Source organism: Rhodanobacter sp. A1T4, from assembly GCF_014207185.1.
Classification (GTDB): domain Bacteria; phylum Pseudomonadota; class Gammaproteobacteria; order Xanthomonadales; family Rhodanobacteraceae; genus Rhodanobacter.
In genome coordinates this window covers 1-115,343 of the sequence record NZ_JACHCP010000005.1, presented here as the reverse complement: position 1 = coordinate 115,343, position 115,343 = coordinate 1, and the positions used below count along the sequence as shown (strand labels likewise).

Here is a 115,343-nt window from a genome sequence, read left to right as displayed (position 1 = left end):
GACTCGCTCGCCTTGTTGCAGCGGCGATTGCACATGTACGCCTACTACAGCCCCGCTAGCGAGCCGCTGTTCGGCGACGCGATCCTCAGCAAATGGCCGCTGCAAGACGTTCAGCCCATGACCCTGCCCACGCCCGGTGTGGCCACGCGTCCAGGCGCGCTCAGCGGCGTCTTGAAGCTCGGCGACGGCCGCGATTTGACCTTGGTCGTCACGCATATGCAAGAGAGCACTGCAGGTGTACCAGCCAGCGAGGTCGTCGATCTGACCCATCAGATATCCCGACTTTCCAATGCCGGCCACCGGCCGCTGATACTCACCGGTGACTTCAACCTGGAGCCCAGTGATGCACGCCTGCAGCCGCTTTTGGCTGTGCTGAGGGACGGTCTGGTACTAGCGCGACCGTTGTTCACCTGGCCATCCGACAAGCCAACGATGCAACTGGATTACATCTTCCTGTCGAAGGGGCTGCAGGTCTCCGCCATTTCTGTTCCGCAGACCACGGCTTCCGATCACCGGCCGGTAGTGGCCACATTCGACTGGCAGCGATAAGGCGTGGAAATGCCTTCAAACCACGCTGACCATTGGCCGGCATTGCTCATCTGAAACTGAGTGTGTCGTTGATCAAGAGACTGCTGCTGCGGAGGATGTTCGAGTCTGACATCGACAAGTACTACGGTCGTGAAGCGATACGGCATCGAGGTAACAGGCTTGTTGCACATGTCGTGCCGGGTAGGGGGTTCCGGGTATTTGGCAATTCACAGAACGGCGCTTACGCGGACTGTTTTTGACGCGGCCCTCCTATGACAGCGAGAGCCCCCTGTACGACCAGCAGTGCGATCAGCAGACAACAACCCAGCGTCCACTGCCCGGCATCGGCGATCGGCTCGAGCGCGGCGATAATGGCAGCGGCGCCAGCGTTACCCATCAAGAAAAACAGGCTGACTGCGGTGCCTGCATGCTCCTCACCAGTGGTGTTCACCACGGCCTGGATCAGCAACGGCAGCGGCGCCAACAGGGTCGCGCCGAGTACGATACCGGCAAGACCCAGCACGATCGGTGAGCCGCTGCTGAACAGCACCACGGTGACACCGATTGAGCCCAGCGCGGCAATCAGCATCAGCATGCGCAGGCTCAGCAGACGCGAAACGCGTTCGATCAACGCCATGCATATGATGCCGCTGACCAGCATGCAGAGCGCGACGATGCCGGCCGTCTGCGGATCAATCCCATGCCGATGCAGAATCGATTCCAGCCAGGTGGAAATGGCATTGAAATAGCCATTGGCGAGAAAGAAATACGCGGTCAATACCAGGAACGTCGGTGCGCGCAGCATCGCCAGCATCGCCGATCGCCATGATGGCCGAGGGCCTGGCGTGGTGGCAGCCTCGCGCGGATCGGCCGGCACCCATAGCCAGGTCAGCAGTGCCAGCGCACCCAACACAAGCACATCAAGCCACAACGTCTGATACCCGATCATCGGCACCAGCACAAAGGCCACGCCAAGTCCTGCGAACATCGCCATGCTGGAGATCTCGGTCGCACGCAGCCGTTCGTCTTCGTCGAACCAAACCGCGGCCAACCGGGCGACCAACGCCAACACCAATGGCTGCAGCACCGAGAACATCACCTGCCCCGCCAGCAGAAACCCGTAGCTCGGCCCTAGAATGCGCAGCAACGCAGCCAATGCCATCCCTACCGCGCTGATGCGTAGTGACGTGCGCACTGGCACGCGATCGAGCAACATACCCGCCGGCAATGCCAGCGGTATGAACAGCAGGGGGAATACCAGCGATAGCGTACCGATGGCGCTCTGCGACACCCTGTAATGGATGGCGATCTCACTCGTAATCGGCGCAAAGCGCAGCCATTCGAACTGCATCAACGCCTGCAATGCGGCATAGACCGTGAGAACGCGATAACGCATTGGAATCATCTTGGTTCTACCCCATCACTGGCGTCGGTTGCGCTCATGTACGTTGTCGCCGATCAATGCACAGTCGAACACACCATCGGAGAACGCCAAAGGGCAAATCGGGCCAAAACGCGAGCGTACGCTTACTTGCTGTCGCGGATGATCTGTTATTGCCTCGCCTGGCATGCCGCTGGTATTGATCATTGATTACCAAGACCAAAATCAGTACACGACATGGCATACGAATACCGCATCCAGAATGTGCTGAAACCGGTATTTCCGTTTGTATTCAAATGAAAGAGGTTTGCTTAAATCGATGCGGCCGAATATCGGGTGAAGCAGTCGAGCCATCGCCTATCGGCTGGATTCAGCACCTAATTTATTCGCTGTCGGATGAAAGTGCCGATGTCGCGGATAGCCTCATTCGCTTCTTTAAAAAGGGGAGCAAAGGCTTGCCAGACGTGCCACATCCCCGGCCATACGCGCAACGACACGTCCACTCCAGCGGCTTGGGCACGCTGTGCCAGCAAGCGAGAATCATCCAATAGGATTTCGTCGTCGCCTACCTGGATCATCAGCGCCGGCAGTCCATGGAGATCGGCATGGATCGGTGACATATAGGGATGCGCCAACAGCAGGTCGCCGGCGTACATGGCGGCGCTGCGGTGCAGTCTTTCCGTGGTGGGAAAAAAGATGTCGCGGCTGGCGAGGCTGGTGACTGACGGGTTTGCAAGTTCCAGATCGGTCCAGGGCGATAGACAGATGACGGCAGCGGGCAACGGCATGCCTTCGTCGCGCAGCCGCAGGCTCAAGGCCAGTGCCAGGCCACCTCCAGCGGAATCGCCAGCCAGCGCAATCCTTCCTGGCGCAATGCCTTGATCGCTGATCAGCTCGCGATAGGCGGCTACGGCATCATCAAGTGCGGCAGGAAACGGATGCTCAGGCGCCAAGCGATAATCCAGCAGTAATACCGACGCCGCGCTGGCCACGGCGATGCGCATGGCCAATGCACGGTGCGTATTGCACGAGCACAGCACATAGGCTCCTCCGTGCAAATACAGGATGACCCGATCGTTCGTCGAGCCGGTCGGCCGCAACCATTCTGCGTAGCGGCCGCCTGCACGAGTAGCCTGTTTCGTTACTCCTTTGGGTAACTCGCGCTTTCTGGCCATGGCTTCATAGCGCGCGCGTATCGCTTCCACGGATGCGTTTGGATCAGTCCGTTCGATCATTTTCTTCACGGTGTAGCGAACGATTCGGCTCTTAAGTGATGTCATGTAGGCCCAAGGTCAAAAAAGTAAGGCAGCCCCCACACCCTAGAAGCACGCCGTGTTGATGTATGGCGGTTTAGGGAACGTTGCGGATCTGGCGCACCAGCACACCGCCCAGCAGGGTAAATATTGCGGTGATCAGATATAACGCGGGATAGCCACCCAGCTGCGTCACCAGGATCGCCGCGATAGCCGGCGCCGCTACCTGCGGGGCAGAGTTGGCGATGTTGATGATGCCGAGATCCTTGCCGCGGTCGGTCGCCAGCGGCAGCACCTGGGTGATCAATGCCTGGTCAACCGCGACGTAGATGCCATAGCCGAGCCCGAGTACTGCCGAAGCCGCCAGCACCAGCGGCCAGATGGGTGATGGCATCAGCATCAGCGCCGCAACCGTCATCACCACGCTGGACAGGATCACATGGATCTTGCGGCGCCCGCTGCGGTCGGAGAGCGCACCTCCCGCAAAGGCTCCGACCAGTACGCCAGCCGTGTAGACCGCCACCACGATCAGCAAACCGTCTTCCGCCGCCTTGCCCGGAAACAGTCGCTCGTAGTGCAACCGATCGCGCAGGAAATACAGCATGTACAAGGTGCCGATCGCGTTGCCGAGATTGATCAGGAAGCGCGTCGCCCAAGCCCAGGCGAAATCCGGATATTCACGCGGGCTGATCCAGAAGCCACGCAGGAATGCGCGTCCGTCCCATGTCGAGCGTTCATCGCGTCGCAAAGGTATATCGCGCACCAGTCCCACAAACGGCATCGCGCACAGCATCAGTACCACAGCGACCAGCAGATAGCCCTGCGCGATGCCATGCGCCAGCTGGGTTACCAGCAAGGCACCGACCACCACACCCAGTGGCTGGGTCACACCCACCCAGGCACTGCATACCGCACGCTGCGTCACCGGCACCTGGTCCGGCACTTCGGCAGTCAAGGCGGCGAGCATCGCATTGAGCGCGAACTGCGCCACGCACCACCACAGCATGATGCCCAGCAGGGTGCCTTGTCGGCCCAGCATCACCATGGCCAATGCACCGACCAGCGCACCACCGATATTCCACGGGTGACGGCGGCCGAAGCGTGAGATGGTACGGTCCGACCAGGCACCGAATAGCGGATTGGCGAACAGCGATACCAGCGCGCCGATGCCGGTCACCCAGCCTAATGCAGACTCCTTGTGTGTCGGTGCGAGAACTTCCATCTGCTGTGCCAGCAGGATCTGGATCGGCGCAAAAAAGGCCATCCATACGCCAAGATTCGACAGCGCCATGCTGGTGAAAAACCGCGCGCGTACCGGTATGAGAGGTTCGTCCAACGCACTGCCGGAAGACCTGGCATCGAATCCGTGTGTGGCGTTTTTATTCATCGATTGGCTGCGATCACATGGCGATACCAGTCGAACGAAGCCTTGGGGGTGCGCTGTTGGGTCAAATAATCGACATGCACCAGCCCGAAGCGTGGCCGATAGCCTTCGGCCCACTCGAAGTTGTCGAGCAATGACCAGACGAAATAGCCGCGTACGTCGACGCCTGCCTCCATCGCCTGGCGCAGTGCATGCAGATGTGCCTGCAGGTAGGCAATACGGCGCGGATCATCGATGCGGCCTTGCGCATCGACTGTGTCGGGAAATGCCGCGCCGTTTTCGGTGATGAAGATCGGCGGTAACTTGGTGCGATAACGCTTGCGCAGATACAGCAATAACTCGCCGAAGCCATCGGCATCCACCGGCCAGCCCATCTCGGTGCGCTCCAGGTGCGTAGGTGGCTCGGCCGCTTCAATCGGCACGGCGCCACCCTTCGGTCCACTGCGGACGTACTGCGGGTTATAAAAATTGATGCCGAGGAAATCCAGCGGTTGCGCGATGGTCGCCAAATCGCCAGCGCGCAATGCCGACCGGTCTATGCCAAGTAGGCGTAGCTCCAGCGGATAACGGCCAAACAGTAACGGATCGGTATGCATCCGCAGGTGCAGGATTTCCAGCAGGTGTGCCGCCAATCGATCCTTGACGCGGCCAGAGGCCGGTCGCGCACGCGCCATGCTTTGCGCGATACCGATCTGCGCCGCTGCCGGCAGTGTCGCTCGCAAGGCCTGCACCGCCTTGCCGTGCGATAGCAGCAAGTGATGCACCACCGGGAAGATATCCAACCCCAACTGCTGCCCCGGTGCGTGCGTACCGATGGCATGGCCGAGCACGGTGTGCTCGAAGGTTTCGTTGTGGGTGATCCAGCGCGACACGCGATCACCCAAACGCTCAGCGACGATTCGCGTGAATTCGGCGAAACGATCGGCAGTGTCGCGGTTGAACCAGCCCCCGGCGCCTTGCAGGGCTTGCGGCAGATCCCAATGGAACAAGGTCGGCGTTGGACTGATGCCTTTCGCCAGCAGCTCGTCAATCAGGCGCGAATAGAAGTCCATCCCCTTGGGATTCGCCGCACCACGACCACTCGGCTGGATGCGCGACCAGGCGATCGAGAAGCGATAGGTATCGACACCGAGTGTGGCCATCAGTGCCACGTCTTCGGGATAGCGGTGGTAGTGATCGCAGGCGGTTTCAGCCGTATCACCGTCGGCGATGCGGCCGGACTCGCTGCAGAAGGTATCCCAGATCGAAGGGCCACGACCGTCATCGTGCAACGCGCCTTCAATCTGATACGCCGAGGTGGACACACCCCAGAGAAAATCTTTGGGAAAATCCAGTTTCTTGGCGGATTCGTGCATGGTGGCGATCTTATTCAAGGTGATCTTGTTCAAGATGTAGATGCCGGTACTCGAATGTCCGCTTCTACCTCATGCCAACCACTTTCGCTCGAGTGCAGCCCGGATTCGGCATACGCGTTCCGGGCTTGCGCTGGCTATCCCGTTTCGCAAGCTCGCATCAACAGTCAGAAGCTCATGCCCATCTCTACACCCCACATGCGTGGCGGCGTGATGTAGGCAAACGGCGTTCCCAGAATGCTTGTGCTGATATTGTTGATGCTCTGCACGTACTGTTTGTTGAACACGTTGTTGACGAAGAGCCCGACGCTCCAAGGCGAATGCGGCGAAGACCATCCCAAGTGCAGATCGGTGCGATTCTGGGCCACGCCAAGGGTGAAGGCAGGCGTGGTCAAACATTGACCTTGCGCTACCGAATCGTCGTTGCAGCGGGTTTTCCCGCGATGGGCTTCTTGCAGGGTGAAATTCAGATCGCCGTTGGCGACATTGTGCCAAACGTATTCCATGCCCGCGGCAATCGTCCACAGCGGTTCACCGACGGGCTGTCCTGCAAGACTGCCGCCTTCCGGATCCACGTAGTGTTGGTAGGTCGCATTGATATAGCTGGCAGTAAGGTTCAGTCGCAACGCTGTTGTCGCTTGCCAATGTGCCTCGAGATCGACTCCTTTTGCCACCTGGTCACTGGTGGTGACTTCGTATATCGGTAACGCGCCGTCGCCATTGGAAATCAGGCTGAGCGATTGCAGGTTGGAGTAGCGGTAGTAGTACGTCGACGCATCGAACAGCAGCCGATATTCCGGAAAGTAGCTCTTGATGCCGAATTCGTAGTTCCAGACTTCTTCCGGCTGGTACACCGAGCCTACCTCTTCCGCATTGAAGCCGCCGGCCTCGTAGCCCTTGGCTACGGAGCCGTACAGCATCACGTTGGGAGTCCATTTGTAATCGAGCACGACGCGCGGACTGAAGTCGTTCCAACTGCGACTGATGCTATATGGCGCACTCGTTGCCGCCGGGCTGTTGAACTCGATGTTCTGCTGAAAGGTCTGGATCGGTGGCACACCGGGGATATTGAAGATGCCGAGCGCCTGCAGCTTGGCCAGGGTGGCATCGAGCTGCGGTGCGACGCGTTCGGGGTTGTACCAGCTGAACGCCTTTTCGTCGCGGGTGAAGCGCAGGCCCGTCGTCAAATCCAGACGATCGGTCAAATGCCAGATCAGGTCGCCATACAAGGCATAGGCCTGCGAGCGCGCATGATTGAACATGTCTTCCTGCCACGGGTCATTGAGCAACGACAGCGACCCTAACCCTGCCGAGGCAAGTGCGCTGCTTATGGGTCCATACAGGCCGCCCGGTGCGACCCCGGTATTGTTCAAAATCGTATCGATGCTGTTCGTGAGCACATCGATCTGATTGTCTTGCCGTGCATTGTCATGGTAGTAGCTCGTGCCCGCGACCCAGTCGAGCAGATCGTTCTTGCCGGACAACTTGAATTCCTGCGACCAACTGGTGTTCTGCTCGATATTGTCGGTGGCAAGATAAAGGTACGGCTGGTTGGTGCCGTCGCTGTCCTCAAGATTCGACGTGGAAAAATGCCGATAAGCTGTGATCGAACTCAGATCACCGAACGAGAATGGATGGTCGACAGACAGCGTCACGCCATCGAAGTTACGCTTTTCATTACTGTTGGCGACGTCGTTGTAAACCGGCGCCGTAATGGGGTTCAGATAGGTTTGCGGATTGGCCGGAAACGGCAGCACTTCCGGAGCAGACGGAACAGGGACCAGCCCGATCGCCGGGCGCGCCGGCTGGTTCAAATGTTCGTGCTCCCAGGCGACTCGTACCACGGTATCTCCGGGGAAGTTCCAGCGCAGTTGGTTGCGCATACCCCAGTCGTCATTCTTGTTGTAGTGCTGGCCCGTCGCTGCATCGCGCAACCAGCCGTCACTTTGGTTGTCGACAAAACTGAAGCGATAAGCGGCGTCAGGCGTGATCGGGGCATTCAACACGGCGTCGATATAACGTGTGCCGTAGTCTCCCAGACGCACGTGCGCCTGTTCTTCCCAGTCATCTTCCGGGGCAACGGTCACCACGGAAATGGCACCCGCCGCACTATTGCGTCCGAACAGCGTGCCTTGGGGTCCCTTCAGCACTTCGACGCGCTCAATATCGTCGAAGGTGAGTAGCGCACCGCCGGTCTTGCCGGTGTAGACCCCGTCTTCGTAAATGCCGATAGGGGAATCCGTACCGATACCAAAATCCGTGACACTGATGCCGCGCAGCGTGTAAACAGGTTGGGTCGGCTGCGAGCCATCGACAAACAGGCCGGGAATGTAACCGTTCATTTTGGAAAGATCGGTCGCGGCGAGTGTATCGATCTGTGCCTGAGTCACGATCTGCATGGCAATCGGCACGTCCTGCACTGCCTGTGTACGGCTCTGCGCGGTCACCGTAACGTTGCCAAGATTGGTTGCCGCCTTGTCGTCCGTCGCGGCTGTGCTGGGCGTTACCTTCGCCGCTTTCACTGGGGTTGGTGCGTCGGGAGCGGGCTGCGTCTGCGCCATCGCGCCTGCGCTCAGCAGCAGCGAAAACGCGACACTGTTGCCCAGGATGCCGCGCAGACAAACGGCAAGTTTTCTTTGACGAATCGACATCTTTAACACCCCTCGACGATCTCGTGATGACCCCAACGGCGATTTCCAATCGGAGCAACGCCACTGTTTCAGCGTGCGAATCATTTCGCATTGGCGGCGTCTTCGTGGCCGGTGCGATACCTTTCCCGAACGGCACGTAACGACGCCAGCCCCGTTTCCAATAGTGATTCACTTCAGGCGGGTTGAAGTGAGGACGGTTTGGGCCGATTCGATCCCCACTCGCCACCCGTTGTCAGCACCGCCAAGCCCAGCTGAACTCACGAAAGGATTGCCTTGCAGCGAACTATGCGCGCGTCACTGAATCCAGTATGGGGACCAAAATGGCCAATTGCGGAAAGAACCATTCCAAACGGTGGAATGCGGTCGGTCCATGTCGCCGTGATTTCACCTTTTGGACAGTGAGCCCTCTTCGAAGCCGTCTATCTTTGGCGAGTGCTGGCAGCATCCAGAGAGCTGCATCCAGATACCGGGATATCATTGTCGCAACAGACTAGGAGGTTGCCTGCTGCATGGTGCGAATTTTTGGGCTGTTCGCGCGCAGGGTGAATCACCTGACGATCTCAAGTATTCGCAGCCTCGGCCGTTGAACAAGACAGTCTGTCGACACATCCCTGACCTGACACGGTCAAGGCGGCGAGTAAACGATCATTGCGGCGGTATCCCGCTGCTGTGGAGAGACGTGACGCGCCGTCGGGATTGAGAAAAAGCCGGCGGCGGAGCGTGAGAAGACATGGGGAAAATCTGGAAGCGATGGTTTATGCGTGATGTGCCAGTGGCTGGATCAGTCGCGGCTATCACAACAGTCGGCGCTTTCGCGTCCGCTACCGATCTGTCGACGATCCAGGATGTTCCGGTGCTCGACAGTACCGAAATCGAAGACCGCTTTTATCGCCTGGTGCTTGGCATGCCTGACTCGACTGTCGTCGACATGCGTCTGCCTGAAGTGGCCATGCTCAAGCGACTCGATGAAGTGTGCGGTGCCGATCGCTTCGATATTGGCAGCTTGCCGCGTCTGCCAGCGATACTGCCGCAGCTTTTGCGTCTGCTCAAGAGTGATGAGGCTGACGGCACCAAGGTAGCCCGCTTGATCGGTCGCGATCCCGTGCTCGTCGGTGAAGTCATGCGCGTGACCAAGAGTGCGCATTACCGCACGCTCAAGCCGATCGCGAGTTTGCAGCATGCCGTGGTGCTGCTCGGCCATGACGGTCTGCGCAGGATGGTGACGCAGCATGTGATGAAGCCGATCTTGCAGGGCAGCGCCGGCATGCTTGGTCATGCTGCCGGGCAGCGTTTGTGGGATCACGCCGAGCAGTGCGCGCACGCTGGCATGTTTCTGGCCAAAGGCCAGAGTGATCCGTTCGAAGCGTACTTGGCCGGCATCGTCTGCAATGCCGGTGTCGGCGCGATGATCCGCGTGCTCGATCAGGAGGTATGGCCGACGATTGGTGTCTTCAGCAGGAGCTTTCTGACCAGCATCGCGAAGATGGGGAATCACCTGACATTGCGAGCGGCACAACACTGGGAGTTGCCACCCAACGTCATTGACGCCTTGCGCGAGCGCATGGATGCACGCAGCAAGCCGCCGATCACGGTGCTTGGCAAGGCGCTGCTGGCCGGCGATCAGCTGGCGATGGTTCAGCTGCTGGCCGAAAATCACCGAGTGGAGCGCGCCACACCGCTGACCAAGGATCGTGTCGATGGTCTGCCAGTGTTGCTGGTCGATCGTGCCCGACAGGATCTGCGGCGCAGCTTCGGGCCACCGGATAGAAAAATCCATTGAGCGGATCGATGCGTGACCGATCGTTCATCGCCGTGCTGGCGCGCCAATCCTCACAAGGTATCGGGCGATTGCCGAATTATCAGTAGGCTTGCCGGTTGGCGAAGTTGTAAACCTGATCAGCCCATTCGGTCGATTCGAGATAAATCGCCGACATCCGTTCGATGTCCTGCGGCTGCACGTCGGTGGCACCAAGCTCACCCGCTTCCCAGATGTAGATCTGTCGCAGCGGGGCAGCAAAAGGGCCGCGATCTTCCACCAGCGCCTCGTGGATTTCGGGCGCGAGTGGCAGATGGCTCAATACAAACTCCATCGGTGCACACATCAGCGTGTCCAGCAGCGACAGCAGTCCGGCCATGAATGCCATGTCCTGATATTTTACAGGCATGTCCTGCGCCAGCTTTTCGCACATATGGGCGCGGATCAACGCGGCGCGCAGCAGTTCGGGCGGCCGATCGTCCATGCCACCCAGCATCATGGTGTAGATCCAGTTGCGCATACGCGCCACGCCAAAAAAGATCGCCGCCTGCTGGATGGATTTGAGCTGTCGCGGTAACGCAAAATAAGCTGAGTTGACGCAGCCGAGAAGCTTGTAGCTCAGCACCGCATCGTCACGGATGATCTCGCCAAGCTCCACCGGGCCGGGATTGTTTTCCTGCAGCGCATTCATCAACCGCAGCAGACTCACCCGACTGGCAGTGAGGACCGGCACCTCGAATTGTTCGGGCAGAAGCAGGTAACGCCCCTGTATGGCCTGCACGGGCAGATGCTGGCAGCGACTGTAGATTTCGTAGTCATCCACGAAGCCGGCAATCACGTCCAGCCCGCGCGCATGGAGTTCCGTGCTGCGCATCGCCAGCGTGCGTGCATCGAGCGCGCCGGCATCCAGTCGCACGTGGGTGGCCATGGCCAGCAGCGGTTCCAGATTGCCGTAAGGTTCGTCAGTGTTGGCATCCAGCTCGCTCAGGTCCAGCAGCAGTGCGCAACCGCGCTGGGCAAGTTGCTGCAGGCGTGGCACCAATGCTGCGTCGCTGATGCTGGTCGGGTCGACGATGATGCCCAGACGTGGATGGTGCGCCAGCACATCGGTCTGCTCCATCAGCAGATCGCGCGACAAACGAAGGAAAGCGCGATTGCCACGCACCAGCCGAGTCATCACGCCATCGGTGATGGTGGCGAGCAGGCGCCGCATCAGCGTCGCTTCGGCATCTGGTCCCAGTTCGTCGCGATGGAACAGCAACTCGTAGGCAACCAGTTGACCGCGGCTATCCAGCATGGGGCTGCGCACGATCGGCAAGGGCAGATCGGGGATCAGCGCGCCGGTGTCGTCGTGACTGGACATGGTTCTGGCTAAAGTTGAGCTCATTGATCTTTCGTCAGGATCGGGCAAGTGCGTCGCCGTTGCAGGTGATCGCAGAGAACAAAAGGCGCCGCCATCGCACGACTGAAACGGCGCTTATCAAAACAGCGCTTTATCAATCAGGCTTCGGCCAGAGGCAGGGAACGATGTCCGGCCTGAAGCATTCCGCTGTGACTGTAGACGCTGCTTTCATTGTCATTTCCCGTCAACACGGAAAGTGCCCGGCGTACCTGGGAAAGCCGCTGGCCGACCAGCGCGCCGTTGCGTTGATTCTTGTCCCTGCAATTGGTCAACGTCTTGAGCAGCTCGCTCCAAGCCGGTTGAGCCGCTTGCGTGGCGTGCGCCGAGGAAGAACTCATGTGCAGCCGCTCGGCATCGAGCTGCTCGAGTCGGCGCATCAGCATCTGTTTGGCCTCGCCGGCGCGGTTGAGTGCATTGGCGTCGGCACGGTTGAGCGCTTCGCGCTCCTCGTCCAGAACGAGGATCAGCTGCGTCGTGGCCGCACTCATGTCGTCCACGATGGCGCGCAGTGCGTCGTCGAGTTCGGCCTGCAACGGCGCGATCATGACGTGCCGTTGATCTGGCTTTCGATCGAGGTGAGACGATCGGCGATATTGCTGGCGTCGACGCGATAATTGCCGTCGGCGAGCGACTTGCGGATCTGCTCGACTTTGGCCGTATCCACCGGGCTTTGCGCATTCACGCTGCTAGCCTGATGCAGCGCGCGCGCCGAGTCGGTCAGCTTGACGCTGTCGTCGGCCTGCGGCGAAGCCGAACCGCTGGCGCTGGTCGTGCTGGTCTGACTGCCGGCGCTGCCTTGGTTGGTCTTTGTCTGCGGTAGCGCAGGCAATCCGTTGGGCGAAATGGTCGTGTTCATAGGTCCTAGGATTCTCTTGTGCGTTGAGCCCCTGTAGTGGGCTTATCGGCATGTCCATCTGAAACTTTAAGGTCACCACTGCTGCTTAAGTATGCTTTTAATCAGACGTCAAGGTAATGCCTTCACTTCGCCCGCTGCCAGCACGATGCCGGGCACGATCTGCCCCGAATGCCCATTACGTACACGCAGGCGCGTCCCGGTGTCGCCGCCGTCCAGGGCTTGACCGGTGGTGCGCACTTCGATGCCATCGAGCTGAGCGATCAGTTCGACCTGATCGCCGGCCCGCACCATCTCACGTCCATTGAGCTGGCCCGGCTGGAGCACGGTGCCCGGGCTCAAGGGCCGCGCCAGCGAACGGCCGGCGACCTGATCCAAGTTGTCGACGTAGCCGTAGCCAAGTCGCGTGATGTCGCGCTCCTCGCTATGCACATCGCCTAGCCCGACGCTGTCGCCGCGGGCCAGCGGGCGCGTAGTGACAAGCACCTGGCGATAGATCTGCAGCTGGATCGGGACCCGGATCGTCCAGCCTGCGCTGGTGGGGCAGCTCACGGATACGGCGACGCGCGAACTGAGCTGCTGGCCCGCGGGCAGGCGCGCCTGCAAGGCTTGCGGACAGGCAGCGAGACGCAGGCGCGAGTTGAGCTGTTCCGGCACGATCACCACCCGCCCACCGGCTTGGGCGTATTGCGTGCGCACTGTCTGTTCCGCGACGGCGCGCACATCGGTCGCGATATCCGACGCGTTTGCCGAAAAGCTCGTTGCCATAGCAGGAGCCAGCAACAAGGCGATGAGCGTTGGCCGCTTCATGGGTGATTGTCGGCCAGCATGGTGGCGAGCTGGGCGTTGATGGCCTCGCGCGCGCTTTCGAATTTGCCAGACATCTGCGCCGCCTGATCGAGCTGGCCGCTGCCCAGTAGTTCGAGAAAGGCATTGCCTTGCTCATGTAGGCGCGCGGCGGATTCACGCAAGGTCTGGCTGGTCGGATGACCATCGTGGCGTGCCGCGAGTCGATCCAGGCTGCGCTGAAGTGCATCCGTATCGAACCAGCGACGGTCCAGCGCGGTTGGTTCCTGTAGCGCCAGCTCCATGCCGTGGCGCAGACCCTGCACGGATTCACGTATGGTCAGGCTGAGGCTGGCGATGTCATTGCCGCTCTCGCTCTCCAGCCAGCTCAGGCACAGCCGATGCGCCAGCACGGCCGCGCGATTGAGCCCTTCGCCATGGCGTCGCGCCTCGTTGGCGCGGCGTTGCAGTGCGCCGAGCGACGCTTGAATAGTGGTGGCGCGTACCTGCAGGCCGTCTTGATTCTCGCGCAGCGTGCGCAATCGTCCGCCGGTACCTTGTAACGCGTCGTGGCCCTGATTCAACGAGGCTTCCGCGATGCCGATGCTGCTCTGCGCGCGTTCGAGCCGCTGCAGTCCCAGCTGCACGTCACCGTCCATGTGCAGCGAGAATTCGCCGATGGAGCCGGTCACGGTTTCGATTTCGGCTGTGGCCAGCGCCGTTTTTTCGGCCAGTTGCTTGACCTCGTCGGCGACTACCGCGAAGCCGCGACCTGCTTCGCCGGCGCGCGCCGCTTCGATCGCGGCATTCAGTGCCACCAGATTGGTCTGATGGGCGATCTCCTGCACGCTGGTGGTCAGGGCGCGAATCTGGGCAACCTGCTTGGCCAGATGGCCCTGGTTGTGGTTCATTGCGGACAATGCGCTGCGCAGCAGGCGTAACTGGCCGTTCAATTCGCTTACGGTGGCCTGACTCTGCTCGCCGGCCACGCTGGCCGCATCGAGACTGCTCTGCACCTGCTGCAAGGCAGTCGAGATCCCGGCACTGCCATCCGTCAAGCGGCCGACGCCATCGCGGCATTCGCCCGCGGATTGCTCCAGCGAGGCCTGTTCGCGATTGAGTGCCTGCGCGTGGGTCAATACCAGGCTCTGCTGCTCCAGCGATTGCAGCGCGACGGAGGCCGGCGGACGCGGCGCCAGTCGCGCCAGCAGCGGCGCCAGCGCGTTGGCGGCGGCGGGATGCTGGTGGCTCAGTGCGGCGAGCTGCGCCTCGTTTCCGGCGAGTGCAGCTTGCGTCAGGGCGGCCAGATGCTGGCTGCGGATCAGGCTCATAAGCAAGGCAATTCCTAAAGGTCGTCACCCAGAGATCGTCTGGAAGTGCATAAACTTGAGCAAGCAAGGCACATGCCATCGCCAAAAGGATGGCGAATCGACATCGGGGCATCAGGATCGACATCACCATGATCGACGGCATGCGCCGATACCTTTGGATACCGAGGTCTGGTCATTGATGGGCGCGATCGATGCGCTCAAGTCCGTGCGTGACGTGGCCGATACCATGCAATGAGTCGCGCTTGCAGTGGCTACCGTATCGAGGAACAAGCATGGCCGCTGCACCCTTGTTGGAAAGCGTGGAAAGCCACACTCGGCTGGCCGGACACAATCGGGTGGCGATGTTGCTGTTTCGTCTCGGCGATGCCCAGCTGTTCGGTATCAATGTGTTCAAGGTGCGTGAGGTGTTGCGCAAGCCACCGCTGGAACGCATGCCCGGTGTACACGCCTTGCTCGCCGGCAGTTGTGACTATCGAGGCAAGACAATCCCGGTGATCGATCTTGGCGCGGCGATGGGCTATCCACCGTTGACCGCGATGGATTCAGCCCATCTCGTGGTGACCGAATTCAGTCGCTCGGTGCAGGGTTTCCTGGTGGCCGATTTCCAGCGCATCGTGCATTGCACGGGCGAATCACTGGAAGCGCCGTCCGGTGCGCTGGGTTTCGGCAGCCGGGTTAGCGCGGTGACGCGTATCGATGGCCAGCTGATGGCGGTTATCGATGTGGAACAGGTGCTGGTCAGTATCGATGGCTCGGCGGTCGAGGTATCCACGCGTTTGCAACAGGCCGCCGAGCAGCAGGCGATAAACCCGCGCCGGATATTGGTAGTGGACGATTCACTCGTGGCGCGTCAGCGCCTGGTGAGCGTTTTCAAACAGATGCACATCGATTGCGTCGTGGCAAAGAACGGTCGCGAGGGGCTTGATCGCCTACTCGAGCTGGCCAACGGGCCGGCCGAGGGAGGGGTGAATCTGGTGGTCTCGGATATCGAGATGCCATGCATGGACGGCTATGCGCTGACGCGTGCGATTCGCGAGTCCCCCGCATTGCGTCGGATCAAAGTGGTGTTGCACAGCTCGTTGAGTGGCGTGTTCAACGAATCGATCGTGCGTGAAGTAGGTGCGGATCGGTTCATTGCGAAATTTCAGCCGGATTTGCTTGCCCAGACCGTATTGGAACTATTGCCAACGTCAACAAATTGACGTCGGTTTTTCAGGTCTAGCCGCGTCGGGATTTCGTCCTGAGACGCCGATATAACGTCACCCAATGGGGTGAGGCGCCCGGCTGAGCGCGTTTTATCAGCCTTGAATCCGCAATCTGTCGCGTTGCGCTGTGGTGGCATGCAATTTGCTCTCGACTCTCAGGCGGACATTGCCGTAGGGAGTTTGCCCATGACCATCACCACTGACAGCGTGTTTGGACTGAATGCCCCGGCGCTCGCCCTCTGGCAGCGTCGATCCGAAGTCATTGCCTCCAATCTGGCCAATGCGGACACGCCCGGCTATCAGGCGCGCGACGTGGATTTTCGCGCCGCGCTGCAGCAGGTCGGTGGCGAATCCAGTCAGCTTGCGATGAGCACGCCGACGGCAGGGCAGATCGATGCGACCAGTACCAGCACCGACGACCTCAAGTATCGCGTACCGATGCAGCCGAGCATGGATGGCAACACCGTCGATGCCCAGGTCGAACAATCCGCATTCGCCTCGAACACCGTCCATTATCAGGCCAGTCTGAGCTTCATCAACGCGACCATTCAGACGCTGCGCCTGGCCATCACCGGAGGTGCCAGCTGATGTCGCTCATGAAGATTTTCGATACCGCCGGTTCCGGCATGGCTGCGCAGTCGCTGCGCCTCAACACCGTCGCCAGCAACCTGGCCAACGCCGACAGCGTCAGCAACAGCCCTGACTCGGCGTACCGCGCGAAAGAGCTTTTGTTCGCGCCGACCGGCACGGCCGAGCCAGGCGGTATGTCGCAGGACAGCGGCGAAGGCACCAACGGCGTTCGCATGGTTGGCGTGACCGAAAGCCAGCAACCGGTGGAATCGCACTATGAGCCGGGCAATCCGATGGCCGACGAGAGCGGCTATGTGTACGGCAGCAACGTCAATCCGGTCGATGAACTGGTGAACATGATCTCCGCATCGCGTTCGTACCAGAACAACGTCGAAGTCATGAATACCACCAAGCAGCTGATGATCAAGACCATTGGTCTCGGCAGCTAATCCGAAGGAGTATCCCGTGTCCGCCATACTCAGCAGTTCAACCAGCAGTTACTCGTACTCGGCCTCAGGCCTGAGCCTCACCGGCAGCACCGTCACCAGTACGCCGACGGGTTCGACGATGACGCAGGCTGATTTTCTAAAGTTGATGACCACACAGCTGCAGTCGCAGGATCCGACGCAGCCGATGGACAACTCGCAGTTTGCGTCGGAGCTGGCGCAGTTCAGTCAGCTTTCCACCCAGCAGGATATCGACACCAATCTGCAGAGTTTGAGCAGCAATGTCAGCAGCGGCATCCAGACTTCGCAGGTGCTGAGCTCGGCCAATCTGGTTGGACGCCAGGTGCTCGTGCCCTCTGACGCACTGGCTTACAGCGGTAGCGCTGTCAGTGGCGGCGTGAATGTGCCGACGGCGGGCGATGTCGTGGTGTCGATCAAAGATTCCAGCGGCAATACCATCAAGACGCTCGATCTAGGCACGCAGCAGGCCGGCCTGTCGGCGTTCAGTTGGGATGGTACGAACAATAACGGCCAGACCGTCGCGAGCGGTACGTACAGCATCAGCGCCAACAACGGCGGCAACAGCGCCGCGCTCAGCACTTACGCCGCTGGCTCCGTAACCGGGGTCGGCTATGGCGGCTCCAGCACGGGCACTTATTTGCAAGTGGCGGGTGTCGGCGGTGTGCCGCTAAGCCAGGTCGCCCAGATCAACTGATCGTTGCACTTCAAGCAACGAAACACATTCACCTTTATCAGGCACAAGGGGATACAGCATGGCTCTCAATCAGGCGCTTAGTGGCATCAACGCGGCCCAGTCCGAGTTGAACGTCATTTCCAATAACATCGCCAACGCAGGCACGGTTGGCTTCAAGGGATCGCGTGCTGAATTCGCCGAGGTCTACGCCGTCACCGGCCTTAACCTCAGTTCGACGGCGGTTGGCAGCGGCGCGGAACTCACCGACGTGGCGCAGCAGTTTTCGCAGGGCGATCTGGAAACCACCAACGGCAGCCTTGATCTGGCGATCAGTGGCAACGGGTTCTTCGTCGTCAACAACGGCAGCGGCAACCAGTACACGCGCAACGGCGCGTTCCAGGAAAACGCCAATGGTTACGTCACCACGGCGGAGGGCGCCAACCTGCAGGTTTATCCGCCCAATGGCGCGGGCGGTTTCAACACCAGTACGCTGACCAACCTGCAGTTGAATACGGCGCAAAGCGCGGCGACACCGACAAGTACGATCACGGTCAACTCCAATCTGCCGTCCGGCGCCACGGTGCCGGTCGACACCCCCATCAGTCCGACCGATGCGAACAGCTACAACAACTCCACCGCGCTGACCGTGTACGACTCGCAGGGCGGCTCTCACGCGGCGACGATCTACTATGCCAAGACCGGCAACAACACGTGGAACGCCAGTCTTTATATCGACGGACAGAGTGCCGGCACGCAGGCGCTGGCGTTCAATACCTCCGGCACGCTGACCACGCCGGCCAATGGCTCACTGGTCTTCACGCCGACCCAGCCGACCAATGGTGCGACATTCCCCACCACGATGTCGGTCAACCTCGCCGGCACCACCCAGTTCGGTACGGCTTATTCCACCGGTACGGTCGCGCAGAACGGCTACGAGGCCGGCATTCTGTCAAACGTACAGATCGACAATAGCGGTATCGTCACGGCGTATTACTCCAATAACCAGACCACGCAGCTGGGTCAGGTCGCGGTAGCCAACTTCTCCGATCTGCAGGGCCTCAGCCAGGTCGGCAATACGAGCTGGGTGGCGACCACGACGTCCGGATCGCCGATCTTGGGTTCGGCTGCCACCGGTCAGTTCGGCAACATCGAACAAGGCGAGCTGGAAACCTCCAATACTTCCGACACCACGGCCCAGCTGGTCGACATGATTCAGGCACAGCAGAACTACGAGGCCAATTCGCAGATGCTCGGCACGGTCAATTCGTTGTCGCAGACGCTGTTCCAGGCAGTCGACCGCTAATCGCCTGCCATGGATCGTTCCGTTTACATTGCCATGACCGGTGCCACGCAGACGATGCGTGCGCAGGATGCCGTCAGCCACAATCTGGCCAACGCATCCACCGTCGGTTTCAAAGGCGAGCTCAGCGCGTTTCAAAGCCTCCCCGTACTCGGACAAGGTGCGAATACCCGCATCAATGCCGTGGCGCAGGGCGTCGGTGAAGACAACTCGCAGGGTTCGATCCAGAGCACCGGTCGGCCGCTCGACGTCGCCGTGAACGGTCCGGGCTGGATTGCGGTGCAGGCGGCCGACGGCAGCGAGGCCTATACGCGCGCCGGCAATTTGCAGATCGGTGCCGACGGCAGCCTCACCGATAGTCGTGGCAACCCGGTGATGGGTTCGGCAGGTCCGATCACGATTCCGGACAGCTCCAGCATCAGCGTCGGCAGCGACGGCACGATCTCCACGGTGCCGATGGGTCAAAGCCCCGACACGATTGCCGCGGTAGGTCAGCTGAAGTTGGTCAATCCCGATCCCTCGCAGATGACCGAAGGCGCCGATGGCCTGATGCGTAACAACGATGGCAGCCAGGCCGATGCCGACAGCACCGTGACGGTGACCTCCGGTGCGCTGGAAGCCAGCAACGTCAATACATCGTCCGAGCTGGTGAAAATGATTTCTCTGTCGCGCCAGTACGAAATGCAGGTGCGCTCGATCAAGACCGCCGAAGACGATGCGGACGACAGCACCAAACTGCTGCAGACCAACTAAGTCGGCACGACAATCTTCATGAACTTGGAGTAAGCGATGTTTTCCTCACTGTGGATTGCCAAGACCGGGCTGGATGCGCAGCAGACGCAGATGGACGTCATTTCCAACAACCTGGCGAACGCGAGCACGACCGGCTTCAAAACCTCGCGTGCCTCGTTTCAGGATCTGATGTACCAGAACGAAGGGCAGCCCGGCGGCCAGACCACCGAGCAGACGCAGTCGCCGTCGGGCTTGTTGCTCGGCACCGGCGTAAAGGTCGTCGGCAGCGAAAAACTGTTTACCCAGGGCGCGGTCACGCAGACCGGCAACTCGCTGGACGTGGCGATCCAGGGCAACGGTTTTCTGCAAGTGAGCCTGCCCGACGGCACGGTCGCCTACACGCGAGACGGTTCGCTGCATGAAGATGCCACCGGCCAGATCGTCACCGCAGACGGTTATCCGATGGTGCCTGCGATTACGCTGCCGGCCAACGTCAACAGCGTCACCATCGGTACCGACGGCACCGTCAGCGCCACCAGCAACGGCTCGACCGCGCCGACGACGCTCGGTGTGTTGCAGTTGGCCAACTTCGTCAACCCGGCCGGCCTGCAGGCCATGGGGCAGAACCTTTACCTCGAAACCGAATCGAGCGGCACCGCCCAAACCGGCCAGCCAGGCGTCAACGGCATGGGCACGGTGGCACAGGGTTCGCTCGAATCGTCCAATACCAACGTGGTGGCCGAAATGGTCAACATGATCGAAGCCCAGCGCACCTACGAGATGAATTCCAAATCGATCAGCGCCGTGGACGACATGTTGCAGTTCGTCATCAACAAGACCTGATCGCGGGGACGTGATGAAAAAGCATGCTATGGCGGTGCAGTCAACGAGTGCCGCCGACTTATCAACCGGCGAACGGCGAGCAGCGCGGACACGATCCCGATCAAGTGCCGCGAGTCCGTGGCCTTGCGCTATGGCCGCTCGTTCCTCATCCCTTTCCTTCGCCATGCGTACCGTAGTGGTCTCGCTGCTATGGGTCGCGCTTGCCGGTTGCGCCGCCGTGCAAGATCGCCAGAAGCAGGAGGATGCCGAGTGGGCGGCGACCGCTCCGGTCGAGCCGGCGGTGCAGCCCCAGGCCAATGGCTCGATCTATCACGACATGCAGAACATGGAGTTGTTCAACGATGCACGGGCGCATCGCATCGGTGACATCCTGACCATAAACCTGGTCGAAGCGATGCAGGCGAGCAAGAAATCCGAAACCACCACCAGCAAGAGCGACAAGGTCAACGCGGCTGCTCCGGAAATTCTCGGTCATTCACTCAGCGTCGGCGGCGGTGCCGCCGCGAACTCGGCGCTCACGACCGCCAACAGCTTCGACGGCGCGGGCAGCAGCACGCAGAGCAATCAGTTGAATGGTCAGCTCACCGTCACGGTGGCGCAGCGTCTTTCCAACAGCAACTTGTTGGTACGCGGAGAGAAGTGGCTGACCATCAATCAGGGTCAGGAGCTGATCCGGATTTCCGGCATCGTGCGCGCGCAGGATATCGGCCAGGACAACTCGGTCGACTCCACACGCGTGGCCGACGCGCACATCACTTATGCCGGTCGCGGCACGCTTGATAGCGCCAATACGCAAGGCTGGCTGGCGAAGTTCTTCAACTCCAAGTGGATGCCCTTCTGATGAATACGCGATCGCGCAAACCTCTCTCGATCGTTGGCATCGTTGCCGTGATCGTCACCGCGGTGGGTTTTGCGCCGACGGCGAGTGCGGACAAGATTCGCGATCTCGTGCAGGTTGCCGGCGTGCGCAGCAATCAGCTGGTCGGCTATGGCCTGGTGGTGGGTCTGGACGGCACCGGCGACCAGACCACGCAGGCGCCGTTCACCACGCAAAGCCTGGAAAACATGCTCAAGCAGTTCGGCGTGTCGGTGCCGGCCACGGGGACGCAACCGCAGCTGAAAAACACGGCCGCCGTAACGATTACCGCCGAGCTTCCGCCTTTCGCCAAGCCCGGTGAAGTCATCGATGTGACGGTTGCCTCGATCGGCAATGCCAAGAGCATTCGCGGCGGCGAGCTGCTGATGTCGCCGCTGCGCGGCGCAGACGGCAATGTCTATGCGGTGGCGCAGGGCAGCGTCGTGGTCGGTGGCGTCAGCGCAACGGGTAAAAGCGGTTCCAGCGTGCAGATCAACATTTCCGCCAGCGGCCGCATTCCAAACGGCGCCTCGGTCGAGCGCGCCGTGTCGTCTTCGTTCAGCGGCGGCGGCGATCTGGTGCTGAACCTCGATACCGCCGACTACACGACGGCCGGTCATATCGCCGACGCCATCAATCGGCTCTATGGCGGTGGCACGGCGCGCGCGCTCGATGGCGGTTCGGTGTCGGTACGGGGTCCGGTCGACCCGAGCGAAAAAGTCGCGTGGCTCGGCGCCATCGAGTCGCTCGATGTGCAGACGGGCGATGCGCCAGCGCGCGTCGTCGTCAACTCGCGTACCGGCACGGTGGTGATCGGTTCGGATGTGCGCGTCACGGCGGCGGCTGTCGCGCACGGTTCGATCCAGGTCACGATCAGCGAACAGCCGCAGGTCAGCCAGCCGGCGCCTTTTAGTAAAGGACAGACCACCGTAGTGCCCAACAGCAATGTGTCGATCAACCAGGACGGCGGTCACATGTTCAAGTTCGGGCCCGGCGTGAGCCTGGATTCCATCGTACGCGCCGTGAATCAGGTCGGCGCCACGCCGACGGATCTGATTTCGATTCTGGAGGCGCTGAAGCAGGCTGGCGCACTGCATGCGGACTTGGTGGTGATCTGAATGGCCATCGTCGGCGACGCCGCTTCGCAGAGCCTTAGCACCTGGACGGATCTGTCCGGGTTTAGCGCGCTGCGTCATCAGGCAGAGACCGACAGCGGCTCGACCTTGCCGGCGGTCGCCAAGCAATTCGAATCGATGTTCACCGAAATGATGCTGAAGTCGATGCGCGATGCCAGCTTCGGCGACCCGGAGTTTGATAGCCAGGCAGGCGATCAATGGCGCGACATGTTCGATCAGCAGCTGTCGTTGAATCTTTCGCAGCACGGCAAGGGGCTGGGTATCGCCGACATGTTGATGCGTCAGCTCGGCAAGCACGACAGCCCACAGGAAACGACCGGCGCCAACGCGACCAACCCGCATGCCACCGGCATGGCGGACGGTTGGCGCGATCGTCTGCATCGCATCGAGGACGCTACGCGCTCGGCTGGCCACGCCATCGCCGCGTGGCTGCCGGCCGATGCCGAGGAATTTGTACGTCAGCTCGCGCCGCAGGCCAGCGTGGTTGCGAAAGAACTTGGCCTGTCGCTGCGCACGGTGCTGGCGCAGGCGGCGCTCGAAACGCAATGGGGCAAGCACATGCCAACGCATCCGGATGGCACGAGCAGCTTCAACCTGTTCGGTATCAAGGCCGGCGGCAGCTGGGGTGGTTCGCGCGTGAACGTGCCGACGGTGGAATACGAAGGCGGCATTGCCGTGCGCAAGCAAGCGCAGTTCCGCGCTTATCGTTCCACCGCCGACTCGCTGGCCGACTTCGCCGACCTGATCATCGGCGACCCGCGCTATGCGCAGGCGCGCGGCCACGGCGACGACGTACTCGGCTACGCACAGGCGCTTATCCAGGGCGGTTATGCCACCGATCCGAATTACGCCGGGAAAGTGGCGACGATCGCCAACAGCTCGATGATGCGTCAGGCGCTGGATGCGCTCAAGAAAGTGACAGCGGTGCCGACACCCTGAGCACAGCTCACGAGGTTGGCACACCCCATACAAGATACCCAAGGATCGCTTCATGTCTAGCATGCTCAATATTGGGATATCGGGATTGAATGCGGCGCAAGTCGCACTGAGTACCGTGAGCAACAACATCGCCAATGCCAGCACCTCGGGCTACAGCGAGGAGAGCGTGATGCAGGTTGAGAGCGTTACGCAGAATACGGGCCGCTACACGGTCGGTAGCGGCGTCAACGTTGCGGCCGTGCAGCGCGCGTACAGCCAATATCTGACCAGCGCCTTGTGGAGCAGCAACTCCAGCCTGCAGAGCGCGACCACGATGAGCAATCTCACCGGCACGCTCAACAGCTCTTTCAGCAGCAGCGGCAATCTGCAAACGTCGCTGGACAATTTCTACAGTGGCTTCAGCAGCGTCGCCAATTCGCCCAGCCTGGCGTCGACGCGGCAGGCCGCATTGGGCACTGCATCCTCGCTGACGGCGACGTACAATACACTCGGCCAACAGTTGAGCCAGCAATCGAGCCAGGTCAACGCGCAGATCGGCGGCACCGTCACCAGCATCAACACGCTTACCTCGCAGATTGCCCAGCTCAACGGCCAGATTGGCCAGGCCAGCCTTGGCGGCAATCCGAATACTTTGCTCGATCAGCGCGACCAATTGGTGCAGCAGCTGTCCGGCCTCACCGGTGTATCGGCGGTGACCGAATCCAATGGTACGGTAAGCGTCTACACCTCTGCGGGCGGCACGCTGGTCAGCGGCAATCAGTCCTACAATCTGTCTTCCGGTGCCAATCAGTACGATCCGACCAGTACAGACGTTTTCGACAGTTCGGGTAACGATGTAACGGCCCAACTCAGCGGCGGCTCTCTGGGTGCGTTGATCAGCTACCGCAATACCGTGTTGGAGCCGGCGCAGAATCAGCTCGGTCAGTCGGCGCTCGCGCTCGCGACCAGCGTCAATGCACAGCAGGCACAGGGGCTGGATCTCAACGGCAAGCAGGGCCAGCCGATTTTCAGCGTGAGTTCGCCGGCCGTGCTGCCCTCGAGCAAGAACTCCGCTACGGCGGCGACGGTGACGGCATCTGTCAGTGATGTCTCCCAGACCACCAGCTCTGACTATATCCTCAGTTACACCGGCAGCGGCACCGGCACGAACGGCTGGAGCCTCAGTACGACCGCTGGCCAGAGCGTGGCGCTAACGGCGAATGCCGACGGAACGCTGTCCGCTAATGGCCTAACCTTCAGCGTGTCCGGCACCGCACAGACGGGCGATAGCTACGAGATCGAACCCACGCGCAATGCCGCCACCAGTCTCGCCGTGACAATGACCGATCCCAGCGGTATCGCGGCCGCTGCTGCTCTGACCGCCACGGCGGCCACCGCCAACACCGGTACCGGCGAAGTCAGTTCCATCGGCGTAAGCGACGCGACGAACAGCAACTTGCTCGCGGGCGCAACGGTCACGTTCGGTGCGGGCGGCGCTTATACGGTGACCGATGGCAGCGGTAACACCACAACCGGTACCTACACCGCCGGTCAGCCGATTACCGCCGACGGCTGGAGCCTCAGCTTGAGCGGCGCGCCTGCCAGCGGCGATAAATTCGCCATCGCTGCCAATACCAACGGGCTCAATGACAACAGCAATGCGCTGTCGCTGGCCGCACTGTCCAATAGCAAGGTTCTCGACGGCGGCACGACTTCGGTCATCGGCAGCTACGCCAATCTCACCGCACAGGTGGGCACGGCCGGCAGCCAGGCGACGGCAGCCCTCACCACGCAGACCAGCCTCTACAACCAGGCCGAAAGCAGCCAGCAGAGTCTTGCCGGCGTCAACCTCAATCAGGAGGCGGCGAATCTGGTGCAGTTCCAGCAGGCCTATCAAGCGTCGGCGCAGGTGATCTCGACCGCGCAGCAACTATTCACCAGTCTGATCACCGCGATACAGGACGGCTAGTCATGATGCGCATCTCAACCAGCTGGATGTACCAGCAATCCGTGACGACGATGCTCAACCAGGAGGGCGAGCTGTCCAACACGCAGAATCAGGTGAGCACGGGCTTGCGCATCAGCGTGCCGTCCGACGATCCTACCGGTGCGGCGCAGGTGGTCAGCCTCAATCACGTACTGGCCGAAAACACCGGTTATACCAACAACATCACCGCCGCCAACACGCGTTTGTCGACCGAAACGTCGGCACTCAGCTCAGTGACCAATTTGCTCAACAGCGCCAACGACATCGGTCTGAGCGCCATCAATAGCTCCTTGTCCTCCAGCGACCTGAGCAACATGGCGACGCAGCTGACGCAGCTGCGCGATCAGCTGGTGCAGTTGGCCAACACCACCGACGGCAACGGTTCACCTCTCTTTGCCGGCACTAGCACCACCGCTACGCCATTCGTGCAGAGCAGCTCCGGATCGGTGACCTACGCCGGCAATAATCAGCAGTCGCTCACGGCGATCGGGCAGGGCCTGCAGGTGGCCAATTCCGATCCGGGCAGTTCGGTGTTCATGGACATACCTGCCGGCAACGGCTCTTTCGTGGCCAGCGCCGGCAGCGGCAATACCGGCACGCTTGTCGTGGGCGCCAACAGTGTCACCGACACCACCGCATGGACCGCTGCGAATGCATCGGGTCCGGTCAACGACACCATCACTTTTGGCGCCAACGGTACCTACGCGGTGACCGACGCCAACGGCAATCCGGTCAACGATGCCAATGGCAATCCCATCACCGGCACGTACCAGGACGGCGGCAGCATCACGTTCGACGGCTTGTCGGTGACGATGAGCGGCTCCCCCGCCGCCGGCGACACGGTCAGCGTGAATGCCGATACGGCCCAGAACACGCAAAACGTGTTCACCACGCTCAACAACATGATCACCGCGCTGCAAAGCGGTAACGCCAACTCGACGTCACTGAACAATACCCTCAACCGGCAACTCGAATCGCTGAACCAGGCGATGACCAGCGTTTCCAATACGCAGGTATCGGTGGGAAGCCGTATCGATACCCTGCAGCAGCAGCAGTCGAGCTATTCGGATTTGAGCGTGACCTATCAGAGCGCATTGTCGGATGTGCAGAACGTGGATATGGCGACGGCGATCAGCAATCTTTCGTTGCAGTCGACGGCATTACAGGCTTCGCAACAGGTGTTCGCCAAGGTGCAGGGATTGAGTCTGTTTAACTACATTCAGAGTTGATGCGTTCATTCACTGGCGTTGTCTTTATTCCGCTCGGTGCCGATGCGCGGCCCGCGGACGATGATGGTGCAACGGTTGGCGCCGCGCTTTAGAAGTAAAAAGCAGAACGTTGCGTGGCGCAGGCGGCATTCTGGCGACAACCCAGGGGCTGCCGCCAAATGAGTAAAGCCTTAGAGGATGCCTATCCTGCTTAATTCGGCAACCAGGCATTTCGCCAATCGATCAGCATATCCCCCTTCAACATCCAATGCCTTTGCACCGTATCGCGCAGCGCATCGCCCGCTTCGGCAGTGGCATCGAGGTCGGCCAGATGCATACGAATGGCCGAGACCCACTCCTTGTAGCGATTCTTGACGCGCGTCACCGGCAAATCATTCCGATAGCAGACGATATCGGTGCAGATCACCGGAAAACCGCAGGCGCCGTATTCAAGCAGGCGCAAGTTGCTCTTGCACTCGTTGAACAGGTTGTCTTCCAGCGGCGCCAAGGCAAGATCGAGATTGAGCGAGGCGAGCTTGCGCGGGTATTCCTCGATAGGCACGCCTACATGAAATTCATGCACGTAGGGGCGCAGCTTGTCGGGGCACATGCCGAGAAACACCCACTCCACTTCGTCGGCCAGATCGCGAACGACGTCGGCGATCAATTCCAGATCGCCGCGATGGCTTGCGCCACCACCCCAGCCGACGCGGGGCTTGCGACCGACGCGACGCTGGTTTTTCAGCCCGCTCCACCAGTCGACCGGCAGACGGTTTTCTACCAGGCGAATGTCGGAATGGAACCCGTGGAACTGTTCGGCCAGCCTCTCGGTGGAGACGACGAAGCGATCAACCGTCGCTAGCGCGCGCCGCAGCGATTTGACGATGTCCTTGGGCATCACGCTGTGGAACGGACTCTTCACCGGTATTTGCTGGATGTAGTCGTCCAGTTCGTATACTTTGAACGCGCGGGAAAAGTCGCGATAGCTTTCGAGCAGGCTGATCTGTTGTTCGGTCACTTGCCGCTGTAGTACGAGCGACGTGGGTTGGAAACGTTCCATCGCCACCGGCGATAGATGCAAGCCGGCAATCATGCCTTCGACGAGTCCGTCGCGTTGCATCGATGCGAACGGTTGCCGAACACGGTAGTGACCGCATCCGTGTGCATCCGCAGCGACGCAAAACAAACGCGGCAGCAATGGATTGGCGAACGGTTGCCAAGCATTGCCGTGATCGGGATTCAATTCAAACCCGCTGCCATCGATGCTGAAGTTGATGCTGTAGGCTGGGTCGCGTGCCAGCTGCGGCAGCCACTTGCGATACATCGCGCTTTGTTCGCCCTGGAAACGTTTCAGCTTTGTTTCCTGCGCCGTCTTGTCGACCTTGGTCTGGCTGACGCTGCCGACATGCATGAGCCGCGCATAAGGCGTCCAGACGGTCAGATAGCCAGCCGCGTGCACCTTCAGGCACAGGTCGACGTCGTTGTAGGACACTCTGAAGTTGCGTTCGTCCAGACCGCCGACTTCGCTGTAGACGGATTTGCGGATCATCAGGCAAGCCGCGGTGACCGCGGTGTAATTCTGGTCGACGCGAAGGCGATGCATGTAGCCGTCATTTTCCATCGGCGAACCGATGAACGGGTGATCGGCCGGTCCGCGCAGTCCGAGTATTACGCCGCCGTGCTGAATCCGTCCATCCGGATAGTGCAGCTTGGCGCCCACGATGCCGACCTCCGGTCGCTGTGCGTGATTGAGCAGCGCCTCGATCCAGTCGTCATGCAGCACCGCCGTGTCGTTATTGAGCAGGATCAGGTATTCGCCGCGCGCCTGTGCCGCAGCAAAGTTGTTGATCGCCGAATAGTTGAATGGGTGCGGATAGCGCAGTATGCGCAGCTGGTTGCTATTGAGGCGTTCGATGCCATCCAGATAGGCGCACGCCGCAGGCTCCTCGCTGCTGTTGTCCACGATCAGCAACTCGTAGTTGAGATAGCTCGTCTTGGACAACAGGCTATCGATCAGGCCATTCAGCATCGGCAGCTGGTCTTTCGTGGGAATGATGATGGAGACCAGCGGCTGACGCGCATGTTGGTAGAGCACGCGATTGAAGCCGGGAAGTACGCCCGCCTCTATCGTATGCGCGATATTCATCCGCTGCAGATGACTGGAAACGATCTCGGCGCTGTACGCCTTCACCGCGTCGGAGGCGAGCCATTGACCGTAAGGCAGTGCGGCGCGATACATCACTTCGCCGATATGGCCGATGGTGTGCAGGCCGTCCGTTTCGATCAGGCGGAACAGCAGATCGTGAACGCCGAGTTCGCCGTAGGCCTCGTTCAAGCCGCCGAGCTCCATGCAACGTCGCCGTCCGAAGGCTATGGATCGGCCTGTATACGGATAGCTGCGAAGCAGGTCGAGATTGAAGTCGGGCTTGAAGATCGGGTTTTCGAACACGCCATTGTTGCAGGTGTCTTCGTCGACATAGACTGCCGTCAAATATGGCATCGCGGTGATGCGCTCGGCCAACAGCAGCAGCGAAGCCGGATGCAGCAGGTCGCCAGCGTAGACGAGCTGTATCCAGTCGGCATCGCAGGCGGCTATTGCATTGTTGACGCGTTCGATCAGATCGAGAGGATCTTCGGTCGACACGACACTGATCGCGCGGTGCGGATACTGTTGCGTATCGAGGCTGGCAACGCTGCGTAACACGGCCTCGGCGTCGTTATCCGCGTCGATAAGCAGCAGCTGCATCTTTGGCGGCGCACCCTTTTTTTCGATACGGTTTATTGCCTGCGCAACGGCGACGTCGCCAAGCTGCAGTTTCGCCTGCCACTGCTTGTAGGTATCCGATGGCGGCGGCGGGAGCAGCCACTCCGGCACGATCTTCAAATGACGATCCGTGCGCGTCCAGCAATCGGCATCGTGAATTTCGCGTGCGAACGATTCGTTGATATGGCGACCGTGCTCGATCCATTCCGGCGACGCGTCCAGCAAGAGTCGCTTGCACAGCCACGTCACGCGGTCGATCGGCGCCGCGAGTCCGAGCAGCGTCTCCATGCCGCTTTCGTAGGCGATCTGCCATAGCCCCACGTAGACCGGAATCTGCTTTTCGATACGCTGACGGGCGCGCCATTGGCCACCTCGAAAAACAACGCTATCGTAGTCGTGCAGGTTCATGCTCGCTGGCACGGCGTCGAGCCATTCGGCCGGTATCTTCTCTTCGTCGTCCGCCTGGGCGTAAACCAGCGCCCCCCACTTCCGCAGCAGCGCAATCAGGCGGTCGGTCCGTTGTGCCTGGATCGCCTGGCGAAGCTTCACCAGCAGCGAACGACCGGGCGTCAGCACGCGGGTGTCCATGATTGATTCAAATGCCGTCGTGCTCCATGACGAACCGGGCAACATCGGACGCGGAACGACTTGGATGGTCTCCTCGGCCAGGAGATAGTCGGTGACGGTATTGAGTGCCGGCACGCGATCGTCGGCGAACACCTGGGCCACGCGATCGGCGCGCAGGGGCGATGCAGCGCCATCTCGGCGTGCCACCAGCATCACGCCGGGCGCGTGCTGCGCCAACGTACCCGTTTCGACGTGCCTCTCCCATCGTGTCGCTTGCTTGCCCCCGTCGCGCAGCAAGGGGCGTTGCGCAATCAGGTCGTCCACGCGCAGGTGGGCCGCTTGCGCGGGCAATGGTTCGGCGATCAGCACTTCAGGCAGCAGCGCATCGGGGAAAGCCAGCTGCGTGTCGATGCCGGAAAAGCCGGCTTTTTTCAGCACGTCTGCCATCTGGTTGCGCGATGGCATGCGGCTGTCCCAGCTGTCTGGCGAAGTCTGGGATGTCGCCAGCAGTAGAAAGCCATCGGGTTTGAGTGCCGAGGCGGCGATTTTGATCGCCTCTTCAATCGATTCGCCACGCGGCCACGCCTCGGCGTAGTCGTCGCCGAATGCCATGGACACCACGTCGTATTCGGGCCGCAACGTCAACTCGCGCAGGCTGGCCTGGAAAACTCTTGCCTTGGGCTGTTCGTGCAGTCGCGCCGCGGCAACGCGGGCCCAGTGTGGCGCGAATTCGATCGCATCGACGTGGCACCCGCGCTCGATCCAAGCCTGGGTGACCGCGCCGCCGCCACAACCGATTTCCAGCACGCAGGTGTGCTTATCGAGGCCGTCGAGCGCATGCAAGAAATTGGCGCGTCGCGGCGAGAGCTGCAGCGCGCTGGTGCGATCTTCGATGGCTTTCGCCAGCACGGGCGAGTACAGGCTGGTATCCGACGCGTCTCGCATCAGATCGAACAGCCGTGTGGCTGCGGTGTGTATGGCCGTGTGCGGCGGACGGTCGCGCAACGGCGAGTGCCATACGCCTTCGTCGTTTTGCTGGAAGCTTTCCAACGGCCACGCGGGCGGCAACACGGCGAGCTGTGCGACCACTCGCAGCACGATGTCGTCGTGCGTGGTGTTCAGTATCTGCTCGTGGGCGAGGAATTCCTTCCAGTCGCGCGCGCCGGAGCCATCGGCGAAGCCGCGGCTGAATTTGTGCCGGCACTCTTCTTCCGACTTACTCCAGTAATGGTTGATGCGCAGCGTATCAACCGATACCTTGGTGGAGAAGGGACCATCGATCGGCTGTTCGTTCTCATCCACCGCGCGCGCATCGTCGGCATAGCGCATGAAGTGAGCGTTGGCGCAGCCGATCACCTTCGACGGCTGCACGATACTTTTGACGTGCGAGTTCTCCGGACGAAAGCTGCCGTCCGCGAGCTTTAGATGCTTATAGTGCAGCCCGCCGTCCAACTGTCCTCGCCGCAGATAGTTTTCCAGCACGCCTCCGGCTGGTTTCTGCATGTGCCCGGCCGAGCCGAACATGACCCAGTTAACGCCCACGCCGGGATAAGCCGCGTACTGCGCCAACACATCGGGCAATAGCTTGGCTTTCGGCGAGAAAAGGAATTCGTCCACATCGATAAAGGCAAGCCAGTCCGTCTCCGCGCCGTGGGTGCGCAGGCAGTGTTCGTAGGCATCGAGCTGGGCCGGGCGACGCGGCCACTCGTGCAGCACCACGGTGCCCGCGTCGATATGCATCTGCACGGCGTCGATATAGCGATCGTCGCTGCCGTTGTTGTAGAGGTAAAAACGCTCCACGCCCATCAACTGGTGAAATTCCACCCATTCACGCAAATAGGCTGCCTCGTCCTTGAATACGGCACAGACCGCCAATACACAACGCATGTTTCTTCCTCGCCTTATCGATTAGCAACGGGCGCCCGCGTCGAAATTCCGACGCTTCGGCGCACTGGCGCCAAATGAGGGGGCAGCAGCAAGCTTGGTGCCAACGACAGCGTCTGGCCGATGGGAGCGTCATGCGTTCGGTATCCGACCTGGGTCGGTGCGGCACGCGAGATACGAATGAGGGGAGTGCGAGTAGCGGGATGCTGATATTGCGTATTGCGCAGCGTCGCGAACATATAGATGCGGTGCAATAAAGAGTTCAGGCTTGCCGTCTGGCTGCCGCTATCGGCATGTCTTCATCGCTTGCCGCTAACCGAGCTTTCGGGAACGCTTGATATCGGCGGAGACGCGATCTGCTGAGTCCGCTCCAAACACGGGTTTCCCCGGGAAAATAAAAAAATCAAGTCCAGCGCTCAAGTATTTCCCCGTATGGCCGAAAAAGTTTTCGAGGCGGTCGGTACACCATTCTGAGAACCCCGCCGGAATAAGCACAACTTACAAACCGGCTATCGGTTCCAGGAGACTCACTATGTCACTCGTACTCAATACCAACATCTCGTCGCTGCAAGCCCAGAACAATCTGACCAAGTCGTCGAGCCAGCTGAGCACCGCAACGGAAGATCTGTCCTCGGGTCTGAAGGTCAACAGCGCTGCGGATAATGCTGCAGGCTTTGCCATCGCCACCCGCTTCCAGACGCAGATCGGCGGTCTAGGCCAGGCCAGCGAAAACGCCAGCGACGCCATCAACCTGTCGCAAACCGCCGGTTCGGCGCTGACGCAAATCACGTCCAACCTGCAGTCTGTTCGCGATCTGGCGGTGCAGTCCGCCAACGGTACGTATCAGGCTTCCGACCGCGCGGCGATCAACACTTCCGTGCAGCAGTACCTGTCGGAAATCACCCGTATCGCCAACCAGACCAGCTTCAACGGCACAAACGTGCTCAATGGTTCCACCAGCCAGCTGTCGTTCCAGATCGGTGCAAACGTCGGTCAGTCGATCAATGTGCAGCTGGGCCAGGGCGTTACCGCTGGCCAGGTCGGTCAGATATCCGAAGTGTCCACCGGCAACCTCAGCGGGGCATTCGTCACGGCGGCCGGTGCAAGCGGCGGCACGCTCAGCCTGAGCGGCCTGTCGATCACCGGCGCCGACGGTACGTCGTACACCTTCACCGGCAATGTCACTGCAAGCAGTGCGCAGGACGTGGCCGATGACATCAACGCCGCCGGCATCAACGGGGTCAGCGCTGCCGTGAACGCCAACGGCGGTATCAACCTCTATTCGTCGGGCAAGCTGTCCGTGAACGGTGCCACGGTTACCGGTTCGGCCGGTTCGGCGGCAGCCGGCTTCACCACATTCACCACGGCAGCCACGGGTTTCGGTGCTACCGCCGGTGCAGGTCTGCCCGCGACCGGTGCGGCTTACACGGATGGCGAAGCACTGACCGCTTCGGGTTCGCTGCAAGGTGGCGATGTTTTGACGGTGGACGATGCCAACCAGCTGATCTCGCGCATCGATGCGGCCCTGACCACGGTGAGTAACTTCTCCAGTACGCTTGGCGCCGTGCAGAACCGCTTCCAGTCCACCATTGCCACGGTGAGTGCTCAGCAGACCAACCTGACCGCTTCGCAGAGCTCTATCCAAGATACGGATTTTGCTGCAGAAACTGCCCAGTTAAGCCAGGCGCAGGTATTGCAGCAGGCGGGTATCTCGGTGCTGGCCACGGCCAACTCCGTGCCACAGCAGATCCTCAAGTTGCTGCAGTAATGGGTTCATCCGGCCATGGCTTTGGAGCCATGGCCGGAATTTTGCTTAAGCGATCTGGCGGCGGTCGTCGACCGCCAGAAAGCCCACGCGAGCGGCAGGTAAAGCTTTCACCCGAGGTGTAAGTTTTGCCGGCGGCTTGGTGGATCGCGGCGATGCCGCGGTGTTCGGACGAACCATTTTTGCGAGGCCCTTCATGAGCAGCATTTCCAGCGTGGGATCCAGTACGACGTCGTACGCCACCACCGGGACCGCCGCCACCGGCACATCCACGACAGCTACCGGTTCGGCCAGCATCAGCGGTACCGGCTTGCTCAGTTCGCTAGGCCTGGGCTCGGGACTGGACGTCAATTCGATCATTACCGCGCTGGTCAGTGCCCAGGAGAGCGGTCCGCAGGCCCAGATTACCAATCAGACCAACCTGGACAACAATAAGATCGCCGGTCTGACGGCGCTGAGTACCTCGTTGAGTGGCTTGCAGGCGGCGCTGTCCGAGCTGACGTCCAGTACCACCTACAGCACGTATACCGCGTCGCTAGCCAACACGGCGGTGGGCACAGCAACCACGCTGCCCGACGCGACGCCGGGTTCCTACAATATCGATGTGACGGCGCTGGCAACCGCGCAGAAGCGCATCAGCGCGGCCTCGGCCGGTGCCTCTGCGGTAGGAGCCGGCACGCTCACGATCGGCGTGGGCAGCAAATCGATCAATGTTTCCGTATCGTCGACGGACACTTTGTCCTCGATCGCCAGCTCGATCAACAATGCCAGCAACAATCCGGGCGTATCGGCCACGGTCGTGGTGGGCGTCAACGGGTCGCAGCTGGTACTGACCTCGACCAGCACGGGCGTCGCCAATGGTTTCAGTGTCAGCGCCAGCAGCGACAGCAGCAGCGGTCTCAGCGCGTTGGCGACCACGCTCAATACGCCGGGCAGCAATGAAGCGAGCGACGCGCAGCTGACGGTCGACGGCATAGCGGTGACCAGCGCCTCGAACAATGTGAGCGGTGCCCTGACCGGCGTCACCTTGGCTCTCACCGGTACCGGTTCGTCTCAGCTCAATATCACGCAAAGCACCGCCCCGATCAGCACGGCGGTGAACGATTTCGTGACGGCGTACAACCAGTACGCAAGCAACGTCGCCACGCTCAATAGCTACAATTCCTCGACCGGTCAGGCCGGTGTGTTGTTGGGCGATCCGACCCTGGCGGCGATTCAGACGCAGATTTCCAACGTGCTGGGCAGCTCGGTATCCGGCAACAGCATTGGCACCCTGGCCAGCCTGGGCATCACGCGCAATGCCGACGGCAGCATCTCGCTGAATTCGACTACGTTGAGTAACGCGCTGGCCAACAACCCGGCTGCCGTGCAGGGCCTGTTCACCGGGACCAAGGGCATCGCGACGCAGCTCAGCAGCGTCGCCAGCAATTTCAACGCCAGCGACGGTGTGCTGCAGACACAGATCAGCAGCATCACGACCGACGTCACCAACCTGAGCGCGCAGCAGACGGCATTGACCGCGCGCATGGCGGTCTACCAACAGCAACTGGTCAAGCAATACACCAACCTGGACACGTTGATGACATCGCTGAATAACACCAGCTCCTACCTCACGCAGTCGTTGGACGCGATGAACAATGCCAGCAGCAAGAGTTAAGGTGAGGGCCGCGCCATGATGAAAAGTGCAAGCGCCCTGTATCGCCAGACCGACGTCCAGGGCAGTATCGAAGGGGCCGATCGCCACCAGCTGATCGCCATGTTGTTCGATGGTCTGGTGGATCGGGTCAATCAGGCGCGCGGCCATATCCTGCATCAGGATGTGCCGGCCAAGGGCCAGAGCTTTTCCAAAGCCATCGCCATCCTCACCGAACTGCGGGCAAGCCTCGATCACACCGTCGCGCCGGTGCTGACGGCGCGACTGGACAGCCTTTACGACTACGTGACCCGCCGTCTGCTGTTCGCACAGCTGAACGACGATCTGGCTGCGCTGGATGAGTGTCAGCGACTGATCGCACCTATTCGTGAAGCATGGCAGGGCATCCGCGGAAAGTTTCTCGCTGATCAGCAGGCATCGACGCTGGCGGCGTCTCCATGAGCGATTCTGCCTATGCTGGGCTGCAACGCGCGCTGGACATCACGCTGCAGATGCTGGCCGCCTCGGCCGATGGGCAGTGGCAACAGGTCGCGGAACTGGAGGCCGAGCGGCAGCCGTGCATCAGGCAACACGGTGACGACCAGCGCAGCCGGGAGTTGCTGACTACGCTTCATCAGCACAACGAACATCTCCTGAAGCGCGCGGACGTCGCACGCGAGGCGCTGGAGCGTGAATTGAGCCAGCATAAGTACAACCATCGCGCCTTGAACGTATATATCGCCTCATCCGGTTGAATAAGATCGGACGGGGAGTTCACTGAACGCGCATCGGTCACGAATTGCGCTGCAGGAATGGACCTCTCGATCGAGCCGCAGGGTCGGTTCATTGGCAGCGTCAGGAGCGGGCAGATGCACGACAAAAAATGGCAGGAATTCTCTCAGCGAATGGCCTACGAAGGCAGTTTGCACATGGCCGTGGAGCCGCTGGACAACGCACCGGACGCATTGGCCGGCTACAACGAACGGAATCTGCACGTTCTGCGGGCACTGGCGTCGCTGGATGAGCGACGGGCCGAGAACAACGGCGAGGATGATAATCCGGTGATGCAGGAATTGCTGCGCATGGACAGCAAGATCAATGTGCTGATGGAAGTGGTCAATCGGCTACTGATCCCGATAACGCAGTTGCCGGGCCAGCACGTTATCCGTTTCAACGCGCTCGGTATTGTTGTTCCCCAGGATTTGTTGCCGGCGACCGAACAACTATTAGTTCGTCTGCATTTCGACGCCTGCCGTGCTCTGCCGCTCGAACTCCCGGGGTGCCTGGAGCGCCGATTCGACGACGGATCGGCCTATATCGCCTTTATTGAATCGAGTGAAATGGTCGAAGATGGGTTGGAACGTTTCGTTTTTCGTCACCACCGACGAAAAGTGGCAGAGGCCCGCGCGACGGCATTATGAAGACGCGGATGCCTCGACTTTAAAAACGTGACGGTCATCACTTATTGGGGCGTCGGTGCGAGAAAATTTTGACGTAACCGTTTTCATCCGGCGTCTTGGACAGTCGTCCTTGACCTGTTTTTACTTTCATAAATATCGATCTAAATTAAACGTCTACACGCACTTTTCGTGCAACTTCTTGCGACATGTTTATCAAGTCGCGCTCCACGCTTCCGCGCGCGGATGATGCCGCCGTAAATTTTTTGGCACCCTTCTTGCTGAAACCTATCGCAGGTGTCGCGACGGATCGCTGACACAGAAGGGGCAACACGGTCTGGGATCGTCCCGTGTTCGTTCGGCGGTATTGGAGATGGACTTTTGCATCATGCATAAAGGCAATTTTCTTGTGATGGAGCGCGACGACGCGCGCGCCAGCAGCATTGTTTCGGCATTGCAATTTCTGGGTTATCACTCGCAGCGGTGGGATGCATCCCAGGACACTGATTTGGCATCGGATGACTGGCGCGTGGTCTATCTGGGCAGCTTCGTTGACGAAGACGAAGACCGTCAGGCACTGACGTTGCTGCAAGAGCAGAACGATCGGCTGCTGCTACTGGTTTGTGCTGATTCGCCGCATGCCGCATTCCTGGCTGCTCCCAGTTCCGGCTTTGCCGGTCGCATGGAGTTGCTGGAATTTCCGCTGCGCTATGAGCGCTTGTCGGAGGCCATTCGCAGTTTGCACGCGCGCCAGCTGGCATCGATTCCGATGACCCAGCGTCTGGTGGGTGATTCGGTGGCCATGGGCAAGGTCAATGCACTGATCCGCCAGGTTGCGCCGTTCGACTCGAATGTATTGGTGCTGGGTGAATCCGGTACGGGCAAGGAAATGGTTGCGCGCAGCATTCATGACTGTTCGCCACGTCGCGACAAGCCGTTTATTGCAGTCAATTGCGGCGCGATCCCCGCCGAGCTACTCGAGAGCGAATTGTTCGGCCACGAGAAAGGTTCCTTCACCGGTGCAATCAGTGCGCGCAAGGGGCGTTTCGAGCTGGCCGAGGGCGGCACGCTGTTCCTGGACGAGATCGGTGACATGAGCCTGCCAATGCAGGTCAAGCTGCTGCGCGTTTTGCAGGAGCGTGTGTATGAGCGCGTCGGTGGCACACGCACTCTGCGTAGTAACGTGCGGATCATCGCTGCCACCCATCGCAATTTGGAACGGGCCATCGTCGAAGGCAGATTCCGCGAAGATTTGTATTACCGGCTGAGCGTATTCCCGTTGGAAATGCCGGCGCTGCATCAGCATCTGGAAGACCTTTTCAAGTTGATCACCGAGTTCAACCAGCGCTTGTCGCGACGTGGCCTCGGTGGCGTGCGTTTCAGTAACAGTGCGATGCAGGCGCTGCGCCAATACAGGTGGCCCGGCAATGTGCGCGAGCTTTCCAACCTGGTCGAACGGCTGGCGATTCTCTATCCGCAAAGCGAAGTACGTGCCTGCGATCTGCCGGAAAAATATCGCGGCGCTCAGTCCGCCGACGAAGTGGGTGGCGGAGTACTGCTGGCGTGGATGGACGGACCGCCGCAGTCGGCATTGGCCAGTTCCGGCCTCACGCCGGATACCGACATGTTGCTGCCTGAAGGCGGTGTGGATCTCAAAGACCACCTGGCGGACATCGAAGTGGGACTGATACGCCAGGCACTGGATATCACCGACGGTGTGGTGGCGCACGCGGCGAAACTGCTGCGGATGCAGCGCACGACACTGGTCGAGAAGTTGCGCAAATACGGTTTGCAGGCGGGTGTGGCTGCACAGTGAATAGTGTCGGTTGCGTGGCATGGCTTGTGCTTACATCTCTTCAATCACGGTCTAGCGTTGGAAAACCGACATGAGCCAAATTGACGTCAACAGCGTTCTCTCGCAAATGCGGCAGCTCGGCACGCAAGCTACATCGATGCTGTCCGAAACTCCGATTGGGACCGCAGACAATACGGTCGGCAGCGCAACCGGAATCGATTTTGGTTCGCTTCTCAAGCGATCGGTGGCAGCCGTTGCGGATAGCCAGTCGACAGCACAGAACCAAGTCAACGCGTTCGAGCGTGGTGATGCCGGATCCGATATCGGTAGCACTGTGATCGCCGGACAGAAGGCCGATCTCTCTTTCCGTGCGCTGGTGCAGGTGCGCAACAAGCTCACCGATGCCTACACCAACATCATGAACATGCCGGTCTGATTCCGGATCACCACCCGACGCCCTCGGCGTCATCACGATTAGAGTATTCATGGCCGAAAACGCCATCACACCGTCAGGTAACGGTTCGCGCCTGGATCCGCTGAAAAGCCTCCTGCGCAATCCGGCGACCCGGCTTCTCATGCTGCTGTTCGGCGTCGCCGCCGCAGTGGCATTCGGCGTGGCGATCGTGCTGTGGTCACGCGGCCCCAACTACGGGCTGCTGTATGCCGGGCTCGATCCCAAAGATGCTTCAAGCATCACGCAGGCCTTGCAGGCCAGCAATACCCCGTACAAGTTGGGCGCCGACGGTGCCTCCATTTCCGTGCCGGCAGAAACACTTGCCGACACCCGGCTGCGGCTGGCCGGGCAGGGGCTGCCGCAGGGCAGTACCGCGGGCGGCATGTTGCCGCAAAGCGATTCACCCTTCGGCATGAGCGATCTGGCCGAAACCACACGCTATCAGCAGATGCTGGAAACCGACCTTGGCGGCACCATCGCCGGGCTCCAGTTCGTGCGTGCGGCGCGTGTCCACCTTGCGTTGCCGAAAACGTCGGCGTTCATTCGTGATAATCGTCCGGCCAGCGCGTCGGTGCTCTTGACGCTTTACCCCGGACGCCAGCTCGACAGCAGTCAGGTTGGCGCGATCGTGCATCTGGTCTCGGCCAGCGTGCCCGACCTGGATCCGGCGCAGGTATCCGTAGTCGATCAGCAAGGTGCGTTGCTCACGGTGGCCGATCCTGACAGCCCCGGTGCAGTGGGCGATATGCGCCTGCGTCTCGCCACGCGCATGGAGAACAGTTATGCGCAGCGTATCGAAGAGCTGCTCACGCCACTGGTCGGTGTGGGTCGGGTCCGTGCGCAAGTGCATGCCGATCTGGATTTCAGCCAGACCGAAAAGGCTACCGAAAGCTACGACAACGCCAATCCGGCGGTGCGCAGTGAGCAGACCACCAGCGAGCAGAAGCGCGATGACGTGGGTGGTGCGATCGCCGGTGCGTTGAGCAATCAGCCGCCAAACAGCACGCCACAGCCGACCGCGGCCAAGCCCAATGTTGCGAACGCCAAGGCAGCCACGGCGCAGACATCCACGCCTAGCCAAACCTCGTCGAGTTCGACGCGCAATTACGAACTGGGTCGCACCATCAGCCACGTCAGCGACCCGGCCGGTCGGCTGGTACGCCTCTCCGTCGCCGTGGTGGTCGACAACAAGGCGGCGATCGACGGCAAGGGCAAGAGCGTGCCGTTCGGTACGCAGGATCTGCAGCACCTCACCGATCTGGCCAAGAACGCGGTGGGTTTCGACGCGCAGCGCGGCGATACCGTCAGCGTGATCAATCAAGCCTTCACCGAGACGCCGGTGGATGCCGCGCCCTTCGTCCAGCCGTTCTGGCAGCACCCGGGGATGATGGATCTGATCAAGCAGGGCGTGGGTATCCTGATCGCGCTGCTGATTGCCTTCGGTCTGCTGCGCCCGCTGCTCAAGGGCCTGATGCGCGCACCCGAACCGCTCGCTGCGTTGCCCGGGCCGATGCCATCGGTGTCCGTGCGCATCAGCGATGACGATCGCCTCGACGAACGTCCCGACCCCATGCGCATCGGCTCGCCGCAGATTCAGTCGATGGCCTACGAACAGAAGATCGGCCAGGCCCGCAAGTTGGTCCAGGAAAATCCGAAGCAGGTGGCGCAAGTAGTCATGAACTGGGTAGGCGACGATGGCAGTTGAGCCGATGGACATCGGTGGCGCCCAGCGCGCCGCCATCCTGCTGCTCACGCTGGGTGAGCAGGACGCTGCGGAGGTGCTCAAGCATCTCAGTGCGCGTGACGTGCAAGCCGTGGGTACCGCGATGGCCACGCTGACGAACGTGTCGCGTGAGCAGGTCGAGAACGTACTCGGCCGACTCAACGATGACATCGGTCGACAGACGTCGCTGGGCGTAGGCACCGAGGAATACATCCGCAAGATGCTGGTCAGCGCCCTGGGTGAAACCAAGGCCGGCAGTTTGATCGACCGTATCCTGCTGGGCCGTTCGACCAAGGGCCTGGAGTCGCTGAAATGGATGGAAAGCCGGGCCATCGCCGAGATGATCGGCATGGAGCATCCGCAGATCATCGCGCTGGTGCTGGCCCATCTGGAACCGGACCAGGCCGCCGAAGTGATCGGTTATCTGCCGCCTCGCGTGCGCAGCGACGCGGTGATGCGCATCGCCAATCTCGATGGTGTCCAGCCCCATGCGCTCAATGAGCTCGATGAAATCATGGAGCGCCAGTTTTCAGGTACCTCCAGCAAACTGAAGTCGGCCAGCGTGGGCGGTCTCAAGGCGGCGGCTGACATCCTCAACGCGATGGAAACGAGCCGCGAAGCGGAGCTGATGACCGCCATCCGCGGCCAGGATGCCGGTCTCGGTGGACGCATCGAAGAATTGATGTTCGTCTTCGAGGATCTCGCCGATCTCGACGACCGCAGCATGCAAGCGCTGTTGCGTGAGGTGCCTTCGGCGCGCCTGATCACCGCCCTGAAAGGTGCCGAGCCGGCGGTGCGCGAAAAGATTTTCGGCAACATGTCCAAGCGTGCGGCCGACATGCTGCGCGACGACCTTGAAGTCAAGGGACCCGTCAAACTCAGCGAAGTCGACGCGGCGCAGAAGGAAGTGCTGACCATCGCACGCAAACTCGCCGACGCCGGTCAGATCAGTCTCGCTGCCAACGGCGATGAGTTCGTCTGATGGCCGGCGTACTCAGCCGCGACAAGCTTGTCGCTTTCGAGCGCTGGGAGCTGCCGCAGATCGGTGCTGTTCTGCCCGTACTCACTGAGCCCGCGCCGCCGCCGCCGGGGCCGACGGTATTCGAGCTGGAGGAAATCGAGCGTCTGGCGCGTGAAGAAGGGTTTGCCGCCGGGCTTGCCGAGGGGCGTGCCGTGGCCAAACATCAGATGGATGAGCAACTGGCCCGTCTCGAGGCCCTCTGTTCCGCCGCGGCGCGGCCTCTCGATGCGCTTGATGACATCACCGAACAGGAGCTCGCACGACTTGCCACGGTGATGGCGCGTCGTGTGGTGGGTCGTGAGTTGCAGCTCGATCCATCGCTGATCGAACTGGCCGTACGCGAGGCCGCCGCGGCGCTGCCATCGGCCACCCGTGAATTGCGTGTATGGGTTCATCCTGACGATCTGATTCTGCTGCGCGAACTCGGTGCAACCGAACCGCAATGGCGGCTCGGCGCCAAGCCGACGCTGAGTCGTGGCGACTGCATGCTGGAAAGCGAGCGCTCGCGGCTCGATGCCCGCGTGGATACGCGCCTGGCCACGGTGATTGATGCCGTGCTTGGCAACGATGTCGACGACGGTATCGACGAGGTGGTTGCGTGAGCGCGGAGCCATCGCCCGAAGCGCGTCGGCGACGCTGGCAACAGCAGCTGGCGAAACGTGCGCAGCGGGCCGTGGTAGTGCCGATGCTCACGGTGGAGGGTCGTCTGCGCCGCGTGGTTGGGCTGACTCTGGAAGCCGAAGGATGCGAAGCCGCGTTGGGTTCGCGTTGCCTGGTCGACACCGCTGACGGTACGGTGCTGGATACTGAGGTAGTGGGTTTCACAGACGAGCGCTTGCTGTTGATGCCGGCGACGGAAATGCACGGTGTGCTGCCGAATGCGCGTGTGCGTCCGTGCTCGCGCGCTGGAGGCTTGCCGGTAGGCGAGGCGTTGCTGGGCCGTGTGATTGGTGCCGATGGTGTGCCGCTGGATGGCTTGGGCCCGCTCGATGTCGATGAGCATGCGGCACTCAAGCGCGCTCCCATCAATCCGATGTCGCGCAAACCAATCGACACACCGCTGGATACCGGCGTACGCGCGATCAATGCCTTGCTTACGGTCGGGCGTGGCCAGCGTCTGGGCCTGTTCGCCGGCTCAGGCGTCGGCAAATCGACCTTGCTTGGCATGATGACGCGCTATACCGATGCCGACGTGGTCGTGGTCGGCTTGATCGGCGAACGCGGTCGTGAAGTAAAGGAATTCGTCGAACAGACGCTGGGCCACGAAGGTCGCGCACGCGCCGTGATCGTTGCCGCTCCGGCCGATGCGCCGCCGCTCAAACGATTGCGTGGTGCGCAGTACGCCACGGCGATCGCGGAGTGGTTCCGCGACCGCGGCCAGCGAGTGTTGTTGCTGATGGATTCGTTGACTCGCTATGCGCAGGCACAACGCGAGATCGCGCTGGCGATCGGCGAACCGCCAGCAACCAAGGGCTATCCACCCTCGGTATTTGCGCTGATGCCGGCATTGGTCGAGCGTGCCGGCAACGATGCCGAGGGGCGCGGTTCGATCACGGCCTTCTATACCGTGCTGACCGAAGGCGATGATCACCGTCACGATCCGATCGCCGATGCCGCACGTGCCATTCTCGACGGTCATATCGTGCTGTCGCGCGATTTGGCCGAGGCGGGTCACTATCCATCCATCGATATTGAAGCGTCGATCAGCCGCGTGATGCCGGCGGTGATCGACAAGGACCAGATGCGTGCTGCGCAGCGTTTCCGCCAGGTGTATTCGGCCTATCGCCAGCAGCGCGATCTGATCGCTGTGGGTGCTTACCAGAAAGGCGCCGATCCCAAAGTGGATCAGGCTATCGCGATGTGGCCAAGGATGCTCACGTTTCTCCAGCAGGAAGTCGACGAGCCGGTGTCGCTGCGCGAGGCGCAGGAACGTCTGGGTGAACTCGTGTCCGAGGTCATGGCATGACGCGTTCGGAGCGATTGCAACCGGCGGTGGATCAGGCCGAACGCCGCGAGCAGGAGGCGTTGCAGCGCCTTGTCGAACAGCAGCAACGGTTGGCTTATGTACAGCAGCAGCTGGATGAGCTGGAACGCTATCGTGAGGAATACGGCCTTGGCGTCGGCGGTCTGACAGTCAGTGCGTTGCTGAACCGTCAACAATTCGTCGAGCGCATTGATCAGGCGATCGTCCAGCAAGGCCGCGAAGTGGAACGTCAGCGTCGACTGACCGAGACAACACGCCTGCAATGGTTGCAGGCGCACGCGCGTGAAAAGGCGCTGGATAGCGTGGTTGGGCGCTATCGCACACAGGAGCAGCAGAGCGAGCAGCGTCAGGAACAGGCCGAAATCGACGAGCGCATGCAACACCGCCGACGCCCCGTCGGCTCGGCTTGAGTCGAGGCGCTGGTCTGGCTCGGTTTTTGCTGCGGTCATCGGGAATCCGTTTAGCACGAGTGTCCATGCATGAGCAGCACCCTTCCGTTACCCGCTCTTCGTACTGCCAGCCCGGCGAGCTCGACCACGTCGCGCCCGTCGGCCGATCCGGTCGGTCAGCGTGCCGATAGCACGGCATTCAACGCACACCTGCATGACGCGCAGCAGCAGTCGCAAGCATCGAACAGCCGTTCGTCCACGGACACGTCATCCACAAGCAAAGCGGCTGTCTCCAGTACGACATCAGCCACCAACAACGATGCAACTCATGCGCAAACGGGCACCTCGTCCAGTGCCTGCACCCAGGACGACACCGATGTCGCCGATGGCTCGACCTCGGCAGCCACGCAGGTGCTTGGCCTGATCGATCAATCGTCGGGCGATGCAAACGCGGCGACCACAGCGTCTACCGATGGCAAGGCGCCTGCAGGCAAAACACCGCCCCAGGATGCTGACATCAAGCCAGTGCAGCAAGGCGCCGTGCCGACGGCGGTGATCGGTGCTCCTGTTCCGCTTCCGCCCTCAAATAATCAAGCTGCGACGCAAGGCGCCAGCAGCACGGCGGCATCCGGCGTACTGCCGGCGACCACCACCACGGGCACCATGGCATCGGGTCAGACGCTGGGTAAACCGGCCGGCGCGTTTTCGGCCACGGACGACGCGGATGCGGACGATGCTGATGACGCGAGCGATGACAACGACGCCGTTGGCAGCGTGCTTGCGCAAAGCGTCGATACGACGGCACAGACTTCCGTCAGCAATTTCCTCGGCAGCGGTCACAACGCATTGATCGCCGCGACTCCTGCAACAACAACCGCTGGCCAGACCCTGGACACGGGCGATCTGGCCAGCTTGCGTGGCGCGCTTGCCACGCCGGTTCTCGGCGCACCTGCGACCAGCAACGTGACACCGCACAGCCTGAACATCAATGCGAGCGTTACTTCACCCAGTTTTTCGCAGGAGCTCGGTCAGCAGGTCACATGGCTGGGTGGGCAGGACATCAAGCAGGCGCAGATCCGTCTGAATCCACAGGAACTCGGTCCACTCGACGTGAAGGTGAGTGTCGAGCACGGTCGTGTCGACGTGGTTTTCTCGGCGCAGCATCCGGCGGCGGTCGCGGCTGTGCAGCAAAGCCTGGACCAGCTCAACCAGATGCTCGGCGGGCATGGCTTGTCGCTGGGTCAGGCCACGGTCGGTCAGCAGACTGCACAGCAACAGTTCGGCAGTTCGCAGGGACAAACATCCCCTGCCTCCGCCAAGACGAACGAAGCCGAGTCGATCGATGCCGACGTCGCTACATCATCACAGCCATTGGCCACAGGCCTGGTCGACGCCTTCGCCTGAGTCATCGCGAGTTTCTCTTTTCCTTCATTCCGGCGAAGGCCGGAATGCTGCGTGTTTGACGAAACGGCATCGATGAATCCTGGTTTTCGTCAGCGCGCGAACCGTGCTGCATGAGTCAGCTTTCTACGGGCGTTTTTCGCCATTGCCCGCTCTGACGGAATCACTGCGCCGTTGTCGCGTCTGCTTGTCGACACGCGTCAATAAAACGTTGCCCGTGATTCCACCTATCCGGCAGATCGCTTCACAGCGCGATTCGTATCGATGGCATGACGTTTGCTAAATAGTTTTCATTGAAGCCCGTTCGGGCTTCTTCATTCCAGTTGATTCGCTCGTAGGTGTTTCGTCGAAGCGATGGCGTCGGGTCATTCATAGAGGTTGAGTTTGTTCATGGCTAACGCTGAAAGTATTGAAGTTGAATCGCCCGCTGTCGTCGCCAAGAAAGGCGGCAAGCGCACGATGGTGATCGTGGGGGGCGTGTTGGTGGTTGCACTTGGTGCGGGCGGTTTCTGTTTTTTCCATTCGCGCTCGACCCAGGCCAACGCCGAGGGCGGTGCCGTTGCCGCGCCGGCAGTCAAGGCGGTGGACGTCTATTTGCCGCTGGATCCATCGTTCGTGGTGAATTTTCAGGACAACAACGATGCCACGCGCTACCTGCAGGTCGGTGTCACCGTGATGTCGCGCGATGCCGCAGCGATCCAGACGATCAAGGACAACGATCCGGTCATCCGCAATGCGCTGGTGATGCTGTTTAGCAGCCAGACGTTCGATCAGCTCAGCACGACCGCCGGCAAACAGAAGCTGCAGGCCGAAGCGCTGACGGCAGTGCGCAAGATTGTCGCCGACAAGCTCGGCAAACCCGGCGTCGACGCGCTGTACTTCACCAGCTTCGTGATGCAGTGAGGAAACCATAGCGATGAGCGACCTACTTTCGCAGGAAGAGATCGATGCGCTGCTCAACGGCGTCGACGATGGCCAGGTGGAAACCGAAAGCGACGTACCGCCCGAGCCGGGCACGATTGTCGAATACGATTTCACCCAGCAGGATCGCATCGTGCGCGGTCGACTGCCCACGCTGGAAATGATCAACGATCGTTTCGCACGTTTCTTTCGCACTGCATTGTTCGGTGTGCTGCGCAAGACCTGCGAAGTGTCGGTGCTTGGCGTACGCATGCTCAAGTTCAACGAGTACGTACACGGGCTTGCGGTGCCGAGCAATCTCAACCTGATCAGGCTCAAGCCATTGCGCGGTACCGGGTTGGTGTTGATGGAGCCGCGGCTGGTGTTCACCGTGATCGACAATTTCTTCGGCGGTGACGGCCGCTATCACGCACGCATCGAAGGTCGCGATTTCACGCCGACGGAAAACCGCGTCATCCAGATCCTGCTGGCGGAGGTTTTCACGTCGATGATCGAAGCGTGGGCGCCGGTCATGCCGGTGCAGTTCGAGTTTCTCAATTCCGAAATCAATCCGCAGTTCGCCAATATTGTCAGCCCCACCGAGACCGTGGTGGTGTCGCGCTTTCACATCGAACTCGATGGTGGTGGTGGCGAAATTCATCTCACGCTGCCGTACTCGATGGTGGAACCGATCAGGACGATGCTGGACGCTGGCGTGCAAAGCGATCGTGTCGAACGCGACGATCGCTGGATCAACTGCCTGCACGAAGAAGTGATGGACGCCGAAGTGGAGATCAGCTCGCTGCTGCTGGAAACCCAGATGAGTATTGGCGAGTTTCTATGGCTTCGCGTCGGCGATGTCATTCCGCTCAATCTGCCTGAATTGACGACCGTGTTTGCCGAGGATGTGCCGGTGTTCCGTGGCCGTTATGGGCAATCCAACGGCCGTTACGCCGTGCGTTTCAAATCCCAGGTGCGTCGCCGCGAAATGCGCGCACTCCTCGATTTTTCCCAAGAGAAAGTCCCATGAGCCAGAGCATCGATAGCTCGCCCCTGACCGGCAGCGCCGCCCCCACGAACGAAGGACGACTGGAGTTTGATGCCTTGAGCGAAACGCCTGGCGAAGGCACCGACGTCAGCCTGGACATGATTCTTGACGTACCGGTGACGCTGGCGATGGAAGTGGGCCGCACCCGCATCAGCATCCGCAACCTGCTGCAGCTCAATCAGGGTTCGGTGGTGGAGCTTGACCGCGCTGCCGGCGAGCCGCTGGACGTGTTCGTCAACGGTACGCTGGTGGCGCATGGCGAGGTGGTCGTGATCAACGAGAAGTTCGGCATCCGCCTGACCGATGTGATCAGCCCATCCGAACGCGTGCGCAAGCTGCGATGAGTACGTTGTCTGCCGCGTTGCCGATGGCAGTGTCGAGCACGCCCGACATCAACGTCGGTGGTGAGCTGTTGCGCGTGGTACTGAGTCTAGCCGGGATCGTTGTGCTTATTTTCGTGGCCGGCTGGATGAGTCGGCGACTGCAGGCACGCCAGTTCACCGGCGGTCGACGCCTGCGCTGCCTGGAAACGTTGTCGGTCGGCACGCGCGAACGGGTGCTGCTGCTGGATGCCGATGGCAAGCGTGTACTGATCGGCGTAGGTACGGGCGGCGTACGGACGCTGCATGTCTACGACGGTGTCGCATCGACGGTTGCTGCCGAGCCGGTAGTGACGCCGAGCTTTGGTGAGCTGCTGGGTCGCTGGAGGCGCCGCTGATGAATCGTCGCCTGCTGCGCGTGTTGCTGTGTTTCCTGTTGGCGCTGTTTCCGCTGGGCGCTTCGGCAGCGCAGACCAGCCCGATGGCGCCGATCGCGCCTATTGCCACGACGCCATCGGCTGGCATCCCGATATTGACGGTGCAGAATGTCGGCAGTGGGCAGAACTGGAGTCTGTCGCTGCAAACGCTGGCGCTGATGACCGTGCTGACGATGTTGCCGGCGGTGTTGCTGATGATGACTTCGTTCACGCGCATCATCATTGTGCTGAGTTTTTTGCGCCAGGCATTGGCCACGCAGTCGACGCCACCGAATCAGGTGCTGCTGGGACTGGCGCTGTTCCTGACGTTGTTCGTGATGTCGCCGGTCATCAATCATGCCTATCAGGACGGCGTGAAGCCCTATATGGATCATCAGATGGACGCCGAGCAGGCCATTCCTGCGGCGGCGGCGCCGTTCAAGCACTTCATGCTGGACCAGACCCGCGACGCCGATCTGCAGTTGTTCACGCATCTGGCCAAGGAGCAGCCTTATGCCAGCAAGGATGAAGTGCCGTTCCGCGTGGCGATGCCAGCCTTTCTTACCAGCGAACTGAAAACTGCGTTCCAGATGGGCTTCCTGCTTTTCATTCCGTTCCTGATCATCGATCTGGTCGTGGCCAGCGTGTTGATGTCGATGGGTATGGCGATGGTCTCGCCGGCGATCATCTCGCTGCCGTTCAAAATCATGCTGTTCGTGCTGGTCGATGGTTGGTCGTTGCTCATCGGAACCCTCGCCGGGAGTTTCTACACATGACGCCGGAGTGGATACTGCAGTTTGGCCAGCACGCGCTCTTTGTAGCGATGCTTATCGCCGCGCCGCTGCTGCTTACCGCGCTGGCGGTGGGTTTGTTGGTAGGCATCATCCAGGCTGCGACGCAGATCAACGAGATGACCTTGAGCTTCATTCCGAAGCTGATGGCGATGGCCGTCGTCGGGCTGGTTGCCGGCCCGTGGATGCTGCGCACGCTGGTGCAATTCACGCACGAGCTGATCGTCGGCCTGCCTGGAGCGATCAAATGAGCAGCGTGGAACTGGCCAGCGTGATGAGCTGGCTGGGTGGCATGCTGTGGGCGCTGGGTCGGGTTGGCGGGTTTTGTCTGGTTGCGCCAATCTTCGGTGCCACGGTGATACCGACGCGAATCCGCGTGGCGACGGTCGTCCTGCTTACGTTCGTGCTGGCGCCGTTGTCACCGACGCAAGGAGATATGTTCAGCGCAACCGGTGTGGCGGCCATGGCCAGCCAGCTGCTGATCGGTGGCAGCGTCGGCTTCGTGCTGCAGCTGGTGTTTCAGGCGGTGTCCTACGGCGGCATCCTGGTCGGTCAAAGCATGGGTCTGGGATTTGCCGAGTTGGTCAATCCCACTTCCGGCGGCAGCGTGCCTGTGCTCGGCCAGTTCTACCTGCTGCTGGTGACCTTGCTGTTCCTGGCGATGAACGGCCATCTGCAGGTTATCGCGTTGCTCGCCGACAGCTTTCGCACGTTGCCACCGAGCGCGGCAGGCCTCAGCAACAATGCCTTGTTCGCGGTGGTTGCCGCCGGCGGCGAGATGTTTGCTGGCGCATTTCGTGTGGCGTTGCCGGCGATGACTGCCTTGCTGCTGGTGAATATCGGCTTCGCCGCGATCAGTCGTTCCGCACCGTCGATGAATCTTTTCGCGGTGGGTTTTCCGATCAGCATCTGTATGGGCTTCATCGCCTTGTGGCTGGCCATGCGTGGTCTGGCCAGTGCGTATGAGGCGCTGCAGGGCGTGGCGTGGACGCTGATGCGTCAGTTGCTCGGCGGTTGAGGGCGCACGCATGGCCGAGCAGGAAAACGAAGACCGCACCGAACAGGCATCGGAAAAACGCCTGCAGGACGCACGCGAAAAAGGCGAGGTACCGCGTTCGCGCGATCTCGCCGGCGCCATGATCGTGCTTGCCGGTGTCATCGCGCTGCTCACCAACGGGCAGGAAATGTATGGCCATGCGCGACAGATCTACAGGCTGGGCATGAGCTATCCGCGTGAGGCGTTGTTCACCGATCGACTGCCACTGCATGTGCTGTCGGCGGCCGGACACGAAGCGCTGGCGCTGCTGCTCCCGCTGCTCATCGCGACCCTGCTTGGCACGTTGGCGGCACCGATCCTGATCGGTGGTTTGAGCTTCAGCGCGCAAGCGCTGCAACCGAAATTCGATCGACTCGATCCGATTGCCGGTGTCGGTCGGTTGTTTTCAATGAATGGTCTAGTCGAGTTGGGCAAGTCGTTGCTGAAACTCGGCTTCATCGGTGGCGCGCTGGTGCTGCTTCTGCGTCATGCCGAGTCCGCGGTATTGGCCACGGGCAGCGGCTCCGTGCGCGCGGGCATCGGTGAAATGCTCACGTTGCTGGGCCAGGCCGGACTGATGTTTGGCCTGGTGCTGGGCTTTATCGGTGGCATTGATGCGCTGTGGCAGCGCTTCGACTACAACCGTCGCCACCGCATGACCAAGCAGGAATTGCGCGACGAACACAAGGATACCGACGGCAGCCCCGAACTGAAGAACCGCATTCGTCAGGTGGCACAGCAGCTTTCGCGCCGTCGCATGATGCAGGAGTTGCCCAAGGCGGATGTCGTCGTGGTAAACCCGACCCATTTCGCGGTGGCGCTGAAATACGACGACAGCCGCATGCGTGCGCCCCGCGTGATCGCCAAGGGCGTCGACGTGCTGGCTCAGCAGATTCGTCTGGTCGCATCGGCGCATCGCATCCCGTTGGTCGAAGCGCCGCCGCTGGCACGGGCTTTGTATGCAACCACCCAGCTAGGCCAGGAAATTCCTTCCGCGCTGTATGTCGCGGTCGCGCAGATTCTTGCTTACGTCTATCAGCTGAGGCAGGCCACCGAGCACGGCGATCCCGCACCGCCGCCACCGCGACCCGAGGTCGATCCCGATCTGCAGGGCCATTACCGCGAACCGTAATGAAGCACACCACCAGGGCACCATGGCATGGCCACGACAAGCGCATTTGACACATTCAAGCAGGTGACCCGCCGCGGCATCGGCGCGCCGGTGGTGATGCTGGCGATGCTGGCGATGCTGATGCTGCCGTTGCCGCCATTCATTCTGGATATGCTTTTCAGCTTCAACATTGCGCTGTCGCTGGTGATTCTGCTGGCGGTGGTCTACGTGATGCGGCCACTGGAATTCGCGGCGTTTCCGACGGTCGTGCTGATGGCGACACTGCTGCGGCTGGCGCTCAATATTGCGTCCACCCGCGTGGTATTGCTGCACGGCCATGATGGTCCCGGTGCGGCCGGCAAGGTGATCGAGGCCTTCGGCGAATTCGTGATCGGCGGCAATTTCGCGGTCGGCCTGGTGGTGTTCGCGATCCTCACCATCATCAACTTCGTGGTGATCACCAAGGGTGCCACGCGCGTGTCGGAAGTGACGGCGCGCTTCACTCTGGATTCGATGCCCGGCAAGCAAATGGCGATCGACGCCGATCTCAACGCCGGTCTGCTGACGCAGGACCAGGCACGTGAGCGCCGCCAGGAAGTACGCGAAGAGGCGGACTTCTATGGTTCGATGGACGGTGCCTCCAAATTCGTTCGCGGCGATGCCACCGCCGGCATCCTGATTTTGCTGATCAATATCGTCGGCGGTTTTTTCGTCGGCGTCATGCAGCACGGGCTTTCCGCCGGCGAAGCCGCACGCACGTATACGCTGTTGACCATCGGCGATGGTCTGGTGGCACAGGTGCCTTCGTTGATGCTGTCGATCGCCACGGCGGTGATCGTCACACGTGTCTCCAAGTCGCAGGACATGGGCAAGCAGGTGATCGGGCAGGTGTTCGCGCAGCCGCGTGCACTGGCGGTTGCCGGCGTGGTACTGGCGGTGATGGGGCTGATTCCCGGCATGCCGAACATTGCGTTCCTGATGCTGGCGGCGGCGTGCGGAGGCGCCGCCTGGTTGATGAAACGGCGCGATGCGGAAGTGAAGGAGCAGGTCGCCAAGGCTGCCGCCGAAGCGCTGCCGGCACCGGCACCGACCGAACGGCTCGAACTGGGCTGGGAGGATGTCGCCAGCGTTGATCCGGTCGGCCTGGAAGTCGGCTACCGGCTGATCCCGCTGGTCGACAAGAACCAGGGTGGCGAGCTGATGGGGCGGATCAAATCGGTGCGCCGCAAGCTGTCGCAGGAACTCGGCTTTCTGGTATCTGCCGTACACATTCGCGACAACCTGGATCTGGGGCCCAATACCTACCGGATCACCTTGATGGGCGTGCCGATGGGTGAGGCGGAGGTTTATACCGAACGCTACATGGCCATCAATCCCGGTCGCGTCCATGGCACGTTGCAAGGTGTGACCACGCGCGATCCGGCCTTTGGTCTGGAAGCGGTGTGGATCGAGAACAGTCAGCGCGACCATGCGCAAAGCCTGGGTTATACCGTGGTCGATCCAGCGACGGTGATCGCCACCCATTTGTCGCATCTGTTGCAGAACCATGCGCACGAACTGCTCAGTCACCAGGATGTCCAGCAACTGCTGGATCGTCTGGCCGCGAGCGCACCGAAGCTGGTGGAAGACCTCGTGCCCAAGCGTCTGGCGCTGGGTGTGGTGGTCAAGGTGCTGCAGAACCTGCTGGCCGAGCGGGTGCCGATTCGCAATATGCGCAGCATCGTCGAGTCTTTGGCGGAGCACGCCGGGCAGAGTCAGGATCCCGGCACGTTGACCGCCTCCGTACGGGTGGCACTGGGCCGTCAGATCGTCCAGGAAATCGCCGGTTTAGGTACTGAAATTCCCGTGCTGACGCTGGCGCCGGAGTTGGAACAGATTTTGCTCAGCTCTCTCTCGAGCAGTGGTGCTGCTGGTGCTGCCGTGGAACCGGGCCTGGCCGATCGTCTGCAACAGAGCGTGGCCGAGGCAGCTCAACGGCAGGAGGTGAGTGGCGAGCCGGCCGTATTGCTGGTGCAACCGCAGTTGCGGCCGTGGTTGGCAAGGTTCACTCGGCATGTGGCGCAGAACCTGCATGTGCTTGCTTACAACGAGGTGCCCGACAACCGCCGAGTAAGGCTGGTGCAGGCACTGGGCCGATGAGTGATGTGGTCGAAAGCTGGGTAACGGAGCGCGGGATGAAGCCTGAAAAAACAATGGTGACGGGACCAGCCAGGCCAAGGGAGGTCGCTGCCTTCGCGGCGACGGGCCTGCCTTGCGGGAGCCATCCATGAAGATCAAGCGATTCCTCGCCGCTGATATGCGTCAGGCCATGCGTGAGGTGCGTGCGGAACAGGGCGCCGATGCGGTGATCCTGTCGACCCGCCGCCTCGACGATGGCATCGAGATCATCGCCGCCATCGACTACGACGAAACGCTAGTTCGCGAAGCGGCACGGCATGGTGCACCGATGCCCGAACCAGCCGCCAGCCATGCCGCTGCCGAACGTCGCGCCTCGGCCGCGCCGCCGCCGATGCCGATGCCGCCAAGCGAACTGGCCATGCTGCAGCCGATCGTCGAACAAAACGTGCTCGAGGCGGCGCGGATGCGTACCGAGCTGGGCGGCCTGCGCGAGTTGCTCGAACAGCAGCTGTCGAGTCTCGCCTGGAACGACATGGAGCGCCGCCGCCCGATGCGTGCGCGTGTGTTGCGCGACATGACCCGTCTGGGTATCGAAACGGATGTGGCGCGCCAGTTGATCGAAGAATTACCCGAGCAGCTGAGCGCCGATCAGGCGCGCTACCTGCCGCTGGGTCTGCTCAGCCGCAATCTGAAAGTCAGCGGACGCGATCTGGCCGAAACCGGCGGCGTTACCGCGCTGGTCGGGCCAACCGGCGTGGGCAAGACCACCACCGTCGCCAAGCTCGCCGCACGTGCGGTACTGCGCCACGGCCCTGCCAAGGTGGCGCTGGTCAGCACCGACCATTACCGCATCGGTGCCGCCGCACAGCTGGAACATTATGGGCGTCTGCTCGGCGTGCGCGTCTACTCGGCGCACGATGCTGCCAGCCTGACCCAGGCGCTCGATAACTTGCGCGAGCATCACACCGTGCTGATCGACACCGCCGGTGTGGCCGGCAGCGACCCGCGTCTCGAACAGCAGATGGAGGTATTGCGTCAGGTCAACGATGCCGGACGACTGCGTACCTGCCTGGTGCTGGCCGCGAATGCGCAGGCGTCGTCGCTGGACGACTCGGTGCGTGCCTACCTGCCGTTGCAGCTGCAGGCGTGCATCGTCACCAAGCTGGACGAAGCGCCGAGCCTCGGCGGTGTGCTGTCGGTGCTGATCCGTCACCGTTTGCCGCTGGACTGCACGACGGACGGGCAGCGCGTGCCCGAAGACATCTGTGCTGCCGACGCACGCGTGCTCGTGTGCCGTGCGGCACAGGTTCAACGGCGCCTGACCCCGGCAGCCGACGATGTGGAGATGGCCGAGCGATTCGGTCTTGCGGTGGCAAGTCTATGAATGGGGCAATTCCGGTGGATCAAGCTTGGGGTTTGCAGAATCTGTTTACGGCGCCATCGCCGGTGCGTCAGCGCGATACCGAAGTGTTACATCAGGCATCCAGCCTCCGTGCCATGACGCCGGCACGACGCACGACGCGCACACTGACCGTCGCAGCGGGGAAGGGTGGCGTGGGCAAGACGACAGTGGCTGTCAACCTGGCCATGGCGATGTCGATGGCCGGTCACGACGTGATGCTGTTCGATGCCGACATGAGTGTCGCCAACGTCGATGTGCAATTGGGTCTGACGCCGCTGCGGCACGTCGGGCACATGCTCGAAGGCAACTGCACGCTGCAGGATCTGATCATCCCCGGTCCGCATGGGCTGAAAGTGATTCCTGGCGGATCGGGTGCACGCCGGCTGGCGCAGATGTGCAATGGCGAGCATGCGGCGGTCATCCGCGCCTTCGATGATCTGATCCTTCCGCCGGAGTACCTGGTGGTGGATACCGCGGCCGGCGTATCGGACGACGTGATGATGTTCGCCGCCGCTGCCGACGACGTCATCGTCGTGGTCTGTGACGAGCCGGCATCGCTGACCGATGCCTACGCGTTGATCAAGTTGCTCAGTAGGGATTTTGGGGTGCGGCGATTCCAGATCGTCGCCAACATGGTTCGTCACGCCGGCGAGGCGCGACGTCTCTACGAGAAGCTGGCACGCGTCAGCGAACGCTTCCTCGATGTCGCACTCAGCTTCATGGGCATGGTGCCGCACGACGAGCGACTGCGACAGGCGATCAAGCGCCAGGGCGCGGTGGTCGATCTGTGGCCATCCAGTCGCTCGGCGATGGGATTTAAGCAATTGGCATGTGCTGTCGATACATGGGAAGAGCCCATGTATCCGGATCTTGGTCGGATCGCGTTTTTCAGCGGTCAGAGTGTGCCGGCTACGGGGTGGTGAGAATGAGCGTCGCTTCGGAATACCTACAGCTACAACGTGCAGAGGCCGATCAACTGGTAAGGCAGCATGCGCCGCTCGTGCGTCGCATTGCCTATCACTTGATGGGGCGATTGCCGCCAAGCGTGGATGTGGGCGATCTGGTACAGGCCGGCATGATCGGTTTGCTGGAAGCCGCGCGCAATTTCGCCACCGATCGCTCCGCGAGCTTCGAGACCTATGCGGGTATACGAATTCGTGGCGCGATGCTCGACGAATTGAGGCGCACGGACTGGACCCCGCGATCGGTACATCGCAAGGCCCGTGAAGTCGCGGAAGTCGTGCGGAAGATTGAAAACGAGACAGGCGCGGATGCCGAAGGTGCCGAGGTGATGCGGCGATTGGGCATGAGTGTCGAGGAGTATCACCAGGTGCTTGCCGATGCGGCCAGCGCCCGATTGCTGAGTCTCACGGCGCCCGATGACGGTGACGGCGGCGAAGGCGGCGGAGCGATGGACGTCATCGACCAGAGTGGCTTGAGTCCGCAGGAGCGGATCGAGCGTAACGGTATGCGGACTGCATTGGCCGAGGCGATCACTACCTTGCCCGACCGCGAACAGTTGGTGATGTCGTTGTACTACGAACAGGAGTTGAACCTGAAGGAAATCGGATTAGTACTGGGCGTGACCGAGTCGCGCGTGTGTCAGATCCACGGACAGGCATTGATCAGGCTGCGTTCGCGGATGAGTTCATGGTGCGACGACGAAGACTCGTGAAGCGCTGCCGGCCGCGTGTCAGCGCAGACAAACGCGAAGGAGACAGGAAGAACGGTTACGGGTGACGAGCGGCACGGGTGCACGTCATTGCATGCCGGGATTTGCATCGCCATCGGGTTAGCGATGCCATCGGTGCTGATTCCAGGCCGCTCGCCTTTGATTTTATGTGCTGCCTCAATCGTCCAGGGCAGAACTAGCGGAGAAAATAGTTGGACAAGAACATGAAAATTCTGGTGGTCGATGATTTCTCCACCATGCGCAGGATTGTTCGCAACCTGCTCGTCGAACTCGGTTTCAGCAATCCGCTGATCCAGGAAGCCGATGATGGCGACAACGCGTTGGCGCTTCTGCGGGCCAGCGCGTTCGACATGGTCGTTACCGACTGGAACATGCCCAACATGACTGGCATCGAGCTGTTGCGCGCGATTCGCGCCGAACCAAAGTGGAAAGGGCTTCCGGTGCTTATGGTGACGGCGGAAAATAATCGCGAACAGATCATCGCCGCCGCTCAGGCTGGCGTGAACGGCTACATCGTCAAACCTTTCACGGCGATCACCTTGCGCGAAAAACTGGAAAAGATCTTCGAGCGGCTGGCCGCCAGCGGAGCATCCGCATGAGCGCGACCCTGCCCGATGTGACCGAGAGCCTGCCGGCCGAAGTCATCGCATTGCTCAACAGCGAAGACGGCGCGGCTTTCGAACAGGCGCTGGACAGCATGGTGCGTCAGCGCGAACAGCATCTGTTCCGCGCGCTGGGTCTGCTCGCCCGTGACCTTCATGGCGCCGTGCGACGCCTCGGTGGCGAGCTGACGTTCGAAGGCGTGCCAGACAGCATGGCCGACGCACGCAAACATCTGGTCGAGGTGCTCGACATGAGCGCCAAGGCGGCCCATCGCAGTCTCGACTTCGCCGAGCGCATGCGTCCGGAAGCGGACGCGTTGTCCGGCAACGCCGCCGAAGTACTCGACTTCACGACCAGCAAGACTGATCCAGCCGCGGTGCTGGCACGTCAGGCACTGGCCTTTGCCGAGCGGTGTTGTGAAGGTCTGGATGACATGGTGATGGCGCAGTCCTGGCAGGACCTGTCCGGTCAGCGCATCAAGAAAGTGGTCGTTTTCATCGAGTCGGTCGAAACGTCGCTGCTCGAGCTGGTCCGCCTGACGGGTTCGTTGGCCAATCGCGAGGCGCCTGTGATGGCAGTCAAGGTGTCGAGCCAGGACGACGCCGATCGTCTGCTCAGCGAGTTCGGATTCTGACGGTGCAGATGGATACATGCTGATGGATCCTTCCCTCGACAGCGAACTGCGCGACGATTTCCTGGTCGAGGCCGGTGAATTGGTATTACGGCTGGGCGAGCAGCTGATCCAGCTGGAAACTTCGCCGCTGGATCGCGAGCTGCTCAACGCGGTGTTTCGTGTTTTCCACACGGTCAAGGGTGGCGCCGGGTTTCTTGCCATCGAACCGATGGTGCAACTGTGTCACTGCGCGGAAGAGCTGCTCAACGAGGCGCGCAACGCCACGTTGGTACTCGGTCCGGCGCAGATGGATGCGCTACTTGAAGCATTGGACCTGCTCAACGGCATGATGGACGCGCTGATCGCCGCGACGCCACTGATGCCGCCGCCGCCATCGCTACTGGATCGTTTGCGGCCCGCTGCGGCCAAGCCAGAAACGGTCAACGCCAAAGTCGTGAAGAACAGCGCGGATGCCGATGCAGTCGAGCAGGCTTTCGAAGTCATGCTGGACGAAATGCGCGAACGTCAACCGGCCGTGGCGAACGCGTCCGGAGGGCATATCAACGACAACGAATTCGAAGCGTTGTTGGATAGCCTGTATGGCACAGGTGTTGCGCCGGGCATCGATGCAGATGCCGCCCCGATGCCCGCTGGTGCAGAGAGCGTAGTACCGTCCCGTCGCGATGACCCGATCGACGTGGATGAGTTCGAAGCGCTGCTGGACAGTCTGCACGGCAAAGGCCTGGCGCCAGGCGCCCCGGCAACGGATGCCACAAGCACGACGCTGGCACCTTTGGCGCCGGTGATCGTTGGTGCCGCGGCGATTCAACCGACTACGACTGTCGCCACGTCAGCGGCGACAGCGGCCAAACCGGCAGCCGCTTCGGAAACCACGGTGCGCGTCGACACGGCGAAGCTGGATGCCCTGGTCAATCGTGCCGGCGAGCTGGTGCTGCTGCGCAATCGCCTGCTCAGTCTGGCGTCGCGCAGCGACAGCGAGCCGCTGACCCTGGCTGCCGGTGAACTGGACCGGATTTCCGACGAACTGCAGACTGCCGTGCTGGGTATGCGCATGCAGCCGGTGGGCCGGTTGTTTCAGCGGTTCCCGCGGATAGTGCGCGACCTTGCGCGTCAGCTCGGCAAGGATATCGAACTGATACAGGAAGGCGAGGACACCGATCTCGATCGCAGTCTGGTCGAGGCGTTGGCCGATCCGCTGGTTCACCTCCTGCGCAACGCGGTCGATCACGGTCTGGAAACGCCAGTGGAGCGCGAGCAGGCGGGTAAATCGCGCAAAGGCACCGTGCGGCTTGCCGCCAGCCAGCGCGGCGAGCGCATCGTGATTTCGGTGAGCGATGATGGTCGCGGCATGGATCCGGAAGTGCTGCGGCGCAAAGCGCTGGAGAAGGGCGTGATCGACGCGGCACAGGCGGCGCGTCTGTCCGAAGTCGAGTGTTATGAACTGATTTTTCGCCCCGGTTTCAGCACAGCCGCCACGATTTCGGATATTTCCGGCCGCGGTGTCGGCATGGACGTGGTGAAGACGCGCGTGGCCGAGCTGGGCGGCACGTTGCAGGTGCGTTCGCGTCTGGGTCATGGCAGCACGCTGGAACTGACGGTGCCGCTGACGCTGGCGATCCTGCGCGTGCTGATGGTGCGCGTGGGCGACCGATTGTTCGCGCTGCCGCTGGGCAACGTCAGCGAAGTATTCGAGCTGGGGCCCGCGCAAAACCAGGCACTCGATGGTCGTCGCGTCGCGGCTCACCGTGGCCGTGCGCTGATGCTGGGTGATCTTGCTGGCTGGGCCGGGATCGACGATGCGGCAGGCGGGCATGTGGTGGTACTGCATGTGGGTCATCTGCATCTGGGCTGTCTTGTGCATGAGGTGATCGGTCGCGAAGACGTCATGGTCAAGCCGCTGGGGCCGTTGTTCGAGGGCGTGCCCGGTGTGGCCGGCGCCACCGTCACTGGCGATGGTCGGCTCGCATTGGTGCTGGATCTGGCCGCATTGGCCGGGGACGGCGATCGATTGCTTCCCTCTTTGAAGGTTTCCGCCTGATATGGACTTGATCAGCATCATCGGCACCATCCTGGCGTTCGCCGTACTCATCGTCGGCGCTATCCTCAAGGGTACCGACGTGTCGGCGCTGTGGAATCCGGCGGCCTTCACTATCGTTTTCGGCGGCACGATCGCCGCGATCATGCTGCACACCCAAGGTCGCGTACTCAAACGGGCCATGGGCATGCTGGGCATGGTCTACAAGCCGCCGTCGCTGCAGCCGGCAAACCTGATCAGCCGGGTAGTCGGTTGGAGCGAAATTTCCCGCCGGCAAGGTCTGCTCGGCCTCGAGCCGCAGATCGACGCCGAACCCGATCCGTTCATCAGAAAAGGTTTGCAGATGCTGGTGGATGGCAGCGAGCCGGAAGCCATTCGCAGCGTGCTGGAAGTCGAGCTGGAAACGCGCGAACACGCCGACCTGAATGCGGCGAGAGTCTATGAAAACGCGGGAGTCTATTCGCCCACGATGGGCATCATTGGTGCCGTGCTTGGCCTGATGGCCGTGATGCGCGACCTCACTGATCCAACCAAGCTCGGTCATGGCATTGCCGCGGCGTTCGTCGCCACGATTTACGGCATCAGTCTGGCCAACCTGCTGCTGCTGCCGATCGGCTCGCGCCTGAAGGCCTTGATCAACAAACAGACTCAGGTACGCGAGATTGTCATCGAGGGACTGGTGTCGATCGCGCAGGGCGATAACCCACGCCAGATAGAAAGCAAGCTGCAGGGCTACCTCGTATGAGACGCAAAAAACACGAAGAACACGTCAACACCGAAGCCTGGGTGATTCCGTATGCGGATCTGCTCACCCTGCTGCTTGCGTTGTTCGTGGTGCTGTACGCCATGTCGAGCGTCAACACGACCAAATACCGGGCGCTGGCACAGTCGATTTCCGAAGCATTCAATGGCTCGCGGCAGGTGATCCGGCCCATACAGCCGAACAATCCGCTGTCGAGTGTGTCGATGCCCGCATCGGTACCGTCGCCCACGCCCAGTGCACCGCTGGCGCGCATGCTGCTGCCGATACCGGCGCATCCGATGATGATTCCGATCAAGGAGCGGGCGCCGGCGGGGCAAGACAAATCCAGCAGCGAACAGCAGGATCTGGAACGCATCCGCAATCAAGTCGAGCGCGCGTTGCAGCCGCTGATCGACAAGAACATGGTGGTCGTCAGGCGCACCACCAACTGGCTTGAAATCGAAATTCGCACCGACATCCTGTTTCCCAGCGGAGTTGCCGCGCTATCGCCGTCGGCCAACCAGGTGCTGACCAATCTGGGCGAGATCCTTGCGCCTTTCGCCAATCCGTTGCGGGTCGAAGGTTATACCGACGACGTGCCGATCAATACGGCGCTGTATCCGTCCAACTGGGAATTGTCCGCTGCGCGTGCGGCGAGCGTGGCGCGGCTGTTTGCCGATCATGGTGTTGATCCGGATCGACTCGGCATCGTCGGCTGGGGTCAGTACCACCCATCGGCCGACAACGTCAGTCAGGACGGACGCAACCGCAATCGCCGCGTCCTGGTGGTCGTATTGAGCAATCGTGCCGCACCGACGCGCTTCTACAACAACAGCGATCAGATCAATCACACGGCTGACGCCGATCCGAATGTTCCGGATGGCCGATCATCGATTCCCGAGGCAACCTCACCACCGTCGACCTCGCCGTTGCCCACTGCCGTCGTGGCGAAAGCCGCGGCCCGGCCGGTTGAGCCGGTCGTCGTGGCCGGCCCGATCACGGCGCTGCCGCAGGCGACGATCGACGCGAGCGGACCGACCATGGCGACGGCGCCGCATCTGATCATGCCGGACGCAAAGGACTGACGCGTGGAGATCTGGGCCATCGCCAATCAGAAGGGCGGGGTGGGCAAGACCACCACGACCGCTGCGCTGGGCGCCTTGCTCGCCGAGGAGGGCATGCGCGTGCTGCTGGTGGATCTGGATCCGCATGCATCGTTAAGCGGCTATTTCTCGCTGGAAGACCTCAGCGGCATGGGTAGTGTGTATGAGCTGTTCCGCGAACATAATCCGCCCACGATCGCCAGTCTTGCCCGTAACACCGGGCATCGGGGCTTGTGGCTGTTGCCGGCGGCGGCACCGATGGCGACGCTGGATCGCCAGCTGGCCACGCGAAAGGGCACCGGGCGCATTCTCGCCAATGCCTTGACCATGCTGGACAATGTATACGACTACGTTCTGCTCGATTGTCCGCCCACGCTCGGCCTCTTGATGATCAACGCACTGGCGGCGGCGCAGCGGCTGTTGATGCCTACGCAAACCGAGACACTCGCCCTGGATGGACTCGAGCGCATGCAGCGCAGCATGCAGATGATCGAGCGTTCGATGGGACGCGTACTGCCGCACTGGATCGTGCCTACCATGTACGACGCCGGCACGCTGAACAACCGGATTTCCCTGATGACCCTGCGGGAACGCTACGGACATGCGGTGACCCGGCAAGTAATTGCTGCGGACCCGCAGATCTGCGAAGCGGCCGAGCATGGCCAGCCGCTGACGTGCTGGCCGGCTGCCCAGCAAAGCACCGACAGCTATCGCGCCCTGCTGCGCGAACTGCTCGCTGCTGGACGTCAGGTCAACGAGGTGTCGGCATGAATGGCGATACGTTACCCGCCTTCCAGGCCGTCGACGATTATCTGGACGACCTGCTGAGTGATGTATCGATGCCTTCGCCCGTCGCCACGACGGAAGAAGATGAGTCATGGCCGCCGCGATCGAGCGGTTATCTCATGTGCACGGCTGCCAACGTACTCGTGGCCATACCGATGAGTCAGGTCGCGGACATCCTGCTGGCGCCGCCAGATCACGGCGATGAGTTGCATGCAGACGATGGCAGCACGGGCCGACGTGTGCGCGTAGTCGACCTCAGTCGTATTCTCGCGGACGATCTGCACGAGCCGGCTGCCAACATGCTGGTCGTGTTCAGTGGCTGGCGCTGGGCCGTGGCTTGTCGCAGTACGGAGGAAGAGACCTCGCGCATCGCCAGTGCTGATATCGACTGGCGCGTAGCACGCTCTGAGCGTGCCAGCCGGCCGTGGCTCGGAGGTATGTACAAGAGTGGCCGCTGCGTGGTGCTTGATGTCGTTGCACTTCTGGATATGCTGGATCGAGATCACCGGGGTAACGCAAGCGCATGAATCATCTTTCCCACGCCGACGTGATCGCGCGGCAGCCTTGGCTGGGCTTCCATCTGGATGGGCAGCACTACGCTGCGCCGTTGAGCCACGTCAGTGAAGTCATTCACGATCATGCGCCAACGCCTGTCCCCGGTGCGGCGGACGATCTGTTGGGCATCTGCCAGCTGCGCGGCAATATCGTGCCCGTGATTGACGGCCGGCGTCGCCTCGGCCTGCGTACGATACCCTTGGACGATACCGAGGCCGTGCGCATCGTGGTGTTTGCGCATGAAGGTCATCGGGTCGGTTTCAGAGTGGATGCGGTCGGCGACATCCTGCGACCGGAGGCTGGTGCGATCGAGGCGCCGCCGCCCACGCGGTCGTGGCATATCGACGATCCGGTGCAGGCCGTACTCGCCTGGCAAGGTGGCTTCGTCGCGCTGCTCGATGTGGTGCGACTGTGTCGGCTTGCCCCGGAGTCGCAACGTGTGGCTTGAAGTAGGGTTGTCGATTGTGCTGTTGCTGTTGCAAGCCGGTGCTTTTGCTTTGCTCTGGTGTCAGGGGCAACGCTTGCGGCGCGACCTCATCACTCAGGCCAATACCGGCGGTGGCGTACCCGCTTTATTGATGACGAGCACGCTCAACAAGATCGAGCAGCGGTTGGATGCTTTGGACGAACGCCTGCGAGGGCTGGATGAGCAGAGCCGCCGTACCGCCGGCCCGTTACCACTTCCTGCCGCACCGGCATCCGGTGTACATGCTCACTCTCCAGCAATGCACAACTACGAACTGGCCCAGCAGTTGGCCCGTGAAGGGTGTGAGCTGCAGGTTTTGATGGAACGCTGCGGCCTGTCGCGCAACGAAGCGGAACTGGTCCAACGGCTTCATGCGGGCCGCAGCTGACGGTTGACGGTAACGTCAGCTGAGTCGCCATGCATATCACGCCAAGTGCAGCAGCTCAGCTTTCGGTCGAGGCCGCATAGACACTGGCGAGTACCGCGGCGGCCGCATTGTAGAGTAGCGGCGGCACGTCCTTGCTCATGCGCAGCGAGGTCAGCAGGGCGGCAATCTGTGCATCGTGATGTAGCGACAAACCCAGCGCACGGGCGCGCCCGAGCAGCGCTTCGAGTTCGTCCGGATTGAGGCTTGGTGGCGTCGGTTGGGCATCGGTGCCGCCGGACAAGCGGAGCACCACTTTGCGTTGCGGTGGCGGCAGCAGCGGCTGGCTCATGCGGTGGCCTTGAGAAACACGGCACTGCGACTGGCGCCTGCCTGCGGCAGACCGGTCTGGCAGCTCAACTGGTCCAGACTCAGGCCGCTGGCGGCAAGCCGCGAACGCAGGTCGTCGAACTGCTGCTCCAGTCGTGCGGAGCTCTCGCGTTGCTGGGCCCATAGCCGAACGGACAGGTGCAGGCCGCGCAACACGAGTTCGCCCTGGACAGGTCCCAGTGATGGCAGATCGAGTGCGAAGCCAAGCGTCCAGTGCTGGTCCTGCTCGTCATCCTTGTTGTGCTGTTCGAGCCGTACCTGAAGTACATCGGCACCTTGCTGCCCCTGTACCGGAATCTCGATCATCCAGGCGGGAACCTTGCTGGCCTCCAGCTGTGCCACTTCCAGCCGGGCCAGTGCGGCTTGTACATCGGAGCGCAAACGCGGCAGGAAGCTGGCTGCCTCGCTGCTCTCGGCCAGCTCAAGCGGCAAGGCCAGCCGTCCTTGCGGAGTCATTCCACGCGACTGCAGTGGTGGTGCGATGTTGATGTCGTTGCCATCGCGCAATGATGGCTGGCCGTCCAACGCGGTGAGCAGACGCAGCAGCGCACCTTTCCAGTCGTCCTGGCCGATGCTTGCATCATCGCTACCCGGCTGGGCAAGCTGCGATTCCAGAAACAGACCGCTGCGTTCGATGGCCTGGCGCAGTCCATCACCGGTCGCCAATTCTTCCGGATTGCTCATGCTGTGTTCGAGCAAGGCCAGCGCGTTACGTACATAGGCGGGAAGCTGGCGCAAGACCGGCCATTGCGCCAGCGCCGTGACCGTGGCCAGCAACGGGGCGTAGCCGTTTTGTTGCGGCAGTCGTTCGCGCATGGCCTGATTGACGCTGGTGTCGGTGGTGACCTGTGCACCGATGATCTCCAGTAGTGGCTGCGGACCCAGGCTGAGCACGCGCACCTGGAATTGCGACGGTAGCTGGGTGCCGGGCGCTTCGGCTTCCACCGTCAGCGCACCGATCTGTATGACGAGCAGGCCTTGGTCGGTCAAACCAAGCGGCCGCGCGGACAGCACGCTGCCGATCCGCCAACCTTCGGCGCTGGCACCGGCAGCAGCACCAAGCCAGGTCAGTGCGGCAACGCTAGTTGGTTGGATGATCACGCGCGGCTCCTCCGCCAGTGATCGCGTCAAGTCTCTATCTCCCCGCGATCGTCAAGAAATATCGACCGATTGAGCAAGAACTTGAGGCCTCACGCAAGCGAAGCGTACAGACCGGCCTAAAGCTGTCGCCGTGCTGGCCGATAAGTCCCATGAGAGACAGATTCGGCGAGGTTGGACGTATGGGTGGCGGCAGCAAAAATGGGGCAGCAGGCAAGGGCGCGACGACGATCAGACTGCCTGCCGATTGCCGCATGACCGAACTGCCGGCACTGCGGGAGCAGTGTCTGGCGACGTCATCGAGCACGCTGGATGCGACTGCCGTAGAGCGCGTCGATACGGCTGCGCTGCAATTGCTGGTGGCATTTCATCGTGACGCCCTGACGCGTGGCGGAAAGATTACCTGGACTGGTGTGAGCACACCGCTGCGTGAGGCGGCGGAACGGCTTGGTCTGATACAGGCGTTGGCATTGCCGGCAGCGATGCCGGCCTGAACTTGAGGATGGACGATGGCAAAGATTCTTGCAGTAGACGATTCGGCTTCGATGCGCGGCATGGTGGCATTTACCTTGCGCGGTGCCGGGCATGAGGTGAGCGAAGCGGAGAACGGGCAGCTCGCGTTGGATACGGCGCGCGGCGCGCGCTTCGATCTGGTGCTGGCCGACGTCAACATGCCGGTGATGGATGGCCTCAGCATGGTCCGGGAATTGCGCGTGCTGCCCGAGTACAAGGGCGTGCCGATCCTGATGCTGACGACCGAATCAAACACCGAAAAGAAAATGGAAGGCAAGGCCGCTGGCGCCACCGGTTGGCTGGTCAAGCCCTTCGATCCAGAGCAGTTGCTGGCGACAGTTCGCCGCGTTCTCGGTTAAGCAGGAACATCCATGAGTACGGTCAGCCTGGCTCAGTTCCACCAAGTCTTTTTCGAAGAAAGCCTGGAAGGCCTGGATGCCATGGAAGCCGCGCTGCTCGCGCTGGACCAGGGCGACGGCGACGCGGAATTGATACATCGGATTTTTCGCGCCGCCCATTCGATCAAGGGTGGTGCGGCAACCTTCGGCTTTCCGGAGATGGCGGCTTTCACCCATGAGGCCGAATCGCTGCTCGACGAATTGCGCGACGGGCGCCGTGCGATCGATGGACCAATCATCGAGCTGCTGTTGCGCACGGTGGATTGTCTGCGTGGCATGTTCGATCGCGCCCAGGCCGGGCAGCCGCTGGCCGACTCGGAAAGTGAAAATCTTCGTCAACAATTGGCGGCGGCAGTCGGCCGCACCATCGTTGCGACTGCGGGGCAAACCATCACCGGGCCACTGGCCACGAACGGATGGATCATCCAATTTCGACCGCACCTTGGCATGCTGGCTGGTGGCAATGACCCATTGCGTCTGCTGCGCGAACTGGCCGAACTGGGCACGCTGTCCGTCGAGGCACAGCTCGATCGCGTGCCCACACTGGCCGTGCTCGATCCTGCCGAATGTCATCTGGGCTGGCGCATTGAATTGGCTGGTACGGTTACCCGGGATGCCATCACGTCGGTCTTCGAATGGGTCGAGGGCGAATGTGACCTCAGCATCGAACCCGTGAGCGTCGTGGCGAGTCCGATCGAGCAGGGTTCGGCAGTCGGTACGCTGGACAAGGGCATAGACGCTGCGCCCGCGCCGATCATGCAGAACATCGCGCCGAAAAATGCCGCGGCTGGCAGCAATGATGCCGGTTCGGTTCGTGTCGGCATCGACAAGATCGACAGCTTGATCGATCTTGTCGGAGAGCTGGTGATCACCCAGGCGATGCTCGATCAGTTTCGGGAGGACTTCGATCCGACACGACTGGCACTGCTTCAGCAAGGCCTGGCGCAACTGGCCCGGCACACGCGCACGCTACAGGAAAGCGTGATGGGCATTCGCATGTTGCCGATCGGCTCGGTCTTCAACCGCTTCCCGCGACTGGTGCGCGATCTGAGCCAGAAACTGGGCAAGCAAGTGAAGCTGGAGATGGTCGGCGAGAACACCGAGCTGGACAAGACCGTGCTCGAAAAAATCGGCGACCCGCTGGTGCATCTGGTGCGCAACGCCATCGATCATGGTCTGGAAACCCCGGAAAAGCGTCGCGCGGCGGGCAAGCAGGAAAGCGGTACGTTACGACTGGAGGCGTTCCATCGTGGTGGTTCGATCGTGGTGGAAATCGTCGATGACGGTGCCGGCCTCAACCGTGAGGCCATCGTGGCCAAGGCTGTGCAGAAGGGCCTGATTCCGACCGGTGAGAATCTTTCCAACGATGCCGTCAACGAGCTGATTTTCCAGCCGGGCTTTTCCACGGCAGCGACCACGACTGACCTGTCGGGACGCGGCGTGGGCATGGACGTGGTACGCCGTAACGTCGTGGATCTGGGCGGCAACGTCGCCATCACGAGTCATCCCGGTCGTGGCACGACCTTCACCATCACGTTGCCGCTGACGCTTGCAATTATTGACGGTTTGAGTGCGGCGGTCGGCAACGAGTGCTACATCGTGCCGTTGGTGTCGATCGTCGAGTCGGTTCAACTGCGTGCCGATGCGGTGCGCAGCGTGATTGGTGGCGGCGAATTGTTCCGCTTTCGCGACGCCTATCTGCCGATCGTGCGCCTGCATGAGCAGTTCGGTTGTGTCGGCGCAAGACAGCACATCGAGGACGGTCTGGTGATTGTGGTCGAAGCCGACACCGGTCGGGTGGGCCTGTTCATCGACGAACTCATTGGTCAGCAGCAGGCCGTGGTCAAGTCACTGGAGGCGAACTATCGCCGCGTCGAAGGTATTTCGGGCGCGACGGTCCTGGCGGATGGTTCCGTGGCGTTGATCATCGATGTCGCAGGACTGGTACGCATGCAATCCCGCCGTAGAGCGGCGTAATACGCGCTGGCGTACAGCTCGCCGCTCAAGCCTGCCCCGTGCTGGCCGATACGCTACCTAGCGCCTGACCTTCGTTATCTGGAATGCCCATGAGTCAGTCATTTTCCGACGTCAATGCCACAACGCAGTACCTCACCGTCAACCTCGCCCAGGAGGAATACGGTATCGACATCCTGGCCGTACGCGAAATCCGTGGCTGGACGCCGGTGACACGTATCCCGCAAGCACCGCATTACGTGCTCGGCGTACTGAATCTGCGCGGCGCGATCGTGCCGGTGTTGGACCTGCGGCTGCGCTTCGGCCTGAGCCGCGAGGACTACAACGCCACCACAGTGACGGTAGTCGTCACGGTCGCCGGCCGATTGTTCGGCATCGTCGTGGATGCGGTATCCGATGTCCTCGACGTCGAAAACAGTCATCTGCGTCCAGTACCTGACATGGGTACCGCGGTGGACACCGAATACTTGAAGGGACTGACCTCGATCGGCGAGCGGATGGTCTTGCTTCTCGACGCGGACAAATTATTGCAGCCGCAAGATGCGCAGATACTGGATACCGCGCTGAACGCGGTTGGTGATGTAAAGGCAGTGGCCTGACAGGAATGAAGATGAAAATGCCCTCGTTCAAATTGAAGTTTTCTTCGCTCGGCCTCCGCGCTCGCCTGTTTGGGCTAGTCGGCATGCTCGGCGTGATGTTGCTGGCAGGCGCAGCGATCGGCCTGGTATCGATGGCCCGCCAGAACGAAGGTACGCGCCAGATCTACGAAGGTGAGATGGCGCCGGCGCAGATGGTCGGCAATATCCGCACCGACTCGCTGAAGGCATTCATCGTGCTCGGCGAGGCCGCGACCATGGTCGGCAAAGCGGATCAGGTCAAGCAGAAGCTCACGGAATACACGCGTTATCAGAACGAACTGCTCGATCTGAAAAAGCAGTTCTCGGCGCTGCCGATGAGTCCGGCGGTCGCGGCGGCGTTTAAAGACTACGCTTCGACCGATAAAGACTACGAGCAGGCCAAGGACGATGTGCTCGATGCGCTGAAGCAGAACGACACCTCGGTGGCCGACCTGCTACAGATGGAGGTGCGCCCGCTACTGATGCAGCGGCAGGAGGCGCTGGGCAAGCTGGGCGACGCACAGCGTATCGAAGCTGCAGACATTTTCCATGCGCAGGTGACCAGCTACGAGCGTATTCGGATGGTCACGATATTCGCTCTGGTGATCGGCCTGCTGTTCGCCTTGTTGCGCTCCGCCGTGCTGGTTCGCTCTATCGTCAATGCGTTGAACTACGCGATCAAACTTGCCGACGAAATAGCGGAAGGCAAGCTCGGGCATGACATTCAGGTACGCGGCACCGACGAGCTCTCGCGCCTGCTGGCCGCCCTGCGAGCCATGGACAAGCGACTGGTGGATATCGTCAGCGACGTCCGTCACGGCTCTGACGAAGTCAGCACGGCTGCGCAACAGATCGCCCGCGGCAACGACGATCTGAGCCAGCGCACACAGGAACAGGCTTCGAGCCTTGAGGAAACCGCTTCGTCGATGGAGGAAATGACCTCGACCGTGAAGCAGAATGCGGAAAATGCCAGTCACGCCAACCAGTTGGCCCGCGGTGCCCGCGAACAGGCCGAGCGTGGCGGTGAAGTGGTGTCGCAGGCGGTCACCGCGATGCGCGAGATCAACAGTTCCAGCCGCAAGATTTCCGACATCGTGAGCCTGATCGATGAGATCGCGTTCCAGACCAACCTGCTCGCGCTCAATGCAGCGGTGGAAGCAGCACGCGCCGGCGAACAGGGCCGTGGCTTCGCCGTGGTTGCCACCGAGGTGCGCCATCTGGCCCAGCGCAGCGCTGGTGCGGCCAAGGAGATCAAGTTGCTGATCAACGATAGCGCCGACAAGGTCAAGGCGGGCTCGGAGCTGGTCGATCAGTCTGGCAAGGCACTCTCCGAAATCGTCGACAGTGTGAAGAAAGTGACTGACATCGTCGCCGAGATCGCCGCGGCCAGTCAGGAACAGTCGGCTGGTATCGACCAGGTCAACAACGCCGTGTCGCAGATGGACGAAATGACCCAGCAGAACGCTGCACTGGTGGAGGAGGCCTCGGCCGCTGCGCGTGCCATGCATGAGCAGGCAAGTGAGCTGACGCGTCAGGTCGGGTTCTTCCGGGTGGCTGGTGACACCGCCGTGGCCGTCGTTACCCCGCGTGCGAAGAACAGCGTGGCGGAGATCGAAGCCCAGGCGGTGTTTGCCGCCGTACGCAAGACTGCGCCCAGAGTCGTGAGTCACCGTGCAATGGAAACCGCTGACAGCGGAGCGTGGAAGGAATTCTGACGCCATGTCTGCACCTACGATGCTCGACGATGCCAGCGTGACGTCGACCGCAGTCAATGGTTTCACGCTTGGCGACAGCGACTTCGCGTTTCTGTGCAGTTTCGTCTACAAGCACTGCGGCATCGTGTTGGGGGAGCACAAGCGTCAGCTGGTACAGGGACGGTTGGCCCGGCGGCTTCGCGCGCTCAAACTGTCTGGCTTCGATGCGTATGTCGAGTTGCTGCGCTGCGATCCGCAGAGCGAGCTGGGCGAGTTGGCCAGCGCGATCAGCACGAACGTCACCTCGTTCTTTCGCGAGATGCATCACTACGATCTGCTGATCGACGAGTTGTTGCCGCGCTGGCTGGAGGCCAAGCGCAACGGCGGCAGGTTGCGCATCTGGTCGGCTGGCTGCTCCACCGGGGAAGAGCCCTATGCGCTGGCGATGGTGCTGGCGGAAGCTCTGGAGCGCAGCGGCAGCCGTGTCGATGCGCGCATCCTGGCCACCGATCTTTCGCCGCAGGCGCTCGATTTCGCGCGTCGTGGCGAATATCCGCTGGACCGTCTGGGTGGCGTCAGTGAAGCGCGTCGCAGTCGCTGGTTTCTTCGCGGCGAAGGTGCTTACGAAGGCCTTGCCCGCATCCATCCGCGTTTACGCGAACTGGTCAGCATCCAGCCGCTCAACCTGCTGCATGGATGGCCGATGCGCGGTCCGTTTGATGCGATTTTCTGCCGCAATGTGGTGATCTATTTCGACAAGCCGACCAAGCACAAATTATTCGAGCGTTACGCCGATCTGCTCGATCAGGGCGGCTATCTTTTCCTCGGTCATTCCGAGTCGATGTATGGGCTCAGCGACGCGTTCGACCTGGTCGGTCGGACCGTCTACCGGAAGCATGCGGCATGAATGCCTTTGCGTCTGGGCTGGCAGCACTGGCAGCCGTACCGGCGGTGATCCCCGGCTTTGAACACATGCGCCGGTTCTGGGATCCCGGCCACGGCTGCATGACGGTCAAGGTCTTGCCCGGCGAGTTCTACGTGAGTGCGCAGGAAGAAATGATTTCCACCGTACTCGGATCGTGTATTTCGGCCTGCGTCCGCGACCGGCAGCGGCAGATCGGCGGGATGAATCATTTCATGCTGCCGGAGCCGTTGGGTGATCGCGACAGCTGGTCATCGGCGGTTGGGCGCGCAGCGCGCTACGGCAATGACGCCATGGAGCAATTGATCAACGCCATCCTCAAGGCTGGCGGACGCCGGGAGGATCTGGGGGTGAAGGTCTTCGGCGGCGGTCGTGTGTTGGCGCAGATGACCGATGTGGGACAACGCAATATCGCTTTCATCAAGCGCTACCTTGCCGCAGAAGGTCTGGAGTTGCTGGCCGCCGATGTTGGCGATATCTATCCGCGCCAGGTGCAGTTCTTTCCGGCCAGCGGACGGGTGCGTGTACGACAGCTGCGTGCGGTGCGCGACGTGGCGGTGACCGATCGCGAACAACATTACCTCAAGCGTTTGGCAAATGATCCGATAAAGGGTGAGGTGGAATTGTTTTAGCTGGAATTCGGCGGGCAAGCGGCAGGTGCCGATGGCGAATCAACGATGTTTGCGTGTTCCTCTGGCGCAGTTTCCATCCATACAAGACGAGAACAGTAGCAATGGAAAAAGTGCGCGTCCTGGTAATCGACGACTCCGCTCTGGTGAGGAAGTTGCTGTCGGCCATGCTCGATTCCGATCCCGGCATCGAGGTGGTTGGCGTGGCTGCTGATCCGCTGATTGCGCGTGACAAGATCAAGCTGCTCAATCCCGATGTGCTCACGCTCGACGTGGAAATGCCGCGCATGGACGGGCTGACCTTTCTGGAAAACCTCATGCGCTTGCGGCCGATGCCGGTCGTGATGGTTTCTTCGCTGACCGAACGTGGTGCCGAGGTCACGTTGCGCGCGCTGGAACTGGGCGCAGTGGACTTTTTCACCAAGCCTTCGAGCGACCTGGCCAACAGTTTTGCCGAAAGCGCCCAGGACATCTGCGCCAAGGTGAAGTTGGCCGCTCTCTCGAAGCCGCGCGCATATACCGCGGTGCAGAAACTGGACGTGCCGCCCCGGCTTTCGGCCGATGCCGTGTTGCCGCGCATGCCGTCGCCGGGAACCCGTGGCAGTGGCAGGATCATCGCCATCGGCGCATCCACGGGTGGCACCGAAGCGATCCGTGTGCTGCTCGCGGCGATGCCGCCCGATGCACCGCCTATCGTCATCACGCAGCATATTCCGGCGGCCTTCAGTGGTCCGTTTGCCGCGCGCGTGGATCACTGTTCCGCGATGCGCGTATGCGAAGCGCGCGATGGTCAGCCGATCCAGCCAGGTCATGCGTACATCGCGCCGGGTAGCCAGCATCTGTTGGTGATGTGGGACGGTGCCAAACACGTTTGCCGGCTGCATGACGGTCCACAGGTCAATCGCCACAAGCCCAGCGTCGACGTGCTGTTCCGCTCCATGGCGGCGAATGTCGGTGCGTCGACGGTTGCCGTGTTGCTGACGGGCATGGGCGATGACGGTGCCCGCGGATTGCTCGAGTTGCGCGATGGCGGTGCACCCACGCTGGTGCAGGACGAGGCCACGTCGGTGGTGTGGGGCATGCCTGGCGCGGCCTGGAAGATGGGGGCGGCCGACGAAATGCTGCCTCTGGAACGTATTGCTGCGCGATTGCTCGCGCTGGCTCAACAACCCATCGCCGGCGCGCTGCGCGTCGTCTCCTGAAGCATCGGAATTCCTCATGTCAGTGCCTAGCGCAAAGTCCGTTCCACGTCCTGTCGTCGGCATTGCTGCCAGCGCGGTGGCGTTCCTTCTGTGCCTGTTCTGGCATCCGCTATGGCTGGCGCCGTCGCTGACAATCGCTATCGGCGTGCTGTGGTTCAACGAATACCGGCAACTTGCCAGCGTGACCGCCATGCCAGAAGCCGCGCCTGCGGTCGACAGTACGCCGGTACGAGAGGCGCTCGAAGATGTGCGGGGTGCCTTGGTCGACGAGTTGGGCCATGCTTCGCGCGAACTGCATCAGGCACTCGATCTGCTGCGCGATGCGGTGTCCGAGCTTGGTGGCGGATTCGACGGCCTGTCGCACAAGACCGGCCTGCAGCAGTCGCTGCTCAAACAGATCATCGATGTCCAGAATGGCGGCGTTTCGGTGCAGGATTTCGCCGCGCGTACCAGTGATCTGCTGGAACATTTCGTCGGGCTGATCGTGCAGCTGTCGCGCGAAAGCCTGCGCATTGTCTATCGCATCGACGGCATGTCGAAGGAAATGGACGCGGTGTTCGCGCTGCTTAAGAACGTCAACACCATCGCTGAGGAAACCAACCTGCTGGCCCTGAATGCTGCCATCGAGGCGGCGCGTGCCGGCGAGGCTGGTCGTGGCTTCGCGGTGGTCGCGGGTGAAATCCGCAACCTGGCCAGCAACTCCAATCAATTCAACGAACAGATTGGCAGCCATGTCGAGCGTGCCCGGACGGCGATGGATCAGGTGCGCGGCTTGATTGGCGCGCTCGCTTCGCAGGATCTCAATGTTGCGTTGTCGGCCAAGGGTGGCATCGACGCCATGATGGCGCATGTCACCGAGAGCGATGCGCGCACCAATGCCGTGGCCGACCAGGTGGTGGAGATCAATCGCGGCCTGAGCAACGACGTATCCACCACGATCCGCTCGCTGCAGTTCGAGGATATTCTCAGCCAGCTGCTCAACCAGACCCGCACGCGCCTGGTCGAACTGCAGGGGGTCGCCGCTGAAACCACCCGCGACATCGAAGAGATTGCATGCGGTCCGATCGACGCCGGTGCACTGGAAGAGCGGGCGCAAAGGGTGCGTACCCGACTGGCCCTGCAGCGCGAAAAAGCGCGCTTGCGTTCACGTGGCCCTGCCCTGCAGAGCACGATGGATGCCGGCGAAATCGAACTGTTCTGAAGGAAGGCAACGCTATGCACCTCAACATACATCACGACACCGAACAGGATTGCCTGACCCTGCAGTTTGGCGAGCATTTCGACTTCACCGTGCATCGTGCGTTTCACGATGCCTGCCTGGGCGATCGCAAGCCCGCGCGCAGTTACATCATGGATCTGGGGGAGGTCGGCAGCATGGACAGTTCGGCTCTCGGCATGCTGCTGCTGCTGCGCGAACATGCCGGTGGCGATCGCGCCGAGATTCGTATCGTCAATGCCGGGTCGGCTCTGCGCGGCACCTTGCGTGTGGCGGGCTTCGACAAGCTGTTTGTCCTGCATTGAAAAGAGGAACGCCTGCAGGAGCGTCTATCGTGTTCGATATCTGGCGGGGCGTTGGCTGGCATGGAGTACGCCGTTCACCACCACGGCATTGCCCAAGCGGCGAATACCTGTTCGTGCACCTGCATCGAACTTGAGCAGGCTGTGCTGCAGCTGAAATCAGAGCCGGGGAGAAACAGGTAATTTCAAATACCCGTCGAACGGACGAGTTTGTACAAGGCCGTTGTGCGGATCGGCCAAACGCCGCCAGCGCCAATCTTTCGATCAGCGCTGGATCAGACCCCGTCGAATCGACGAGTCACGTATTGCCGCGGCATCACCGCGACGCAAATTGAATAAATCGGCGTGCCAACAGTTACCAGGTGCGTACATCCGTGATCGCTGCCGAGTAGGTCTGCATGTCGGACTGGTAACGCAGCAGCCTGCCCAGGTCGAAGTCGACTGACTGGCCCGGTGCGATATTGGTGGTGCCGCCTGGCCAGCCCTGTTTGGTCGCCAGCACGGTACCGCTGCCATCTTTGGCATCGACGCGGACCTGCGCGGCGGCGGCCGTGGCGCAATGGTTGACCAATTTGCCCTTGAGGCTCAGGCGTATGGCACCACCGGCACCGGTCGCGCCTGCCTTGAAATCCTCGATCGAGAAATCAGTGGCCGAGCAAGCTGCGTGGGCAGTCAGCGGCGCCAACAGCATGAGGGTAGCGGCAAGTAGATGTTTCATGGGTCAATCCTTTCGTTGCAGATATTTTCTAAACAGCGTCGTCAGAATCGTTATCGACCTTGCCGACCCAAACTTTAGGGTGCGGTTTGCTTGCATGGACGGGATTTTCTTGCGCGCGGTGGCCGCCGTGTCTGTTTTGTATTTCAGCCACGTATCCGAAGATCTTTGCTAGCCATCAGCAGCGAAAAGCCAGCGTGCCGGTTACGCCATTGAGTTTGGCTGTGCCGTGATAGATCCAGTCTTCGGGGTTGTGGGTTAGACGCGGCAGGACGACGAGCGGGTGATCAGTCCGCCAGTAAGTCAGAAGAAAAGATTTGGCGGGCATGTGTTGTGGCAGGCGGGCCGGCGCACAAGTTCACTGCATGCATCACTGATTCGCTGCGGCACAAACCTGCCTGGACTATCGCCATCAGGAAATTGAGATTCGTGAAAGACGCGCAAATTCATGCGAATCAATGCATTACCTTTGGCATAGCGCCAAGATAGTCAAAGCTGTCTAGGCTACTATTCCCCTTCTAAAGCAAATCTCGCTCGGCATATGGCGCCGTCTGCCGTGTGCGTGACCGATGGAATACAACGCCGATGTGGATCGTCAGAATTGCGCTAGAGCGCCCGCTCACTTTTATCGTCTTGGCGCTGTTGTTGCTGATTCTTGGGCCACTCGCTGTTCTGCGTACACCGACCGACATTTTTCCCAATATCAACATCCCCGTCGTGTCGGTGGTCTGGCAGTACACCGGTCTGCCGGCCGATGACATGAACAATCGCATCGTGACTGGCTTCGAGCGTTCGCTCACCACCACGGTCAACGATGTCGAGCACACTGAAACGCAATCATTGAACGGCGTCGGGCTGGTAAAGGTATTTTTCCAGCCGAACGTCAACGTCGATATGGCGATTGCGCAGATCACGGCGATTGCGCAAACCACGGTCAAATCCATGCCGCAAGGCACGACGCCACCGCTGATCATTGTCTACAACGCATCGACAGTTCCGATCCTGCAGTTTGCCTTGTCATCAAAGGAACTTTCCGAGTCGACGATCTTTGACGATGCCAACCAAATCGTGCGTACCTTTGTTACTTCGGTGCGTGGTGCGGCAACACCCTATCCGTACGGCGGCAAGCAGCGTCAGATCCAGGTGGATCTCAATCCGCAAGCGCTTCTCTCGCACGGGCTGGCACCCAGCGATGTCGTCGCGGCGATCGGTGCGCAGAATTTGATTCTGCCGGCCGGCACCGAGAAAGTCGGAGATATCGAGTACAGCGTGCGACTGAATGGCAGCCCGCAGCAGATTAGTGATCTGAACAATGCGCCAATCCGCACCGTCAATGGCATCACCACCTACATCCGTGATGTTGCACTGGTGCATGACGGCTCTCCGCCGCAAACCAATATCGTGCGTGTGAACGGGCAACGCGCCGTTCTGATGTCGATTCTGAAAATCGGTGACGCTTCCACGCTCGATATTGTCGACACACTGCAAAAGATGCTGCCGCGCATTCGTGCGGCCATTCCCCGAAATCTGCAAATCAGCCCTATCTCGGATCAATCGCTCTTCGTCCGCGCCGCTATTTCTGGCGTCATTCGCGAGGGCGTTATCGCCGCGGCATTGACGGGTCTGATGATCCTGCTGTTCCTCGGATCGTGGCGCTCTACGCTGATCATCGCGATTTCCATTCCGCTATCGATCCTCGCCTCGATCATCACGCTTTCCGCCCTGGGCGAAACGATCAACATCATGACGCTGGGAGGTCTGGCGCTGGCCGTTGGCATCCTGGTCGACGATGCCACCGTCACGATCGAAAATATCAATTCGCATCTGGAGGAGGGCAAGGAGGTCTACGACGCCATTCTGGAAGGCGCTCACCAGATCGCCGTGCCGGCACTGGTCTCGACGCTATCCATCTGTATCGTTTTTGTCCCGATCTTCTTCCTGGGCGGGGTAGCCAAATATCTGTTCGCGCCGCTCGCCGAAGCGGTGGTGTTCGCGATGCTGGCGTCGTATGTGCTATCGCGGACGCTGGTCCCGACGCTCTCGCTTTACTGGTTGAAGAAGCATGATCACCATGCAGAACCGACCGGTCCGTTGGGCCGTTTTCAAGCGGGTTTCGAGAAGCGCTTTGAGCGCATTCGCGAAGGCTATCGCGGCACCCTGGAAACTGCCGAGTCCCATCGCGGACTGTTTGCCATCCTGTTTTTCGCGTCCTGCGCGCTATCGGTGGCGTTACTGGTGCCCTGGCTGGGGCGTGACTTCTTTCCGTATGTGGATGGTGGGCAGATCAAGCTGCATTTCCACGCGCAAACAGGCTTGCGCATTGAGGAAACGGCACGCCTGGCCGATGGCATCGAGGACGTCATCAGGCAGGCCATTCCCAAACAGGAACTGGGTAGCGTTGTGGATACGCTGGGGCTACCTTACAGCGGCATCAATCTCTCTTACAGCAACACCGGCGTCATTGGCACATCCGACGGCGACATCTTCGTCACGTTGAACGACGATCATCATCCGACTGTTGATTACGTCCGTTCGCTGCGGCAGGAGTTGAGGAAAAAATATCCCGGTGTCACGTTTTCGTTTCTGGCCGCCGACATTATCGGGCAGATACTCAATTTCGGCTCACCTGCACCCATTGATGTGCAGGTCACCGGACACGATCCGCAAGCGATCTCGACGATAGCCAATGATCTTCTCGGCAAACTGTCGCATGTTCCGGGCCTGGTCGATCTGCGCATTCAGCAGGCGCAAAATCTGCCGCAAATCAACGTTAACGTCGATCGTACCCGCGCGAACCTGGTTGGCCTCACACAACAGGACGTGGCCAGCAATTTGCTCACTGCACTGGCCGGCTCATCCCAGGTCAGTCCTACCTACTGGGTCGATCCGAAATCCGGCATCAGTTATTCGATTGCCACGCAAACACCGCAATATCGACTCGATACGTTGCAAGATCTGAAGACCTTGTCGATCACCAGCGCCAGCGGTGCCACGGGGGCTTCGGTTAACGGCACGACCAGCACGAGTACATCTGCTGGTGGGGCCGCGGGTCAGATATTGGAGAACGTGGCGACTTTTTCGCGCAGCGTTGGCCCGGCCGTGGTCTCGCACTACAGTACGCGGCCGACATTGGATCTATACGGATCAGTCGATCACACCGACCTGGGGAGCGTTGGCAGCGATGTCCAGAAAATTGTTGCCGAGGCATCGAAACATCTGCCGCGCGACGTCGATATCACGGTTCGTGGTCAAGTGCAGACCATGGGCGACTCCTACAGGGGGCTTATCGGTGGCCTGCTGTTCGCGATTGTCCTGGTCTACCTGCTGATCGTGGTGAATTTCCAGAGCTGGGTCGATCCATTGATCATCATCGCTGCCTTGCCTGCGGCACTGGCTGGTCTGGTCTGGATGTTGTTTCTGACCGGCACGCCGTTGTCCGTGCCGGCGTTGATGGGCGCCATCATGTGCATGGGCGTAGCGACCGCAAACTCGATTCTGGTGATCAGCTTCGCACGTGAGCGACTGGATCATCACGACGACCCGGTGAAGGCGGCCATTGAGGCTGGCTTCGCGCGCTTTCGTCCCGTGCTGATGACCGCGTTCGCCATGATTATCGGTATGGTTCCCATGGCATTGGGTTTAGGCGAAGGTGGCGAACAGAATGCGCCGCTGGGTCGTGCTGTGATCGGCGGTCTGTTGCTGGCAACAGCAGCAACTCTCTTCTTTGTTCCAACGTTCTTCAGTCTGCTGCACCGACGCCATCAGGCGCACCGGCACGCGGCTGCCGATTGAGATACTGATCATGTCCAACCCTTCCAGCACACCATCTCAGCGCACGCCCACGTCGCCGCATCGTGCACGGCTTGCGCTTATTATCCTGGCGGCAATACTTGTTGCGCTCGGGGTGTATGGCGTTTTTGAGCGCGTTCACGCGCACCATGAACTAGCCAACGAAACTGACCGGGATGCTACGGCCACTGTTGCGGTGCTTACCCCGAAGGTTGCGCCGGGTAGTCAGTCGCTGAGTTTGCCCGGTACCGTCTCCTCATGGCAGGACGCCCAGATCTACGCACGCACGACCGGCTATGTTGCCAAGTGGTATGTCGACATCGGCGCCAAGGTCAAGAAAGGTCAGCGACTGGCCGACCTGGATACCCCCGATGTCGACAATCAGCTCAGTCAGGGGCAGGCGCAGATGCGCAGCGACCAGGCCAACGCCAAGTTTGCGCAGGTCACGGCTATCCGCTACGACCAACTCGTGAGCACTGGGCTCGTCGCGAAACAATTGGGCGACCAGTACGACGCGCAGGCGAAAGCCGACTTTGCCACGGTGGAGGCCGATCGCTCGAACGTCGCGCGACTGGAAAATCTGGAGCAGTTCAAATACATCAACGCGCCCTTTGATGGTGTCATTACGCAGCGCAACCTCGATGTCGGCGCGTTGGTCGACGCGGGCTCCACCGGAAGCAATTTGTTCGTGATTGCCGATACGACCAAGCTTCGTGTATTCGTGGATGTGCCAGAGATCTATGCCGGCAGCGTGCACATCGGCATGCCCACACAAGTGACGGTGAACAGTTATGGCGCCAAACCTCTCATCGGCACCGTGGCACGCAGCGCGGACGCATTGGACGCCAATAGCCGCACGTTGCGCACCGAGATCGATCTGGACAATGCGGATCAATCCCTTGTTCCGGGCGTTTACGCCACCGTCAAACTTGGCGTTTCAACGACAACACACGATGTGATTGTCCCTGCGAATACGCTGCTCTTCCGTAGCGAAGGTTTACGGGTCGCCTTGGTGGATGCACAAGACAGGATTCATCTGCAGCCGGTCACCATCGGAAGGGATTTCGGCAGTGCGGTCGAAATCACCGAGGGTCTCGATGCCAACTCGCACATCGTGTTGAGCCCGTCAGATTCGCTCTATGAAAACCAGCATGTAAACATCGCCAAGGATGACAAATCCGATAGCGATGCAGCCAAAAAAGAAACGTCAGGCGGTAGCGGTTGATCATTTCGGAAATGGCCAAACCTCGACGTTAAGTAAAGCGGGATAGAACTGTCCTTGGATACTTCGCGCGAACAGACTCTGCTCAAGCGCTCGATTGCGGCCACGCTGATCGTTGGTGCAGCGTGCGTGGGTTTCGGTCTGTGGATGGGCTCCCAGGCGATCATCTTCGACGGCATCTATTCACTGGTCGACGTGTTGTTGACGCTGGTCGTGCTGGCGGTGTCGCGGCTTTTGTCCAATGAAGGCAGTCGCCGGTTTCAATACGGCTACTGGCATCTGGAGCCACTCGTCGTCGCCTTCAACAGCGCGATGCTCAGCCTGGCCTGCGTCTACGCCATGGTCAATGCGATCACTGGCTTGATGAGCGGTGGACATACCTTGGCTTTCGGGCTGGGTGCCGGCTGGGCTGCACTGATCGGTATCGTCAGCCTGACAATTTCCGTTTACATGCTGCGTGGTGCCAAAGCGTTGTCGTCGGAGCTGTTGAGACTGGATGCGCGCGGATGGCTTATCGGTGGCAGCCTCAGTGCCGGCCTGCTGGTCGGTTTCGTTGCAGCGGCCCTGATGGTAAACACGAGCTTGGCTCCTCTGGAGCGCTATGTCGATTCAGCCGTCTTGCTGGTCATCGCGCTTTGTCTGTTGCCCATGCCGGTCATGACGGTATGGCATGCATTGCAGGAAGTGTTGATGGTGGCGCCAGGCGATCTCGATCGTCAGGTTCGCACGATCATGGATGCCCTCATCATCGAGCACGGCTTCCCTGATTACACCAGCTATGTCACCAAGACCGGACGTGTCGACGTCATCGAAATCCATGTGATCGTTCCTGCGGACTATCGTCTGGACGGCATCGGGCAGCTCGATGCCATCCGTCAGCAGATCGCCGACCGGCTAGGCGGGCAGAGCACGCAATACTGGTTGAGTATCGCCTTTACTGGCGATAGAAAATGGGCCTGAACCCATTTGTGTGCGTACGTTGTTGATCAGTCCCGTTGACCTGCTTTGTACTACTTCCACAGCACGTTCAATCTCTTTTAAAGGTGATGTGGAAGGGGTAGACTCAAATGGCTCCGGGGCGCATGTGTGCATGCTGAGATGGCGAAATAGATCGCCGAACCCGCGAACTTGAACCGGCTAATACCGGCGTAAGAAGAGCTATCGTTCAATCCAGTTCATGGGTCGTCCTGCGGCCAACACGGGCCTGGGTTGAAAGATACGGAGCATTCCTATGTGGGTTTTACCTATTGGAGTGCGCCATGAATTCTCTCGTTGAACCAAATGCTCGTGCGCCTATATCCCGCGAGCCGCTCCGTGCATCCGTCAAGGGTTACATCATCGGCAGTCGGCCGAACTTGAAGGTGCCAGTACGCGATATCTCGCTGACGAATGGCGAGGTCATCTCGCTCTACGACACATCAGGTCCCTATACGGATCCGAATGCTCGGACCGACGTTCGTTGCGGATTGGAAAATCTGCGTGGCCCATGGATCGAGGCGAGGGCAGACACGGAAACTTACGCTGGCCGCTCGCCCAGCTCGATCGACGATGGCAGTCGCAATGCGGAGCATATTGCCCAGCTTCGTATCTCGGCCGCAGCGTTGCAGCGTGTGCCGCGCCGAGCTCTTTCAGGGGCGAATGTCAGCCAGATGCACTACGCGCGCCGCGGCATCATCACGGCGGAGATGGAATACGTGGCGTTGCGGGAAAACGGTCGCCGCGAGTGGATGGCCGAGTATCTGGCGGACGAAGAGCGCGCCAAGCGCGTGCAAGGACGATCGATGGGAGCGTCGATCCCGAAGATCATCACTCCTGAATTTGTTCGTGATGAAGTGGCGCGCGGCCGCGCCATCATTCCGGCGAACATCAATCATCCGGAGGTTGAGCCGATGGCCATCGGTCGCAATTTCCGAGTAAAGATCAACGCGAATATTGGCAACTCTGCGGTGACCTCAAGCATTGAGGAGGAAGTCGAGAAGCTGGTGTGGGCGATCCGTTGGGGCGCGGATAATGTGATGGATCTATCCACCGGGCGAGACATTCATACGACACGGGATTGGATCGTCCGCAATAGTCCGGTGCCGATCGGCACGGTGCCTATTTACCAGGCTTTGGAGAAAGTTGGCGGAGTTGCAGAAGCCCTTACCTGGGAAATTTACCGCGACACATTGATTGAGCAAGCGGAGCAAGGGGTGGATTACTTCACCATCCACGCCGGAGTTAGAAAGGCATTCATTGCGCTCACCGCCAAGCGGATGACCGGCATCGTCTCTCGCGGCGGTTCGATCATGGCCAAGTGGTGCATGGCGCATCGCACTGAAAGCTTTCTCTATACGCATTTCGAAGATATCTGCGACATCATGAAGCAGTACGACGTCAGCTTTTCGCTGGGCGATGGACTGCGACCAGGCTGCGGTGCCGACGCCAACGATGAAGCACAGTTTGCCGAGTTGCGGACACTCGGCGAACTGACCCAGATCGCCTGGAAACACGATGTGCAGACCATGATCGAAGGACCGGGTCATGTGCCAATGCACCTGATCCAGTCAAACATGGACGAGCAACTTCGTCATTGTCACGAGGCGCCGTTCTACACGCTGGGGCCGTTGACGATCGACATCGCTCCCGGATATGACCACATCGCATCGGCTATCGGTGCGGCGATGATCGGTTGGGCGGGTACGGCAATGCTTTGCTACGTCACACCCAAAGAGCATCTGGGTCTGCCAGATCGCAATGACGTCAAGCAAGGCATCATCGCGTATCGAATTGCAGCGCATGCCGCGGACATCGCCAAAGGTCATCCGGGTGCGCGCGCCCATGATGATGCGTTGTCGAAAGCGCGCTTTGAGTTTCGCTGGGAGGACCAGTTCAACCTGGGTCTTGATCCAGAAACGGCCCGTGCTTTTCATGATGAAACATTGCCAAAAGACGCCAGCAAGTCGGCCCATTTCTGTTCCATGTGCGGGCCCAAATTCTGTTCGATGAAAATTACGCAGGAGGTTCGGCAGTTTGCCGCCGACGTGGCATCCGATGCATCTGATGCACCGGTGGAAATGGTCTGACATGGCGACGGTGGGCATCGCCGGTGCCGGGTTGCTTGGGCGGTTGATCGCCTGGCATCTTGGCCACTCGGACTATGAGGTTCATGTGTTTGACGCTGCATCGGGGCCGCATCCTGCCTACGACGGACGGGGTGCGGCCGCTTTCAGCTCCGCTGGCATGTTGAGTCCGCTCGCCGAGCTGGATCGAGCTGACCCCGTTGTCGTGACCTTGGGTTGGCGATCAATACAGCTGTGGGAGAAAATTACGGCGCTTCTGCCAGTCGACAACGAACTCAGTGGCGTTTTCGCGAAGGGCTGCTTCGTGCGACGTGCGAGTTTATTGCTTGCCCATCGTGGTGACACAAGCGCCACGCATCGCCTTTTGTCACGTTCGCTCCTTGTCTCATCGGACTGGCCAGCACCCGAGGTCCTGGATGCCAAAACATTGTCGGCTCTTGAACCTGTCCTCCAGTGGACGGGTCATGCGTGGCGACTCGATGGTGAGGCACAGATCCAGCCAGCGGTGACCATGCGATTGCTGTATGCCGACGCGCATCCAACCGTATGCTGGCATTGGAATGCACCGATCGAGCATGTGGAACCCGGATGCCTGCGGGAAACGACCGGCAGATCCAGGTCATTTGATGTGGTCTTCGATGTGCGGGGGCTGGGTGCGCGAACGATTGAAAATTCAACTGAAAGCAACATTGACGTTGGGCAGCTGCGAGGCGTTCGTGGTGAAACGGTGTGGCTGCACGCGTCGGGGCACGGGTTGACTCGTCCGGTCAGACTCTTGCACCCACGGCATAGCGTTTATTTGGTACCTCACAGTGCCGACCGGCTTTTCGTAGGGGCGAGTGAGATTGAAACTGAAGATCGATCGGGGGTATCTGTGCGTAGTGCAATGGAACTTATGGGGGCAGCCTATAGCGTGATGCCAGCCTTGGCCGAGGCACGCATCGATCGTCTTGATCGCAATTTGCGTCCTGCGTTTCCCGACAATGCGCCACGAATCATTGTCGAATCGGGTCTGATCCGGATCAACGGTCTTTTTCGTCACGGATGGATGTTGGCGCCTGCCCTCGTGGAAAGTGCGCTTGTGCGCGCGAAGTTGCCGACGTTTTCGAGATTGGATATCCCGCCGGTCTCTCCAGTTACGGAGGCTTCGCATGGATGAAACATCGCAGGTGGCAATCGAACTGAACGGAGAGATCCGGACGTTTCCGCTGGGCACAACCTTGGCTACTGTCGTGGCAGAACGGGGGTACGACCCGATATCCGTGGCAACGGCGATCAACGGTTCTTTTGTAGCAAGGCACATGCGCCAAGCGTGCATGCTCGGTCAAGGCGATGTTGTCGTGTTTTTCGCGCCGATGGTCGGGGGATGATTATGGACGGCCAAAATACGTGGCGCGTCGCGGGCGTGGAATTGGCAAGTAGATTCTTGCTTGGTTCGGCAGGTTATCCATCTCCCAGGGTGTTGATGGAGTCGATTCACGCGGCGCGGCCTGCGGTCGTTACGGTAGGCCTGAAGCGCGCGTTCGCTGGTGGAGCAGACAACGGGTTCGTCGATGCAATCCATCAGGCAGCGCTCGCGGTAGGGGCCCGATTGTTGCCAAATACGGCCGGGTGCCGGACTGCGCGTGAAGCTGTGCAACTGGCGCATATGGCACGTGAACTCTACGGAACGGATTGGATCAAGCTGGAGGTCGTGGGCGACGACTACACACTTCAGCCAGATCCTAGTGAGCTTCTTGACGCGGCAAGAACGCTGGTCGCTGACGGCTTTGTCGTCTGGCCTTATTGCACGGATGATCTCGTCGGATGCCGCCGCTTACTCGATGCGGGCTGTCCGGTGTTAATGCCGTGGGGAGCGCCCATCGGATCGGGCCAGGGGCTGCTGAATCCTTGGGCGCTTCGCACATTGCGTGAACGACTTCCCGATGCAACTCTCATAGTTGATGCAGGCATCGGTGCGCCGTCGCATGCGGCGCTTGCGTTGGAGATGGGTTACGACGCCGTGCTGCTTAACAGTGCAGTCGCACACGCGGGCGATCCGGTTGCCATGGCAGAAGCTTTCAGGCTGGCGGTTTTAGCGGGTCGCGTCGCATGGAAAGCGGGTGCCATGGCTCGACAGGATTTCGCGGTACCCAGCACGCCCACGGGTAATTACGCACTAGGTCCGCGCATTTCTTAGCTCATTAATGTGAGCAAGCTGATCTGATCATCGACGTGATCATCAGGTCGCCTGGCTGCTTCCATAGCCTGCAAAAACGCTGGAACGGTCTTGGTCGGGTCAGCCCCCAAACCGCGCAATACACACACGCCATCGGCACCGCTGTTAACGGCGGCAGCCGCTTGAGCGGGTTCGAGTATGCCGCCAATCGCGACAACGGGAGCACCTGCCATCCGGCACCACCAGCGGAGCCTATCCAGGCCCTGAGGGCGCCAGGGCATGTTCTTGGTTGTCGTAGGCCAGATCGGCCCGCACGCCACGTATCGCGGTCCCAGACTACGCGCTCGCGCCAGTTCCCACAGGCTATGTGAGCTGATGCCTAGTGCCAGTCCTCCGGATTCGCGAAGGGCATCGCGTTCGTTGTCGCTCATGGCAAGAAGGTCTTCCTGGCCAAGGTGCAGACCGGGAGCATTTTCCTCGCTGGCGAGTTTTCGATGGTCGTTGATAAAAAACGCTATGCCGGCTGAAGCGCAGAGCCTAATCGCCGTACGAACTTCTTCGCGCAGCAAACTATCGGGCAATCCTTCTTCCCGCTTGATGCGCAGCTGTAACGTGCGAACGCCACTGCTCAAAAGATCGGGAATACGCGATGCACGGTCGGTGATCGCATAGAGACCGATGGCAGAACGAATGATCTCCGGTCTGTGGAACGAAACGAAACTTTGGCGAGCGCTCCACGAGAGTTGCGGCATCAGCGTCGGGTCTGAAACGAAGTCGGTATTTGCCTGTACCGGACCAGCACCCGAGCCGGCACGGTACCCATGCCGCAGCGCTTGTGCGGTGGCCATCTTGGCCAATACGAGTGCATCTGCCAGCGCGAATCCGTGCGCCAGAGATGCGGCAGCACTTGTGGCGAAAGTACAGCCCGTCCCATGGTTGTTCGCCGTATAGATACGCGGCAAGGCGAGCCACCCGACTGCATCGGCTGTATCTATCCAATCGAGCGCCAGCTCAGAGTTCTCGTCGCCGCCGGTAATGCAGATCCCTTGAACGCCACACGCGCGCAGGGCAGCAGCCAGGGCAGGGACGTCAAGTTCATCGTTATCGGCTTGACCAAGCAGCCGCCGGGCTTCGCTACGATTTGGCGTAATGAGCGTCGCACGCGGTAATAACAAATCCCGGTACGCCGTTATCGTCTCGTCGTCGACAAACGATGCACCGCTACTTGAACCCAGCACGGGATCGACCACCAAGGCCAACGGTCTGACGGCACGCAAACGATCAATCCATCGTGCGACTGTTCGAATCTGCTCTATTCCGCCAAATAGACCTGTTTTTATTACAGCTGGTGGCATGTCTCCATTAAGCGCTTCCATCTGCGCATCAATCACGTCGACTGGTAGTGCGTGGATTCGCGCCACGCTTTGCGAGTTCTGCGCCGTGACCGATGTGACGACGCTGCAAAGATGTACGCCAAAGCTATCGGCTGCTCGTTGATCTGCGGCCAAACCCGCACCACCGCCGCTGTCGGTACCGGCAATAGACCAGATGACAGGCTTAATCACGACAAGGCCTTGGAGCGTGCACCGCGGCCGATGAGCAGCATCGCGAATGACTTATTTCATTAAATTCAGGGACTGGAGTAGGGACTGACGGGTCCTCAAACCGGAGTATATATCCGGGCAAAACGGCTGTGCGGGAAACCATAGATTGGCCGCGCCTGTAAAGCATAGTTTGGCCACCTCAGCAGGCAGACAACGGTAAGGGCGGCTCGGCTGAGTCAATTCCCAGCCCTGAAGCAGGCCCTTTCGTGAGGCTGGCAAGTTACACCGCACAGCCTGACCAGCATTGCCAACCAGTTGACTATCCGACGGAAGGCGCTGGTCGACCCAAAGTGGACCGCCGACGGTTGTTGCGTGTGGCCGAAAGGGAGTGAGATTACGTGATAGCGCGAACCCACGTGGATCCGGGTAGCGCATGAGAGGGCAGGTGCCACCTGCGCCGCGACACTCCCCGATAGAAAGAGTCCAGCCCCACCACATGCAACGGCGCAAAGTAAGTGGGTGAAGTTTCTAGCGAATAGTCTTTTCATCTCGGTCTCCCGGCCTTCAATTTCTGCCGACATATTTCCACTCGCCTCATCAGGCGGCGGTAGGATCTGGCAAGCGACGACTGGCATGTGCACCCACTACGTGGGACACCATTTTTTGAGGGAAAAACCATCCGAACGATATGTCGTCGGCCAAGGGTGACTGGCATCCTCTGGCGAGATTTCGGCACCGGCGAAAAGGATTGCTGGTTGCTGCTGAGGTTGGGGTTGAGCGCAGGCGCGTGCGCGAGACGGCGGTGTGTACGGAGCTTCACCGCATTGCCGCTCGTCCAATCACCAGATCGACGTTAAATGATGTCGTTCAGCACCAGCACCACGGCGGTTCCTCTTCATGTCTTCACGAATTCGGCTTCAACGAGAATAGTGACTTCGTCAGCTTCTAACGGGATCCATTCTCCGACACCAAACTCTGACCTCTTGAACGTAGCCTCGCCAGAAAAGCCCATGCGTGATTGAGCAAATCCAAGGTGAGTGACATTTAGAGCTACCGGTTTTTTTACGCCGTGAAAATCTAAAACTCCATCAACCAGAATATGGTTGCCGACAATTTTTACCGTCGCCGAGTTGAACGTAAGAGATGGGTATTTATCCGTCTCGAAATATTTGCTCGCTATTTTTTTATCGAATACCTGGTCGCCGGTATCGACTGATTTCGGATCTATGGATATCTCGACATCTGACGCGGCTGCATGATGCGGGTCGAATGCAAATCGACCTGATACAGCGTCAAAGCGAAGCGTGTAGTGAGACAAGCCCATGTGGACAAGTTTTGCGGTCACCGAAGTGTGGTGCGGGTCGAGTTTGTATTCACCCGCCGCCACGACCTTCGGGTTCGTTGAAACGTTCAAGGACTTATATTGGGTTGCGGCGGTTACATCTTCCGCCGAGCTTCGATCCCTTTGAGTGGCCATAGCGATTGGGGCCGCAACCAGCAGTGCAGCGAAGGCGGCGTTTCGCATCGTCACCAGTTTTACGTTAACAACAGGCATTGTAATTTCCTTTGACTTGGCGCGACCGAAGCCACCCCTGATCGAGGGCGACGAATGTCGCCCCGTTGGATGGCGTGCTTAACTATTTAAGTTGCGAAGTTCGCTGCAACCATCGATAGATCCCGAACGGACCTGGCGAAGCCTCGACGCTATTTCTCAGCGATCCCTTCAGCGCGATCCATCCGCATCATGAAACCCCAGCCGTAACGTCCTCTCATGTCAGGCGTATTGCCGTCGATGGCGACGACGATGTCGTTCGTGCCTTTGTGCAGAGGAAGATCGAAGCCGTCGTTCTCCAGTGATAGGCGACCATCGGGCGCTTTTCGACCGCCTTTTACGTTGTAGAGGTTCTTGCCGGAAAATACGGGTTTGCCGTCGGCGAACACCCAAATCTCACGCAGCCAGCCTACGGCCACGTGCCGAACCTGTTCGCGATCGGACTGCACCGTGGTGCGAAGCCAGATCACTTGCGGAGGCGCGTGTTTCGGCGTTGGCGCGTGAAATCGGCTCAAATTGATAAGGCCGCCGTAGTCAGCCGTGACAGGCGACCAACGCGAGCCGGACGATGGCATGTTCGACAGGCTTAGATGGTCCGTGGTGTCCATCGATACGGGTTCGATGTCTTGCCACCGAACGAGGTAACGACGATCGCCTGCGGCAAGGTCAACTGGAGCTTTGGGGGCCAGGCCATCAGTCACGCCGGGCGCAAGCGTAAGGTTGGCGTAGTAGGCGGTGCCCTCGAACGCGATGGTTCCGGTACTCGCTTCGCCTTCCAGATGCGCAACGCGTAACGATGGTTCCGTTCGTCCATTCACGTATACGTTCATCCGCTTGCCTGAAATAACGAGGCGAATGTGATTCCATTCGTTTTCGCGAAAGGGCGCCGACGCTTGATACTGCGGATAGACGTCCCACAGCACACGGCCTTTGATGATAGGGACGTACTGCAGGCAGTCCTGGGATGCGGGGCAGTCGGGACTGACCCGGATATACAGCATGTCGGCAGTGTCGCCGTCGTTCTGGTGAAAACGAATGCCCGGCATTTCTTCGCCAACGGGCTTGATGTCGAACTCGATCGTGCCGTTATCGAAGTGCTGGTCTTTCAGCGCAACAAAGCCTTCCTCGCTCTCGGAGGTCACTTGCAGTATGCCTTGCGGGAACGCCTCCTTAGCGATAAACGACGCATTGCCGCTCGCCAGCCAGTTACCCGCCACCAAGGGAATCGGCAAGGGAGTGGCGGTCGAGGCGAAAGCCGATGCAGCGCCAAAAACGCCAAGTGCGCAGACTGAACGAACGAATCGCTTTTGCATGGGTATCTACTGCAGGTTGAGTGCGAACACCTTAGCGGCGTGTTCCGCCGGCGTCTCGCCAGATGATGCGAAGCGGATCGAGAGCGTGTCGAGACGGAAGATTCACGTGCCTATTGGATTTTTGCAGCCACCGTAAAGCTCAGCATCGCTTTCAAAGTGATGGGTGACACTCATCGTTCACTTGGTGTCTATCCTTGACCGGTTGAAGACGCCCTTAGGCCAGTTCGTAACATTTACGCCCTCACCGCCGTCAGGAGAACCTATTTTTGCCGCATTGCCATGCGCGTCTATCATAATGAGGCATTATGAAAAAGATAATTTTTATCGGGATCATCCTTCTGCTATTCGGTTCCAACGTAGCTGCGATGGATCGACCTGGGACCCCCGCTGATACGGCTCCACAAGATGTGGCAGACATCCAGCGTGTTATGGAAACTTTTCATCATGCCGTAGCTACACATGACGGCGAAGGCGTTTCCGAACTCTTTCTCGACCACGGCAGCACGTGGGTGACCGTGCTGTCCGACAAGGCGTTCGCCGCCTCGCGGGCGAAGAACGCATCGGCGCAGAAAGTCCACGTCAGCAGCTATCGGGATTTTTTCGCCTTTGTATCGAGCACAAAATCGGATCTCGATCCTCGCCATACCGACGTTCGTATTCATAGCGACGGTGCGGTGGCCTCGGTCTATTTTCATTTCGACTTTGTCATCGATGGCAAAGTCGAAAACCGCGGCGACGAAACCTGGCAACTGGTCAAGACGGTGGATGGCTGGCGTATCGTTGCCATCACGTACTCCTCGAATCCCGGGGCCGCCTGAACCGATCAAGCAATCGTCCCATCAAGTTGCGACGGTTCGATCGAGGCGCCCTCCCGATCGAACGGGTGCTCGCTTAAACGTGTAAGGACGACAGTGCTACCGATTTGGAACCATACTCAACGTATGGAAAACAGCTCCTTTAGCAAGCTACGTCTAGCGCTTGTCTCACTGCTAGCTTGGACGGCGGTCGGCGTCGTTTTCGCGGTACCGCGTCTTGCGTCGAACGCGGCGTGGTGGTTCGTGCTGCGCGGTTCGTTGGCGGATTGGTGGGCCTGGGGATTGCTGGTTCCGGTGATTGTTGCGGTGGATCGACGCCTGCCCATAGCAGTGAACAACGTGAGAACGCGGCTCGCTGCCCATATCGCCATTGGCATTCCGACCACCTTGGTTTACAGCTACATCGCTGCACTGCTTCAGGTGATCGCAGGTGTGATGGCATGGCCAGGTGCGATCGGCCTCGGTCCCCTGCATGAGGCAATGAAGGGGGGATTGTTGTGGAATCTCCTGGTCTACCTGCTCGTGGTCGGCGGTTGGCAAGCGGTGCAATACAGCCAGCACTATCTGGCTTCGCAGCTAAGGCTCGAGCGGTTGGAGCGCAATTTTTCCGAGGCGCGTTTGAATGTCCTGCGGATGCAGCTCGATCCACACTTCCTTTTCAATGCGCTGAATACCATCTCCTCCCTCGTCGGAAGTCAGCCCAAGCTTGCGCGTGGAATGATCGAGCAGTTAGGCGATCTGCTGCGTCTTTCGTTGGAGTCCGGACGCCGGCAGCAGGTACGTCTCAGCGAGGAGCTGGAATTCCTCGGCCATTACCTTGCCATCCAGAAGACGCGCTTTGGCGATACTTTGCATGTCGTCGTCGATGTTCCCGCTTCCGCTCACCATATTTTGGTACCAAGCCTGATCCTGCAGCCACTGGTCGAGAACGCGGTTCGCCATGGATTAGCGCCGCGACCCGGCGGTGGTACCGTTTGGGTGCGCGCGGCGATCGATGCTGCCGTGTTGCACCTCACCGTCGAGGATGATGGCGTCGGGCTGGGTGATACATGGACGGACGATCAGGCTGGGCTAGGGCTAAGCGTCACCCGCGAGCGCATCGCCATGCTCCATCCTGCGCAGGATGCAGGTCTCCATATCGGTTCGCGCGAAGGCGGCGGCACGCGCGTTCGTATCTTGATACCCATGCGCACGGCTGAGGTGCTTGGCGATGAGTGAGCTGCATGCTTATCGGGTTCTTGTCGTCGATGACGAGCCGCCGGCACGCCAACGTCTGCGCGAGTTATTGGACGGTGATCCGGATATTGGCGAAATAACGGAAGCCGAGAACGGGCTCGACGCTGTCGAAGCCATCCTGCGAGAGAACCCGGACGTCGTTTTTCTAGATGTTCAAATGCCGGGGCTCGACGGCCTGAGCGTGATCGAGACGATTGGCATTGAGCGCATGCCCGTCACGATATTTGTGACGGCCTTCGATCAGCATGCTGTGCGCGCCTTCGAATCGGCCGCTATCGACTATGTGCTCAAGCCCTACGGCGACGAGCGGATGGAGGCCGCCTTCTCCCGCGCCAAGGCGCGCCTCGACGATAAATACGTGCGCGAAGTCGGTCAGAGCGTCCTCAAGCTGCTCGATGACCATCGCCTGGAAAAACCGTTTCTCGATCGCGTGGTGATTCGCGAACGCGACAAGACCGAGCTGATCCGCGTTGAATCGATCGACTGCATCGAAAGTGCGGGAGTCTACGTCGCGTTGCATGTGGGAAGCGAACGTATCATCCATCGCGCCGCCCTCGGCGAACTCATCGGACGGCTCGATCCGCGCCGCTTCGTTCGCGTGCATCGCTCGACCGTCGTCAACATCGACAGCATTCTGCACTTGGAGCCGGCGAGCCACGGCGAATTCGATCTCGTCTTGCGAAGCGGCCACCGTGTTCATGTCAGCCGGACGTTTCGACCGTTGCTTGAGGCTCGGCTCGGGCAACCCTTGTGAGCTGGAGACCTCATCTCCGATCAGGAAAAGACATGCGCCTTATTTTTCACACAGCATCGGCTGATGAAACTAGGCGGCAAGATCAAGCTTCCTTTCCGCCTCATCTAGGTAAGCGCCCGCTTTGACACGTACCGCATCACCCGCTACGCCAAGCTGGATCGGTTCGAGACTGTCGACCAGCTTTACCGCACCAGCGTCGGCAAGATCGACAAAAAACTGCTCCGCGCCCGTTTTGTCGAAGCGTCCAAGAAGGCAGTAGCGCAGACCTAAACGCGGTTGTGCGATGGATAGAAATCGGGTCGGCACACATGCATGCACAGGCCGGGTTGCGTTCGATATAGCGTAGCCGCGCGGCAGGTAAGGTTTCGTGGTCAACCAGAGACGATTTTCAGTACCCTCCCAGAGCAAGGGGAAGGCACTCCGCTCCTGGTTTTCCTGTCGACGATAGCGGTATGTCAGCCGGGATGAAGCTGACGAGCAGCAGCGTCGGCCGTGTCTTCCGGGCGCGTGTTGAATGCGATGACGGCACCCGGCGCTGCCTTATGGACAATGTTTACCACCGTCTCGAACAGCGCCAAGCTTTTTGGCGGAATTCTGATGCCGCCACCGATCACTACACAGTCATAGGTTGCGCTCTTCAGTTGTTTTTCGAGCGTGGTGCCGCCGGCCTCATCGGGAGTGATCATGCACGTGTCGCCTTGCCACCCGCGTTCCTGGATCTTGGTAACGGCAACGGCAATACCGGCGTTGATCTTGTCAGCATCAAAGCCCGGGGGAAGCGACGGGTCGGAAAAATCCACGGTCTCCGGTTTCTGACCGACGAACAGGATGCGGGTCATTCGGTTTTCTCCATTCAATGTAGGAGTTGGAAAACTCTAAGCATGGATTCGGCAACTACTATCTTGTCGTAAATGGCCAACGCGCCAAGTGTGCAGCAGGATCATGTTCGTCGCAAAGACATGACAATCGAACTAGGCAAAATCGGCAATCCATATAAGATGCGTCTAGCTGTTTTTCGCTCCGTCAAAAAACCATCGCAATGGATAAGCTATGAAGTCAGTACGTAATGTTTCGTCTGCCCTGAACAAGGCATGGACTAGCACCCTGTTGGGCACTGTCATCGGCATGGCCATGATCACATCGGCGCATGCGGACGATATGTCGACGCAAATGGTCGATCAGTACGCCGATATGTGCGCTAACCAGTCGATCAACATGCCGCCGCCCTACGGTGAGGGAGACCTCAAAGGAAACCCCAAGCTGGCGACTTATTGCAAATGCTTTGCTGGCAAATTTGCGACGCGTGCGGCGGCCTCGCTACAAAATATGAATAGCGGCAAGCCCGATACAAGCTCCGTGCAGGACACCGTGAAAGAAGAGCGCGAAATGCGTAACAGCTGCCGGCAGCAGGTCGGCCTGCCACTGATCAAGTTCTCTTGATGATCACCTTGAAGATGCGTCGGCTGCCAGAGCAATAACCTGGGCACCATCTCAGGCACCAAAGCCGGAACCTCGTTGAAAGGCAACTGCAACGGCAGCATCGACGGTACTCAACAAACCGGCACATTTAGCGGCACGTGTTCGGCAGCGCAAAGTGCCTATGCCGGCACGTTTACCGTTGCCGGTGGCAAACAGCATATCGATATCCCCTCGAGCCTATACGCCACTGCGTGCGTAAGCGACTTAGAACTTTGGCCAGGAAAGGGCTGCTTGACTGGCACACCGACGGCATTTCTACCGTCGGTGTACACGATGGGAACAGCGAAGCTTATTCCGGTTCGGCATGATCGGCGCGCTGGTACCGGTCATGACGTCGTCGATCGTTGGTGCAGGCATTCACGAGTCATCATTTAGATCACCACTAACCTATGCTTCAATAAATCGGCTCGGTCTGACGGTTGTCGCCGCCATGGCATTGTTAGGTGCGGTGAATTTCGACAGCAATTGACCACTAGCTTCGCCTGCATCGGGTTGCGATAGCACCGTCGGCACGCGCTTTGGCCGCTTGGCGCGCACGACGCCTTCCATCCATGGCAACTGGATCCCAAGGACCACCCGATACAAAAACAGCAGGGCCGACAGCGCCTGGTTCTGGGTGCTGGCCGCGACCTTGCCCTGGACGGCAAGGAGTGACAGGAACGCCTCGACCTCCGACGCACCCATCTCGCGCGGGTGACGTTTGGTGTTGGCCAAGATGAACCGCCTTATCCAACTGATGTAGATCTTCTCGGTGCGCAAACTGTAGTGTTTGACCCGCATGTGCCGACGAACTTCGTCGAAAAAGCGTGGAACAGGTGCAGTCGGAAGGGCCCCAGATATCCCCGCGGATTGTGGTGGATAAGACATAGCGCCCCGGATAAAAGGGTTTGTGTGGCAGCGTATCGACGATGCCGACTCCGGGAACATCAGATAAGGTCTTGATCTCGTGTAGGATTAATGCGGAAAAGGGGTGCACAGGGAAGCTGAACATCCCGTGCATATTGCGGAATCAAGGCACTACTGAAGCGTTAGAGCGCACAGGGAAGTTCATGGCAACCGATAAGAATCGAAGCTTTTTTCTTCGCTGTTGGAGTGGTCACGCTCGGTTATGGCAGGCGTATTGGCTTATAGGAGGCCTTGGGCAGCTTTGCGCTATGTTGCTGGTTGCGCTCGTCGGCACGATCTTTTGGCATAACCCCCAAGACAACCTTTGGTTCAATTTGGTTGGTGCTGTCATTATTGTTGGGTGGTCAATTTTTTCGGCTGTCAGCATCTGGCGTTGTGCGCCAAATGCATCTCAGCCTGCTTGGGGCGCGCTCGCACGTGTTGTCATCATCATGTCCGTAGCTTACGGGGTGTACGCCGTGTGGCGCGTGCTCTAACCAGTCATCCAAGCGGACGGCTCCGCCGCCGCTTAATTCCAGCGTTAGCCGTCAAACACACATGATCGCTGTCAAGACATCAGAGGAATTCTCTCGGCTCCTTGAAAGCCTAGCGAATGACGTTGTGCACGCAAATATCCATTGGAAGCAATGGAACGATCTTGCAAGTGCGCTAGATGCCCAGCCCCAAGTCTGGGCGCAGTCACGCACGTTCTGGCACCTGACACTGAACGCGAACATATTTACCGCTCTCCAATCGCTTTGCCGTGCGTATGACCAGCATCAGAAGTCTCTTCATTTGCTCAGCTGGCTTAAGACAATTCAGGCCAATACTCATTTGTTTGGCCAAGACGAGTTCAAGCGGCGCTTAGCTGGTAATCCGTTCGTCGACAGCCTTGCGACTGCCCCGAGGGCGCCTGATCCAAATGTCTTAGAGCAAGATATTGAGCTGTGCTCCATTAGCGATCCTGACGTGCGTCTACTCATGCAATACCGCGGAAATTTTCTCGCGCACCGAAACGCAAAATCCACATCCTCCGGAACTGCTAACAACGGCAAGTACGCTCTACCTGGCACGCAAATCGAAGTACTCTTGGAGCGAGCCAAGACGATCCTCAACAGGTACAGCTATTTGTTCAGTGCTAGCACGCATTCAGTCAATATGCTTGGCCATGACGACTATAAGTACGTGTTCAAGTCCGTGCAGGCGGCAATAGATCGCTTCCCGCATGACGGCTAACAATTCGTTCAAGGCGGACGGCTTCGCCGCCGCTTAACTCCAGCGTTAGGCCTTATGACTGCACTAGATCTCTGGCAAAGTCTTCGCGCCGAGTTACCCGAGCAGGTTTCTCGAGTCGCACACCAATGCGAGCCAGTGACAGGCTCTGCACGCGATCTACTGGAGCTCCTAGATGACCGCCATAGTGGTGCCTCGATCGCAAGCGAAAAGTGTGATTACTATGGCAATCCATACGAGCAACTTTGCCTCGATTTTTCTAAGCTTGTAACGGCTGCGCGTACAATTTCCGGTCAAAAAGGCAGGCCAAGGTGGGAGCGGTCGGCCTAACTAATCATTCAAGGCGGACGCCTCCGGCGCCGCTTAACTCAAGCGTTAGGCCTCTAGGGGGAGAGTCGTTGAACATTTCGGATGCGCAAAACAGAGCAACTGGCGAGTTCGTTGATCTTGTTGCAAACAAGATCGGGTCGGGTCGTGCAATTCACCCGGAAACGGCTATTTCAAGCGCCGCACGACTTGCAGGCAGTCTGCTGCTCCGCTCTTTCAACTTGAGCATAGGTTCTGTTGAGCCGGGCACCGTCCTACTCTCAAACGAAGCCAACGAGAAAGGACCTCTCCTTGTCGGAACAGTGGCAGCTTTCCTGTCAAAATCTGGCATTTCTCTCGACAAGTCCTTGCTGGGTGGAGAGCAATCAAAACGAGGTGCAGAACCGAATTTGACCGTTCTGCAAACGCTATCCACTTTTCAAGAAGACGCTCTGCAAATCAGTAGTAAAAATGGGTTGAGCCTAGAAGAGGCCGCTCAGTCCGCTGCACTAGCAACGGGGTTCATAGTCAAAGAGTGCGCTGGGAATATTGGTGCTGAAGTTGGCTTCAATGTGGCCGCCTACGGCTTTATTGAAGGCTGTAAGACAGCTCCACCTGTTCTTTCCCATCTTGCATCGACCTCTCAAAAGAAAAAGCCTTGGTACAAGGCCTGGTGAGCAAGAAGCCTAACATTTCGTTCAAGGCGGACGGCTTCGCCGCCGCTTAACTCCAGCGTTAGGCATCCTTACCAACTCCGGCGCAAAACGAATGAACTTACCAACGCTTAGCTGCGCACAGGCTCTCCGGGACGGAGGAATTGACGCAATGGCCGCTCTGAACGATGCGCTCGCGATCGCCATCGAAAGCATTCCGGAACACTGTCACCGAGAAATTAAGCACGCCGTGGGCCGAGCGATGTCCGCCATCATGGACGAAACCATCAACCCTGCCATTCTCGCGTTTCCGGAGCTTAAGCCAAGCCAAGATGCTTGGTGTGCCGTCGCCAAGACCCGCGCTCGTGCTCGCGCCGACTCATTCGCGTCATGATGCCTATTCGTCTGAATCATCATGTTTATACCCAGATATCCGGGTTTCGCCGCGGGTCTCGGTTTGCGGGAGAAGTCTTCGACTAATCAATCAATTGCGGCAACCGTTTCCATCAGTGCGATCAGCTATGAGTGACCATCTACGCACCGCCAGCGAGGCGCGAAACTGGTTTTCGACGAGGGGATTTCGATGACCGATTGGGCGCGAGACCACGGCTATCCGCGGATCCGACATTACCCAGGCTTGTCAGCGAAACGGGCTTCCGCATCAACGAGGTGCTTAGCGAGCGCACTTTAGTATCTACGTCTGAGGTTCCCGAACGATGCGCCAAGCGCCATATCTCCCCTCGCATGATGAATCGCCAAAGCTGGGTATGCGTGAGGACAAATCGGGTCGATTCAGTATCTGGCCGCTGCCACTGCCGCTATCGCTGAAACTGGCTTGCCAGTTCTATCGAAGGCGCTGCCTTGCAGCGCAGCATGAGTGCGGTGTGTGTCGCGTTATTGGGACTAATTACGCCAATTGAAAAATGCCATGCGCTGCTGTGCTCAGCGTCACTTAAAGTGCACCACGATCAACCCATTCAATGGTGCGCACATGTACTTGTTCGCCAGCCGTATGGTGGGTGAGATCCCTATCGCGTAGTTGGCATGTTCGATTGAAATGGTAGTGCCTCACGCAAATCAACGGAGAATGGTATGCGCAAATTCGCAAGCTTGTTCACCCTGTTCGTGCTGGCCATGACGATGGTTTTGCCAACATCGGCTCAGACACTTCCCGGTTCCATCCAATCGATTGCGACACCGGATGGTTTTCAGCTGGGTGCATATGTTTCTGTTCCAACAGGTCGTGGAAGCGGGCCATTTCCATTGATCGTGATGCCCTCCAGTTGGGGGATTTCGTACATCGAGTACGTCGGACAGGCCAATGTATTGGCCAACGATGGTTACATCGTGGTTAGCTATAGTTCGCGCGGCTTTGATACGTTTTGTGGGATTAACCCATCGTGTGGATATATCGATATCGCCGGGCCGCTCACCGTAGGTGACGTCAGCACGGTCATCGATTGGGCGCTAGCCCATACCCCGGCTGATCCGAACAACATTGGTGTCTCGGGCATTTCCTACGGCGCGGGAACGGGCCTTCTCGCTGCCGAGCATGACCCACGCATCAAGGCAGTGGCTGCGATGAGCGGCTGGGCCAACCTTGGGGCCTCGCTCGATGCCAATCAGACACCGAGCGCGCAGGGTATTGGGGTGCTGTCACTGGACAGTTACCTCGGCAAGCCCGGACCGTTGGTGCAGCAGATGAACCAGGACGTTCTGGCCGGCAATTTCGAAGGAGCCATTCAGACCGTGCTGCCGGTTGCGGCGATACGTGACCCGTCAAGCACGATCGCTCAGCTCAATACGAATCATCCGGCGGTCTTTCTGGCCAACGATTTCGAGGACAGTCTGTTTGTGCCGAGCCAGCTGATCAGTTTCTATAACCAGCTTACGGTACCGAAGATGATCATGTTTTCGCACGGCGATCATGCGACGGCTGAACTTCTCGGCGCAGTGGGCCTGCCTAATGAAGTCTATGCCGCGGCAACGAACTGGTTCGATCACTACTTGAAGAATGTGGACAACGGCATCGATACCCAGCCACCGGTGCAGCTCAAGTCACAGACCAATATATGGAGCAGCTACGCCAACTGGAATGCAGTACAGCAAGGTGCAGTCACTTATAACCTGACCCAGCCAAGCGGTGCTCTTTTCCCCACGGGTAGCTTGTCATCCAGTGCCAGCAACAGCTGGCAGTACGGCATTATTGGTGGGTATCCGACTACTGCGACGTCGGGTGTGGCAATGCTCAGCGGTGTGCTGACAGGCTACTTGCAGCTGCCTCCAGCGGTCGAGCTGGCTACGATTTTTCGCGCGAACGCCGCCGTCTGGACGGGACCGGTCTTTACCCGAACCCAGAATGTTATCGGACTGCCGTCGCTGCAAATCACGGTAACCCCGAGTACTCCACAGCTCACGCTGGTTGCCTATCTCTACAGCGTCGATCCGTGGACGGGACTGGGCGAGTTGATTAGCCAAAAGCCTTATACCCTTCTCAATGCAACACCGGGTGTACCGCAGACCATCGACATGAATCTGGAAGCGACAAACTGGGAAGTCGATGCGGGTCGGCAACTGGCGTTGGTCATCGATACCGCGGATCTGCGTTATGCTGGTGTCACACCGCTAAACAGCCATGTCACTTTCGGCTCTTCGGCAGCATCGCCTTCGACGCTGACGGTTTCATTGCATTGAAGTAGAGCCCATTCAGCCGGCTCCTTGGCAACACGCGGCGGGGCAGCTTCTTGCTCTGCCGCTACCGATCTTTTTATATGTTCACTGTGTACTGTGGTTGGTTACGACCACGATGCTACTGGGCTTCATGCTCATTGCGTTCTTGCGTTTCACGACGTCACCGCGGAGTTTGCTCTGAGGAACAGGCCAGCCTCCATTACTATTGCTATGGCGCGTCTAGTCTAAACGCTTAACCGTTCCGGGAGCCTCGCCAAACCAACGCTTGAATGCACGTCGAAAAGAACGTGCATCACTGAATCCCAATTGCTCGGCAGCAGCCGTGACCGTGAGGCCCTGCTCAGACAGCAAATTCCTGGCGACCTTCGCGCATACGCGATCGCTCAGGACACGAAACGAAGTGCCGGCATCTGCGAGACGACGTGTCAGCGTTCTTCTGTTGAGGTCGAGAGCTATAGCTGCCTCACCGATGGTCATCGCCGCGTTGCCTGAGTGATTGAGCAGATGTTCGATGGCCGCTACGGTCCCCAACGCAGGATTGCTGCTGCGCTCGCGTTGCTCAAGTAACTCCTTGAGCTGTGCAGCGATGATGGGCGAATAGCTAGCCAGATGGACATCGAACCAATGGTGCTCGATCAACAGCCGGTTCTCTGCACAGCCAAAGCGGACGGGACAGGCAAATACCTCGCGATAACGCTCAGCGTGTGCCGGAGCGTCATAAGCGATGTCCACCGCATGGAAAGAGAACTTGGGCCCGAGCAGGATACGCAACAATGTCAATGCGCTCGAAGCCATCTCCTCGATTAGAAATGGCTGGACACTGGCGTCCCTGATACTGGACGTTAAGGAACAAATACCATAGGCACCTTCAAGTCGGAAATCCCATTCCACGAGAGATCCACCTTGCCGGTAATAGCGCATGGCTATCTTGAACGCATGATGTAGATCGGGCTCCATCATCATGGCAAAACCGATCAAGCCGAAATGGCTGAGATTTTGCCGTCGACCCGACTCCAGCCCCAGATCAGGGCGTCCGGTTAATCGCAATGCTCTTCGAATCAGGCGCCAAGCCTGTCGATGGGACATCTCCATGCCCCGCTGCAGGTCCTCTGGAGTGAAATTCAGGCCCTCGCACACACGCTGCGGTGTCACGCCGAACTCGGGCAAGAATTGCATCAAGGCGGCCATCGCATACGCCGTGATTTCCGGGACGAACTGGCGGGCATCGATCTTCTTTCGAGACATCGCATCACCAATTGGCAGAATTAGACCCCATGAGAAATGTAGGGCGAAGAACACGATGCATCGAGCAAATCCATTGGTACAGGCTAATTTGGGCAGCACTTTGATGCAAGTCATGGTAACCGAGCGAAGCTTCGTGCGATGAGTGATTCGACGCGTTTTGTCCTAACACGAACGAGAGAATGGCGACTATAAATTCAACGCAATGCCATGACGTCTTTACGGCAGTGAAAAAGGAAACGGCGTGATCGTGAAGGCGAACATCACCGCTGCAAGGATCAGCACCGATCAAGACACTGAGCCACAGCATTGCTGTCGGCGGGACGGGGGGAAGCCATGTCTTTGCGCAAGAAAGTTTTGAGTTCAACTGTGAATTGCATTTTGCTCGGAAGCGCTCTCGGTATGCCTTGGTCATCCGTTGCATTTGCGGTCGACAATTTATCCACTGACTCGGGGAAAAGTACTGCTATCGATCAGACGGCATCTACGCCACAAGAATCGGACAAGAATGCCAAACCGGTGAAGCAGCTGAACTCGGTCACGGTCACCGCACAAAGCCGCAGCCAGGAAGTGCAAGCGGTCCCGATTTCGTTGCAAATTGTCACCGCCAAACAGATTGATACGCTGGCGGCAACAGACCTAAGCCGCATGTCGCAGTTTATTCCAGGCTTGGTCGTCGACGGTTCACAGCCGACTCAACCCACTTACACGATGCGTGGCATTACCACGGATGATTTTGGCGTCGGTACCGATTCGGCCGTTGGGGTCTATATCGACGGGGTTTACGCAGCGCGCTCGGGCGGTGCCTTGTTGGCATTCAACGACATCAAGCGCATTGAAGTTCTGAAAGGCCCGCAGGGTACGTTGTTCGGCCGAAACGCGGCGGGCGGTGCAATTTCGATCGTTACCAATGAACCGAGCGACAAGTTCGAAGGCAAGGTGGTCGCACGTATCGGCAACTACGGCGAGCATTATGAGAATGCGCTGCTCAACATCCCCATCAACAAAGACATGGCGTTACGCGTAAGTGTGTTGGACAACCAGAGCGATGGTTGGATCAAGGACCAAGCCACTGGTCAGCACTATGGTAAGAACGACGACTGGGGCAGCCGCATGGTCTACCGTTGGAACATTACGCCCGATACGCGCATGTTGTTGTCATGGGACCATGAAAAACTCAATCAGCCTCCGGTAGCCTATTTCGGACTGGCTCCGCTGGTTCCCAATGGAACGCGGCCACCGTTTCCGCCAGAGCCGGGTACGTATCTTGATCCGACCAAATCGCCTCTATACAACGACGATGTCGGTGCTGAAGAATCGCGTCTCTTCGACGGCGTAACGCTATCGATCGATCACTCCTTTCCATGGGGTAGCCTGGTCTCGACTACGGCATTTCGTCATTTCACTTCGTTCAATCGCGAAGATAACGATGGCACCGACAATATTGACACCTACCTTTCGACCGCCAACGCCGAAAGTAATACGAGTCTGTATCAGGAGTTCCGGTTTTCCGGTGAAAATGACTTGATGGACTGGGTAGCGGGCGCCAGCTATTACCGCGAGCGCGCCCGACAGGACAACATCGTCGACCTCAACACCAATAGTGTCGATACGCTGTTGCGCAACGCCGGCGCCATACCCACGCCGGATGGCACCTTGTTCGGATATTTGAGTCAGGCCCTGGCACAGAATGGCCTGCCCTACAGTCTGTTGGGAGACCCGTGGGAGGAGTCGCTCGATGACCGTGGCAAATATCAGTCCTATGCGGCCTTCGGCGATGTCATCTGGCATTTGAATGACAATCTTAATCTTACGACGGGTCTGCGCTTCACCCGGGATGATAAGCAGTTCACCTGGTACAACCCGCCTCGCACGGCTACGGCGCTCGATAGCACCATTTCCGCGCTGAACGCACTGGGCTTCTTCAACGCCGCAGGCATACCAGCGGCGTTTCTGCAGCAAAACATCGTCTTTCCCAATAACGTCGGGCAGGCTATCACCATGAGCAACTCGTGGAATGATTTCAGTCCGCGTGCTGTGCTCGACTACAAATTTAGTCCGGATGTCATGGGCTACGTTTCGGTCACTAAAGGCTACAAATCCGGTGGCTTCGATGCGGAACAGATCGGTGGCGAGTTCAAGCCTGAAAAGATCTGGAACTACGAAGCCGGCCTAAAGACGACAATCCCCGACGACCATTTGGTATTGAATGCTTCGGTCTATCGTTATCTGTACAGCAATTTGCAGGCGATCAACCTAGTCGCGGCCTCCAGCACGTCCAGCGTACCGATCTATACGGTCAGCTCCAGTAATCAGCAAGCCGTCGGTGTAGACCTCGAAGCAAAATGGCAGCCCATCGATGCGCTGACTGTAAATTTGACAGCCGCCTATATCGATAGCACTTACTCAAAATTCATAACTCCCGAAGGCCTCAATTTGGCCGGCGAACCCTCCGGTGAGCCGCTCTGGTCGCTGGCAGGCGGCTTCGACTACGTTTGGCCAGCATTGATTGAAAACGGCGATGTCGATTTTTCACTGTCGCAATCGTACCGAACGCGAACCCGTTGCAACGGAAATTCTGACCTGCAGGGTTATTGCCTGGAGGGTGCCACCTTCAACGTTGGCGGCCCGCAATCGCGCACAGATCTACATCTGGGTTGGAACTCGCATGACGGTCGCTATGGCATTTCGTTGTTCGCCAACAACGTACTGGATAAACGCTATGTCATGCGCATCAGCAATGTCTCGACGAGCATCTTCGGTACGCCCATCGCCAACATCAATCCGCCACGAATGTGGGGAGTGGAGTTTCGTGCGTCTTTCTAAGTATGGACTCTCAATGAGGCTCAACAACGCGATGTATAGAACGCGTACAAGCGCCGTTCGTATCGGTCGACCATGTGAGACATCAGTGGTGGAACAAGGTGTTGGCTAGCTACATGAAGAGCAGTCGTTTGGTGTTGTTTGATGCTTGATTCAAATCCAATGGATGAAGGTTTTATGGAACTCGAAACAGCTCGCAATGAAGTCATCGCTGCTGGAAAACGACTAGCAGCGAATGGACTGATCATCGGCTCCTCCGGCAATCTGTCGGTGCGCGAAGGTGATCGTGTCGTGGTCACCCCATCGGGTATGGCGCTTGACGCGGTACAACCAGAGGATCTCGCCGTTATCGATATGGACGGCAACTGGCTTACGGGCCAACGCAAGCCGACGTCTGAAGTACAACTTCACCTAGCGATCTACCAACACAGCCCCGAAGCGTGTGCGATCACGCATACCCATGCCGTCGGATCCACTGCAGTGTCATGTACGTGCTCGGTGCTGCCACCGATTCACTACACAAACTTGTATTTGGGCGGTGCGGTGCATGTGGCGAAGTACGCCACATATGGGTCAAAGCAGCTGGCTGAGAACGTGGTGACCGCGCTTGCCAAGGGCACATCGGCGGCACTGATGGCTAATCACGGCTCCATCGCCTACGGCAACACGATGGCCCAAGCGTGCGAGCGGCTCGAGTTGTTGGAGTGGTTGTGCGATGTCTATCGCGCCTGCATTCCGCTCGGCCAGCCGCGCGTATTGACGCCTGAAGAACTGACCGACGTTATGCGTATGTATCGCAGTGATCGCTACGCGTCAGGCCCTCAGCAAGCGAACTGATGATGGCTAACATCCTCATCACAGGTTGCAGCAGCGGCTTCGGCTATCTCTCGGCGCTCGACCTCGCACGACGCGGAGAGCGGGTTTTTGCCACCATGCGCAATCTTGTACGGGGTCAGGCATTGACCAAGATTGCCATCAGCGAACGCCTGGCGCTGACGACTCATACGCTGGATGTCACCGATCCAATGTCGGTGCGACGGTGCGTCGCCGAAGTCCTCGAACTCGGCGGCAAAATCGATGTACTCGTAAACAATGCAGGCTACGCCCAGCGTGGACCGATTGAGACGTTGTCGGATGAGGAAATCCATCGTCAATTCGATACCAACGTCACCGGCATCATGCGCATGGTTCGCACAGTGGTTCCGCATATGCGTGCGCGCAATGCGGGCACGATCATCAACCTCTCGTCGCTGTCGGGTCTTACCGGCGTTCCTTACGAAGGCGCTTATAGCGCAAGCAAGCACGCGGTCGAGGCGATATCACAGGCGCTGCGGTTCGAGTTGGCAGCCACGTCGATCCGAGTACTGCTAATCGAACCAGGCGCATTCGAGACTGGATTCGTCAACAACGCCCCCGTCGCAGCTGACTTTAACGCCGCGCATCCCCTATGGGGCGAATACCAGCGTTTCTGGAACGCGGCGGCGCAATTAACCGGCGGCTCCCGTGCCGACCCGCAAGCTGTCGTCGATGCGATTCGGCGCGCGGTAATCGATCCCGAGACGCCCTTTCGCCAATTAGTTGGCGCGGATGTGGAGTTTGCGGTGAGCCTGCAGGAGGCTGCGGGACTTGCCGATCTCGGACCCACGATTCGCGAAATTCTCCATCTTCCTGCCACAGGAAAGCATTGATGAACACTCACTCCAGTACGAATGATTTTCCAGCTGGTATCAACCAGGCCCCACATCCCTCTGGCATCAGCCATTGGCCAGACATCAATGCGGTCGAGCGCGCAAGTAAGCGCCTCGCTACCGGACCGATGCCCAAATTGACCGAACAGCATAATGCCCAAGTCGGGCGTTGGTTCGAGCAGCATTGCGGGATTTCCAAACGACGCGCCGAGGAAGCCAAGCAGCGTATTCCTGGCGGTGTGCAGCACAATCTCGCGTTCAACAAGCCATTTCCGCTCGATATCGTGCGCGCAAACGGTGCCCATTTATGGGATGCCGATGGCAACCGCTATATTGATTTTATCCAGGCAGGTGGACCAACCATTCTGGGAAGCAATTATGAGCCGGTGCTGTCGAAGGTCATAACGCTACTGCGCGAATGTGGGCCGGTGACCGGCTTGTTTCACGGGTACGAACTCAAGCTGGCCAGTCTGATTCACGACTTCATGCCCTCGATCGAGCTGTTCCGTATGCTCGGCAGCGGCACCGAAAGTGTCATGGCAGCCATTCGAGCTGCGCGCGTATTCACCGGTCATGCGCAGATCGTCAAAATCGGCGGCGGCTACCATGGCTGGAGTGACCAAATGGTGTTCGGCATGCGACTGCCTGGCACCGGCTTGCTCGATGCGGCAGGCATCCCGGAAGGTGCGCTCAGTAACACCTCGGAAGTCTGGCCAAATGATATTGATGCCTTGCGCAAGGTGTTGCAGACCAATCGTGAGCGTGGTGGCACGGCGGCGGTCATCGTGGAACCGTTTGGTCCCGAGAGCGGTGTTCACCCGGTGCACATCGACTATAACCATCAGGTTCGCGCCTTGTGCGATGAGTTCGATGCACTGCTGATTTTCGATGAGGTGGTGACCGGCTTCCGTGCCGGACTAGGTGGTGCCCAGGGTTTTTTTGGGCTCAAGCCCGATTTGACTATCTTCGGCAAGTGCGTAGCTGGCGGTTTTCCGGCAGCGGGCGGTGTCGGTGGTCGCGCGGATGTCATGAGCGTGTTCGCGGCGGGCATTGGCGGCAGCGGGCGACGCGCGATGATTGGCGGCACGCTATCCGCCAACCCGCTGAGTTGCGCGGCCGGCTACTGGAGCCTGCTCGAGATCGAGCGTACGCAAGCGCCGGCCGTGGCTGGCCGTGCTGGTGATCGTCTTAGCGCCGGCCTGCAGGTCCTCATCGACAAATACCAACTGCCCTTCGTGACTTACAACCTGGGCGCTATTGTGCACTTGCATACCACCGGCGTGCTGCAGCTCGATGTGCGCGAGCCAGGTGCGATCAAGCAAGTCCCACATCGCAAGGAAGGCCTGGAGGATTTCGGCGCCGCATTCACCGCTGAAGGCATCATTACTTTGGCGGGAAGTCGCCTGTATACGTCGCTAGCGGACACCGACGATGTAGTTGACGATGCACTGAGCCGCTTCGAGCGCGTGTTTCGAGGGGTTGAAGGTGCCATCAGCTGACCCCCGCCACATCCTGGCGATCGATCTAGGCACCAGCGGTGCGAAGGTTGGCCTGGTCACCACTACCGGCCATGTCGTCGGTTTTGAAAAAGAACCTGTCGATTTGATCCTCGGTGACGGTGGGTTGGCGGAGCAGGATCCCAATGCCTGGTGGCAGGCGATCTGCCGTGCCAGTTGCCGATTGCTGGCACGACGCCTTGTGCCGCTCGATACGATCACGGCGGCCTGCGCTGGCGCGCAATGGGGTTGTACGGTTGCCGTTGATGCTTCCGGCAAGCCACTGCGGCATGCACATAGTTGGCTCGATCAACGTGGCAGCCGGCATGCTCGCCATATCGTAGGCGGTTGGGATCGTATCCCCGGCACGCCGTATAGCGCGCGCAAACTGGTTACTTGGCTGCGCCGGACCGGCGGCGCCCCTTCGGCCGATGGCAAAGATCCGGTCGGGCACATCAACTGGATACGCACCGAACAGCCGGATATTTATGCCGCGACACGCTGGTTTCTCGACGTACCCGAATATTTGACGCTGTGCATGAGCGGACGCGCCGTGGCGTCATATGACACCATTGTTGCGCGGTGGTGCACTGATAATCGCGATCTCACGAAAATTCACTATGACAAACGACTGCTTTCAATAACGGGTCTCGACCACGCCAAACTGCCCGAGATCGTACCTTCCGCGTCGATTGTTGGCCTCATGACCAGCACAGCGAAGGTTGAGTTGGGATTGCCCGACACCCTGGATATCGCCGTTATCGCTGGCGTTGGTGACACGGTGGCGGCCGGTATTGGTTCTGGGGCGGTCGATGAGTATCACCATCATCTCTACATAGGTACGTCGGCCTGGTATTCGTGCCATATGCGGCATAAGCGCGCCGATCTCTCACGCACAGTATTTGCGCTGCCGTCAGCGGTCCCGCATCAATACTGGGTAGCCGCGATCCAGGAATCGGCTGGCAAAACTGTCGAATGGCTGCTCGACAATGTGATATTCGATAGCGATGAGTTCGCTACTGCGGAGCGCTCGGACGATGCCTTGGCCCGGCTCAATGCGGTAGGCATGTCGGCTCCGCCAGGCAGTAACGGTGTGATTTTCACTCCATGGCTTAATGGAGAACGTACCCCGATCGAAGACAGCACGATACGCGGCGGTTGGCACAACCTGTCTTTGACTAGCCGGCGCGCGGACTTGGTGCGCAGTGTGATCGAAGGTGTGGTCTTCAACTGTCGCTGGATGGCCGAAGCCGTCGAGGGCTTGTCGAAGGGACTGCGACCGCGCGGAGCGATGGCCCCCATCCGTTTTATCGGCGGTGGAGCGATTTCGCCGCTGTGGTGCCAGATTGTTGCGGACATCTTTGATCGCCCCATTGCCCAGGTCCGCGACCCTGTGGTGGCGAATCTCCGGGGTGCAGGCATTCTTGGGGCGATCGGCACCGGCCACCTGCAATGGTCGGAGGTGGCCGGTGCCGTGGAAATTGCTGAAACGTTCATACCCAACCCGCTTCTGCGGCAGCGCTACGACGACATGTTCAAGGCGTTCACGCAGATCTATAAAAGAAACAAGCCCATACACAAGTGCCTCCATCGTGATCGCTAGCCGAGCGGCAACGAGCGCGTTTTGGTCGTTGGAACCAGGTAAGACAGCGTTCGCAACGAACCAAATCAGGTTCCTCGCGAACCACCGCAACGCATTAGACAGAAATTCTGTATGTCACCAGGAGCGGCAGTGCTTTCTTCCTTTCTAAACCTTGCCAGTCGGCTGTTGGCGCGCAAGATGAAATTGCCAGCGGCGCGCTACCGTCACATCAAGATGGATTGCGACTTGAAGGTGGTGATGCCCGATGGCGCGATCTTGCTTACCGATCGTTATTTTCCGAGCGGGATAACGGATGCACCGATCGTGCTGACCCGTACGCCTTACGGTCGAGGCAGAGAGAGCTCACTGTTGTGGCGCATGCTTGCCGGACTTGGCTATCAAGTGGTGGTACAGAGCGTGCGTGGCACGTTTGGCTCTGGCGGAGCTTTCGATCCATTACGACATGAGGCTGTGGACGGATTGGCTACGCTGCGTTGGTTGGAGCAACAGTCGTGGTTTACGGGCAAGGTGGGTCTCTTCGGTGGCAGCTATTTTGGCTATACCCAATGGGCTGTTGCCGCCGATGCACCACCGTGGATCAAAGCCATGGTGCCTTTAATTACCGCTACTGATTGGCGGCCGCTTTTTTATAGCGGTGAATCATTCGGGTTGTGGACCGCGGCCAGCTGGATGCATTCCCTGCATCATCAGGAATCATCTTGGTGGCGCTTTGTGCTCAGTGAGCGACGCCAAGTCAAAACACTGGAACAGGCCTTGGCCCATTTGCCTTTGAATGAAATCGACAAGGTGTTGGTGGGACACCGCGTCTCGTACTACCAGGACTGGCTCGTACATGATCGGCCAGGAGATGGCTTCTGGAGTCAGGTCAATCAAAGTCGCCGTCTTGTATCAATGACGATTCCGACCAGTCTGTTGGCTACGTGGTACGACATCTTTCTCCCCGCGCAGCTAGCCGACTACGTGACGCTACGTAAAGCTGGCCATCGGCCGCAATTGATCATCGGCCCGGGAACCCATGACAGCCCGCAAACCGTGGAGCTGGGCGTCAGACAAACCGTAGACTGGTTCGATACGCATCTGCGCGATGCTCCCTCTCCGCCGAATGCATCGCCGGTGCGGGTTTACATGCTGGGCGCCGACACCTGGATCGACTTTCCGGACTGGCCACCACCGGCGAGCCCTGAAATTTGGTTCTTGCAGTCTGGGAGAGAGCTGGCGCGCGACTTGCCGACTACTTCTCCTCCCGACGCGTACACCTATAACCCAGCCGATCCCACGCCGACCATAGGCGGTGTAATGCTCGGTGCAGCCGCTGGGCCTCGCGATAACCGTGCGCTGGAAGCACGTCCAGATGTTGTCAGCTATACGAGTGCTCCGCTGGATCGCGATTTGCCGGTCATCGGTCTGGTCAGTGTCGTTCTCTATGTGCGTTCCAGTTGCGAGTACACGGATTTCTTTACCCGGTTATGCGATGTCGCTCCGAACGGCGTATCGACCAATATTTGCGATGGCTTGTTGCGGCTATCGCCGGAGAACATCACGGCGGGACGTGACGGCATCATCCGTGTACGCACCGATCTGTGGCCCACCGCGTGCTTATTCGCCAAAGGGCATCGGCTGAGACTGCAGGTCTCGAGCGGGTCGCATCCTCGCTTCAGTCGCAACACGGGCAGCGGTGAGCCACTGGCAACAGCGACGACGCTGCATGTCGCTCACCAGCAGATTTTCCACGATCCCGAACACCCTGCTGCCTTGATCTTGCCGGTGTATCGCAAGTTGACCACGGACATGGGCGAAGTGACGCCCACGGAATATCCATGATGCCGATTCGTTACCGCGTTCTCGCGATATATATCGTTCTGCAGGCGGTAATGCAGCTCGAATGGTTGCGTTTCGCGCCGATCACAGATCAGGTTGTTACCGACTACGCTGTCACGCCCAGTCAAGTCGGTACGTTGTCGCTGGTCTTTGCTTTGCTGTTCATGCCGCTAGCACTGCCCACCGGTGCGCTTATCGACCGTATCTCGATACGTGCTTCGTTACGCATCATGACCGTAAGTATGGTGCTGTCGGCATTATTGCGAGTATTGGCACCAAGCTATGTCTTTCTTCTGGCAGGTCAAATTGTCTTTGCCATGGTGCAGCCACTCACCATGTCGCTGGTCGCTCGACTGGCTGTTGTATGGTTTCCGAAGAACGAACACATCAAGGTTACAGAGCTCTCCAGCATGGCGATCTTTGTAGGTGTTGGCATAGCTTTTGTGCTTGTACCCATGAGTGCGGGACATAGCGTGCATCTTTCGCTGTTCATTGATCTGGCGGTAATGATCGGCGTGGCGCTGCTGACGTTTGTATGTGTGCCGAATGATCCCGCTCATATCGTGATGACGCCAACGGGGAGTTCGACGCGAGTCTGGTGGACACAGGCCATCAAGATGTTGAGGACTGCGCCATTTGTGGCGATCTTGATCATCATCTTTCTTGCCAATGGCTATTTTGCTGCGATATCCACCTGGCTCGAACCAATTCTTTCGCGGCACCACGTCAGCCCGCAGACGACCGGTATCGTCGCCTTGCTGATGCTAGTTGGCGGTGTCGTCGGCATGGTCATTTCGCCAGCTCTCGTTAGACGCGGCGTTACCCTGCGAGGCATCTTGATCGCCGCTACATTGACAGCGGCCGCAACCACCTTTGTGCTGTTCGCAAGCAGTTCGATCATTGTGCTGTGCATCGCTGGCACGGCACTTGGCATGATGCTGCTATCGCCGCTACCACTACTCATCCAGGTGATCGCCGAGACGGCAGGCGACATCCATGCAGGTACGGCTGTGAGTATCTTCTGGCTTGCCGGTAATGCCGGAGCCGTGGTGATCATCCAGGCTTTATCTACCGTCGCAAATTCGGGTCGGTGGGAGCTCGGCTGCGAGATATTGATCGCAACATTGGCGATTCAATTGATCGCCGTCATGCTGGGCCTTCGCTACCGTCAGGAATCGCTCACGTAGCGAGGCTTTATTGCTGCCTAGCCCGTAAACACGCCCCGCACGTATGATTGGGCTGGGACTGCACGTCATCTGCAACTTCTGCTGCCTAAGCAGTCGTCAGTGTGTTGCATCGACCGGTTGAGACCGCCACCCAAAGTGGACCGCCGACGGTTGCTCAGTGTGTTCGAAAGGAAGTGAGATTACGCGATAGCGCCAGCCGCGTGGGTCTGGTTATACGTCCGGTTGTTAGCCGGGTCCAGCATGGATAAGCTCTAGAGGAATCAGGGTGTTGCGTCGGGACTTCGGAACGTAATCAGGGATGTATAACCGGACCCACGGGTCCGTCTATTAGGTAGTTAGAGCCCTTATGATCAAAGATCTGTCTCGCTACGCGCCAGAAGGAGTTGCATGGATTCGCGCAGCTGTATCTTGTGTTCCATTCGTCGGCGGCGCGCTCGATCACTTGGTCTTCGACAAAGCGGATGCGATTCGCGTCAAAAATCTGGAGGCAGCAATTGCAGCTATCTCATCGCAAATTGAATCCGCTGGCGAAAGTCGCATAGATAAGGCTTGGTTTGACTCGGAGGAGGCGCTAGCCACCTTCAAGATCATGTCAGACAAAATTTCCTACGAACCAGATCCAGAAAAAGTTGAGTCAATTGGTCGGGTGGTTGCAGCTTGTGGCAACAAAGAACACTCCAGCGACCCCAACAAGCTGTCAGTCGTGGAACACTTGTCCAGGCTCTCTACGACCCAAATCAAACTGCTTGCGGTAGTGGCACGTGTCACTCCGATTGAGAAGAAAATTAGCACTGGGTCATTGGAGCAAACAGCCACAGCAATCTGGCTCAGTGACATCATTGCAGCCTTACGAGGCGGGCCCCAGTTCTGGTCTGGAACACTAACGGTGGACCAAGAGTTGGAGGTACTAGAATCCCTCAATACGATTCGCCGCGTTCAGCTCATGGGAACATCTGAGGCAGCTTTCGTTATAACCACTATCGGCAAGCGCGCTGCTTCGTATGTGCAAACGGCAGGGCTCTAACAGTTCGTTCGAGGCGGACGGCTCCGCCGCCGCTCAACTCCAGCGTTACACGGCAGAACAATGAACTCCACCGACACACTTTACGCCGAGTTAAAGCCAGACATTGCTGTTGTCGCGAATCAGCTCTTCGAACTCTCTGAAGCGTTTCTTCGTGACCAAGGAAATTTCTTGCCTCACGCTGCAGTTCTTACAGACGACGGCGACATCAAATTGGTTGGTGCTGTCGCCGAGAGCGACCTCACAAATTCCGGTGAGATCCTTCCGATACTTCACAATGGCCTTCGTCAACAGGCACGCGAGCTTTCTCTCCAAGCAATCGGAGTTGCGGAGAATGCCACAGTCACCTTCGAGGGGCAGCGTCCCACCAAGGCCATCAAGGTGCTCTTCGAGCACAAGCGTGGGCTTACTGTTGCGCTTTACCTACCTTTCGAGAAAAAGTTGCTTCGTGGGTACATCATGGGCACCACCATCTCAAAACTGGCTGCACCGGAAGTCAATGCGTGGGGTCCCGATGCCGTCTAACATCTCGTTCAAGGCGGACGGCTTCGCCGCCGCTTAACTCCAGCGTTAGGCCTCATGAAGACACTCTTCCAAAAAGTAGCGTTGCTTGCGACCTTCATCATTTCCACCTCTGCATCTGCCACACAGGCGGAAGTTCGCTTCATAAAGTTTCCAAGCCGCGATGTCGAGCGGTTAGGGCAGATCGATAAATTGACCATAACGGTAGCGTGCAGTCGGATATCGCAGCTTGCGAACATTCCGGAGCTGTATAACATCCGTATGGGTTACGAAATGCCCACCCGAAATGATTTCGAGGCAGCACCAAGACTGGGCGCTGCAGCAGTTGACTTGCGGCGATGGAACAACGTCATAGGGATCTTAATTCCGGCCGACGCAGATAGTGCGTCGTGCTTTTCTGTGACAGTTACAGCGGTAGGACGTGGCACAGGGGTTTCTGATGTCACACAGAAATGGACCGGCCATGAGCTTGGCTTCTAAAGTTTGCCTAACAGTTCGTTCAAGGCGGACGGCTTCGCCGCCGCTTAACTCCAGCGTTAGGCCTATGACCAGCAAGTACCAAGAAGCGTTGCCGCTCATGCACTCGGAAGTCATTAATGCCGCTCAGGCAAAGCTACTCCGGCCGCTCTCAGTTGCGGAAATTTCCGGTGTTCAGCGCATCGATTCACTGATGCGCCTTGAGTCACTTTGGCGAGCGTTTTCGTCTCCGGCATGTCTTCCGGAGCAAGTAGAAAAGGATTTGTCTTTCTTCTCAGAGCAGGGTCAACATGGCAGCTCGGCCTAACCATTCGTTCAAGGCGGACGGGCTTCGCCGCCGCTCAACTCAAGCGTTAGGTGTTCCAAGCCTATGAGCCACGTCTTCCTATTGCCTACGTCCGTAGTAGTACCGCTCGCCCTGTCTGTGGTGTTGGCCGTATCAGCACGATCTCGTCATAAGCATCTAGTCGACAAGGACATCTACTGTCTCCCGTTACCGCTCGCCTATCTAATGGCAGTCATTGGGGTCGGTTTTCTCGGGGTGCCATTTATTCCTGGCGTCGAAGGCAGCGCTGCACCTCTGTGGTTCGATGCGTTCTTTGCTTCGTTCTCCACAGCCGCTGTTGTTGCGTCAATATTCTTTATGCGTTACCGCGTAATCCTCGGAGCCAAATCATTGGATGTACGCTTTCTTCTTAACGAGCGAGTTATTCCACTCACAGATATCATCGACACTAACGTACTCGAAGGGCGCGCCCGTGAATTGATCGTCTACTTACGGGGTGGCCGTCGGCTAAAGCTCAGCGGGTTGCTGCAGGATTTTGATGACCTTGTTGCTAGAATTCAGGACACTCAAGTGTCACGAACCGAGAGCGCCGAGAAGCTAGCCGATCAACAGCGCGCTGCGGTGGAGTCGCAAGGTGCAATCTGGATCATATGTATTGGTCTGGCCTTGGTGGGAGTTGCAGCGATTGCGTCCTGGATAGTCCAGCGACATTAGTGACGCGCTTAGGAGCTAACCAATCGATGGAGCGGATCCTCGTTTGCCAAGTAGTTCATCGCTCCATCGTAGTGCGCCGCAATCACCTAACAAATCGTTCAAGGCGGACGGGCTTCGCCGCCGCTTAGCTCCAGCGTTAGGCCTCATATGGAAGTTTCCGACGTACTGCTGGAAGCCATTCGCTCACTACGTAGCACGTTCCATGTCGTACTGCGTGATTCGCAGTGTTTGGAGCTAGCTTTTTCTAGCGTTGTCCTTGCCGGCGCGGAGGGTTCTCACATCATGAGCTTCACCTCGCCCCACTCCGCATGGGCCATGGAATGGGATTCTGTGAACTCAAACTGGGTCGCACGCCCTGAGCTATCCAATCCCGCATCCGGCTCTGTCGTGGAGGCGTTTGTAAAACGCTCGCATACCGGCTATATGCTTAGTTTTTCGGATCGAGGCTCTCCCTTGGTCCGTTGGGGGTTTACGGCCAAGGCCATTGCAATTCGTGCAGCGACTCAGGCCTAACATCTCGTTCAAGGCGGACGGCTGCGCCGCCGCTTAACTCAAGCGTTAGGGGTCGCATGAAACTGACGGGCTTACTTGTGGCATCCACACTTGCTCTCGGCGCCTGCAGCCAGTCAATT

General features: G+C 59.6%; 106 protein-coding genes, 1 pseudogene and 1 riboswitch (1 of these 108 running past the window's edge). Of the genes and pseudogenes, 85 read left to right on the top strand and 22 right to left on the bottom strand.

The genetic code is table 11. The annotated features are described in order from the left end of the window. Nucleotides 1–549: the 3' end of an endonuclease/exonuclease/phosphatase family protein gene (locus HDE80_RS11480; RefSeq protein WP_184670962.1), read on the top strand. Its footprint begins 1,326 nt before the window's first position; 549 of the gene's 1,875 nt are visible here — the last part of the coding sequence; its start codon lies beyond the left edge, outside the window; its stop codon occupies nt 547–549. 220 nt (nt 550–769) lie between these two features. On the opposite strand, the gene HDE80_RS11475 is transcribed toward HDE80_RS11480, so the two are convergent. From HDE80_RS11475 to HDE80_RS11455, 5 genes are all read right to left on the bottom strand, one after another. Continuing rightward, nucleotides 770–1,924: an MFS transporter gene (locus tag HDE80_RS11475; RefSeq protein WP_184670960.1), complete on the bottom strand. Its 1,155-nt coding sequence runs from the start codon at nt 1,922–1,924 to the stop codon at nt 770–772. Nucleotides 1,925–2,286: 362 nt separating this feature from the next. Next, on the bottom strand, nt 2,287–3,189 hold the full coding sequence (locus HDE80_RS11470; protein ID WP_184670958.1) for an alpha/beta hydrolase: 903 nt from the start codon (nt 3,187–3,189) through the stop codon (nt 2,287–2,289). 70 nt (nt 3,190–3,259) lie between these two features. Next, nucleotides 3,260–4,549 (bottom strand): MFS transporter, encoded by a 1,290-nt coding sequence (locus HDE80_RS11465; RefSeq protein WP_184670956.1) that lies wholly within the window; start codon nt 4,547–4,549, stop codon nt 3,260–3,262. After that, complete coding sequence (locus HDE80_RS11460) at nt 4,546–5,919, bottom strand: GH1 family beta-glucosidase (RefSeq protein WP_221437538.1); 1,374 nt, start codon at nt 5,917–5,919, stop codon at nt 4,546–4,548. The genes HDE80_RS11465 and HDE80_RS11460 overlap by 4 nt, the downstream gene beginning before the upstream one ends. A gap of 146 nt (nt 5,920–6,065) precedes the next feature. Then, on the bottom strand, nt 6,066–8,549 hold the full coding sequence (locus tag HDE80_RS11455) for a TonB-dependent receptor (RefSeq protein WP_184670954.1): 2,484 nt from the start codon (nt 8,547–8,549) through the stop codon (nt 6,066–6,068). 757 nt (nt 8,550–9,306) lie between these two features. Here HDE80_RS11455 and HDE80_RS11450 point away from each other — a divergent pair. Then, nucleotides 9,307–10,329 (top strand): HDOD domain-containing protein, encoded by a 1,023-nt coding sequence (locus HDE80_RS11450; RefSeq protein ID WP_184670952.1) that lies wholly within the window; start codon nt 9,307–9,309, stop codon nt 10,327–10,329. Between the two features lie 79 nt (nt 10,330–10,408). On the opposite strand, the gene HDE80_RS11445 is transcribed toward HDE80_RS11450, so the two are convergent. The 5 genes from HDE80_RS11445 to HDE80_RS11425 form a co-directional block, all read right to left on the bottom strand. Beyond that, nucleotides 10,409–11,692, bottom strand: coding sequence for an HDOD domain-containing protein (locus HDE80_RS11445; protein WP_184670950.1), 1,284 nt, complete (start codon nt 11,690–11,692; stop codon nt 10,409–10,411). Between the two features lie 113 nt (nt 11,693–11,805). After that, the gene (locus HDE80_RS11440; protein ID WP_184670949.1) at nt 11,806–12,252 is read right to left on the bottom strand and encodes a flagellar protein FlgN; all 447 of its coding nucleotides are present in this window, start codon (nt 12,250–12,252) and stop codon (nt 11,806–11,808) included. Continuing rightward, nucleotides 12,249–12,563, bottom strand: a complete 315-nt coding sequence (gene flgM / locus HDE80_RS11435; RefSeq protein WP_184600147.1) for a flagellar biosynthesis anti-sigma factor FlgM — start codon at nt 12,561–12,563, stop codon at nt 12,249–12,251. The genes HDE80_RS11440 and flgM overlap by 4 nt, the downstream gene beginning before the upstream one ends. A gap of 108 nt (nt 12,564–12,671) precedes the next feature. Further along, entirely contained in the window at nt 12,672–13,328 is a 657-nt protein-coding gene (gene flgA, locus HDE80_RS11430) for a flagellar basal body P-ring formation chaperone FlgA (RefSeq protein WP_255483713.1), read from the bottom strand. Between the two features lie 38 nt (nt 13,329–13,366). Further along, the gene (locus tag HDE80_RS11425; RefSeq protein WP_184670945.1) at nt 13,367–14,677 is read right to left on the bottom strand and encodes a methyl-accepting chemotaxis protein; all 1,311 of its coding nucleotides are present in this window, start codon (nt 14,675–14,677) and stop codon (nt 13,367–13,369) included. Nucleotides 14,678–14,949: 272 nt separating this feature from the next. On the opposite strand from HDE80_RS11425, the gene HDE80_RS11420 reads away from it, so the two are divergent. The 12 genes from HDE80_RS11420 to flgL all read left to right on the top strand — a co-directional run bounded on the left by HDE80_RS11420 (nt 14,950) and on the right by flgL (nt 26,593). Continuing rightward, complete coding sequence (locus tag HDE80_RS11420) at nt 14,950–15,879, top strand: chemotaxis protein (RefSeq protein WP_184670943.1); 930 nt, start codon at nt 14,950–14,952, stop codon at nt 15,877–15,879. 189 nt (nt 15,880–16,068) lie between these two features. Further along, on the top strand, nt 16,069–16,470 hold the full coding sequence (gene flgB, locus HDE80_RS11415) for a flagellar basal body rod protein FlgB (RefSeq protein WP_184670942.1): 402 nt from the start codon (nt 16,069–16,071) through the stop codon (nt 16,468–16,470). Then, entirely contained in the window at nt 16,470–16,901 is a 432-nt protein-coding gene (gene flgC / locus HDE80_RS11410) for a flagellar basal body rod protein FlgC (RefSeq protein ID WP_184670940.1), read from the top strand. The genes flgB and flgC overlap by 1 nt, the downstream gene beginning before the upstream one ends. A gap of 16 nt (nt 16,902–16,917) precedes the next feature. Continuing rightward, complete coding sequence (locus tag HDE80_RS11405; RefSeq protein ID WP_345776443.1) at nt 16,918–17,613, top strand: flagellar hook capping FlgD N-terminal domain-containing protein; 696 nt, start codon at nt 16,918–16,920, stop codon at nt 17,611–17,613. A 58-nt stretch (nt 17,614–17,671) separates the two neighbouring features. Beyond that, complete coding sequence (flgE, locus tag HDE80_RS11400) at nt 17,672–18,895, top strand: flagellar hook protein FlgE (protein ID WP_184670938.1); 1,224 nt, start codon at nt 17,672–17,674, stop codon at nt 18,893–18,895. A gap of 9 nt (nt 18,896–18,904) precedes the next feature. Further along, complete coding sequence (gene flgF, locus HDE80_RS11395) at nt 18,905–19,645, top strand: flagellar basal-body rod protein FlgF (RefSeq protein ID WP_184670936.1); 741 nt, start codon at nt 18,905–18,907, stop codon at nt 19,643–19,645. A 36-nt stretch (nt 19,646–19,681) separates the two neighbouring features. Then, the gene (gene flgG / locus HDE80_RS11390) at nt 19,682–20,467 is read left to right on the top strand and encodes a flagellar basal-body rod protein FlgG (RefSeq protein ID WP_184670934.1); all 786 of its coding nucleotides are present in this window, start codon (nt 19,682–19,684) and stop codon (nt 20,465–20,467) included. Nucleotides 20,468–20,597: 130 nt separating this feature from the next. Beyond that, nucleotides 20,598–21,308, top strand: coding sequence for a flagellar basal body L-ring protein FlgH (gene flgH / locus HDE80_RS11385; protein WP_255483712.1), 711 nt, complete (start codon nt 20,598–20,600; stop codon nt 21,306–21,308). Next, nucleotides 21,308–22,441 (top strand): flagellar basal body P-ring protein FlgI, encoded by a 1,134-nt coding sequence (locus HDE80_RS11380; protein WP_184670932.1) that lies wholly within the window; start codon nt 21,308–21,310, stop codon nt 22,439–22,441. Before flgH ends, HDE80_RS11380 begins: the two co-directional genes overlap by 1 nt. Next, nucleotides 22,442–23,398: a flagellar assembly peptidoglycan hydrolase FlgJ gene (gene flgJ / locus HDE80_RS11375; protein WP_184670931.1), complete on the top strand. Its 957-nt coding sequence runs from the start codon at nt 22,442–22,444 to the stop codon at nt 23,396–23,398. 52 nt (nt 23,399–23,450) lie between these two features. After that, entirely contained in the window at nt 23,451–25,346 is a 1,896-nt protein-coding gene (gene flgK / locus HDE80_RS11370; RefSeq protein WP_184670929.1) for a flagellar hook-associated protein FlgK, read from the top strand. A gap of 2 nt (nt 25,347–25,348) precedes the next feature. Beyond that, the gene (gene flgL / locus HDE80_RS11365; protein WP_255483711.1) at nt 25,349–26,593 is read left to right on the top strand and encodes a flagellar hook-associated protein FlgL; all 1,245 of its coding nucleotides are present in this window, start codon (nt 25,349–25,351) and stop codon (nt 26,591–26,593) included. 190 nt (nt 26,594–26,783) lie between these two features. On the opposite strand, the gene HDE80_RS11360 is transcribed toward flgL, so the two are convergent. Continuing rightward, nucleotides 26,784–31,790 (bottom strand): glycosyltransferase family 92 protein, encoded by a 5,007-nt coding sequence (locus HDE80_RS11360; RefSeq protein ID WP_184670927.1) that lies wholly within the window; start codon nt 31,788–31,790, stop codon nt 26,784–26,786. A gap of 529 nt (nt 31,791–32,319) precedes the next feature. Between HDE80_RS11360 and HDE80_RS11355 the strand changes: the two genes are divergently transcribed. Continuing rightward, the gene (locus tag HDE80_RS11355; RefSeq protein WP_184670925.1) at nt 32,320–33,555 is read left to right on the top strand and encodes a flagellin; all 1,236 of its coding nucleotides are present in this window, start codon (nt 32,320–32,322) and stop codon (nt 33,553–33,555) included. 45 nt (nt 33,556–33,600) lie between these two features. On the opposite strand, the gene HDE80_RS11350 is transcribed toward HDE80_RS11355, so the two are convergent. Continuing rightward, nucleotides 33,601–33,750 (bottom strand): hypothetical protein, encoded by a 150-nt coding sequence (locus HDE80_RS11350; RefSeq protein WP_184670923.1) that lies wholly within the window; start codon nt 33,748–33,750, stop codon nt 33,601–33,603. On the opposite strand from HDE80_RS11350, the gene fliD reads away from it, so the two are divergent. From fliD to HDE80_RS11185, 33 genes are all read left to right on the top strand, one after another. Then, on the top strand, nt 33,749–35,209 hold the full coding sequence (gene fliD, locus HDE80_RS11345) for a flagellar filament capping protein FliD (protein ID WP_184670922.1): 1,461 nt from the start codon (nt 33,749–33,751) through the stop codon (nt 35,207–35,209). The two genes, HDE80_RS11350 and fliD, sit on opposite strands and share 2 nt — an antisense overlap. A gap of 15 nt (nt 35,210–35,224) precedes the next feature. Continuing rightward, a complete protein-coding gene (gene fliS, locus HDE80_RS11340; RefSeq protein ID WP_184670920.1) occupies nt 35,225–35,647 on the top strand; it encodes a flagellar export chaperone FliS in 423 nt (140 codons plus the stop codon). Beyond that, nucleotides 35,644–35,940, top strand: coding sequence for a hypothetical protein (locus tag HDE80_RS11335; protein WP_184670918.1), 297 nt, complete (start codon nt 35,644–35,646; stop codon nt 35,938–35,940). The genes fliS and HDE80_RS11335 overlap by 4 nt, the downstream gene beginning before the upstream one ends. A gap of 57 nt (nt 35,941–35,997) precedes the next feature. Next, nucleotides 35,998–36,606 (top strand): PilZ domain-containing protein, encoded by a 609-nt coding sequence (locus HDE80_RS11330; RefSeq protein WP_255483710.1) that lies wholly within the window; start codon nt 35,998–36,000, stop codon nt 36,604–36,606. Nucleotides 36,607–36,970: 364 nt separating this feature from the next. Beyond that, on the top strand, nt 36,971–38,398 hold the full coding sequence (locus HDE80_RS11325) for a sigma-54 dependent transcriptional regulator (protein ID WP_184670916.1): 1,428 nt from the start codon (nt 36,971–36,973) through the stop codon (nt 38,396–38,398). A gap of 70 nt (nt 38,399–38,468) precedes the next feature. Next, nucleotides 38,469–38,813 (top strand): flagellar hook-basal body complex protein FliE, encoded by a 345-nt coding sequence (gene fliE, locus HDE80_RS11320; protein WP_184670914.1) that lies wholly within the window; start codon nt 38,469–38,471, stop codon nt 38,811–38,813. 49 nt (nt 38,814–38,862) lie between these two features. Next, complete coding sequence (gene fliF, locus HDE80_RS11315; RefSeq protein WP_184670912.1) at nt 38,863–40,536, top strand: flagellar basal-body MS-ring/collar protein FliF; 1,674 nt, start codon at nt 38,863–38,865, stop codon at nt 40,534–40,536. 10 nt (nt 40,537–40,546) lie between these two features. Next, on the top strand, nt 40,547–41,536 hold the full coding sequence (gene fliG / locus HDE80_RS11310; protein ID WP_343205912.1) for a flagellar motor switch protein FliG: 990 nt from the start codon (nt 40,547–40,549) through the stop codon (nt 41,534–41,536). Continuing rightward, nucleotides 41,536–42,177 carry a FliH/SctL family protein gene (locus HDE80_RS11305; RefSeq protein ID WP_184670910.1) on the top strand — a complete coding sequence of 214 codons (642 nt, stop codon included), beginning with the start codon at nt 41,536–41,538 and terminating at the stop codon, nt 42,175–42,177. Before fliG ends, HDE80_RS11305 begins: the two co-directional genes overlap by 1 nt. Continuing rightward, a complete protein-coding gene (gene fliI, locus HDE80_RS11300) occupies nt 42,174–43,541 on the top strand; it encodes a flagellar protein export ATPase FliI (RefSeq protein WP_184670908.1) in 1,368 nt (455 codons plus the stop codon). Before HDE80_RS11305 ends, fliI begins: the two co-directional genes overlap by 4 nt. Continuing rightward, entirely contained in the window at nt 43,538–43,969 is a 432-nt protein-coding gene (gene fliJ, locus HDE80_RS11295; protein WP_184600170.1) for a flagellar export protein FliJ, read from the top strand. The genes fliI and fliJ overlap by 4 nt, the downstream gene beginning before the upstream one ends. Before the next feature lie 69 nt (nt 43,970–44,038). Further along, a complete protein-coding gene (locus tag HDE80_RS11290) occupies nt 44,039–45,352 on the top strand; it encodes a flagellar hook-length control protein FliK (protein WP_184670906.1) in 1,314 nt (437 codons plus the stop codon). 387 nt (nt 45,353–45,739) lie between these two features. Then, the gene (locus HDE80_RS11285; RefSeq protein WP_255483709.1) at nt 45,740–46,252 is read left to right on the top strand and encodes a flagellar basal body-associated FliL family protein; all 513 of its coding nucleotides are present in this window, start codon (nt 45,740–45,742) and stop codon (nt 46,250–46,252) included. 7 nt (nt 46,253–46,259) lie between these two features. Next, a complete protein-coding gene (fliM, locus tag HDE80_RS11280; RefSeq protein ID WP_345776447.1) occupies nt 46,260–47,279 on the top strand; it encodes a flagellar motor switch protein FliM in 1,020 nt (339 codons plus the stop codon). Continuing rightward, nucleotides 47,276–47,641, top strand: a complete 366-nt coding sequence (fliN, locus tag HDE80_RS11275; RefSeq protein WP_184670901.1) for a flagellar motor switch protein FliN — start codon at nt 47,276–47,278, stop codon at nt 47,639–47,641. Before fliM ends, fliN begins: the two co-directional genes overlap by 4 nt. Next, on the top strand, nt 47,638–48,015 hold the full coding sequence (locus HDE80_RS11270) for a flagellar biosynthetic protein FliO (RefSeq protein ID WP_255483708.1): 378 nt from the start codon (nt 47,638–47,640) through the stop codon (nt 48,013–48,015). Before fliN ends, HDE80_RS11270 begins: the two co-directional genes overlap by 4 nt. Continuing rightward, a complete protein-coding gene (fliP, locus tag HDE80_RS11265; RefSeq protein ID WP_184670899.1) occupies nt 48,015–48,809 on the top strand; it encodes a flagellar type III secretion system pore protein FliP in 795 nt (264 codons plus the stop codon). Before HDE80_RS11270 ends, fliP begins: the two co-directional genes overlap by 1 nt. Beyond that, complete coding sequence (fliQ, locus tag HDE80_RS11260) at nt 48,806–49,075, top strand: flagellar biosynthesis protein FliQ (protein WP_184670897.1); 270 nt, start codon at nt 48,806–48,808, stop codon at nt 49,073–49,075. Before fliP ends, fliQ begins: the two co-directional genes overlap by 4 nt. Further along, a complete protein-coding gene (gene fliR / locus HDE80_RS11255) occupies nt 49,072–49,842 on the top strand; it encodes a flagellar biosynthetic protein FliR (protein WP_184670895.1) in 771 nt (256 codons plus the stop codon). Before fliQ ends, fliR begins: the two co-directional genes overlap by 4 nt. Before the next feature lie 10 nt (nt 49,843–49,852). After that, nucleotides 49,853–50,992, top strand: coding sequence for a flagellar biosynthesis protein FlhB (gene flhB / locus HDE80_RS11250; protein ID WP_184670893.1), 1,140 nt, complete (start codon nt 49,853–49,855; stop codon nt 50,990–50,992). Nucleotides 50,993–51,019: 27 nt separating this feature from the next. Further along, nucleotides 51,020–53,110 carry a flagellar biosynthesis protein FlhA gene (gene flhA / locus HDE80_RS11245; protein WP_184670891.1) on the top strand — a complete coding sequence of 697 codons (2,091 nt, stop codon included), beginning with the start codon at nt 51,020–51,022 and terminating at the stop codon, nt 53,108–53,110. A 127-nt stretch (nt 53,111–53,237) separates the two neighbouring features. After that, nucleotides 53,238–54,473 (top strand): flagellar biosynthesis protein FlhF, encoded by a 1,236-nt coding sequence (gene flhF / locus HDE80_RS11240; RefSeq protein ID WP_184670889.1) that lies wholly within the window; start codon nt 53,238–53,240, stop codon nt 54,471–54,473. Continuing rightward, nucleotides 54,470–55,414 (top strand): MinD/ParA family protein, encoded by a 945-nt coding sequence (locus HDE80_RS11235; RefSeq protein ID WP_184670888.1) that lies wholly within the window; start codon nt 54,470–54,472, stop codon nt 55,412–55,414. Before flhF ends, HDE80_RS11235 begins: the two co-directional genes overlap by 4 nt. Before the next feature lie 2 nt (nt 55,415–55,416). Then, entirely contained in the window at nt 55,417–56,166 is a 750-nt protein-coding gene (locus HDE80_RS11230; RefSeq protein WP_184670886.1) for an RNA polymerase sigma factor FliA, read from the top strand. 209 nt (nt 56,167–56,375) lie between these two features. Next, on the top strand, nt 56,376–56,783 hold the full coding sequence (cheY, locus tag HDE80_RS11225) for a chemotaxis response regulator CheY (RefSeq protein ID WP_184670884.1): 408 nt from the start codon (nt 56,376–56,378) through the stop codon (nt 56,781–56,783). Then, nucleotides 56,780–57,421, top strand: a complete 642-nt coding sequence (locus HDE80_RS11220) for a protein phosphatase CheZ (protein WP_184670882.1) — start codon at nt 56,780–56,782, stop codon at nt 57,419–57,421. The genes cheY and HDE80_RS11220 overlap by 4 nt, the downstream gene beginning before the upstream one ends. Nucleotides 57,422–57,443: 22 nt before the next feature. Beyond that, nucleotides 57,444–59,459 carry a chemotaxis protein CheA gene (locus HDE80_RS11215; protein WP_184670880.1) on the top strand — a complete coding sequence of 672 codons (2,016 nt, stop codon included), beginning with the start codon at nt 57,444–57,446 and terminating at the stop codon, nt 59,457–59,459. 1 nt (nt 59,460) lies between these two features. Then, nucleotides 59,461–60,201, top strand: coding sequence for a flagellar motor protein (locus HDE80_RS11210; RefSeq protein ID WP_184670878.1), 741 nt, complete (start codon nt 59,461–59,463; stop codon nt 60,199–60,201). After that, complete coding sequence (gene motD, locus HDE80_RS11205) at nt 60,198–61,283, top strand: flagellar motor protein MotD (RefSeq protein WP_184670876.1); 1,086 nt, start codon at nt 60,198–60,200, stop codon at nt 61,281–61,283. Before HDE80_RS11210 ends, motD begins: the two co-directional genes overlap by 4 nt. A gap of 3 nt (nt 61,284–61,286) precedes the next feature. Beyond that, nucleotides 61,287–62,072, top strand: coding sequence for a ParA family protein (locus tag HDE80_RS11200; RefSeq protein WP_184670874.1), 786 nt, complete (start codon nt 61,287–61,289; stop codon nt 62,070–62,072). Next, nucleotides 62,069–62,614, top strand: coding sequence for a hypothetical protein (locus HDE80_RS11195; protein WP_184670872.1), 546 nt, complete (start codon nt 62,069–62,071; stop codon nt 62,612–62,614). The genes HDE80_RS11200 and HDE80_RS11195 overlap by 4 nt, the downstream gene beginning before the upstream one ends. Further along, complete coding sequence (locus tag HDE80_RS11190; RefSeq protein ID WP_184670870.1) at nt 62,611–63,090, top strand: chemotaxis protein CheW; 480 nt, start codon at nt 62,611–62,613, stop codon at nt 63,088–63,090. Before HDE80_RS11195 ends, HDE80_RS11190 begins: the two co-directional genes overlap by 4 nt. Before the next feature lie 16 nt (nt 63,091–63,106). After that, nucleotides 63,107–63,496: a DUF2802 domain-containing protein gene (locus tag HDE80_RS11185; protein WP_345776446.1), complete on the top strand. Its 390-nt coding sequence runs from the start codon at nt 63,107–63,109 to the stop codon at nt 63,494–63,496. A 55-nt stretch (nt 63,497–63,551) separates the two neighbouring features. Here HDE80_RS11185 and HDE80_RS11180 read toward each other — a convergent pair whose 3' ends face one another. Further along, nucleotides 63,552–63,824 (bottom strand): flagellar biosynthesis protein, encoded by a 273-nt coding sequence (locus tag HDE80_RS11180; RefSeq protein ID WP_184670867.1) that lies wholly within the window; start codon nt 63,822–63,824, stop codon nt 63,552–63,554. Next, nucleotides 63,821–64,963 carry a flagellar hook-length control protein FliK gene (locus HDE80_RS11175; protein WP_184670865.1) on the bottom strand — a complete coding sequence of 381 codons (1,143 nt, stop codon included), beginning with the start codon at nt 64,961–64,963 and terminating at the stop codon, nt 63,821–63,823. Before HDE80_RS11175 ends, HDE80_RS11180 begins: the two co-directional genes overlap by 4 nt. Nucleotides 64,964–65,112: 149 nt before the next feature. Here HDE80_RS11175 and HDE80_RS11170 point away from each other — a divergent pair, with 149 nt between their 5' ends. The 10 genes from HDE80_RS11170 to HDE80_RS11125 all read left to right on the top strand — a co-directional run bounded on the left by HDE80_RS11170 (nt 65,113) and on the right by HDE80_RS11125 (nt 74,430). Continuing rightward, the gene (locus tag HDE80_RS11170) at nt 65,113–65,454 is read left to right on the top strand and encodes an STAS domain-containing protein (RefSeq protein ID WP_255483706.1); all 342 of its coding nucleotides are present in this window, start codon (nt 65,113–65,115) and stop codon (nt 65,452–65,454) included. 15 nt (nt 65,455–65,469) lie between these two features. After that, nucleotides 65,470–65,832 (top strand): response regulator, encoded by a 363-nt coding sequence (locus tag HDE80_RS11165; protein ID WP_184600195.1) that lies wholly within the window; start codon nt 65,470–65,472, stop codon nt 65,830–65,832. Nucleotides 65,833–65,844: 12 nt separating this feature from the next. Further along, entirely contained in the window at nt 65,845–67,848 is a 2,004-nt protein-coding gene (locus HDE80_RS11160; RefSeq protein ID WP_184670863.1) for a chemotaxis protein CheA, read from the top strand. Nucleotides 67,849–67,937: 89 nt separating this feature from the next. Beyond that, the gene (locus HDE80_RS11155; protein ID WP_221437537.1) at nt 67,938–68,444 is read left to right on the top strand and encodes a chemotaxis protein CheW; all 507 of its coding nucleotides are present in this window, start codon (nt 67,938–67,940) and stop codon (nt 68,442–68,444) included. Nucleotides 68,445–68,455: 11 nt separating this feature from the next. After that, entirely contained in the window at nt 68,456–70,177 is a 1,722-nt protein-coding gene (locus HDE80_RS11150) for a methyl-accepting chemotaxis protein (protein ID WP_184670861.1), read from the top strand. Nucleotides 70,178–70,181: 4 nt separating this feature from the next. After that, entirely contained in the window at nt 70,182–71,063 is an 882-nt protein-coding gene (locus HDE80_RS11145; RefSeq protein WP_184670859.1) for a protein-glutamate O-methyltransferase CheR, read from the top strand. Next, complete coding sequence (gene cheD, locus HDE80_RS11140; protein WP_221437536.1) at nt 71,060–71,710, top strand: chemoreceptor glutamine deamidase CheD; 651 nt, start codon at nt 71,060–71,062, stop codon at nt 71,708–71,710. The genes HDE80_RS11145 and cheD overlap by 4 nt, the downstream gene beginning before the upstream one ends. 101 nt (nt 71,711–71,811) lie before the next feature. Beyond that, complete coding sequence (locus tag HDE80_RS11135; protein ID WP_184670857.1) at nt 71,812–72,909, top strand: chemotaxis response regulator protein-glutamate methylesterase; 1,098 nt, start codon at nt 71,812–71,814, stop codon at nt 72,907–72,909. Between the two features lie 16 nt (nt 72,910–72,925). After that, a complete protein-coding gene (locus HDE80_RS11130) occupies nt 72,926–74,110 on the top strand; it encodes a methyl-accepting chemotaxis protein (RefSeq protein WP_184670855.1) in 1,185 nt (394 codons plus the stop codon). Nucleotides 74,111–74,124: 14 nt separating this feature from the next. Continuing rightward, complete coding sequence (locus HDE80_RS11125) at nt 74,125–74,430, top strand: STAS domain-containing protein (RefSeq protein WP_184670854.1); 306 nt, start codon at nt 74,125–74,127, stop codon at nt 74,428–74,430. A gap of 352 nt (nt 74,431–74,782) precedes the next feature. On the opposite strand, the gene HDE80_RS11120 is transcribed toward HDE80_RS11125, so the two are convergent. Then, a complete protein-coding gene (locus HDE80_RS11120) occupies nt 74,783–75,145 on the bottom strand; it encodes a hypothetical protein (protein ID WP_184670852.1) in 363 nt (120 codons plus the stop codon). Between the two features lie 582 nt (nt 75,146–75,727). On the opposite strand from HDE80_RS11120, the gene HDE80_RS11115 reads away from it, so the two are divergent. The 7 genes from HDE80_RS11115 (at nt 75,728) to HDE80_RS11085 (ending at nt 85,394) form a co-directional block, all read left to right on the top strand. Further along, nucleotides 75,728–78,934, top strand: a complete 3,207-nt coding sequence (locus HDE80_RS11115; RefSeq protein WP_184670850.1) for an efflux RND transporter permease subunit — start codon at nt 75,728–75,730, stop codon at nt 78,932–78,934. Nucleotides 78,935–78,944: 10 nt separating this feature from the next. Further along, entirely contained in the window at nt 78,945–80,156 is a 1,212-nt protein-coding gene (locus tag HDE80_RS11110) for an efflux RND transporter periplasmic adaptor subunit (RefSeq protein WP_184670848.1), read from the top strand. A 54-nt stretch (nt 80,157–80,210) separates the two neighbouring features. After that, nucleotides 80,211–81,113 carry a cation transporter gene (locus HDE80_RS11105; protein WP_255483705.1) on the top strand — a complete coding sequence of 301 codons (903 nt, stop codon included), beginning with the start codon at nt 80,211–80,213 and terminating at the stop codon, nt 81,111–81,113. A 104-nt stretch (nt 81,114–81,217) separates the two neighbouring features. Beyond that, a riboswitch (TPP riboswitch) is annotated at nt 81,218–81,325 on the top strand. 87 nt (nt 81,326–81,412) lie between these two features. Further along, nucleotides 81,413–83,218 carry a phosphomethylpyrimidine synthase ThiC gene (gene thiC, locus HDE80_RS11100; RefSeq protein WP_184671423.1) on the top strand — a complete coding sequence of 602 codons (1,806 nt, stop codon included), beginning with the start codon at nt 81,413–81,415 and terminating at the stop codon, nt 83,216–83,218. Nucleotide 83,219: 1 nt separating this feature from the next. Then, nucleotides 83,220–84,374 carry an FAD-dependent oxidoreductase gene (locus HDE80_RS11095; protein ID WP_184670846.1) on the top strand — a complete coding sequence of 385 codons (1,155 nt, stop codon included), beginning with the start codon at nt 83,220–83,222 and terminating at the stop codon, nt 84,372–84,374. Then, nucleotides 84,367–84,585 carry a sulfur carrier protein ThiS gene (thiS, locus tag HDE80_RS11090; RefSeq protein ID WP_184670844.1) on the top strand — a complete coding sequence of 73 codons (219 nt, stop codon included), beginning with the start codon at nt 84,367–84,369 and terminating at the stop codon, nt 84,583–84,585. Before HDE80_RS11095 ends, thiS begins: the two co-directional genes overlap by 8 nt. After that, on the top strand, nt 84,582–85,394 hold the full coding sequence (locus tag HDE80_RS11085) for a thiazole synthase (protein ID WP_255483704.1): 813 nt from the start codon (nt 84,582–84,584) through the stop codon (nt 85,392–85,394). The genes thiS and HDE80_RS11085 overlap by 4 nt, the downstream gene beginning before the upstream one ends. Here HDE80_RS11085 and thiD read toward each other — a convergent pair. The 3 genes from thiD to HDE80_RS11070 all read right to left on the bottom strand — a co-directional run bounded on the left by thiD (nt 85,391) and on the right by HDE80_RS11070 (nt 89,782). After that, nucleotides 85,391–86,938: a bifunctional hydroxymethylpyrimidine kinase/phosphomethylpyrimidine kinase gene (thiD, locus tag HDE80_RS22360; protein ID WP_184670842.1), complete on the bottom strand. Its 1,548-nt coding sequence runs from the start codon at nt 86,936–86,938 to the stop codon at nt 85,391–85,393. The two genes, HDE80_RS11085 and thiD, sit on opposite strands and share 4 nt — an antisense overlap. Before the next feature lie 874 nt (nt 86,939–87,812). After that, nucleotides 87,813–88,472 (bottom strand): YceI family protein, encoded by a 660-nt coding sequence (locus HDE80_RS11075; protein WP_184670840.1) that lies wholly within the window; start codon nt 88,470–88,472, stop codon nt 87,813–87,815. 149 nt (nt 88,473–88,621) lie between these two features. After that, on the bottom strand, nt 88,622–89,782 hold the full coding sequence (locus HDE80_RS11070; RefSeq protein ID WP_184670838.1) for a family 16 glycoside hydrolase: 1,161 nt from the start codon (nt 89,780–89,782) through the stop codon (nt 88,622–88,624). 428 nt (nt 89,783–90,210) lie between these two features. Between HDE80_RS11070 and HDE80_RS11065 the strand changes: the two genes are divergently transcribed. The 3 genes from HDE80_RS11065 to HDE80_RS11055 all read left to right on the top strand — a co-directional run bounded on the left by HDE80_RS11065 (nt 90,211) and on the right by HDE80_RS11055 (nt 92,587). Continuing rightward, the gene (locus tag HDE80_RS11065) at nt 90,211–90,600 is read left to right on the top strand and encodes a DUF4440 domain-containing protein (protein WP_184670837.1); all 390 of its coding nucleotides are present in this window, start codon (nt 90,211–90,213) and stop codon (nt 90,598–90,600) included. 123 nt (nt 90,601–90,723) lie between these two features. Then, nucleotides 90,724–91,815 (top strand): histidine kinase, encoded by a 1,092-nt coding sequence (locus HDE80_RS11060; RefSeq protein ID WP_184670835.1) that lies wholly within the window; start codon nt 90,724–90,726, stop codon nt 91,813–91,815. Then, entirely contained in the window at nt 91,808–92,587 is a 780-nt protein-coding gene (locus HDE80_RS11055; RefSeq protein ID WP_184670833.1) for a LytTR family DNA-binding domain-containing protein, read from the top strand. Before HDE80_RS11060 ends, HDE80_RS11055 begins: the two co-directional genes overlap by 8 nt. 69 nt (nt 92,588–92,656) lie before the next feature. On the opposite strand, the gene HDE80_RS11050 is transcribed toward HDE80_RS11055, so the two are convergent. Next, nucleotides 92,657–92,995, bottom strand: a complete 339-nt coding sequence (locus tag HDE80_RS11050; protein WP_184670831.1) for a hypothetical protein — start codon at nt 92,993–92,995, stop codon at nt 92,657–92,659. Between the two features lie 47 nt (nt 92,996–93,042). After that, the gene (locus HDE80_RS11045) at nt 93,043–93,426 is read right to left on the bottom strand and encodes a hypothetical protein (protein ID WP_184600216.1); all 384 of its coding nucleotides are present in this window, start codon (nt 93,424–93,426) and stop codon (nt 93,043–93,045) included. Between the two features lie 211 nt (nt 93,427–93,637). On the opposite strand from HDE80_RS11045, the gene HDE80_RS11040 reads away from it, so the two are divergent. After that, the gene (locus tag HDE80_RS11040; protein WP_184670829.1) at nt 93,638–94,027 is read left to right on the top strand and encodes a hypothetical protein; all 390 of its coding nucleotides are present in this window, start codon (nt 93,638–93,640) and stop codon (nt 94,025–94,027) included. A 534-nt stretch (nt 94,028–94,561) separates the two neighbouring features. Here HDE80_RS11040 and HDE80_RS11035 read toward each other — a convergent pair. Beyond that, a pseudogene (locus tag HDE80_RS11035) lies at nt 94,562–94,933 on the bottom strand (phage integrase N-terminal SAM-like domain-containing protein); the annotation flags it as partial. A 576-nt stretch (nt 94,934–95,509) separates the two neighbouring features. Here HDE80_RS11035 and HDE80_RS11030 point away from each other — a divergent pair. From HDE80_RS11030 to HDE80_RS11015, 4 genes are all read left to right on the top strand, one after another. After that, complete coding sequence (locus HDE80_RS11030; RefSeq protein WP_184670825.1) at nt 95,510–96,187, top strand: hypothetical protein; 678 nt, start codon at nt 95,510–95,512, stop codon at nt 96,185–96,187. 395 nt (nt 96,188–96,582) lie between these two features. Beyond that, nucleotides 96,583–97,167, top strand: coding sequence for a hypothetical protein (locus HDE80_RS11025; RefSeq protein WP_184670824.1), 585 nt, complete (start codon nt 96,583–96,585; stop codon nt 97,165–97,167). Nucleotides 97,168–97,315: 148 nt separating this feature from the next. Further along, nucleotides 97,316–97,537 carry a hypothetical protein gene (locus tag HDE80_RS11020; RefSeq protein WP_184670822.1) on the top strand — a complete coding sequence of 74 codons (222 nt, stop codon included), beginning with the start codon at nt 97,316–97,318 and terminating at the stop codon, nt 97,535–97,537. A gap of 698 nt (nt 97,538–98,235) precedes the next feature. After that, on the top strand, nt 98,236–99,837 hold the full coding sequence (locus HDE80_RS11015; protein ID WP_184670820.1) for a CocE/NonD family hydrolase: 1,602 nt from the start codon (nt 98,236–98,238) through the stop codon (nt 99,835–99,837). 216 nt (nt 99,838–100,053) lie between these two features. Here HDE80_RS11015 and HDE80_RS11010 read toward each other — a convergent pair whose 3' ends face one another. Beyond that, nucleotides 100,054–101,079 carry an AraC family transcriptional regulator gene (locus HDE80_RS11010; RefSeq protein WP_184670818.1) on the bottom strand — a complete coding sequence of 342 codons (1,026 nt, stop codon included), beginning with the start codon at nt 101,077–101,079 and terminating at the stop codon, nt 100,054–100,056. 306 nt (nt 101,080–101,385) lie between these two features. On the opposite strand from HDE80_RS11010, the gene HDE80_RS11005 reads away from it, so the two are divergent. From HDE80_RS11005 to HDE80_RS10950, 12 genes are all read left to right on the top strand, one after another. Next, on the top strand, nt 101,386–103,902 hold the full coding sequence (locus tag HDE80_RS11005) for a TonB-dependent receptor (protein ID WP_255483703.1): 2,517 nt from the start codon (nt 101,386–101,388) through the stop codon (nt 103,900–103,902). A 174-nt stretch (nt 103,903–104,076) separates the two neighbouring features. Further along, nucleotides 104,077–104,736 (top strand): class II aldolase/adducin family protein, encoded by a 660-nt coding sequence (locus HDE80_RS11000; RefSeq protein ID WP_184670817.1) that lies wholly within the window; start codon nt 104,077–104,079, stop codon nt 104,734–104,736. A gap of 2 nt (nt 104,737–104,738) precedes the next feature. Continuing rightward, nucleotides 104,739–105,587, top strand: a complete 849-nt coding sequence (locus HDE80_RS10995; protein WP_184670815.1) for an SDR family oxidoreductase — start codon at nt 104,739–104,741, stop codon at nt 105,585–105,587. After that, entirely contained in the window at nt 105,587–107,086 is a 1,500-nt protein-coding gene (locus HDE80_RS10990; protein ID WP_184670813.1) for an aminotransferase class III-fold pyridoxal phosphate-dependent enzyme, read from the top strand. The genes HDE80_RS10995 and HDE80_RS10990 overlap by 1 nt, the downstream gene beginning before the upstream one ends. Next, nucleotides 107,073–108,686, top strand: coding sequence for an FGGY-family carbohydrate kinase (locus HDE80_RS10985; RefSeq protein WP_184670811.1), 1,614 nt, complete (start codon nt 107,073–107,075; stop codon nt 108,684–108,686). The genes HDE80_RS10990 and HDE80_RS10985 overlap by 14 nt, the downstream gene beginning before the upstream one ends. A gap of 129 nt (nt 108,687–108,815) precedes the next feature. Beyond that, entirely contained in the window at nt 108,816–110,507 is a 1,692-nt protein-coding gene (locus HDE80_RS10980) for a CocE/NonD family hydrolase (protein ID WP_221437535.1), read from the top strand. Continuing rightward, the gene (locus tag HDE80_RS10975) at nt 110,507–111,691 is read left to right on the top strand and encodes an MFS transporter (RefSeq protein ID WP_184670807.1); all 1,185 of its coding nucleotides are present in this window, start codon (nt 110,507–110,509) and stop codon (nt 111,689–111,691) included. Before HDE80_RS10980 ends, HDE80_RS10975 begins: the two co-directional genes overlap by 1 nt. 346 nt (nt 111,692–112,037) lie before the next feature. Beyond that, on the top strand, nt 112,038–112,715 hold the full coding sequence (locus HDE80_RS10970; RefSeq protein ID WP_184670805.1) for a hypothetical protein: 678 nt from the start codon (nt 112,038–112,040) through the stop codon (nt 112,713–112,715). Between the two features lie 60 nt (nt 112,716–112,775). Continuing rightward, nucleotides 112,776–113,237, top strand: a complete 462-nt coding sequence (locus tag HDE80_RS10965) for a hypothetical protein (protein ID WP_184670803.1) — start codon at nt 112,776–112,778, stop codon at nt 113,235–113,237. A gap of 54 nt (nt 113,238–113,291) precedes the next feature. Then, on the top strand, nt 113,292–113,714 hold the full coding sequence (locus HDE80_RS10960) for a hypothetical protein (RefSeq protein WP_184670801.1): 423 nt from the start codon (nt 113,292–113,294) through the stop codon (nt 113,712–113,714). 64 nt (nt 113,715–113,778) lie between these two features. Further along, nucleotides 113,779–114,018: a hypothetical protein gene (locus HDE80_RS10955; protein ID WP_184670800.1), complete on the top strand. Its 240-nt coding sequence runs from the start codon at nt 113,779–113,781 to the stop codon at nt 114,016–114,018. A 63-nt stretch (nt 114,019–114,081) separates the two neighbouring features. Then, complete coding sequence (locus HDE80_RS10950; protein WP_184670798.1) at nt 114,082–114,711, top strand: hypothetical protein; 630 nt, start codon at nt 114,082–114,084, stop codon at nt 114,709–114,711. Nucleotides 114,712–115,343 lie beyond the last annotated feature (632 nt).

Coding starts and splice junctions, on each gene's coding strand:
- HDE80_RS11475 (WP_184670960.1), bottom strand. CDS start 1,924: ATGCGTTATCGCGTTCTCACGGTCTATGCCGCATTGCAGGCGTTGATG.
- HDE80_RS11470 (WP_184670958.1), bottom strand. CDS start 3,189: ATGACATCACTTAAGAGCCGAATCGTTCGCTACACCGTGAAGAAAATG.
- HDE80_RS11465 (WP_184670956.1), bottom strand. CDS start 4,549: ATGAATAAAAACGCCACACACGGATTCGATGCCAGGTCTTCCGGCAGT.
- HDE80_RS11455 (WP_184670954.1), bottom strand. CDS start 8,549: ATGTCGATTCGTCAAAGAAAACTTGCCGTTTGTCTGCGCGGCATCCTG.
- HDE80_RS11450 (WP_184670952.1), top strand. CDS start 9,307: ATGCGTGATGTGCCAGTGGCTGGATCAGTCGCGGCTATCACAACAGTC.
- HDE80_RS11445 (WP_184670950.1), bottom strand. CDS start 11,692: ATGAGCTCAACTTTAGCCAGAACCATGTCCAGTCACGACGACACCGGC.
- HDE80_RS11440 (WP_184670949.1), bottom strand. CDS start 12,252: ATGATCGCGCCGTTGCAGGCCGAACTCGACGACGCACTGCGCGCCATC.
- flgM (WP_184600147.1), bottom strand. CDS start 12,563: ATGAACACGACCATTTCGCCCAACGGATTGCCTGCGCTACCGCAGACA.
- flgA (WP_255483713.1), bottom strand. CDS start 13,328: ATGGCAACGAGCTTTTCGGCAAACGCGTCGGATATCGCGACCGATGTG.
- HDE80_RS11425 (WP_184670945.1), bottom strand. CDS start 14,677: ATGAGCCTGATCCGCAGCCAGCATCTGGCCGCCCTGACGCAAGCTGCA.
- HDE80_RS11420 (WP_184670943.1), top strand. CDS start 14,950: ATGGCCGCTGCACCCTTGTTGGAAAGCGTGGAAAGCCACACTCGGCTG.
- flgB (WP_184670942.1), top strand. CDS start 16,069: ATGACCATCACCACTGACAGCGTGTTTGGACTGAATGCCCCGGCGCTC.
- flgC (WP_184670940.1), top strand. CDS start 16,470: ATGTCGCTCATGAAGATTTTCGATACCGCCGGTTCCGGCATGGCTGCG.
- flgE (WP_184670938.1), top strand. CDS start 17,672: ATGGCTCTCAATCAGGCGCTTAGTGGCATCAACGCGGCCCAGTCCGAG.
- flgF (WP_184670936.1), top strand. CDS start 18,905: ATGGATCGTTCCGTTTACATTGCCATGACCGGTGCCACGCAGACGATG.
- flgG (WP_184670934.1), top strand. CDS start 19,682: ATGTTTTCCTCACTGTGGATTGCCAAGACCGGGCTGGATGCGCAGCAG.
- flgH (WP_255483712.1), top strand. CDS start 20,598: ATGGCCGCTCGTTCCTCATCCCTTTCCTTCGCCATGCGTACCGTAGTG.
- HDE80_RS11380 (WP_184670932.1), top strand. CDS start 21,308: ATGAATACGCGATCGCGCAAACCTCTCTCGATCGTTGGCATCGTTGCC.
- flgJ (WP_184670931.1), top strand. CDS start 22,442: ATGGCCATCGTCGGCGACGCCGCTTCGCAGAGCCTTAGCACCTGGACG.
- flgK (WP_184670929.1), top strand. CDS start 23,451: ATGTCTAGCATGCTCAATATTGGGATATCGGGATTGAATGCGGCGCAA.
- flgL (WP_255483711.1), top strand. CDS start 25,349: ATGATGCGCATCTCAACCAGCTGGATGTACCAGCAATCCGTGACGACG.
- HDE80_RS11360 (WP_184670927.1), bottom strand. CDS start 31,790: ATGCGTTGTGTATTGGCGGTCTGTGCCGTATTCAAGGACGAGGCAGCC.
- HDE80_RS11355 (WP_184670925.1), top strand. CDS start 32,320: ATGTCACTCGTACTCAATACCAACATCTCGTCGCTGCAAGCCCAGAAC.
- fliD (WP_184670922.1), top strand. CDS start 33,749: ATGAGCAGCATTTCCAGCGTGGGATCCAGTACGACGTCGTACGCCACC.
- HDE80_RS11350 (WP_184670923.1), bottom strand. CDS start 33,750: ATGAAGGGCCTCGCAAAAATGGTTCGTCCGAACACCGCGGCATCGCCG.
- fliS (WP_184670920.1), top strand. CDS start 35,225: ATGATGAAAAGTGCAAGCGCCCTGTATCGCCAGACCGACGTCCAGGGC.
- HDE80_RS11335 (WP_184670918.1), top strand. CDS start 35,644: ATGAGCGATTCTGCCTATGCTGGGCTGCAACGCGCGCTGGACATCACG.
- HDE80_RS11330 (WP_255483710.1), top strand. CDS start 35,998: ATGGACCTCTCGATCGAGCCGCAGGGTCGGTTCATTGGCAGCGTCAGG.
- HDE80_RS11325 (WP_184670916.1), top strand. CDS start 36,971: ATGCATAAAGGCAATTTTCTTGTGATGGAGCGCGACGACGCGCGCGCC.
- fliE (WP_184670914.1), top strand. CDS start 38,469: ATGAGCCAAATTGACGTCAACAGCGTTCTCTCGCAAATGCGGCAGCTC.
- fliF (WP_184670912.1), top strand. CDS start 38,863: ATGGCCGAAAACGCCATCACACCGTCAGGTAACGGTTCGCGCCTGGAT.
- HDE80_RS11305 (WP_184670910.1), top strand. CDS start 41,536: ATGGCCGGCGTACTCAGCCGCGACAAGCTTGTCGCTTTCGAGCGCTGG.
- fliJ (WP_184600170.1), top strand. CDS start 43,538: ATGACGCGTTCGGAGCGATTGCAACCGGCGGTGGATCAGGCCGAACGC.
- HDE80_RS11290 (WP_184670906.1), top strand. CDS start 44,039: ATGAGCAGCACCCTTCCGTTACCCGCTCTTCGTACTGCCAGCCCGGCG.
- HDE80_RS11285 (WP_255483709.1), top strand. CDS start 45,740: ATGGCTAACGCTGAAAGTATTGAAGTTGAATCGCCCGCTGTCGTCGCC.
- fliN (WP_184670901.1), top strand. CDS start 47,276: ATGAGCCAGAGCATCGATAGCTCGCCCCTGACCGGCAGCGCCGCCCCC.
- HDE80_RS11270 (WP_255483708.1), top strand. CDS start 47,638: ATGAGTACGTTGTCTGCCGCGTTGCCGATGGCAGTGTCGAGCACGCCC.
- fliP (WP_184670899.1), top strand. CDS start 48,015: ATGAATCGTCGCCTGCTGCGCGTGTTGCTGTGTTTCCTGTTGGCGCTG.
- fliQ (WP_184670897.1), top strand. CDS start 48,806: ATGACGCCGGAGTGGATACTGCAGTTTGGCCAGCACGCGCTCTTTGTA.
- fliR (WP_184670895.1), top strand. CDS start 49,072: ATGAGCAGCGTGGAACTGGCCAGCGTGATGAGCTGGCTGGGTGGCATG.
- flhB (WP_184670893.1), top strand. CDS start 49,853: ATGGCCGAGCAGGAAAACGAAGACCGCACCGAACAGGCATCGGAAAAA.
- flhA (WP_184670891.1), top strand. CDS start 51,020: ATGGCCACGACAAGCGCATTTGACACATTCAAGCAGGTGACCCGCCGC.
- flhF (WP_184670889.1), top strand. CDS start 53,238: ATGAAGATCAAGCGATTCCTCGCCGCTGATATGCGTCAGGCCATGCGT.
- HDE80_RS11235 (WP_184670888.1), top strand. CDS start 54,470: ATGAATGGGGCAATTCCGGTGGATCAAGCTTGGGGTTTGCAGAATCTG.
- HDE80_RS11230 (WP_184670886.1), top strand. CDS start 55,417: ATGAGCGTCGCTTCGGAATACCTACAGCTACAACGTGCAGAGGCCGAT.
- HDE80_RS11220 (WP_184670882.1), top strand. CDS start 56,780: ATGAGCGCGACCCTGCCCGATGTGACCGAGAGCCTGCCGGCCGAAGTC.
- HDE80_RS11215 (WP_184670880.1), top strand. CDS start 57,444: ATGGATCCTTCCCTCGACAGCGAACTGCGCGACGATTTCCTGGTCGAG.
- HDE80_RS11210 (WP_184670878.1), top strand. CDS start 59,461: ATGGACTTGATCAGCATCATCGGCACCATCCTGGCGTTCGCCGTACTC.
- motD (WP_184670876.1), top strand. CDS start 60,198: ATGAGACGCAAAAAACACGAAGAACACGTCAACACCGAAGCCTGGGTG.
- HDE80_RS11195 (WP_184670872.1), top strand. CDS start 62,069: ATGAATGGCGATACGTTACCCGCCTTCCAGGCCGTCGACGATTATCTG.
- HDE80_RS11190 (WP_184670870.1), top strand. CDS start 62,611: ATGAATCATCTTTCCCACGCCGACGTGATCGCGCGGCAGCCTTGGCTG.
- HDE80_RS11180 (WP_184670867.1), bottom strand. CDS start 63,824: ATGAGCCAGCCGCTGCTGCCGCCACCGCAACGCAAAGTGGTGCTCCGC.
- HDE80_RS11170 (WP_255483706.1), top strand. CDS start 65,113: ATGAGAGACAGATTCGGCGAGGTTGGACGTATGGGTGGCGGCAGCAAA.
- HDE80_RS11165 (WP_184600195.1), top strand. CDS start 65,470: ATGGCAAAGATTCTTGCAGTAGACGATTCGGCTTCGATGCGCGGCATG.
- HDE80_RS11160 (WP_184670863.1), top strand. CDS start 65,845: ATGAGTACGGTCAGCCTGGCTCAGTTCCACCAAGTCTTTTTCGAAGAA.
- HDE80_RS11155 (WP_221437537.1), top strand. CDS start 67,938: ATGAGTCAGTCATTTTCCGACGTCAATGCCACAACGCAGTACCTCACC.
- HDE80_RS11150 (WP_184670861.1), top strand. CDS start 68,456: ATGAAAATGCCCTCGTTCAAATTGAAGTTTTCTTCGCTCGGCCTCCGC.
- HDE80_RS11145 (WP_184670859.1), top strand. CDS start 70,182: ATGTCTGCACCTACGATGCTCGACGATGCCAGCGTGACGTCGACCGCA.
- cheD (WP_221437536.1), top strand. CDS start 71,060: ATGAATGCCTTTGCGTCTGGGCTGGCAGCACTGGCAGCCGTACCGGCG.
- HDE80_RS11135 (WP_184670857.1), top strand. CDS start 71,812: ATGGAAAAAGTGCGCGTCCTGGTAATCGACGACTCCGCTCTGGTGAGG.
- HDE80_RS11130 (WP_184670855.1), top strand. CDS start 72,926: ATGTCAGTGCCTAGCGCAAAGTCCGTTCCACGTCCTGTCGTCGGCATT.
- HDE80_RS11125 (WP_184670854.1), top strand. CDS start 74,125: ATGCACCTCAACATACATCACGACACCGAACAGGATTGCCTGACCCTG.
- HDE80_RS11120 (WP_184670852.1), bottom strand. CDS start 75,145: ATGAAACATCTACTTGCCGCTACCCTCATGCTGTTGGCGCCGCTGACT.
- HDE80_RS11115 (WP_184670850.1), top strand. CDS start 75,728: ATGTGGATCGTCAGAATTGCGCTAGAGCGCCCGCTCACTTTTATCGTC.
- HDE80_RS11110 (WP_184670848.1), top strand. CDS start 78,945: ATGTCCAACCCTTCCAGCACACCATCTCAGCGCACGCCCACGTCGCCG.
- thiC (WP_184671423.1), top strand. CDS start 81,413: ATGAATTCTCTCGTTGAACCAAATGCTCGTGCGCCTATATCCCGCGAG.
- HDE80_RS11095 (WP_184670846.1), top strand. CDS start 83,220: ATGGCGACGGTGGGCATCGCCGGTGCCGGGTTGCTTGGGCGGTTGATC.
- thiS (WP_184670844.1), top strand. CDS start 84,367: ATGGATGAAACATCGCAGGTGGCAATCGAACTGAACGGAGAGATCCGG.
- HDE80_RS11085 (WP_255483704.1), top strand. CDS start 84,582: ATGATTATGGACGGCCAAAATACGTGGCGCGTCGCGGGCGTGGAATTG.
- HDE80_RS11075 (WP_184670840.1), bottom strand. CDS start 88,472: ATGCCTGTTGTTAACGTAAAACTGGTGACGATGCGAAACGCCGCCTTC.
- HDE80_RS11070 (WP_184670838.1), bottom strand. CDS start 89,782: ATGCAAAAGCGATTCGTTCGTTCAGTCTGCGCACTTGGCGTTTTTGGC.
- HDE80_RS11065 (WP_184670837.1), top strand. CDS start 90,211: ATGGAAACTTTTCATCATGCCGTAGCTACACATGACGGCGAAGGCGTT.
- HDE80_RS11060 (WP_184670835.1), top strand. CDS start 90,724: ATGGAAAACAGCTCCTTTAGCAAGCTACGTCTAGCGCTTGTCTCACTG.
- HDE80_RS11055 (WP_184670833.1), top strand. CDS start 91,808: ATGAGTGAGCTGCATGCTTATCGGGTTCTTGTCGTCGATGACGAGCCG.
- HDE80_RS11045 (WP_184600216.1), bottom strand. CDS start 93,426: ATGACCCGCATCCTGTTCGTCGGTCAGAAACCGGAGACCGTGGATTTT.
- HDE80_RS11040 (WP_184670829.1), top strand. CDS start 93,638: ATGAAGTCAGTACGTAATGTTTCGTCTGCCCTGAACAAGGCATGGACT.
- HDE80_RS11030 (WP_184670825.1), top strand. CDS start 95,510: ATGATCGCTGTCAAGACATCAGAGGAATTCTCTCGGCTCCTTGAAAGC.
- HDE80_RS11020 (WP_184670822.1), top strand. CDS start 97,316: ATGGCCGCTCTGAACGATGCGCTCGCGATCGCCATCGAAAGCATTCCG.
- HDE80_RS11015 (WP_184670820.1), top strand. CDS start 98,236: ATGCGCAAATTCGCAAGCTTGTTCACCCTGTTCGTGCTGGCCATGACG.
- HDE80_RS11010 (WP_184670818.1), bottom strand. CDS start 101,079: ATGTCTCGAAAGAAGATCGATGCCCGCCAGTTCGTCCCGGAAATCACG.
- HDE80_RS11000 (WP_184670817.1), top strand. CDS start 104,077: ATGGAACTCGAAACAGCTCGCAATGAAGTCATCGCTGCTGGAAAACGA.
- HDE80_RS10995 (WP_184670815.1), top strand. CDS start 104,739: ATGGCTAACATCCTCATCACAGGTTGCAGCAGCGGCTTCGGCTATCTC.
- HDE80_RS10990 (WP_184670813.1), top strand. CDS start 105,587: ATGAACACTCACTCCAGTACGAATGATTTTCCAGCTGGTATCAACCAG.
- HDE80_RS10975 (WP_184670807.1), top strand. CDS start 110,507: ATGCCGATTCGTTACCGCGTTCTCGCGATATATATCGTTCTGCAGGCG.
- HDE80_RS10970 (WP_184670805.1), top strand. CDS start 112,038: ATGATCAAAGATCTGTCTCGCTACGCGCCAGAAGGAGTTGCATGGATT.
- HDE80_RS10965 (WP_184670803.1), top strand. CDS start 112,776: ATGAACTCCACCGACACACTTTACGCCGAGTTAAAGCCAGACATTGCT.
- HDE80_RS10960 (WP_184670801.1), top strand. CDS start 113,292: ATGAAGACACTCTTCCAAAAAGTAGCGTTGCTTGCGACCTTCATCATT.
- HDE80_RS10955 (WP_184670800.1), top strand. CDS start 113,779: ATGACCAGCAAGTACCAAGAAGCGTTGCCGCTCATGCACTCGGAAGTC.
- HDE80_RS10950 (WP_184670798.1), top strand. CDS start 114,082: ATGAGCCACGTCTTCCTATTGCCTACGTCCGTAGTAGTACCGCTCGCC.